Annotated in this window: 100 protein-coding genes and 1 tRNA gene (1 of these 101 cut by a window edge); 60 read left to right on the top strand and 41 right to left on the bottom strand. The window is 64.5% G+C overall.

Features of this window, described 5'->3' with window-relative positions; translation table 11 throughout:
- On the top strand, positions 1-174 hold the end of the coding sequence (locus AC07PT_RS22955) for a TRAP transporter substrate-binding protein (RefSeq protein ID WP_494658237.1). It extends 906 nt beyond the left edge of the window; only the last 174 of its 1080 coding nucleotides appear in the window; its start codon lies off the left edge, out of view; it ends in the stop codon at positions 172-174.
- Positions 175-252: 78 nt separating this feature from the next.
- Here the strand turns inward: AC07PT_RS22955 and AC07PT_RS22950 are convergent, their stop codons facing one another.
- From AC07PT_RS22950 to AC07PT_RS22940, 3 genes are all read right to left on the bottom strand, one after another.
- Positions 253-786 carry a hypothetical protein gene (locus AC07PT_RS22950; RefSeq protein WP_494658236.1) on the bottom strand — a complete coding sequence of 178 codons (534 nt, stop codon included), beginning with the start codon at positions 784-786 and terminating at the stop codon, positions 253-255.
- A gap of 83 nt (positions 787-869) precedes the next feature.
- Positions 870-2384, bottom strand: a complete 1515-nt coding sequence (locus AC07PT_RS22945) for a TRAP transporter large permease (RefSeq protein ID WP_494658235.1) — start codon at positions 2382-2384, stop codon at positions 870-872.
- 57 nt (positions 2385-2441) lie between these two features.
- Positions 2442-2981, bottom strand: a complete 540-nt coding sequence (locus AC07PT_RS22940) for a TRAP transporter small permease subunit (RefSeq protein ID WP_494658234.1) — start codon at positions 2979-2981, stop codon at positions 2442-2444.
- A 250-nt stretch (positions 2982-3231) separates the two neighbouring features.
- On the opposite strand from AC07PT_RS22940, the gene AC07PT_RS22935 reads away from it, so the two are divergent.
- Together AC07PT_RS22935 and AC07PT_RS22930 are read left to right on the top strand one after the other, a co-directional pair.
- On the top strand, positions 3232-4488 hold the full coding sequence (locus tag AC07PT_RS22935) for a putative Na+/H+ antiporter (RefSeq protein ID WP_494658243.1): 1257 nt from the start codon (positions 3232-3234) through the stop codon (positions 4486-4488).
- Positions 4489-4516: 28 nt separating this feature from the next.
- Positions 4517-5770: an SUMF1/EgtB/PvdO family nonheme iron enzyme gene (locus tag AC07PT_RS22930; protein WP_494658233.1), complete on the top strand. Its 1254-nt coding sequence runs from the start codon at positions 4517-4519 to the stop codon at positions 5768-5770.
- 22 nt (positions 5771-5792) lie between these two features.
- Here the strand turns inward: AC07PT_RS22930 and AC07PT_RS22925 are convergent, their stop codons facing one another.
- On the bottom strand, positions 5793-6527 hold the full coding sequence (locus tag AC07PT_RS22925) for an ATP-binding cassette domain-containing protein (RefSeq protein WP_494658232.1): 735 nt from the start codon (positions 6525-6527) through the stop codon (positions 5793-5795).
- A 17-nt stretch (positions 6528-6544) separates the two neighbouring features.
- Positions 6545-7210 (bottom strand): molybdate ABC transporter permease subunit, encoded by a 666-nt coding sequence (modB, locus tag AC07PT_RS22920; RefSeq protein WP_492348039.1) that lies wholly within the window; start codon positions 7208-7210, stop codon positions 6545-6547.
- A 147-nt stretch (positions 7211-7357) separates the two neighbouring features.
- Between modB and AC07PT_RS22915 the strand changes: the two genes are divergently transcribed.
- Positions 7358-8170, top strand: a complete 813-nt coding sequence (locus AC07PT_RS22915; protein ID WP_494658231.1) for a TOBE domain-containing protein — start codon at positions 7358-7360, stop codon at positions 8168-8170.
- Between the two features lie 16 nt (positions 8171-8186).
- On the opposite strand, the gene AC07PT_RS22910 is transcribed toward AC07PT_RS22915, so the two are convergent.
- Positions 8187-9368: a helix-turn-helix domain-containing protein gene (locus tag AC07PT_RS22910; RefSeq protein ID WP_494658230.1), complete on the bottom strand. Its 1182-nt coding sequence runs from the start codon at positions 9366-9368 to the stop codon at positions 8187-8189.
- 236 nt (positions 9369-9604) lie between these two features.
- On the opposite strand from AC07PT_RS22910, the gene AC07PT_RS22905 reads away from it, so the two are divergent.
- From AC07PT_RS22905 to AC07PT_RS22875, 7 genes are all read left to right on the top strand, one after another.
- The gene (locus AC07PT_RS22905; RefSeq protein ID WP_494658229.1) at positions 9605-10078 is read left to right on the top strand and encodes a (2Fe-2S)-binding protein; all 474 of its coding nucleotides are present in this window, start codon (positions 9605-9607) and stop codon (positions 10076-10078) included.
- Positions 10079-10168: 90 nt separating this feature from the next.
- On the top strand, positions 10169-12544 hold the full coding sequence (locus AC07PT_RS22900) for a xanthine dehydrogenase family protein molybdopterin-binding subunit (protein WP_492348043.1): 2376 nt from the start codon (positions 10169-10171) through the stop codon (positions 12542-12544).
- Positions 12545-12589: 45 nt separating this feature from the next.
- Positions 12590-13384, top strand: coding sequence for an FAD binding domain-containing protein (locus tag AC07PT_RS22895; RefSeq protein ID WP_494658228.1), 795 nt, complete (start codon positions 12590-12592; stop codon positions 13382-13384).
- Between the two features lie 26 nt (positions 13385-13410).
- On the top strand, positions 13411-14313 hold the full coding sequence (locus AC07PT_RS22890; RefSeq protein ID WP_492348045.1) for an AAA family ATPase: 903 nt from the start codon (positions 13411-13413) through the stop codon (positions 14311-14313).
- Between the two features lie 11 nt (positions 14314-14324).
- Entirely contained in the window at positions 14325-15515 is a 1191-nt protein-coding gene (locus AC07PT_RS22885; protein ID WP_492348046.1) for a vWA domain-containing protein, read from the top strand.
- A gap of 51 nt (positions 15516-15566) precedes the next feature.
- Positions 15567-16166, top strand: coding sequence for an SRPBCC family protein (locus tag AC07PT_RS22880; protein WP_492348047.1), 600 nt, complete (start codon positions 15567-15569; stop codon positions 16164-16166).
- Between the two features lie 53 nt (positions 16167-16219).
- On the top strand, positions 16220-17311 hold the full coding sequence (locus AC07PT_RS22875; protein WP_494658227.1) for an XdhC family protein: 1092 nt from the start codon (positions 16220-16222) through the stop codon (positions 17309-17311).
- An 84-nt stretch (positions 17312-17395) separates the two neighbouring features.
- On the opposite strand, the gene AC07PT_RS22870 is transcribed toward AC07PT_RS22875, so the two are convergent.
- Complete coding sequence (locus AC07PT_RS22870; protein ID WP_027477038.1) at positions 17396-17620, bottom strand: hypothetical protein; 225 nt, start codon at positions 17618-17620, stop codon at positions 17396-17398.
- Between the two features lie 467 nt (positions 17621-18087).
- Between AC07PT_RS22870 and AC07PT_RS22865 the strand changes: the two genes are divergently transcribed.
- From AC07PT_RS22865 to AC07PT_RS22855, 3 genes are read left to right on the top strand one after another with little or no spacing between them, the layout of a single operon-like run.
- Positions 18088-20010, top strand: a complete 1923-nt coding sequence (locus AC07PT_RS22865; RefSeq protein WP_494658226.1) for a PrkA family serine protein kinase — start codon at positions 18088-18090, stop codon at positions 20008-20010.
- Between the two features lie 46 nt (positions 20011-20056).
- Positions 20057-21331, top strand: a complete 1275-nt coding sequence (locus AC07PT_RS22860; RefSeq protein WP_494658225.1) for a YeaH/YhbH family protein — start codon at positions 20057-20059, stop codon at positions 21329-21331.
- Positions 21328-22851 (top strand): SpoVR family protein, encoded by a 1524-nt coding sequence (locus AC07PT_RS22855; protein ID WP_494658224.1) that lies wholly within the window; start codon positions 21328-21330, stop codon positions 22849-22851. The genes AC07PT_RS22860 and AC07PT_RS22855 overlap by 4 nt, the downstream gene beginning before the upstream one ends.
- Positions 22852-22858: 7 nt before the next feature.
- Here the strand turns inward: AC07PT_RS22855 and AC07PT_RS22850 are convergent, their stop codons facing one another.
- From AC07PT_RS22850 to AC07PT_RS22830, 5 genes are all read right to left on the bottom strand, one after another.
- Entirely contained in the window at positions 22859-23722 is an 864-nt protein-coding gene (locus AC07PT_RS22850) for a LytR/AlgR family response regulator transcription factor (RefSeq protein WP_494658223.1), read from the bottom strand.
- Entirely contained in the window at positions 23715-24830 is a 1116-nt protein-coding gene (locus AC07PT_RS22845) for a sensor histidine kinase (RefSeq protein WP_494658222.1), read from the bottom strand. Before AC07PT_RS22845 ends, AC07PT_RS22850 begins: the two co-directional genes overlap by 8 nt.
- A complete protein-coding gene (locus AC07PT_RS22840) occupies positions 24827-25876 on the bottom strand; it encodes an alpha/beta hydrolase family protein (protein ID WP_494658221.1) in 1050 nt (349 codons plus the stop codon). Before AC07PT_RS22840 ends, AC07PT_RS22845 begins: the two co-directional genes overlap by 4 nt.
- 13 nt (positions 25877-25889) lie before the next feature.
- Positions 25890-26192: a 2TM domain-containing protein gene (locus AC07PT_RS22835; RefSeq protein ID WP_494658242.1), complete on the bottom strand. Its 303-nt coding sequence runs from the start codon at positions 26190-26192 to the stop codon at positions 25890-25892.
- A gap of 110 nt (positions 26193-26302) precedes the next feature.
- Entirely contained in the window at positions 26303-26836 is a 534-nt protein-coding gene (locus tag AC07PT_RS22830) for a DUF6622 family protein (protein ID WP_494658220.1), read from the bottom strand.
- 757 nt (positions 26837-27593) lie between these two features.
- Here AC07PT_RS22830 and AC07PT_RS22825 point away from each other — a divergent pair.
- Positions 27594-31313, top strand: a complete 3720-nt coding sequence (locus tag AC07PT_RS22825) for a beta strand repeat-containing protein (protein ID WP_494658219.1) — start codon at positions 27594-27596, stop codon at positions 31311-31313.
- Positions 31216-32124, top strand: a complete 909-nt coding sequence (locus AC07PT_RS22820; protein ID WP_494658218.1) for an Ig-like domain-containing protein — start codon at positions 31216-31218, stop codon at positions 32122-32124. Before AC07PT_RS22825 ends, AC07PT_RS22820 begins: the two co-directional genes overlap by 98 nt.
- On the opposite strand, the gene AC07PT_RS22815 is transcribed toward AC07PT_RS22820, so the two are convergent.
- On the bottom strand, positions 32036-33433 hold the full coding sequence (locus tag AC07PT_RS22815) for a diguanylate cyclase (RefSeq protein WP_494658217.1): 1398 nt from the start codon (positions 33431-33433) through the stop codon (positions 32036-32038). The genes AC07PT_RS22820 and AC07PT_RS22815 overlap by 89 nt on opposite strands.
- A gap of 155 nt (positions 33434-33588) precedes the next feature.
- Here AC07PT_RS22815 and AC07PT_RS22810 point away from each other — a divergent pair, with 155 nt between their 5' ends.
- Positions 33589-34413 carry an undecaprenyl-diphosphate phosphatase gene (locus AC07PT_RS22810; protein WP_494658216.1) on the top strand — a complete coding sequence of 275 codons (825 nt, stop codon included), beginning with the start codon at positions 33589-33591 and terminating at the stop codon, positions 34411-34413.
- 194 nt (positions 34414-34607) lie between these two features.
- On the opposite strand, the gene AC07PT_RS22805 is transcribed toward AC07PT_RS22810, so the two are convergent.
- From AC07PT_RS22805 to mutS, 5 genes are all read right to left on the bottom strand, one after another.
- Entirely contained in the window at positions 34608-34898 is a 291-nt protein-coding gene (locus AC07PT_RS22805; protein ID WP_494658215.1) for a type II toxin-antitoxin system RelE/ParE family toxin, read from the bottom strand.
- Positions 34886-35176: a CopG family ribbon-helix-helix protein gene (locus AC07PT_RS22800; RefSeq protein WP_494658214.1), complete on the bottom strand. Its 291-nt coding sequence runs from the start codon at positions 35174-35176 to the stop codon at positions 34886-34888. Before AC07PT_RS22800 ends, AC07PT_RS22805 begins: the two co-directional genes overlap by 13 nt.
- A 110-nt stretch (positions 35177-35286) precedes the next feature.
- Positions 35287-36123 (bottom strand): alpha/beta fold hydrolase, encoded by an 837-nt coding sequence (locus tag AC07PT_RS22795; RefSeq protein WP_492348060.1) that lies wholly within the window; start codon positions 36121-36123, stop codon positions 35287-35289.
- A gap of 28 nt (positions 36124-36151) precedes the next feature.
- Positions 36152-36979, bottom strand: a complete 828-nt coding sequence (locus AC07PT_RS22790) for a proteasome-type protease (RefSeq protein WP_492348061.1) — start codon at positions 36977-36979, stop codon at positions 36152-36154.
- Positions 36976-39612 carry a DNA mismatch repair protein MutS gene (gene mutS / locus AC07PT_RS22785; RefSeq protein WP_492348062.1) on the bottom strand — a complete coding sequence of 879 codons (2637 nt, stop codon included), beginning with the start codon at positions 39610-39612 and terminating at the stop codon, positions 36976-36978. The genes AC07PT_RS22790 and mutS overlap by 4 nt, the downstream gene beginning before the upstream one ends.
- Positions 39613-39988: 376 nt before the next feature.
- On the opposite strand from mutS, the gene AC07PT_RS22780 reads away from it, so the two are divergent.
- Together AC07PT_RS22780 and AC07PT_RS22775 are read left to right on the top strand one after the other, a co-directional pair.
- On the top strand, positions 39989-44839 hold the full coding sequence (locus tag AC07PT_RS22780) for a PAS domain S-box protein (protein ID WP_494658213.1): 4851 nt from the start codon (positions 39989-39991) through the stop codon (positions 44837-44839).
- 36 nt (positions 44840-44875) lie between these two features.
- Positions 44876-46000, top strand: coding sequence for a response regulator (locus AC07PT_RS22775; RefSeq protein ID WP_492348064.1), 1125 nt, complete (start codon positions 44876-44878; stop codon positions 45998-46000).
- 76 nt (positions 46001-46076) lie between these two features.
- Here the strand turns inward: AC07PT_RS22775 and AC07PT_RS22770 are convergent, their stop codons facing one another.
- The gene (locus tag AC07PT_RS22770) at positions 46077-47021 is read right to left on the bottom strand and encodes an inositol monophosphatase family protein (RefSeq protein ID WP_492348065.1); all 945 of its coding nucleotides are present in this window, start codon (positions 47019-47021) and stop codon (positions 46077-46079) included.
- Between the two features lie 169 nt (positions 47022-47190).
- On the opposite strand from AC07PT_RS22770, the gene AC07PT_RS22765 reads away from it, so the two are divergent.
- Together AC07PT_RS22765 and cysE are read left to right on the top strand one after the other, a co-directional pair.
- On the top strand, positions 47191-47919 hold the full coding sequence (locus AC07PT_RS22765) for an RNA methyltransferase (RefSeq protein WP_494658212.1): 729 nt from the start codon (positions 47191-47193) through the stop codon (positions 47917-47919).
- 32 nt (positions 47920-47951) lie between these two features.
- The gene (gene cysE, locus AC07PT_RS22760; RefSeq protein WP_492348067.1) at positions 47952-48725 is read left to right on the top strand and encodes a serine O-acetyltransferase; all 774 of its coding nucleotides are present in this window, start codon (positions 47952-47954) and stop codon (positions 48723-48725) included.
- Between the two features lie 70 nt (positions 48726-48795).
- On the opposite strand, the gene mog is transcribed toward cysE, so the two are convergent.
- The gene (gene mog / locus AC07PT_RS22755) at positions 48796-49431 is read right to left on the bottom strand and encodes a molybdopterin adenylyltransferase (protein ID WP_494658211.1); all 636 of its coding nucleotides are present in this window, start codon (positions 49429-49431) and stop codon (positions 48796-48798) included.
- Positions 49415-50077 (bottom strand): ribosome biogenesis factor YjgA, encoded by a 663-nt coding sequence (gene yjgA, locus AC07PT_RS22750; protein WP_494658210.1) that lies wholly within the window; start codon positions 50075-50077, stop codon positions 49415-49417. The genes mog and yjgA overlap by 17 nt, the downstream gene beginning before the upstream one ends.
- Positions 50078-50139: 62 nt before the next feature.
- Here yjgA and pmbA point away from each other — a divergent pair, with 62 nt between their 5' ends.
- Entirely contained in the window at positions 50140-51519 is a 1380-nt protein-coding gene (gene pmbA / locus AC07PT_RS22745) for a metalloprotease PmbA (RefSeq protein WP_494658209.1), read from the top strand.
- 78 nt (positions 51520-51597) lie between these two features.
- Here the strand turns inward: pmbA and AC07PT_RS22740 are convergent, their stop codons facing one another.
- The 4 genes from AC07PT_RS22740 to AC07PT_RS22725 form a co-directional block, all read right to left on the bottom strand.
- The gene (locus AC07PT_RS22740; RefSeq protein ID WP_494658208.1) at positions 51598-53517 is read right to left on the bottom strand and encodes a DUF6600 domain-containing protein; all 1920 of its coding nucleotides are present in this window, start codon (positions 53515-53517) and stop codon (positions 51598-51600) included.
- A gap of 153 nt (positions 53518-53670) precedes the next feature.
- Positions 53671-54117, bottom strand: coding sequence for a GatB/YqeY domain-containing protein (locus tag AC07PT_RS22735; protein ID WP_492348072.1), 447 nt, complete (start codon positions 54115-54117; stop codon positions 53671-53673).
- A 102-nt stretch (positions 54118-54219) separates the two neighbouring features.
- A complete protein-coding gene (gene rpsU, locus AC07PT_RS22730; RefSeq protein ID WP_007833691.1) occupies positions 54220-54432 on the bottom strand; it encodes a 30S ribosomal protein S21 in 213 nt (70 codons plus the stop codon).
- Positions 54433-54599: 167 nt separating this feature from the next.
- Positions 54600-55829, bottom strand: a complete 1230-nt coding sequence (locus AC07PT_RS22725; protein ID WP_492348073.1) for a BaiN/RdsA family NAD(P)/FAD-dependent oxidoreductase — start codon at positions 55827-55829, stop codon at positions 54600-54602.
- Between the two features lie 151 nt (positions 55830-55980).
- Between AC07PT_RS22725 and AC07PT_RS22720 the strand changes: the two genes are divergently transcribed.
- Together AC07PT_RS22720 and AC07PT_RS22715 are read left to right on the top strand one after the other, a co-directional pair.
- Positions 55981-56550, top strand: a complete 570-nt coding sequence (locus tag AC07PT_RS22720) for a hypothetical protein (RefSeq protein ID WP_494658207.1) — start codon at positions 55981-55983, stop codon at positions 56548-56550.
- Positions 56550-56972, top strand: coding sequence for a DUF2752 domain-containing protein (locus AC07PT_RS22715; RefSeq protein ID WP_492348075.1), 423 nt, complete (start codon positions 56550-56552; stop codon positions 56970-56972). Before AC07PT_RS22720 ends, AC07PT_RS22715 begins: the two co-directional genes overlap by 1 nt.
- 24 nt (positions 56973-56996) lie before the next feature.
- Here the strand turns inward: AC07PT_RS22715 and AC07PT_RS22710 are convergent, their stop codons facing one another.
- From AC07PT_RS22710 to nirB, 7 genes are all read right to left on the bottom strand, one after another.
- Positions 56997-57707, bottom strand: a complete 711-nt coding sequence (locus AC07PT_RS22710; protein WP_494658206.1) for a methyl-accepting chemotaxis protein — start codon at positions 57705-57707, stop codon at positions 56997-56999.
- A 117-nt stretch (positions 57708-57824) separates the two neighbouring features.
- Complete coding sequence (gene cobA / locus AC07PT_RS22705; RefSeq protein ID WP_494658205.1) at positions 57825-58661, bottom strand: uroporphyrinogen-III C-methyltransferase; 837 nt, start codon at positions 58659-58661, stop codon at positions 57825-57827.
- Positions 58658-59563 (bottom strand): DNA-binding protein YbiB, encoded by a 906-nt coding sequence (gene ybiB, locus AC07PT_RS22700; RefSeq protein WP_494658204.1) that lies wholly within the window; start codon positions 59561-59563, stop codon positions 58658-58660. The genes cobA and ybiB overlap by 4 nt, the downstream gene beginning before the upstream one ends.
- A gap of 125 nt (positions 59564-59688) precedes the next feature.
- Positions 59689-62526: a nitrate reductase gene (locus tag AC07PT_RS22695; protein WP_494658203.1), complete on the bottom strand. Its 2838-nt coding sequence runs from the start codon at positions 62524-62526 to the stop codon at positions 59689-59691.
- The gene (gene nirD / locus AC07PT_RS22690) at positions 62523-62921 is read right to left on the bottom strand and encodes a nitrite reductase small subunit NirD (protein ID WP_492348080.1); all 399 of its coding nucleotides are present in this window, start codon (positions 62919-62921) and stop codon (positions 62523-62525) included. The genes AC07PT_RS22695 and nirD overlap by 4 nt, the downstream gene beginning before the upstream one ends.
- A gap of 12 nt (positions 62922-62933) precedes the next feature.
- On the bottom strand, positions 62934-63722 hold the full coding sequence (locus tag AC07PT_RS22685) for a type IV pili methyl-accepting chemotaxis transducer N-terminal domain-containing protein (protein WP_494658202.1): 789 nt from the start codon (positions 63720-63722) through the stop codon (positions 62934-62936).
- A gap of 11 nt (positions 63723-63733) precedes the next feature.
- A complete protein-coding gene (gene nirB, locus AC07PT_RS22680) occupies positions 63734-66166 on the bottom strand; it encodes a nitrite reductase large subunit NirB (RefSeq protein WP_492348082.1) in 2433 nt (810 codons plus the stop codon).
- A gap of 329 nt (positions 66167-66495) precedes the next feature.
- Between nirB and AC07PT_RS22675 the strand changes: the two genes are divergently transcribed.
- Positions 66496-68241, top strand: a complete 1746-nt coding sequence (locus AC07PT_RS22675) for a bifunctional protein-serine/threonine kinase/phosphatase (protein WP_492348128.1) — start codon at positions 66496-66498, stop codon at positions 68239-68241.
- A gap of 67 nt (positions 68242-68308) precedes the next feature.
- On the opposite strand, the gene AC07PT_RS22670 is transcribed toward AC07PT_RS22675, so the two are convergent.
- The 4 genes from AC07PT_RS22670 to AC07PT_RS22655 form a co-directional block, all read right to left on the bottom strand.
- Positions 68309-69520, bottom strand: coding sequence for an MFS transporter (locus AC07PT_RS22670; protein ID WP_492348083.1), 1212 nt, complete (start codon positions 69518-69520; stop codon positions 68309-68311).
- A 364-nt stretch (positions 69521-69884) separates the two neighbouring features.
- Positions 69885-70691 carry an ABC transporter ATP-binding protein gene (locus AC07PT_RS22665; RefSeq protein ID WP_494658201.1) on the bottom strand — a complete coding sequence of 269 codons (807 nt, stop codon included), beginning with the start codon at positions 70689-70691 and terminating at the stop codon, positions 69885-69887.
- Between the two features lie 26 nt (positions 70692-70717).
- Positions 70718-71635: a nitrate ABC transporter permease gene (gene ntrB, locus AC07PT_RS22660; protein ID WP_492348085.1), complete on the bottom strand. Its 918-nt coding sequence runs from the start codon at positions 71633-71635 to the stop codon at positions 70718-70720.
- A gap of 38 nt (positions 71636-71673) precedes the next feature.
- Positions 71674-72918, bottom strand: coding sequence for a CmpA/NrtA family ABC transporter substrate-binding protein (locus AC07PT_RS22655; protein WP_494658200.1), 1245 nt, complete (start codon positions 72916-72918; stop codon positions 71674-71676).
- A 454-nt stretch (positions 72919-73372) separates the two neighbouring features.
- On the opposite strand from AC07PT_RS22655, the gene tsaD reads away from it, so the two are divergent.
- Together tsaD and AC07PT_RS22645 are read left to right on the top strand one after the other, a co-directional pair.
- Positions 73373-74464 (top strand): tRNA (adenosine(37)-N6)-threonylcarbamoyltransferase complex transferase subunit TsaD, encoded by a 1092-nt coding sequence (tsaD, locus tag AC07PT_RS22650; RefSeq protein WP_494658199.1) that lies wholly within the window; start codon positions 73373-73375, stop codon positions 74462-74464.
- Positions 74465-74569: 105 nt separating this feature from the next.
- Positions 74570-75232: a helix-turn-helix domain-containing protein gene (locus AC07PT_RS22645; RefSeq protein WP_492348088.1), complete on the top strand. Its 663-nt coding sequence runs from the start codon at positions 74570-74572 to the stop codon at positions 75230-75232.
- Between the two features lie 284 nt (positions 75233-75516).
- Here the strand turns inward: AC07PT_RS22645 and AC07PT_RS22640 are convergent, their stop codons facing one another.
- On the bottom strand, positions 75517-75912 hold the full coding sequence (locus AC07PT_RS22640) for an Hsp20/alpha crystallin family protein (protein ID WP_494658198.1): 396 nt from the start codon (positions 75910-75912) through the stop codon (positions 75517-75519).
- A 92-nt stretch (positions 75913-76004) separates the two neighbouring features.
- Here AC07PT_RS22640 and AC07PT_RS22635 point away from each other — a divergent pair, with 92 nt between their 5' ends.
- Entirely contained in the window at positions 76005-77294 is a 1290-nt protein-coding gene (locus tag AC07PT_RS22635; RefSeq protein WP_492348090.1) for a branched-chain amino acid ABC transporter substrate-binding protein, read from the top strand.
- A gap of 9 nt (positions 77295-77303) precedes the next feature.
- Here AC07PT_RS22635 and AC07PT_RS22630 read toward each other — a convergent pair whose 3' ends face one another.
- The gene (locus AC07PT_RS22630; protein WP_494658197.1) at positions 77304-77543 is read right to left on the bottom strand and encodes a hypothetical protein; all 240 of its coding nucleotides are present in this window, start codon (positions 77541-77543) and stop codon (positions 77304-77306) included.
- Positions 77544-77638: 95 nt separating this feature from the next.
- Between AC07PT_RS22630 and AC07PT_RS22625 the strand changes: the two genes are divergently transcribed.
- Positions 77639-78808, top strand: a complete 1170-nt coding sequence (locus AC07PT_RS22625; protein WP_494658196.1) for a pyridoxal phosphate-dependent aminotransferase — start codon at positions 77639-77641, stop codon at positions 78806-78808.
- Between the two features lie 83 nt (positions 78809-78891).
- Positions 78892-79158, top strand: coding sequence for a 30S ribosomal protein S15 (rpsO, locus tag AC07PT_RS22620; protein ID WP_019577581.1), 267 nt, complete (start codon positions 78892-78894; stop codon positions 79156-79158).
- Positions 79159-79199: 41 nt separating this feature from the next.
- Here the strand turns inward: rpsO and AC07PT_RS22615 are convergent, their stop codons facing one another.
- Positions 79200-79394, bottom strand: coding sequence for a hypothetical protein (locus AC07PT_RS22615; protein ID WP_494658195.1), 195 nt, complete (start codon positions 79392-79394; stop codon positions 79200-79202).
- Here AC07PT_RS22615 and pnp point away from each other — a divergent pair.
- The 21 genes from pnp to AC07PT_RS22510 all read left to right on the top strand — a co-directional run bounded on the left by pnp (position 79393) and on the right by AC07PT_RS22510 (position 99166).
- Positions 79393-81531 (top strand): polyribonucleotide nucleotidyltransferase, encoded by a 2139-nt coding sequence (gene pnp, locus AC07PT_RS22610; protein ID WP_494658194.1) that lies wholly within the window; start codon positions 79393-79395, stop codon positions 81529-81531. The two genes, AC07PT_RS22615 and pnp, sit on opposite strands and share 2 nt — an antisense overlap.
- A gap of 60 nt (positions 81532-81591) precedes the next feature.
- Positions 81592-82578 carry an NAD(P)H-quinone oxidoreductase gene (locus AC07PT_RS22605; protein WP_494658193.1) on the top strand — a complete coding sequence of 329 codons (987 nt, stop codon included), beginning with the start codon at positions 81592-81594 and terminating at the stop codon, positions 82576-82578.
- Between the two features lie 4 nt (positions 82579-82582).
- Entirely contained in the window at positions 82583-83332 is a 750-nt protein-coding gene (tpiA, locus tag AC07PT_RS22600; RefSeq protein ID WP_492348096.1) for a triose-phosphate isomerase, read from the top strand.
- A gap of 19 nt (positions 83333-83351) precedes the next feature.
- On the top strand, positions 83352-83714 hold the full coding sequence (gene secG, locus AC07PT_RS22595; protein WP_492348097.1) for a preprotein translocase subunit SecG: 363 nt from the start codon (positions 83352-83354) through the stop codon (positions 83712-83714).
- A 115-nt stretch (positions 83715-83829) separates the two neighbouring features.
- Positions 83830-83914 (top strand) — tRNA-Leu (locus tag AC07PT_RS22590).
- Positions 83915-83969: 55 nt separating this feature from the next.
- Entirely contained in the window at positions 83970-84329 is a 360-nt protein-coding gene (locus AC07PT_RS22585; RefSeq protein ID WP_019577576.1) for an NADH-quinone oxidoreductase subunit A, read from the top strand.
- A 27-nt stretch (positions 84330-84356) separates the two neighbouring features.
- Positions 84357-84836 (top strand): NuoB/complex I 20 kDa subunit family protein, encoded by a 480-nt coding sequence (locus AC07PT_RS22580; protein ID WP_019577575.1) that lies wholly within the window; start codon positions 84357-84359, stop codon positions 84834-84836.
- A 9-nt stretch (positions 84837-84845) separates the two neighbouring features.
- Positions 84846-85454, top strand: coding sequence for an NADH-quinone oxidoreductase subunit C (locus AC07PT_RS22575; RefSeq protein WP_494658192.1), 609 nt, complete (start codon positions 84846-84848; stop codon positions 85452-85454).
- A gap of 25 nt (positions 85455-85479) precedes the next feature.
- A complete protein-coding gene (locus tag AC07PT_RS22570; protein ID WP_492348099.1) occupies positions 85480-86733 on the top strand; it encodes an NADH-quinone oxidoreductase subunit D in 1254 nt (417 codons plus the stop codon).
- Positions 86730-87218, top strand: coding sequence for an NADH-quinone oxidoreductase subunit NuoE (nuoE, locus tag AC07PT_RS22565; protein ID WP_492348100.1), 489 nt, complete (start codon positions 86730-86732; stop codon positions 87216-87218). Before AC07PT_RS22570 ends, nuoE begins: the two co-directional genes overlap by 4 nt.
- The gene (gene nuoF, locus AC07PT_RS22560; RefSeq protein WP_494658191.1) at positions 87218-88573 is read left to right on the top strand and encodes an NADH-quinone oxidoreductase subunit NuoF; all 1356 of its coding nucleotides are present in this window, start codon (positions 87218-87220) and stop codon (positions 88571-88573) included. The genes nuoE and nuoF overlap by 1 nt, the downstream gene beginning before the upstream one ends.
- A 14-nt stretch (positions 88574-88587) precedes the next feature.
- Positions 88588-90717 carry an NADH-quinone oxidoreductase subunit NuoG gene (gene nuoG, locus AC07PT_RS22555; protein WP_494658190.1) on the top strand — a complete coding sequence of 710 codons (2130 nt, stop codon included), beginning with the start codon at positions 88588-88590 and terminating at the stop codon, positions 90715-90717.
- Positions 90714-91796: an NADH-quinone oxidoreductase subunit NuoH gene (gene nuoH, locus AC07PT_RS22550; RefSeq protein ID WP_492348103.1), complete on the top strand. Its 1083-nt coding sequence runs from the start codon at positions 90714-90716 to the stop codon at positions 91794-91796. Before nuoG ends, nuoH begins: the two co-directional genes overlap by 4 nt.
- Before the next feature lie 12 nt (positions 91797-91808).
- Positions 91809-92318 (top strand): NADH-quinone oxidoreductase subunit NuoI, encoded by a 510-nt coding sequence (gene nuoI, locus AC07PT_RS22545; protein WP_494658189.1) that lies wholly within the window; start codon positions 91809-91811, stop codon positions 92316-92318.
- 37 nt (positions 92319-92355) lie between these two features.
- Positions 92356-93012: an NADH-quinone oxidoreductase subunit J gene (locus AC07PT_RS22540; RefSeq protein WP_492348104.1), complete on the top strand. Its 657-nt coding sequence runs from the start codon at positions 92356-92358 to the stop codon at positions 93010-93012.
- A complete protein-coding gene (gene nuoK / locus AC07PT_RS22535; protein WP_019577566.1) occupies positions 93009-93317 on the top strand; it encodes an NADH-quinone oxidoreductase subunit NuoK in 309 nt (102 codons plus the stop codon). Before AC07PT_RS22540 ends, nuoK begins: the two co-directional genes overlap by 4 nt.
- A gap of 15 nt (positions 93318-93332) precedes the next feature.
- Positions 93333-95354: an NADH-quinone oxidoreductase subunit L gene (gene nuoL / locus AC07PT_RS22530; RefSeq protein WP_492348105.1), complete on the top strand. Its 2022-nt coding sequence runs from the start codon at positions 93333-93335 to the stop codon at positions 95352-95354.
- Positions 95355-95367: 13 nt separating this feature from the next.
- Positions 95368-96843 (top strand): NADH-quinone oxidoreductase subunit M, encoded by a 1476-nt coding sequence (locus tag AC07PT_RS22525; protein WP_492348106.1) that lies wholly within the window; start codon positions 95368-95370, stop codon positions 96841-96843.
- Positions 96844-96867: 24 nt separating this feature from the next.
- Positions 96868-98355: an NADH-quinone oxidoreductase subunit NuoN gene (gene nuoN, locus AC07PT_RS22520; protein ID WP_492348107.1), complete on the top strand. Its 1488-nt coding sequence runs from the start codon at positions 96868-96870 to the stop codon at positions 98353-98355.
- A gap of 10 nt (positions 98356-98365) precedes the next feature.
- Positions 98366-98674 carry a DUF2818 family protein gene (locus AC07PT_RS22515; RefSeq protein WP_492348108.1) on the top strand — a complete coding sequence of 103 codons (309 nt, stop codon included), beginning with the start codon at positions 98366-98368 and terminating at the stop codon, positions 98672-98674.
- A 15-nt stretch (positions 98675-98689) separates the two neighbouring features.
- On the top strand, positions 98690-99166 hold the full coding sequence (locus AC07PT_RS22510; RefSeq protein WP_492348109.1) for a DUF1178 family protein: 477 nt from the start codon (positions 98690-98692) through the stop codon (positions 99164-99166).
- 48 nt (positions 99167-99214) lie between these two features.
- On the opposite strand, the gene AC07PT_RS22505 is transcribed toward AC07PT_RS22510, so the two are convergent.
- Positions 99215-101005: an ABC transporter transmembrane domain-containing protein gene (locus AC07PT_RS22505; protein ID WP_494658188.1), complete on the bottom strand. Its 1791-nt coding sequence runs from the start codon at positions 101003-101005 to the stop codon at positions 99215-99217.
- A 256-nt stretch (positions 101006-101261) separates the two neighbouring features.
- Here AC07PT_RS22505 and AC07PT_RS22500 point away from each other — a divergent pair, with 256 nt between their 5' ends.
- From AC07PT_RS22500 to AC07PT_RS22485, 4 genes are all read left to right on the top strand, one after another.
- On the top strand, positions 101262-101696 hold the full coding sequence (locus AC07PT_RS22500) for a MarR family winged helix-turn-helix transcriptional regulator (RefSeq protein ID WP_492348111.1): 435 nt from the start codon (positions 101262-101264) through the stop codon (positions 101694-101696).
- A complete protein-coding gene (locus AC07PT_RS22495) occupies positions 101693-103252 on the top strand; it encodes an efflux transporter outer membrane subunit (RefSeq protein WP_494658187.1) in 1560 nt (519 codons plus the stop codon). The genes AC07PT_RS22500 and AC07PT_RS22495 overlap by 4 nt, the downstream gene beginning before the upstream one ends.
- A 75-nt stretch (positions 103253-103327) precedes the next feature.
- Positions 103328-104608: an HlyD family secretion protein gene (locus tag AC07PT_RS22490; RefSeq protein WP_494658186.1), complete on the top strand. Its 1281-nt coding sequence runs from the start codon at positions 103328-103330 to the stop codon at positions 104606-104608.
- Positions 104609-104619: 11 nt separating this feature from the next.
- Complete coding sequence (locus tag AC07PT_RS22485) at positions 104620-106185, top strand: DHA2 family efflux MFS transporter permease subunit (RefSeq protein WP_494658185.1); 1566 nt, start codon at positions 104620-104622, stop codon at positions 106183-106185.
- Positions 106186-106224: 39 nt separating this feature from the next.
- Here AC07PT_RS22485 and AC07PT_RS22480 read toward each other — a convergent pair whose 3' ends face one another.
- Complete coding sequence (locus AC07PT_RS22480; RefSeq protein WP_494658184.1) at positions 106225-107265, bottom strand: L-histidine N(alpha)-methyltransferase; 1041 nt, start codon at positions 107263-107265, stop codon at positions 106225-106227.
- Between the two features lie 392 nt (positions 107266-107657).
- Here AC07PT_RS22480 and AC07PT_RS22475 point away from each other — a divergent pair, with 392 nt between their 5' ends.
- From AC07PT_RS22475 to AC07PT_RS22455, 5 genes are all read left to right on the top strand, one after another.
- Positions 107658-108428 carry an ABC transporter ATP-binding protein gene (locus AC07PT_RS22475; protein WP_492348116.1) on the top strand — a complete coding sequence of 257 codons (771 nt, stop codon included), beginning with the start codon at positions 107658-107660 and terminating at the stop codon, positions 108426-108428.
- Position 108429: 1 nt separating this feature from the next.
- Complete coding sequence (locus tag AC07PT_RS22470; RefSeq protein WP_492348117.1) at positions 108430-109164, top strand: ABC transporter ATP-binding protein; 735 nt, start codon at positions 108430-108432, stop codon at positions 109162-109164.
- Positions 109165-109229: 65 nt separating this feature from the next.
- Positions 109230-110420, top strand: coding sequence for an ABC transporter substrate-binding protein (locus AC07PT_RS22465; RefSeq protein WP_494658183.1), 1191 nt, complete (start codon positions 109230-109232; stop codon positions 110418-110420).
- A 74-nt stretch (positions 110421-110494) separates the two neighbouring features.
- Complete coding sequence (locus AC07PT_RS22460) at positions 110495-111379, top strand: branched-chain amino acid ABC transporter permease (RefSeq protein ID WP_492348119.1); 885 nt, start codon at positions 110495-110497, stop codon at positions 111377-111379.
- Between the two features lie 14 nt (positions 111380-111393).
- Positions 111394-112374: a branched-chain amino acid ABC transporter permease gene (locus tag AC07PT_RS22455; protein WP_492348120.1), complete on the top strand. Its 981-nt coding sequence runs from the start codon at positions 111394-111396 to the stop codon at positions 112372-112374.
- Positions 112375-112567: the final 193 nt, after the last annotated feature.

Genomic DNA, 112567 nt, shown 5'->3' with positions numbered 1-112567 from the left:
GTGCTGCAGGCTTCGTTCGATGCCTCGATGGCCATCTACGCCGAGCTCGAAGCCAAGAACCCCGACTGGAAGAAGATCTACTCTGACTACCGCGCTTTCCAGAAGGACCAGATCCTCTGGTTCCGCTTTGCCGAAGCCCGTTTCGACAGCTTCATGCAGACCGCCAAGCTGTGATTCAGCGGTGCCGGCATGACCGGCATCGAGGCGCCAGGCGCCACGTCAAAAACGCACCTACGGGTGCGTTTTTTTGTGTCACATGCGGCGAAACTCGGCCAGCTCACGCAACAGGCGATCGAACTCGGCGCGCAGCGCGGGCGAGGCGGCGTAGAACACCGCAAATTTGCCGCCCAAGGTGCGCACATAGAGTCGGGGGGCGATCAGCCATTCCAGCCCGCGCACCCGGATCAGCTTGCCATAGGCCAGATCGGCCAGGGGCATCACCTTGTCGCCCACCCAGCGCTGGCGCAGCTCGGTGCGGTCGAGCCGGGTGCGGCTGACCACGATGAACCAGGCCGTGCAACTGATCATGGCCTGGGCGGCCAGAAACCACAGACCCGCAGATCGGGCGTGCAGCACGGGCTGGTCCTGCCACCACAGCTGGGCCAGCCACCCCCCGCAGCCCACGGTGACCAGCAGGGCCAGCGCCTTGACCAGGCGCGGGAAGGCCGGTCCTTCAACCGATCCCCCCAGGGGCTCGAAAACAAAGGGCGGGGGGCCCATGCGAGGCAGCTCGAACGCCGCTTCTGCTTCGGGCTGAGGTTGGGGTGAAGGCGTCGGGTCGCTCATGCTTCGGTCCAAGAAAAAGCCCCTGACGGGCAGGGGCTGTAGGGAGGAGGGCGGCGGGCCGCCGTGCTGACTTGTTTACCTGCTCACTTGCTGTCGGCCGGCTTGTCGGTCGAGGGCTTGAACAGCTCCTCGAGTTTCTTCTGCTCGGCGTCCGCGTCTTCTGCCGAAGGGTCATCGGCCTCGGGCGGCGGTGCATCGACCTGCACCTTGTTGACGTCGATCACGGCTTCCTTGGGGATGAACATGGTCACGGTCTGCGGCACGAAGATCACCACGGCCACCAGAATCAGCTGCATCAGCACCCAGGGGATGGAGCCCATGTAGATGTCGGCCGACTTGATGGGCGCCTTGATGCGGCCTTCCTTGAACAGCGTGTCGGCAATGCCGCGCAGGTAGAACAGCGCGAAGCCGAAGGGGGGGTGCATGAAGCTGGTCTGCATGTTCACGCACAGCAGCACGCCGAACCACACCAGGTCGATGCCGAGCTTGTCGGCCACCGGGCCCAGCATGGGCAGGATGATGAAGGCGATCTCGAAGAAGTCGAGGAAGAAGGCCAGGAAGAAGATGAACACGTTCACGGCAATCAGGAAGCCGGTCTGGCCGCCTGGCAGGCCGCTGAGCATGTGCTCGACCCACTTGGCGCCGTCCACACCCTGGAACACCATCGAGAAGACGCGTGCGCCAATCAGGATGAAGACCACCATGGCGGTCAGGCGCATGGTGCCCTGCATGGCTTCCCAGATCAGGCCGCGGCTCAGGCGCTTGTGCATGGCGGCCAGCACCATGGCCCCCACCACGCCCATGGCGCCAGCTTCGGTCGGGGTGGCAATGGCGGTGTCGATGCCCGGCAGGCCGCCCATCGATCCCAGCACGGCAAAGATCAGCACGGCCGAGGGGATGATGCCGCGCAGGCACTTGGCCCAGAGCGCCCAGCCCACCAGGGTGCGCGCCGACTTGGGCACGCCCGGAATGTGCGAAGGCTTGATCACGCCCAGTGCAAAGGTGTAGCCGGCAAAGATCAGCACCTGCAGGATCGACGGGCCCCAGGCGCCCTTGTACATGTCGCCCACCGAGCGGCCCAACTGGTCGGCCATGACGATCAGCACCAGCGACGGCGGCACCAGCTGCGTGATGGTGCCCGAGGCGGCCAGCACGCCAGTGGCGTAGCGCATGTTGTAGCCGTAGCGGATCATCACCGGCAGCGAGATCAGTGCCATGGCGATCACCTGGCCGGCCACGGTACCGGTGATGGCGCCGAGGATGAAGCCCACAATGATCACCGAGTAGCCCAGCCCGCCCTTGACGGGGCCGAACAGCTGGCCCATCGAGTCCAGCATGTCTTCGGCCAGGCCACACTTTTCGAGCAAGGCGCCCATGAAGGTGAAGAACGGAATGGCCAGCAAGAGGTCGTTCGACAGGATGCCGAACATGTTGAGGGGCAGGTTCGACAGGTAGCTGGCCGGGAACCAGCCTTGACTGATGGCGAAGAAGCCCGAGGCCAGGCCCAGGGCCGCCAGCGAGAATGCGACCGGGAACCCGATCAGCATCACCAGTACCAGCCCCCCGAACATGAAGGGCGCGAAGTTTTCCATCTGCATTTTGAAGAGTCCTGAAATCCGGTGGTTGAAGGTGAAGGTGTCAGCGCAGGGCTGGCATCACTGCACCGGCTTTTCGTAGCGGGTATCGAGCTCAAGGTGGCCAGTCAGGTAGGCCACACGCTTGATCACCTCAGACACACCCTGCAGGAACATCAGGCCGAAACCTGTAGGCAGCAGCAGCATGGCGGGCCAGCGGATCAGCCCCCCGGCATTGCCCGACACCTCACCTGTCAGGTACATCTTCATGAACAGGGGCCAGCTCAGGTAGGCCAGCAGGCCCATCACCGGCAGCAGGAACACCACCAGGCCCAGCAGGTCGACCACCACCGGGCCCTTGCCGCGCAGCTTGCCGTACAGGATGTCGACGCGCACGTGCTCGTTGAACTTGAGCACGGCGGGTGCACCGAGCATCACGGTGGCGGCGAACAGGTACCACTGGATCTCGAGCCAGCCGTTCGAGCTGATGTCAAAACCATAGCGGATGAAGGCATTGCCGGCCGAGATGAGGGCGGCGAACAGGACGGTCCAGGCGGCCACATGCGACATGCGCACGCTGATCCAGTCCACCAGCGCAGAGAGTTTGAGTAAGATTGACACGCTGTGTCTCCAGTGATTTTTTTGAGTTGCATACCCCAGCACCCGGTTGGGCGAGTGCTTCAGGTCTGCAACCTTGGCGGGTGGGCAATGGTAGCGCCAGCTCACTGAAAAAACCCTGACTACCTGAGGCCGGGTTTCCCCCAGGCATCCTCGGGGCCGGCCGTTGTCAGTGCCCGCACCCCACTTTGCCCCGACCGCCGTCTGGGGCCCGCTGCAAGGAGTATTTTTGTCACCTGATCTCATTCACCTGATGGCCGCGGCCGTGTTTGCCATTGCGCTGGTCCATACCTTTGCAGCCAGTGCCATCGAGCACCTGGCCCAGCGCCATCCGCGTCACGCCGGCTTGCTGCACCTGCTGGGCGAGGTCGAGGTGGTGTTCGGCTTCTGGGCCTTCGTGCTGCTGGGCATGATGGCCTTGGTGCAGGGCACGGCCAGCGCCGTGGCCTATGCCGAGTCGCGCCAGTACACCGAGCCGCTGTTTGTGTTTGTGGTCATGGTGGTGGCGGCCTCGCGCCCGGTGCTGGTGGCGGTGTCGTCCGTGCTGCAGGCCCTCAGCGGCCTGTTGCCGCTGCGCCGCCCGGTGGCCCAGGCCTGGCTGGTGCTGGCCGGAGTGCCCCTGCTGGGCTCCCTGATCACCGAGCCTGCGGCCATGACCATTGCGGCGCTCACGTTGGCGGGCACGGTGTTCCGCCCTGAGGTGCCGGTGCGCCACAAGTATGCGGCGCTCGGGGTGTTGTTCGTCAACGTGTCCATTGGCGGCACCCTCACCTCCTATGCCGCACCCCCGGTGTTGATGGTGGCGAGCGCCTGGCAGTGGGACTCGGCCTTCATGCTGACGCACTTCGGCTGGAAGGCCGCCGTGGCCGTGGTGCTCAACGCCACGGTGCTGGTGGGCTTCATCCGCGGCTCGCTGCAGGAGCCCGAGAGCCCCCGCCAAACGCACGAAATGCGCGACACGCGCGAGCCGAATGGGGCCGTGCCCTGGGTGGTGACGGCGGTGCACCTGGGTTTTCTGGCCGCAGTGGTGCTGATGGCCCACCATCCGGTGATCTTCATGGGGCTGTTCATGATGTTTCTGGGCTACACCCAGGCCTACAGCCGCTTTCAGGCCCCCCTGATCATCAAGGAGGGCTTGCTGGTGGGCTTTTTCCTGGCCGGGCTGGTGGTGTTGGGCGGTTTGCAGCAATGGTGGTTGCAGCCTCTGGTCTCGGGCCTCTCACCCACGGCACTGTTTGTGGGGGCGACGGCCTTGACCGCCATCACCGACAACGCGGCACTCACCTACCTGGGTTCTCTGATCGAAGGCATTTCTGACGGCGCCAAATACATGCTGGTGGCCGGGGCCGTCACGGGCGGCGGCCTCACCGTGATCGCCAATGCCCCCAATCCGGCCGGTGTGGCCCTGTTGCGCAACGGTTTCCCGGATGGTGCGATCAGTGCCGGCGGCCTGTTGCTGGGGGCGCTGGCGCCCACGGTCGTGGCCGCACTGGCCTTCTTCTTTCTTTGAGCCCCTGGCCTGACCCGCCGCTCCGGCCATGCCCCATCCCGCACTGAACCCCTCGGCCGCGATCGATTCGCCCCAGCTCTGGTCGGCCGGCCCCTCTCTGCTGTCGCTGGCCTTGATGGATGCCCGCAATCACACGCTGGCCCTGCTGGCGCGCTTTGAAGAGGCCGAGGACAGCGGGCATTGGCGCTGGCAGCCTGGGCCCGGCGTGGAGCCGCCGTTGTGGCTGGCCGGCCATGCCGGCTGGTTTGCCGAGTACTGGGTGGGGCGCAACACCCGGCGCGCCTTGGGGTTGAACTGCCCGCCCGACGCCTTGCGGCTGCCTTCTTCAGACCCGGCAGCCGACCGCCTGTGGGACCCACGCTGGCGCAGTGCTGCGCAGCGAGCCGCCGAGGCCTTGCCCCAGCGTGCGGCGGTGCGATCGTGGTTGCTCGACACGTTGGAGTCCACTCTGGATCTGCTGGACCGGTTGCCTGAAGACGATGCTTCGCTGTATTTCTTCCGATTGGCTCTGTTCCATGAGGATCTGCTCGGCGAGCGCATGATCCGGCTGGCCCAGGCCCAGGGCGTGCCGCTGGACCTGCCCGAGCCCGCAGTGCTGGCGGCACGCGACCCCTTGCTGATCCCGGCCACCCGCTGGGCCTTGCCGCACCGCAGTGGTGGCTTCCACCCCGAGGGCGAGCCTGGCCAGCTCAGCGTGGCCGTTCCTGAGTTCGAGATCGATGCCCAGGCAGTGAGCTGGGCCCAATACATCGAGTTTGTCGACGATGGTGGCTATGACCAGGCCGAACACTGGCTGCCCGAAGGTTGGGCCTGGTTGCAGGCGCAGGTGGGCCGCACCGCGCCGCGCCACGTGGAGCACATGGGGGCGGCTCGCCCGGGCAGCAGCGGCGGTGTGCTGCAGAACCGTTTTGGTCGCCGCGTGCGCTTGGCCGGGGCCCACCCGGTGGTGCATGTGAGTTGGTGGGAGGCCGATGCCTGGTGCCGCTGGGCCGGTCGGCGCCTGCCCGATGAAGTGGAATGGGATCTGGCCGCCCACACCGCAGCCCGCCGTGGCTGGCGCTGGGGTGAGGTTCATGAATGGACCGCCAGCCGCCTGCGCCCCTGGCCCGGGGCTCAGCCTGGCCCGTGGCGTGATTACGCCTGGCCGCTGATGGAGCAGGCCCGGGTGCAGCGCGGGTATTCGCTGGCCAGCCGGGCGCGCCTGCGCGATGCGGGCTGGCGCTGGTTTGGCCAGCCGCACGAAGACGATGCCTTCGTGGGTTTCCGTTCCTGCGCGATCTGAGCTGGGTCGTTCGGGCTTGGCTTCAGGCCAGGCGCACCGCCGGTGGGCGTTCGGCCACGGTCTCGGGCTGGGCGGCTTCGCCTGGACGCAGCCGGATGACGGTCTGGGCCAACTGGGCCACGTCCTGTGGGTCGTGGGTGACCAGCAACACCGGGATGCGGATCTGTTCCAGCAAGCTCTGCAATTCGTCGCGCAGGCGCAGGCGCAACTCGGTGTCCAGGGCCGACAGCGGCTCGTCCAACAGCAGCAGGCGCGGCTGGGCCGCCAGTGCACGGGCCAGTGCCACGCGCTGGCGTTGGCCACCGGACAGGTGCCGCGGCCAGGCGGGGGCCAGTTCCTCCAATTGAAAGCGGGCCAGCATCTCATTCACCCGATCGTCGGCCTGCGGGCTGCGGGGCTGACCGGGTCGGCGCACGCCGAAGGCCACGTTCTGGCGCACGGTCATGTGTGGAAACAGTGCGTAATCCTGGAACACATAGCCCACACTGCGCTCGCGTGCGCTCAGGCACAGTCCGCGCTGGCTGTCCTGCAACGTCAGGTCTTGGACGCGCACATGGCCCGGTGCGTCAATCAGGCCCGCCACGGCCTGCAGCGTCATGGACTTGCCCACCCCCGACGGGCCCAGCAAGGCCGTGCGCAGGCTGGTCGATTCAAAGGCCACCTGGAGCGCGAAATGCCGCCCCGGGGCATGGGCCTCAAGTTGCAGCTGGATGTCCAGCACGGGCGGCGTCGGGGGGCGGGGTTGAGCGTGCGGCATGGTGGGCAGGGGTGGGGTCAGTGTCGCGCCTGAAGCAGCCGGCCGGAGCCCACCAGCACCAACACGCAGACGGCGGAGATGAGGCCGGTCAGCCACAGGGCCTGGGCATCATTGCCGGCCTGCACGGCGTCGTAGACCGCGATCGACAGGGTTTGGGTCTTGCCCGGCAGGTTGCCCGCGATCATCAGCGTGGCGCCAAACTCGCCCATGGCCCGGGCAAAGGTGAGCATCAGGCCGGCGGTGATGCCGCGCAGCGCCATGGGCAGGCTGATGCGCCAGAACACCTCCAGCTCGCCCGCCCCCAGGGTGCGCGCTGCCTGGGCCAGGCGGGGGTCGGTTTCTTCGAAGGCGGCGCGGGCGCCCTTGTAAATCAGGGGCAGTGACACCACCGCGGCGGCGAGCACGGCCCCCTGCCAGGTGAACATCAGGTTGATGCCCAGCCATTGGTCCAGGTAGCGCCCCAGCAGCCCGTTGCGCCCGATCAGCACGATCAGGTAGTAGCCCAGCACGGTGGGGGGAAGCACCATGGGCAGCATCAGCAAGGCATCCAGCAGGGCGTGGCCGACAAAGCGGCGCCGCGCCATCCACCAGGCCAGGCCCACGCCCAGCACGCCGCTGGCCACGGTGGCCAGGCAGGCCACCTTCAGGGTCAGCCACAGCGGGATCAGGGTCGATTCAGGCATGAAGCGGGCGCAGGATACGGTTGAGGGGGTGGTTCGCTATTCCGCACTTGAATAGCGCAATTGGCGTGAGTTTAGCGCCAGCCGTGCCAGCCCGCCGGAATGGTTAAAGTTCAGGGCATGGTCAGCGCCCTCAGCCCGGAAACACCGATGCCTCAGATTTTCGCCCCCGCTCCCGTCCTGCACTGGTCGGAGGCGCTGGGCCACAGCCCCAGTGACAAACGCCTGGAGATCCTGCGCGGCATCGCGGCAGGCGGCAGCATCTCGCAGGCCGCGCGCGATGCGGGTGTGAGCTACAAGGCCGCCTGGCAGGCGATCGACACCTTGAGCAACCTGGCCGGTGCCGAGCTGGTGCAGCGGGCGGTGGGGGGGGCGGGCGGCGGTGGGGCCGTGATCACCCCGCAGGGCGCCTGGTTGCTGCGCGTGGCAGACGCCCTGGCGGTGGCACGTCAGCAGGTGCTGGCTGAGCTGGCCGGCGCTGGCGCGGCAGCGGGCATGGGCAGTACGGGCACCCAGTCCCCCGCGCTGGGCTTGCGCACCAGCATGCGCAACCAATGGCCGGCCACCGTGACGGCACTGCGGCGCCAGGGCGCCGTGGTGCTGGCACAGCTCAGCCTGGCCGGGCCGGATCGGCTGCAGGCCTCGTTGACCCGCGAGAGCGCCGAGTTGCTGGGCCTGCGCCAGGGGCTGCCGGTGCTGGCCTTGTGCAAGGCCACGGCGGTGCGCATCCTGCCCCTGGGGCCGGGTGAAAGCGAGGGCGAGGACCGCCTCGATGCCGTGTCGAGCGTGACGGGCCGGGTGGCCCGCACCACACGCGCTGGCGAGCTGCAGGAGGTGGTGCTGACGTCGGAGGGCGGGCTGCAATGGGTGGGTTTGACGACCCAGGGCGGGACGCTCAGGCGCGGTGCCCTGGCCCGGGCCGTGGTTGAACCCGCTGCCGTGGTGCTGGGTTCTGTCGATTGAGGGGGCGGCGAACCCGTCAATCGCCGGTCGGGCGTGCTTTCTGTCCCAGTTTGCGGTAGACGGTGGCCCGGCTGATGCCCAGGCGCTGGGCTGCTTCGGCCACATTGCCGCGGGCTTCTTCCACTGCCTGCCGGATCAGCGCGGTTTCCAGGTCGCGCAAGGGCCTGGCGGCCGCAGTGCCGCCCTCCTGCCGTGCAGCCGCCGTCGCCTGGGGCGTCGCGCCGCGCAAGCGGGCCAGCGCCTGCAGCCGCAAGCCAGACCACAGCGGCACATCCAGCGGCGGTGCCTGGCGCCGGGCGTGGTCGACCAGCATGCCCCATGGCACGGCGAACAGATCGTCGGCCTGAAGGCGGGCGCCAGGCCGCAGCAGCGGGCGGGGCAGCATCTGGCGGCCCGCAGGGTTGCAGGCCAGCACCGCACCCTCGGTGTCCAGGCACAACAGGCCTTCGGCATCGGCTGCCGGGCCTTCGGGCATGGGGGCCCCGGGCCAGTTCAGGCGCAGCATGATGTGCCAGGGGCTCTGCAGCACCAGCGCGTTTTCGATGTGGCGTGCCGCCCGCGTCACCAGGTGGCGCAGCTCGGGCCGCTCCGGCACCTCCACCCCGGTCAGGTCCAGCATGCCCACGCAATGGCCTTCGGGGCCGATCAGCGGGGCGCCAGCGCAGCTGTAAATCGCGTGCTGCTCAAAGAAATGCTCCCCCTGGTGCAGCCACACCGGTTGCAGCTCCGTGAGTGCCGCGCCGATGGCCGTGGTGCCCACATGGCGCTCGGAAAGGTCCACCCCCACGCGGGCAATCGTGGTGGCGGCCTCCTGTTGGGGGTCGATGGGGCCGTGCACGTCCACCACCACCCCCTGGGCATTGGTCAGCAGGCTGAAATAGCGGGTGCCTGCAATGGCGCGCGAGAGCTGGGCCAACACCGGGCGTGCCGCGTTGATCAGGTCGCGGTTGCCCTCGGTCAGTTGGCGTTGCGTGCTGGCGCTGACCGGGCCGAACTCGACGCTTTGGTGGGGCCGCAGGCCGTCGGCCAGGCAACGTTGCCAGGAGCGAGTGATCCAGGGCTCGATCGGGGTGTGGCCGAGGTTCGGTGACCCGCCCAGGCCGCCATTCAGCCAGGCCTGCCGGGCCTGCCGGATCAAGGCCTGTCGGTCATGAGCGGGCGGGGATGCTCGCAAGGAGGGGGTGTCAGTCGCTGGCATGGGCCTGGGGCGGTGGCTGGGTGACTGGGGTGGGCGGGCTCGGTAGTTGGCACCCGGACCTCCGGGAGCCAGCTGGGTGAGCGGTGTTGTGCAGACATCAAACGGTCATGGCTGTCGCAAATTGAGAATATCCGAGTCGAGCCGTCTGCATCCTAGGGTTTTGCCTAGCCAACGCGGACCGGGGCCGCGAAAAGATGCCAGCTGTTCCAAGCCTCTACTTTTCAAGGAGATGGTCCATGCAGGTTGAACTCAAGGTGAATGGCCGTGTGGCCCGGGCGGATGTGGCGCCCAATACCCTGTTGGTGCAGTTGCTGCGCGAGCAACTCACCCTCACGGGCACCCATGTCGGGTGCGATACCAGCCAGTGCGGTGCCTGCACCGTGTTGCTGGACGGCCGGGCCGTCAAATCGTGCACCGTGCTGGCCGCCCAGGCCCAGGGCGCCGAGGTCACGACCATCGAGGGTCTGGCCCAGCCCGATGGCACGCTGCACCCGATGCAGGCCGCCTTCAAGGAGTGCCATGGCCTGCAGTGCGGCTTCTGCACCCCGGGCATGGTGATGAGCGCGGTCGATCTGTGCCGGCACCACCCGAAGGCCGGCGAGAGCGAGATCCGGGAGCTGCTGGAAGGCAATCTCTGCCGCTGCACCGGCTACCAGAACATCGTCAAGGCCGTGGTGCAAGGCCGGGACGCCATGGCCGCAGGCGGCTGAGCCCCTGGCGAGCTCGTTCAGCGCATCAACCCTCGGCCCGCGCCAACAGGCGATGGGCGCTTCGATTCCCGAACATCAGGAGACAAAGACATGGGTGCCTCAGATTTTGCCAACCTTCCGCACATCGGTGCCGCCGTGCGCCGCAAGGAAGACTACCGTTTTCTGACCGGGGCCGGCCAGTACACCGACGATGTGGTGCTGGCGGCCCAGGCCAACGCGGTGTTCGTGCGATCGCCTCATGCGCATGCCCGCATCAATGCCATCGACATCGCGGCCGCCCAGGCCGCGCCGGGTGTGCTGGGGGTGTTCACCGGGGCCGATGTCGCGGCCGCCGGCATCAACGGCCTGCCATGTGGGTGGCTGATCACCAGCACCGACGGTCAGCCCATGAAAGAGCCACCGCACCCCATCCTCGCGCAGGGCAAGGTGCGTTACGTGGGTGACCATGTGGCCATGGTGGTGGCCGAGACCTTGCAGCAGGCGCGCGATGCAGCCGAGCTGGTGAATGTCGATTACGAGGTACTGGACGCGGTGGTGCAGGTGGCTGACGCCGCCAAGGGCCCGGCGCTGCACGACAACGCGCCTGACAACCACTGCTTCAAGTGGGCCATTGGTGACAAGGCCGCGGTGGACGCCGCCTTCACCGGCGCGGCCCACGTGACCCGGCTGGACCTGGTGAACAACCGCCTGGTACCCAATGCCCTGGAGCCGCGCGCTGCCATCGGTTCGTACAGTCGAGCCAATGATGAGTACACCCTGTACGTGTCCAACCAGAACCCACACGTCGAGCGCCTGCTGATGACCGCGTTTGTCATGGGTTTGCCCGAGCACAAAGTGCGGGTGATTGCCCCGGACGTGGGGGGCGGCTTCGGCTCCAAGATCTACCTGTATGCCGAAGACGTGTGCCTGACCTGGGCCTCCAAGAAGCTCAATCGCAACATCAAATGGGTGGCTGACCGCAGCGAGGCCTTTTTGTCGGATGCCCACGGTCGCGACCATGTGAGCCACGCCGAGATGGCCATGGATGCCCAGGGCCGCTTCCTGGCCATGCGTGTCCACACCGATGCCAACCTGGGCGCCTACCTGAGCACTTTTGCCAGCGCCGTGCCCACCATCCTCTACGCCACCTTGCTGGCGGGGCAGTACACCACGCCGCAGGTCCATGTCGAGGTGGACGCCTGGTTCACCAATACCGCGCCGGTCGATGCCTACCGGGGTGCCGGGCGCCCCGAGGCCACCTACCTCCTGGAGCGTCTGGTCACGCGCTGCGCCTGGGAGATGGGCCTGAGCCAGGCCGAGATCCGGCGTCGCAACTTCATCACCAGCTTCCCCTACCAGACCCCGGTGGCGCTGCAGTACGACATCGGCGACTACCCGGCCTGCCTGGATCAGGCTGAGCAACTGGCCGATGCCGCCGGCTTCGAGGCCCGCAAGTCGGCCAGCGCCGCCAAGGGGCTGCTGCGCGGCATCGGCTACAGCAGCTACATCGAAGCCTGCGGCATTGCGCCGTCGAACATCGCCGGTGCGCTGGGGGCCCGGGCTGGCCTGTTTGAATGCGGCGAAGTGCGGGTGCACCCGACCGGCAGCGTCACGGTGTTCACCGGATCGCACAGCCATGGTCAGGGCCACGAGACCACCTTTGCCCAGGTGGTGGCCGCCCGCCTCGGGCTCACTCCGGATCAGGTCGACGTGGTGCACGGCGACACCGGTCGCGTGCCCTTCGGCATGGGCACCTATGGCTCGCGATCGATTTCGGTCGGTGGCGCGGCCATCATGAAGGCGCTGGACAAGATCGAGACCAAGGCCAAGAAGATCGCAGCCCACCTGCTGGAAGCCAGCGATGTCGACATCGACTTTGCGAACGGCGAATTCACGGTGCGTGGCACCGACAAAAAGGTGACCTTTGGACAGGTGGCGTTGACCGCCTATGTGCCGCACAACTACCCGCTCGACAAGCTGGAACCCGGGCTCAACGAAACCGCCTTCTACGACCCGACCAACTTCACCTTCCCGGCCGGCACCTACATCTGCGAAGTCGAGGTCGACCCGGCCACCGGCACCGTGCGGGTGGACCGATTTGCCGCGGTGGATGACTTTGGCACCATCATCAACCCGATGATCGTCGAGGGGCAGGTCCATGGGGGGCTGGTGCAGGGCATCGGCCAGGCGCTGATCGAGAACTGCGTCTACGACCGCGAGACGGGCCAACTGCTCACGGGCAGTTTCATGGACTACGCCATGCCGCGCGCCGATGATTTCCCGGAGTTCAAGCTGGGCCACGTCTGCACGCCTTGCACGCACAACCCGCTGGGCACCAAGGGCTGCGGTGAGGCCGGGGCCATTGGCTCGCCACCCGCCGTGATGAACGCCGTGCTCGACGCGCTCAAGCCCCTGGGGGTCCAGGATCTGGACATGCCCGCCTCGCCCGCCCGGGTCTGGTCGGCCATCCAGGCTGCCCGGGCTTGAGCCCCATTCCGGCACCCCGAATCCCCGAACAAGGAGAATCGCACCATGTACGCCTTCACTTTTGAAGCCCCCGCCACCGTGGCGGAAGCCGCAGGTCTGGCCCAGGCCGGCGGCAAGCTGCTGGCGGGTGGCCAGAGCCTGCTGCCCTCGATGAAGCTGCGCCTGTCCGCCCCTGAACAGGTGGTCGACCTCAACCGCATTCCTTCGCTGGCCGGCATTCGGCGCGAAGGCCAGTCCATTGTGATCGGCGCCATGGCGCGCCATGCTGATGTGGCCGCGAACGCCGAGTTGCAGGCGGCCATTCCGGCACTGGCCGATCTGGCAGCCCACATCGGGGACCGCCAGGTGCGGGCCCGGGGCACCCTGGGGGGCTCGGTGGCCAACAACGACCCGGCGGCCTGCTACCCCAGCGCCTTGTTGGCCCTGGGCGCCACGGTGATCACCGACCGCCGCGAGATCGCTGCCGATGACTTCTTTCTGGGCATGTACACCACGGCCCTGGAGGACGGCGAAATCATCACGGCGGTGCGTTTTCCCATTCCGCAGCGCGCGGCCTACATGAAGTTCAAGCAGGCTGCGTCGCGCTTCTCGCTGGTTGGAGTGTTCGTGGCACAGACCCCTGCCGGCGTGCGGGTGGCGGTGACCGGGGCCGCCAGCGCGGTGTTCCGTCATGCCGGTCTGGAGGCGGCGCTCAGCCAAAGCTTCACACCCGAAGCCGCTGCACGGGTGAGCATCGATGCGGCCGATCTCAACAGCGACATCCACGCCAGTGCGGTCTACCGCGCCAACCTGATCAGTGTGCAGACCCAGCGTTCCGTGGCCCGGGCCCTGGCTGGCTGAATCCCGACGCAAGGAGACCCCCTCTGGTGCTCGCATCCATCGACGCGCTTCAACAGGCCCTGGCGGGGGTCGGATACCTGGCCGACCGGCGCCTGGCCACGGCCGTCTTTCTGGCCCTGAAGCTGCAGCGCCCGCTGCTGCTGGAGGGCGAGCCCGGGGTGGGCAAGACCGAACTGGCCAAGGCCTTGTCCCAGGTGCTGCAGCGACAGTTGATCCGCCTGCAGTGCTACGACGGCCTGGAGCAGCGCGAAGCCCTTTATGAATGGAACTATGCGGCCCAGTTGCTGCACCTGCGGGTGGCCGAGGGGCGCTCCCAGGGCCTGGGGGAGGGGGACGATGCTGAGCGAGAGGTCTACCAGGGCCGCTACCTGATCCGGCGCCCGCTGTTGCAGGCGCTGCAAGCCCCGGCCCCCGGGGCCGTGTTGCTGATTGACGAAGTGGATCGGGCCGACGAACCCTTCGAGGCTTTTTTGCTCGAGTACCTGGGCGAGTACCAGGTCAGCATCCCCGAACTGGGGACCATCAGCGCGGCGTGCAAGCCTGTCACTCTGCTCACCAGCAACCGCACGCGCGACCTCAACGATGCGGTCAAGCGCCGCTGCCTGTACCACTGGCTGGACTACCCTGATCGCGAGCGCGAACTGGCCATCGTGCGGGCCCAGGTGCCCCTGGCCAGCGCGGCCTTGGCTGAGCAGGTGGCTAGCTTTGTGGCCAGGTTGCGCAGCACCCCTTTTGCCAATGCCTTTCAGCGTGCGCCAGGTATTGCGGAGAGCGTTGAATGGGCCAAGGCCCTGGTGGCCCTGGACACGCTGGCGATCGACCCCGAACTGGCCTCGGACACCGCCGGCATCCTGTTCAAGCAGCGCGAAGACGTGGCCGCCCTGACCCATGAACTGGCCACCCAATTGCTCAAACCCGACGAGGTCTGAGGAGGCTGGCCATGAATCCCCGCTTGGGCGATGCGCGCAGCGGCAAGCTGGCCGACAACATCACGGGCTTCGGGCGTACCTTGCGCCGGGCCGGTGTACCGCTGGATGCCTCGCGCATGGCACTGGCCTTGCAGGCCGCGCAATGGGTTGACCTGGGCCGTCGCGACGACCTGTGTGCGGCGCTGGAGACGGTGCTGGTGAGCCGCGAGGCTGACCGTGCCGTGTTCCGCGAGCTATTCGACGCTTATTTCCGCGACCCTGACATGGCCCGTCAATTGCTGGCCCAGATGTTGCCCACGGCCCAGGGGCGTGCCGAGCCCTCGCGCCGGCGTCCGCGCGTGAACGAAGCCTTGTCACCCCCGAAGGCGGCCGGTCAGGCCGGCCCTCCCAAAGCCCCTGACGACAAGATTGAACTTGATGCCGCCATGACGGCCAGTGAGGCCGAGCGTTTGCGCCGAGCCGACTTCAACGGCCTGTCGGCGTCTGAATACCAGTTGGTGGAGCGCCTGGCGCGACGCATCGCGCTGCCCATGCCGGTGTTCGAGTCGCGCCGCACCCGGGCTGGCGCGGGCGGCGCGCGCATCCATTGGCCCGGTGTGATGCAACAGGCCGCCCGCACCGGTGGTGAGCTGTTGCACCTGCCGCGCCTGCGTCGGCGTGTGCAGCCGCTGCCTTTGCTGGTGCTGGTGGATGTGTCGGGTTCGATGGAGCGGTACGCGCGGCTGCTGCTGGCCTTTTTGCATGCGGCTACCGCCGGCCTGCCACGGCGTGACGTGTTCGCGTTTGGCACCGGCCTGACCGATCTCACGCCGGCTTTCCGTCTGGCCGACACCGACGCCATGCTGGCCCAGGCCAGTGCCCGCATCAGCGACTTTGCCGGCGGCACCCGGCTGGGTGATTCTCTGGCCCAGTTGCGGCAGCGTCATGCGCGGCGTCTGCTGGGGCGGCGCACCCTGGTGTTGCTGATCAGCGATGGGCTCGACACGGGCGAGCCGGCCGCACTGGGGCGCGAGCTGGCCTGGCTGCGTCGCCACACGGGCCGCCTGCTGTGGCTCAACCCCCTGCTGCGCTTCGAGGGCTACGCCCCGCTGGCGCGTGGGGCCATCGAGCTGCATGCCCAGGCACACGGCATGCTGGCGGTCCACAATCTGAGCCGGCTGGAGGATCTGGCCGGCAGCATCGCGGCGGTGCTGCGGCGTTGAGCCGCGGCAGGCAGCCCCTTTTCCGACTCCAAGAAAACCGAGGAACCGATCATGGACATGCAAGGAAGCCGGCCACTGGCCATCACCCAGCAGCAGGCCTGGGATGCGCTCAACGACCCGGAGGTGCTCAAGCTGTGCATTCCCGGTTGCGACAAGGTCGAGCCCACTGGCGAGAATCAGTACGCCGTCGGCATGGCCGTCAAGATCGGCCCGGTGTCGGCCAAGTTCAGCGGCAAGATCACGCTCAGCGACATTGTCCCGCCGCAAAGCTACACCATCGGGTTCGACGGGCAGGGCGGTGTGGCGGGCTTTGGCAAGGGCAAGGCCCAGGTCAGTTTGCAGCCCAACGAAGGGGGCTGCGAGCTGAGCTACACCGTCAACGCCCAGGTGGGAGGCAAGATTGCCCAGTTGGGCCAGCGCCTCATCGATGGGGCGGCCAAGGGCATGGCTGAAGATTTCTTCAAGCGTTTTGATGACGAAATGCAACGCCGTCACCCGGCGCCTGCCTTGGCCGCGGCCGAGGTGTCTGCCCAGCCCGCACCGAGCGAGGCGGCACCCGCTGCACCCGTGGCTGGCAGCCCGGGCGTGCCGGTCTGGGCCTGGTGGGTGGGAGCGGTGGTGCTGGCCGCCCTGGTGCTCTGGCTGCGTTGAGTTCGTCTGGAAGGCGGGCGGGCACATGAGCCCCCCCGGAAAGTGAGATCGAGATGGAAAACCTGGATGTGATGGTGCTGCGCAAGCTGCGCGAATGGCGGCTGCAGGGCTTGCGGGCCATGCTGGTCACCGTGGTGCGGACGTGGGGGTCTTCGCCACGGCCCGTGGGCTCCATCATGGCCTTGAGCGAGCAGGGGCAGGTGGTCGGGTCGGTGTCGGGCGGTTGCATCGAGGACGACCTCATCGACCGCCACACCCGGGCTTACGCCCAGAGCCCGTTGCCTGAGGCGGTGAACCGCCATGAACACACGATTCCCAGTGGCCCGCCGGCCTTTGTGAAGTACGGCATCAGCGCCGATGAGGCCCATCGCTTTGGCCTGCCCTGCGGTGGCACGCTGGAGCTGATGCTCGAGTTCGACCCCGATGCAGCCAGCCTGGGCCAGCTGATCGAGGCCCTGGAACGGGGCCAGTTGATGCAGCGCCGGGTGCGTCTGGTCGACGGCATGGTGAGCCTGCTGGCGGCCGACGCCCCGGCCGAATTGACCGTGGCCGAGGGGCTGCTGAGCAACACCTTCGGCCCCGAGTACCGCATGCTGCTGATCGGTGCCGGTCAACTGACCGAATACCTGGCCACCATGGCCTTGTTCAGCGGCTTTGCCGTCACGGTGTGCGATCCGCGTGAAGAGTACCGAAGCACCTGGCGGGTACCGGGCGCGCGGGTGGTGAGCGACATGCCTGATGACGTGGTGCGTGCCTTCCAGCCCGACCGGCGCAGCTGTGTGGTGGCCCTCACGCATGACCCCAAGCTCGATGACCTGGCCTTGTTGGAGGCCCTGGACAGCGAGGCCTTTTACGTGGGGGGCATCGGCTCACGCCGCAACAATGAGGCCCGGCGCGCCCGCATGATTGAGCATTTTGACCAGACTGAGGCCAGCCTGGCGCGTCTGCGCGGGCCGATCGGGATCTACATCGGCAGCAAGACCCCGCCCGAGATCGCGGTCAGTGTGATGGCCGAGATCCTGGCCGTGAAAAATGGGGTCGCCTTGCCGCGCGACATGGCGGTGGCCGAAGCCAAGAACGAGCGGGAAAAACCCCACAACGACCCGGGGGCCGAGGTGTGCGGCCTGCCGCGCCGGGCGGCCTGAGCGGGGCCGTTCAACGTCGACAGCCCACCACGCCGCTTGGGTGTCGGCGCATCATGCCCGCTGGGGGCGGTTGACCGGCTGCGTTCAGCCGTAGTTGGCAATCCACTCCAGGCCCTGGGCATAGGCGGCCTCAACCGCAGCCTCGGGTGTGGTGTAGTCACCGCGACGCACCGCGATCTCGCGCGGGCGCGTCGGCCAGACCTGTTTGGTGATGACCAGCAAGGGAACGTACTCGCCGTTGTCCAGCACTTTGGCGCTGCATTTCAACTCGTAGTTCTGATGCTGGCAAATCTTCGTCGCTTGCGTCATCGATGCCATCCTGCTCCGAAAGATAGCAGTATGCACCGCTTGTGTGACGCCGTTGTCCTCGCCCTTCAAATCGTGCGGCGAGCGCTTGCTGCGAGGTTGACTTACTTCACACAAGCGGTCCCTTCGACTTGAGCAAGCCAGGACCACTGGTAGCAAAGTCATTGACACCTGCTTGCCCTGCAATACAAACTGAAACCAATCCAGCAGGCCGGAGTCCAACTGAGCAGAACCATCCTGCTGCTGGTGGCAAAGGAGTGACGCCATGCGTAGTTGCTTTCCTGACCCGATGTCGACGATGACCCATTTGCGATCTGCCTGCCAGACGCACCCCTGGCGGGCTTGGGGCCGGTCTGACACGCCGGCACCTGTCGAGGCCTGTGGCCTCTCCCCGATCCGATGTCATCCCCTGTGGCCTCACGGCCGTTGAATCCCTAGCCTGTCCGTTCCATTTCCCATGGAGGTGTGCCATGTCATTGCTGGCCCGATACCAAAGTGCTTACCTGGCGGCGCAAGAAGAAGAGATGTCTCTTCAGGACTACCTGGAGCTGTGCAAAGCCGACAAGATGGCCTATGCCAGCGTGGCCGAACGCATGCTGGTGGCCATCGGCGAGCCTGACCTGGTGGACACGCGGCTGGATCCGCGCCTGTCCCGCATCTTCGCCAACAAGATGCTGCGCATCTACCCGGCCTTCAGGGAGTTCTATGGCATGGAGGAGGTGATCGAGCATGTGGTCTCGTACTTCCGGCATGCGGCCCAGGGGCTGGAGGAGAAAAAGCAGATCCTTTACCTGCTGGGCCCGGTGGGCGGTGGCAAATCGTCACTGGCCGAGCGGCTGAAGCTGCTGATCGAAAAGGTGCCGTTCTATGCCATCAAGGATTCTCCGGTTCATGAGTCGCCGCTGTCGCTGTTCAATGTGAACGAGGACGGTCACATCCTGGAGCAGGACTACGGCATCAGTCGACGCTACCTGGGGGGCATCATGAGCCCCTGGGCCGTCAAGCGGCTGCGCGAGTTTGGAGGCGACATCAGCCGCTTCCGGGTGGTGAAGATGCGGCCCTCGGTGCTGTCGCAGATCGCGGTGTCCAAGACCGAGCCAGGCGATGAGAACAATCAGGACATCTCCTCGCTGGTGGGCAAGGTGGACATCCGCAAGCTGGAGCACTATTCACAGAACGACCCTGACGCCTACTCCTACTCGGGGGGGCTGTGCCTGGCCAACCGGGGCGTGCTGGAGTTCGTGGAGATGTTCAAGGCGCCGATCAAGGTGCTGCATCCGTTGCTCACGGCCACCCAGGAGCAGAACTACAAAGGCACCGAAGGCTTTGGCGCCATTCCTTTCGACGGCTTGGTGCTGGCGCACTCGAACGAAGCCGAGTGGACCACCTTCAAGACCAACCGCAACAACGAGGCCTTTCTCGATCGCATCTACATCGTCAAGGTGCCGTACTGCCTGCGCGTGACCGATGAGATGCACATCTATGAAAAGCTGCTGGCCAACTCTTCGCTGACGCATGCACCGTGTGCGCCCGACACCCTGCGCATGATGGCGCAGTTCTCGGTGCTGTCGCGCCTGAAGGATCCGGAGAACTCCAGCATCTACAGCAAGATGCGCGTCTACGATGGTGAGAACCTCAAGGACACCGACCCCAAGGCCAAGAGCTTCCCTGAGTACCGCGACTTTGCCGGGGTGGACGAGGGCATGACCGGGCTGTCGACCCGTTTCGCCTTCAAGATCCTGTCGCGGGTCTTCAACTTTGACCACCGTGAACTGGCTGCCAACCCGGTGCACCTGATGTATGTGCTGGAGCAGCAGATCGAGGCCGAGCAGTTTCCCACCGAGGTCGAGGAGCGCTACCGCCGTCACCTCAAGGAGTTCCTCAGCCCGCGCTATGCCGAGTTCATCGGCAAGGAGATCCAGACCGCCTACCTGGAGAGCTATTCCGAGTACGGCCAGAACATCTTCGACCGCTATGTGACCTATGCTGATTTCTGGATCCAGGACCAGGAGTTCCGCGACCCCAACACCGGTGAGATCCTGGACCGCGGGGCGCTGAACGACGAGTTGGAGAAAATCGAAAAGCCCGCCGGCATCAGCAACCCCAAGGACTTCCGCAACGAGGTGGTCAACTTTGTGCTGCGCGCTCGCGCCAAGCACGATGGTCACAACCCCTCATGGACCAGCTACGAGAAGCTGCGCGCGGTGATCGAGAAGAAGATGTTCTCCAACACCGAAGACCTGTTGCCAGTGATCTCGTTCAACGCCAAGGCCAGCGCCGAGGACCAGAAGAAGCACCAGAACTTTGTCGACCGCATGATCGACAAGGGCTACACCGAAAAGCAGGTGCGCCTGCTGTGCGACTGGTACATGCGCGTGCGCAAGTCTTCGTGAACCCAGGGTGGGCAGCCTGTTGGCCCACCCTTGCCGGAGAGTCCTCATGACGGTTCGAATCGTTGACCGCAGGCTGGACAGCCGGAACAAGAGTTCCGTCAACCGCAGCCGCTTTCTGCGCCGTTTCAAGACCCAGGTGCGGCGTGCCGTGTCGGATGCGATCGCCAAGCGCAGCATCCGCGACCTGGACAGCGGCGAGAAGATCGGCGTGCCGGGGCAGGACATCGGCGAGCCTCAGTTCCACCACGGCCGCGGTGGTGTGCGTGAATCGGTGCACCCGGGCAACGATCGCTTCAGTCATGGTGACCAGATGGACCGGCCGCAAGGTGGCGGGGGGCAGGGCAGCGGCCGGGGCGCTGCCAGCCCGGATGGCCAGGGCGTGGACGAGTTTCTGTTCACCCTGAGCCGCGATGAGTTCTTTGACCTGTTCTTTGATGAGTTGGAGCTGCCTCGCATGGTCAAGCGGCAGTTGGCGCGCATCAATGACTACAAGCTGGTGCGCGCGGGCTACACCCAAAGCGGCGTACCCACCAACATCCACCTGTTGCGCACCCTGCGCAGCAGTGCGGCCCGGCGGGTGGCAGCGGCGGCGCCCTACAACGTCCGCCTGCGCGAACTCGAAGAGGCGCTGGCCCTGGCACTGGCCCAAAGCCCGCCGGACGAGGCCGTGCTGCAGCAGCTGCGCAGCGAGATCGAGTCGCTGCGCCTGCGCCGCCGGGCGGCCCCCTTCATCGACCCCATCGATCTGCGCTACAGCAACCGCATCCGCGTGCCCGAGCCCTCGACCCAGGCCGTGATGTTCTGCCTGATGGACGTCTCGGGCTCGATGGACGAGGCGCGCAAGCAGATGGCCAAGCGCTTCTTCATGCTGCTGTACCTGTTCCTGAACCGCAGCTACGAGCGCATCGAGGTGGTCTTCATCCGCCACCACACGGCGGCTGAAGAAGTGGACGAAGAGGCCTTTTTCCATTCGCGCGACACCGGCGGCACCATCGTGTCGAGCGCACTGAAGCTGATGACCGAGATCCAGCAGGCCCGCTACTCGGGCAGCCAGTGGAACATCTACGTGGCCCAGGCTTCCGATGGCGACAACTGGGGGGGCGATTCGGAGGTGTGTCGCGATTGGGTCGAGCAGCACATCCTGCCTGTGGTGCAGTACCACGCCTACGTGGAGATCACCGATGGTGAACCGCAAAACCTGTGGGAGGAATACGAAAAGCTGGCCCGGTCCCACCCCGGGCATTTCGCGCTGCAGCGCATCCGCACCCCGGGCGACATCTACCCGGTGTTCCGCGAACTTTTCAGAAAGCGCCTGACATGAGCCGCCCCCGCAAATCCGATCCGCCGTTGCTGGCCCAGGGCAGCGACTGGACATTCGAGGAGCTGGACCGCTGCGATGCCGAAATCGGTCGCGTAGCGCGTGACTACGGGCTGGACGGCTACCGCCACCAGCTGGAGATCATCACGGCCGAGCAGATGATGGACGCTTACGCCGCCATCGGCATGCCGGTGTATTACCACCACTGGTCGTTCGGCAAACACTTTCTCGAGACCGAGAATCGCTACAAGCGGGGTCAGATGGGCCTGGCCTACGAGATCGTGATCAATTCCGATCCCTGCATCGCCTACCTCATGGAGGAGAACTCCATGGCCATGCAGGCCCTGGTGATCGCCCACGCCGCCTATGGACACAACTCGTTCTTCAAGGGCAACCACCTGTTCAGGCAGTGGACCAGCGCCGACAGCATCGTCGACTACCTGGTGTTCGCCCGCAACTACATCACCGAATGCGAGGAGCGCCATGGGCTCGACGAGGTCGAGCGCCTGCTGGATGCCTGCCATGCGCTGAGCAACCTGGGCGTGGACCGCTACCGGCGCGCCGGCCCGCTGTCGCTGGACAAGGAGCGCGCCCGTCAGCAGGAGCGCGAGCAATACCTGCAAAGTCAGGTCAACGATTTGTGGCGCACCCTGCCGCCCCGTCCGCTGGAGACCGCCATCACCCCCGAGCCCCGCTTTCCCGCCGAGCCCGAGGAGAACCTGCTGTACTTCATCGAGAAACACGCGCCCTTGCTGGAGCCCTGGCAGCGTGAGATCGTGCGCATCGTGCGCAAGATCAGCCAGTACTTCTACCCCCAGCGCCAGACCCAGGTGATGAACGAAGGTTGGGCCACCTTCTGGCACTACACCCTGCTCAACACCCTGTACGACCAGGGGCGGCTGGGTGACGGCTTCATGCTCGAGTTTCTGCAGTCGCACACCAATGTGGTCCACCAGCCGGCCTACAACAGCCCCTGGTATTCGGGCATCAACCCCTATGCGCTGGGCTTTGCCATGTGGTGCGACATCCGTCGCATCTGCGAGGCGCCCACGCCCGAGGACCGCGCGTGGTTCCCGGACATCGCCGGCAAGCCCTGGCGCGATACGTTTGACTTTGCCATGCGCGAGTTCAAGGACGAGAGCTTTGTGGCGCAGTTCCTGTCACCCCGGCTGATGCGTGAGCTGCGCCTGTTTGCCGTGCTCGATGACGACCGCAGCAACAAGCTCGCGGTCAGTGCGATCCATGACGAGCCCGGTTACCGCGAACTGCGGCGCAAGCTGGCCGACCAGTACAACCTGGGCAGTCAGGAGCCCAACATCCAGGTCTGGAACGTGGACCGTCGCGGCGATCGCTCACTGACCCTGCGCTACTTTCCCTACCAGCGCCGCCCCTTGTCAGAGCAGACCCCCGTGCTGCTGCGCCACCTGGCCACGTTGTGGGGCTTCAAGGTGCGCCTGGAGCAGCAGGCGGCCGACGGGTATGTCACCCTGCTGGGCGAGCACGTGATGGAACGCCGGCGTTGAGCGTGGCCTACATGGCCTTGAACAGGTGGGCATACAGGCGGCTCACCGCCAGCCGTTCGGCCCGGCCGCGCAGGCTGATGCGCAGCTTGCCGGCCTCGTCGCGTGTCACGGTGTCAATGGCGCTGGCGCGCACCAGCGTGCCGCGGTGGACCTGCCAGAACACCTGGGCATCGAGTTGGCCGATCAACTCTTTGAGCGGGGTGCGGATCAGGTATTCCTCCTGGTCGGTCAGCACGCGCACGTACTTGTCGGCCGCTTCGAAATACACCACCTCTTCGATGGGCACCAGGCGGATGCTGCTGCCTCCGCTCAGGCTGGCCTGGATCACCTTGAGGCCGCCGGCGGGCGGGCCACCCGGAGCGGGCTCGGCAGGTGAGTGACCGATCTGGGCGGCCAGCAGCTGGCGCAATTGGGCCAGGGCGGGCTCCAGCAGGTCGGCCTGCGCGGCCCTTGTTTTTTGGGCGCCCGCCCGCCGGCCCTCCAGCACCTGCTGCACCCGTTGCACGGTCTTGTGCAGGCGCGGGCCCTGCACCGGCTTGAGAACGTAGTCGACGGCCTGAGCTTCGAAGGCCTGCACGGCGTACTGGTCGTAGGCCGTCACAAACACCAGGACGGGAAAGGGCGGGGCATCGCTGCCGGTGGGCCATTGCTCGGCCAGCTCGGCTGCCGCGTCGATGCCGCTCTGGCCCGGCATGCGGATGTCCAGAAACAACACGTCAGGGCACAGCGCCAGGGCTTGTCGCACGGCACTCAGGCCGTCACCCACGGTGGCTGCCAGGCGCAATTCGGGCCATTGGCGCTGCAGTTCGGCCTGCAAGGCCAGTGCCAGCAAGGGTTCGTCTTCGGCGATCAGGGCGGTGATGTCAGGCATGTTCTGGGCTGTCGGCAAGGCGGGTGGTTGTGTCGGCCACGGTCAGGGTTTGCAGGGCATAGCGCAACTGCACCACGGTGCCGCCGCCAGGGCCATGTTGCAGGCTCAGGCTGGCTTGTGGCCCATACAGGGTGCGCAGGCGTTCGCGCACCTGGGTCAGGCCAAAACCGCGGCCCAGGTCGGTCACCTGTTGTGGCTGTGCCTCGTGGCGCAGGCCCACGCCGGTGTCGGTGACGGTGATCTGCAGCAGGGCCGGGGCCCCCTCCTTGGCAGGCAGGGCCTGGGCTTGGACGGTGATGCTGCCCCCCTCCACCTTGGGCTCCAGGCCGTGGCGGATGCTGTTCTCAACCAGCGGTTGCAACAGCAGGGGCGGCACACTGGCCTGGTGCAGCTCATCGGGCAGGTCCAGGGTGTAGCTCAGGCGGGGGCCCATGCGCACCTCCATCAGGGCCAGGTAGTCGCGCAGCCGATCAAACTCGGCCTGCAGGCCATGCTCGGTGGCGCGCGACGCGCTCAGGGTGGCGCGCAGGTAGGCGATCAGGTGGTCCAGCATGTGCTGGGCGCGCTGCGGGTCGATGCCCACCAGCACCCGCAGATTGGCCAGGGTGTTGAACAGCATGTGGGGCTCCAGCTGCGTCAGCAGCAGGCGCAACTGGGCTTCGGTGGCCTGGCTTTCGGCCACCTTCATGCGGCGCTGCAAGGTCTGGCTTTTGCCTTGCAGGTAGAAGTAACTGCTGATCACCACACCGGCGACGACGGTGATGATCAGCGAAGCACGCAGTTCGTTGGCGGCCACCGAGTGCCAGGACGACCAGCCAAACCAGGCATCGGACAACAAGGTGCCGCAGGTGTAGCCCGTGGCCATGCCAAAAGCCACCAGGGCTGGCCCACGCCAACCCCGTGGCCACGATGTCGCGGGGTCCATGCCCACCACAAAGCGCCCCATGTCGGTGATGAACCAGGTGCACAGGCCGATGCTCAGGGAGTACACCAGGGGCACCTCGTAAGGGCGCTCGGGGTGGAACAGGTACTGCAGCGCCGAGATCACCAGGCAGAAGGCCAGCACCTGCACCAGATGCCGGGTGGTGTGCAGCAGATCGGGCTTCATGGCAGCAGGTGACGGTTGAAGAAATTCACGATCTTGTCCAAGGTGGCGGGCACCTCGCTGGCGCGGTTGAAGCCCGGTGGGTCCATCAGAAAGCGGTCGACTTCTGCGGCACGCTCGTTGGACCAGGGCGACAGCACGGCGCTGTGGCCCCCTTCTGGCAGATCGGCCACCCGCTCGCAGCGGGGGCCGCAGGCCTCCAGCACCGGGTCGATGTGAAACCGGGGCACCAGCCACTCGTCCCGGCGGGCCTCGACCAGCCCCAGCGCGGGTGGGTTGGGCAGGGCTGGGTGACTGATCGAGTCCAGATCGATGGGCGCGGCCATGGGCACCGCAGCCACCACTGCCTTCACCCGTTCATCAGTGTGCGACTGCGTCTCGGTGTCGTGGCCGTAGCGCAGATTCACATACCAGCGCGCCAAGGTGATCTTGACGCCGTCCCAGCCGTTGCGATGCACCATGCCGCCGGTGCAGGCCACGGCGTCTTCGTCGGCGTGCTCATCGCAATGCTGCGCAAAGCGGGCTGGCGACCAGTGCGCACCGGCCAGGGTCAGGGCCGTCAGGCCGCCGGCCGACATGCCATAGACCCCCACCTGCCGGGCATCGAACAAGGGGTTGAACCGGCTGTCCGCGCTGAGCCGGTCAATGGCCTCAGACACTTCTTGCGGCCGGATCTTCCAGCTCGGCGGGCCGACCCGGCGGTGGTCGTGCCAGTTGTCGCCCCGGTGTTCGGGCAGGGCCACCACATAGCCGGCATTCACCAGGGCACTGGCCAGATCGGCCTGCGGCCAGGGCGAGCCACCCGAGCCGTGCGACAGCACCACCAGCCGGTGATTGCCCGGCACCGGGGCCGCTTGCCAGGCCACATCCAGGGTGAAAGTGCCGCGCTTGAGTGGCGCGCTCGCTGCCTGGGCCGGGTAGAACACCGTCACTGGGCCGTTGTCTCCTTGGCCGGGCAGCACATCCAGCCCCACCGAGGCCAGGGCCCAGGGGCTCAGAAAGAAGGCAGAGGCGGCCAGAGTGCGGCAGAGGAGGGGGTTCAGTCGCATGTCGAGGCTCCGCTCAGGGATGGTTGTCGTTGTTGAACTGGCGGCGCAGGCGCTCCCGCTCGCGCTCTACCAGCTTTTCGCGCAGGCCGCTGCCCGAGCCCAGCACAAACACCGAGACCCCGTGCAGCAGCACGCCCAGGCCCCAACCCGCGGCCGGAAAGACGGACCAACGGTGCATGCCAAACTGCGTGGACAAGGTGAACAGCGCGGTGTTCACCACCAAGTACACCGCCAGGTGGATGAACCAGCCCATCTTGGCGCCAGCACGGCGCTGTGCCAGGCGTTCCAGGTCTTCGGGGGTGCGGTCAGGTCTCATGGTCAAGGCGGGCGTGCAACGCGCAGGTGGGGTGGGTGGGGCAGGACGGCTCTTGCATTGTCGATCATGCCAAAGCGGCCGTTGGCGATCTGCCTCGCTTCACGCCGTCTTCAAGCCACCGGGCTGCTGACATCCCACTGGCGGGCGGCGCGGTCGGTGCGCACGGCCAGGACCCACAGGCGCCAGACCCGGCCCACGAACAAGCCGCTGAAGGCGCCATACACGGCACTGCACACGAACGGAAAGCTGGCGTCCTGCACCCAGGCGGCCTGCACCGCCAGGGCCGCGCCGACGGCGTACTTGGTCATGAACAGGCCCAGCATGGTGACCAGCGGTACCCAACTGCCGGGCACGGTGAAGCGGTGTTGATCCGGGTCGTAATGGGTTCCGGCCGGTAGCGCTTGACGCAGCACCCATGCCCCGGCAGTGGCTGCCGCCACCAACCAGCCCAGCAGCGTGAGCGTTTGTGTGGGCCAGGCGCTGAGCACGCCATACAGCGAAAAGGCCGTCAGCCCGAGCGCAGGCAGCAGAACGCGGGTGAGCGTCATCTGACGGCTCAGGGTCTGCCGCAGGCCCAGCCACAACAGGGCGATGAACAGGGCGAACACCCACCGTGGGGTGTGTTGAAGGATTTGCAACAGCATGAAATGGCTCCTTGGGTTTGGGGTGGCAGAGGGTTGACCGCCACTGTGCCTGTCCCCACTGAACCCGGACATCTCCATGCGACGAAACCCCTTTCATCTGGCGCGAATCGTCGGTTGACGGCGTGAGATGAGGCCTCAGTCGGGCAGATCCCGGCTCATCAGCGGGCCTTCATTCATGTGGTTGGTGGATTTTTCAAGTGATAAAAATAACCTAATTGACATTTTTAAGATTTGTTGAAATCATATATGCAGTTATGATTCAAAATCAATCAATGATGTAAAAAACATGACTATTCTTATGAAGATGACTTCAAATGACTTTAGATGTCATAGATGATGTTTTTGTGCGCTCATAGAAGAGCCTCAAAGAAAGCGCGTGATACGTGGATGAACGCGCCAATTACGTCGCTCGAGGTGCTTTTCAGGGCCTAGGGCGCGATGGGTGGCTCAGCTTGGGCTCGTGATACCGCTTGAAGCCAAGGTCTTCAAAGCCTGATTGGGCTTGTGGTGAGCGTTCGATCTTGAGCGCAGCAACGACCATCTGTCGGGTTTTAGCGAGATATCTGGTCTGAATGAGGCGTTTGTCAAAGCCATTTTTATCGTTAAAAATTTCGCGACGAGCATTTAAATGATGAAAGTGATTTTCTTTTGTTGCGGACTACCGTGGCTGGGAAAGGCCTTGCGACTTGGGCCTTGGCTGAGTCATGGCTCAATGCCGATCAGGCATTGGCGCGTTGCCGTTGCGGTGGCATTGCTGATGGGGCTGATGACATCGGGCAGCCAGGCTGCGACATACACCGTGACCACCTTCACGGACACGGCATCCGGTGGCGCGGCGGGCACCGGCGCGGGTAGTGCTGGAGATCTCCGGGCACAGATCCTGGCCGCCAATGCCTCGCCGGGTGCGGATGTGATCAATTTCTCGTGTGCATCGGCCCCTTGCACCATCACGCTGGGCGGCCCTTTGCCGCCCATCACGGACAGCTTGACCATCGACGGCGGCCAACTTGGCAACATCGTCATTGACGGCGCCGGCAGCTACCGCGTGTTCTTTGTTGACACGGGTACGGTGGCCCTGAAAAACATGACCCTCCAGAACGCCAAGGCCCAGGGCGGTAAAGGGGGTGGGGGCGGCGGTGGGGGCGGCGGCGGTGCCGGACTCGGCGCAGGGGTGTTTGTGAATCAGTCTGGTGCAGCCGTCACGCTGAGTCAGATGCGCTTTCTCAGCCTGTCCGCGGTAGGCGGGGCCGGCGGAAGCTACGCCAGCCTGAGTTACACGGCGGGCGGTGGGGGCGGCGGTCTTGAATTCAGCGGCGGTGCCGCCTTGGGCGCTTCGGGCGGTGGTGGTGGTGGCGGTGTGTTGTCTGCGGGCTCGTATTCGGGCGCCAATGGGGGCGGCAACGGCGGCGCCGGTGGTGGTGGTGGTGGTGGCAAGTTCTATGCAACCGGGGCCGGTGTGGTGGGCGTCGGCGGTTCCGGCTACGCGACCAACCCCGGGGGGGCCAGTCCATCGGTGGCACAACAGGGGGGGGCCGGGGGGTTTGGCGGCGGTGGCGGTGGCGGCAGTGCCTACATCGGCGGCCCCGGCGGCTTTGGTGGCGGCGGGGGCGGCACGGCAGGCGCCACGGGCGGCAATGGTGGCGCAGGCGCTGGGGGCGGTGGCGGCAGCGCCAGTGGCGCGGGCGGCTCCGGTGGTGCTCTGGGCGGCGGCGTGGCGGGGGGCAATGGCGGCGGCGGCTCGGGTGGCGTGGGCGGCGGCGGTGGTGGCGCTGCCGCCGGCCCGGCCGTGTTTGTCAATGCGGGCACATTGGTCATCACAAACTCCACGGCCTCGGGCATGTCCGCGGTCGGAGGTGCTGGCGGCTCCGGCAACGGGGGTTACAACGGCAGCGCGGGCTCTTCCAACCCGGTCTCCGTCTTCAACGCCGCGGGGTCGGTCAACGGATCTTCAACGGTCGGGGCCAACGCGGCACTGGATGCCTCATTGGGTCTGACCGTCACCAGCCAGGGCGGGGTGGGCGACTTCGTCTTCACCGGCAGTGGCGCCTGGGTCCCCCAGACCATCACGACCACCACACCGGGGGTGGCCGTTGTGGGCAATGCGCAGGCCCTGAGTTACGGCAACAGTGTGACCGTGAACCTGGTCTCACCGTCGGCCTACGTCATCAGCGCCGTCAGTTGCACGGGCATGGGCAGTGGCAGCGTCTCCAACACCAGCAGCAGCATCACGCTGAGTGCGACGGCGTTGGCCGTCAACAATGCGGTCCGATGCTCGGTCACCCTGACCCGCATGCCCCAGCTCAGTGTGACCTTCACCGTGCCCAGCAGTGCCAATGCCACGCTGGGCCTCAACCCAGATGCCAGCAATGGCAATGGCTGGGCCGCCAGCTCGGTCACCTTCGTCAGCGGCGGGGCCGCCTCACAGACCGTGGCCGCGCAAACCCTCAGTGCCGCCAACGCCGCCACGCGGCTGAACCAGGTCACGCCTACGCCCGCCACCTACAGCCTGGGCACGGTCACTTGCACCGATGCCAACGATGCCGTCAGCGGCAACCCCTCGGGCCCGTTCACGACCTCGACACCCGTGGCGGGCTCGTTTCAGATTGCAGCGGCGAATGTGCTGATCGGCGCGCAGCTCAATTGCGTCGTGCCCTACCTGCTGCCGGCCTCGGCCGCGCAGTCCACCCTCACGCTGGCGCCGGCCGGGCCCCTGGTGGCCGGCGCCGCCAGCTACACCGTGACCGCCTCGGCGCGTGATGCCAACGGGGCCCTGGTCACCACCAGCCCCTACACCTTCAACTTCAGCAACTCGGGAGGCAGCCTCAGTGCGGCCAGTTGCACCACCGCCACCAGCGGTGGCAACGCAGGCACTTGCTCGGTCACGCTGAGTTCGCCCTTGGTTGGCAGCTTCAGCGTGAGTGCCACCCAGGGCGGCACCTCGATTGCTGGCAGCCCGGCCAGTGCGGTGTTCGTGGCCGGTAGCGCCACGGCGGGCAGCTCGCGCGTGGCGATCAGCAGTGGCCCCAAGACGGCCAACGGCAGCGATGCCTACACCCTCACCGCCAGTGCCTATGACGCCAACGGCAACCTCAACACCAGTGCGGCCAGCAGCTTCAGCTTCAGCGCCCCGGGCACGGGGGCGGCCCTCAGCGCAGCCACCTGCACCACCGCCACGACCGGCGGCAGTGCCGGCACCTGCTCCGTCACCTTGACCGCCACCACGGCGGGCAGCTATTCGGTCACCGCCACCCTGGGCGGAACCAATGTCGGGGGCACCAACCCGGTGGTGGGCACCTTCACGGCGGGCTCGGTCACAGCCGGCGGGTCGCGCGTGGCGATCAGCAGTGGCCCCAAGATCGCCAATGGCTCGGATGCCTACACGATCACGGCCACGGCCAACGATGCCAACGGCAACCTCAACGCCGGCACGGCCCAGACCTTCAGCTTCAGCAACCCGGGCGCCGGCGCCACCCTCAGCGCCAGCACCTGCACCACGCCCACCACGGGTGCGGTGGCCGGCATGTGCTCGGTCACCCTCAGCGCCACCCTGGCCAGCGTGTTCCATGTCAGCGCCAGCCTGGGCGCCACCCCGGTGGGCGGCAGCAACCCGGTGGATGCCCGCTTTGTGGCCGGTGAGGCCGTGGCCGCCACCGCACGGGCCAGCATCGATGCCGGCCCCAAGCTGGCCAATGGCAGCGACGCGTACACGATCACGGCCAGCGCCACCGATGCCTTCGGCAACCTGGACAGCAGCAAGCCCTACACCTTCAGCTTCAACGCAGGTGGTGCCGGTGCCGTGCTCAGCAGCGCCAGTTGCACCACCGCCACCAGCGGTGCCGATGCCGGCACCTGCTCCGTCAGCCTGAGGTCCAGCGTGGCGGGCGACCAGGGCGTGAGCGTGAGCCTGGGTGGCCAGAGCCTGGGCGGAACCAACCCGCTGGTGGGCACGTTTGTGGCCGGGGCGGTCAGCGCCGCCAGCGCCCGCGTGAGCCTGAGCAGCGGCCCGCGCACCGCCAACGGCGGCGATGCCTACACGATCACCGCCAGTGCGCTGGACGCCAACGGCAACCTCAACACCGCCACGGCCTTCACCTTCAGCTTCAGCGCCCCGGCCGCCGGGGCCAGCCTGAGCGCGGCCACCTGCACGACCAGCATCAGCGGCGCGTCTGCCGGCACCTGCACGGTCAGCCATGCCGTCACGGCCAGCACTGGCGGGGTGCCGGTGGGCGGCAGCAACCCGGTCACCGGGGTGTTTGTGGCGGGGTTGCACGGTGAGCTTGACGGCCACGGTGGCGGGCAGCTACAGCGTGACGGCCACCGTGGGTGGCATCAACGTGGGCGGCAGCAACCCGGTGACCGGGGTGTTTGTGGCGTCAGGCATGGATGCAGGTCAATCGCGGGTGAGCATCACCCTGACCGGTGTGAGCAAACTGGCCAATGGTGTGGATTCGTACACCATCACGGCCAGCGCCTATGACAGCCAGGGCAACCTGAACACCTGGCAGCCGCAGACCTTTGCGTTCAATTGGCGCGAAGGGGGCGTGACGCGCGTCTTGAACAACAAGGTGCTGAAGCAGGCCGTGAGCGCCCGGTCGGCCAACCAATGGACGGCCCTGAGTGCGGCGACCTGCACCACCGCCACCAGCGGCGCCCAGGCCGGCAGCTGCTCGGTCACGCTGAGCTCGACCCTGGCGGGTTGGTTCACGGTGCTCAGTCAGATCGGCGGCGTGGCGGTGGGCAATCCTTCGGGAGGGCAGGTGGCGGCGCAGTTTGTGGCGGGCCCGGCGGTGGCGGCCAACTCGCTGATCACCATCAGCCCAGGCAGCAAACAGGCCGATGGGGTGGACACGCACACCGTGACCATCACGGCACGGGACGCGTTCGACAACGTGCAGGCGGAGGTGTCGACCCTGTTCACCTTCAGCCCGCCGGCGGTGGGGGCCAGCCTGAGCGCCAGCAGTTGCAGCACGGTGACCACGGGGGCCGATGCGGGCAGTTGCTCTGTGATGCTGAAGGCCACGACACCAGGCACCTATGCCGTGGCGGGCAGCACGGGGGGGCAGCCCGCGGGCAGCCCGGTGCAAGGGCAGTTTGTTGCGCCCACGGCCGGGGCGGTGACTGCGGTGCCCACCTTGAGCGAGTGGGCCTGTGTGGGCTTGGTGCTGGGCCTGGGCTTGCTGGGGGTGGCTTCAGGGGGCCTCAATCGTCGGTCGGGTCGCCGGCCAGCCAGACCTGGTTGCGTCCCTTGTTCTTGGCCAGGTACATGGCTTGGTCGGCGCGGCGGATGAGGTACTGGGGGTCGGGGTGCTGGTCGTAGAGTGCCACCCCGATGCTCACGGTAAGTCCGATGTGGCGCCCCTGGCCGATCAGGAATTCGGTGTCGGCAAAGCGTTGGCGCAGGTTCTCGGCAATGCGCAGACTGGCTTCGGCGTCCACCTCCACCAGCATCACCAGCATTTCCTCGCCGCCGTAGCGGAACACGAAATCGCCGTTGCGCACCCCATTGAGCAGCAGCGCTGCTGCCTGTTGCAGCACCAGGTCGCCCGCATCGTGTCCATGTTCGTCGTTGACCCGCTTGAAGTGGTCCACATCGACCAGCAAGAGGGCAAAGCGCTTGCCCTGGCTGTTGGACAGCGCGATTTCGCGGCTCAGCACGGAGGGCAGAAAGCGCCGGTTCAGCAAGCGGGTCAGCGTGTCGCGCCCGTTCTCCACCTCCAGTTGGTGCTCAAACAGGCCCGACAGGAAATATTTCAGGTTGTCCAGCTCCTGTTGCAACTCCAGTACCAGTCCGGCGGCATGGTGCGCTGAGTGATCGGCCCCGGCCAGCCGGGGCAGTACGGTGGCGTCGATGCGCTCGATGCTGTCCCGGATCTGCTCCATCTCGGGTGCTCCCTCGAACAGGGTGGCCGCCTTGTGATGGAACCACAGCCCGAACTCCGAAACGCCCAGACGCGGCAGCACGCTGGGCCTGGGAACACGGTGCAGGGAGAACATCAGCTCTTGCCCCCACTCGAGCAAGACGGAGCGCTGCTTTTCGCGCTCGACAGACATGTTCTGGCCCAGTGAGAACAGGCGATAGGCCTCGTCGTTGCGGGCCCCGCGCTGAGAATTGCGCAAAAAGGCTTCGGTCATCAGCTCCAGTGCCATGTCAAGCAGTTCGCTGACATAGGCCACGGCCTGGCGGTGCAAGGGGTCGTCCTGGCGGCAAGCCGCATCCAGCCGCTCAAACAGGGCGCGCTTGAGCACCCGCGCGCCACGCGCCACCAGATGGATGGGCAACTGGATGCGTGCATGCACTTCGCCCACATGGCGCTGCAGCGCCACGATGGCGGCCGGGTCGCTCATGGGATGGGCCAGTACCTCGCAAATCCAGCGTTCCATCGAGGCCTGCAGGCGTTGGTGCACGATGTCGTGGTTCAGGAACCGGGCGGCCTGGGGATGCCCCTGCATGCTGTCGTAGAAGTGCTGCGCCAGCTCAACGCAATGCGCCTGCGCCAAACTGGCGACCAAGTCGCGGCAGGCCATGGGCGCCGTTTGCACGGCCTTCGCCCATTCCTGCTCGGGAAGGTCGTTGGTGGGGCTGGAGTGAGCTTGCATGGGTGACGAGAACCGACGGCCACAGGGGCACGATTGGTTTCTTATCTGCTTGGTTTGTAACGGCATGCAAGTATAAGCAGGTGCTCCGGGCCTGCTGCCAGGGGATTTATGCTGCACTGCGGCGATAATTTCAAGCTGCACTGAAAGGGAAATTCGTGGATATCGTTTTGCTGGCCAAGGCGGCCATCATGGGGGTGGTGGAGGGGTTGACCGAGTTCCTGCCGATCTCGTCGACTGGCCACCTGATCCTGGCCGGAGCCCTGCTGGGCATGGATGACGACAAGGCCAAGGTGTTTGATATCGCAATCCAGACCGGCGCCATCTTCGCGGTGGTGATGGTGTACTGGCAAAAGATCCGCGACACCGTTGCGGCCCTGCCGGTGTCCATGCGGGCCCGTTTGTTCGCCTTCAATGTGCTGGTGGGCTTTTTACCGGCCGTGGTGCTGGGGCTGCTGTTCGGCAAATTCATCAAGGCCCACCTGTTCACGCCTGAGGTGGTGGCCAGTACCTTCATCCTGGGGGGGCTGGTGATCCTGTGGGCCGAGCGGCGTCCCCAAAGCGATGCCCATGTGCAGAACGTTGACAGCATGACGGCCATCGATGCCCTCAAGGTCGGCTTGGTGCAATGCCTGGCCATGGTGCCGGGCACCAGCCGAAGCGGTGCCACCATCATCGGGGGCATGCTGTTGGGCCTGAGCCGCAAGGCCGCGACCGATTTTTCGTTTTTCCTGGCCATCCCGACGCTGATCGGGGCTGGGGTCTACAGCCTGTACAAAGAGCGGGCGCTGCTGTCGATGGCCGATCTGCCCCTGTTCGGCGTGGGCCTGCTGTTCTCGTTTGTCAGCGCTTGGCTGTGCGTGCGCTGGTTGCTGCGCTACATCAGCACCCACAGCTTTGTGGTCTTTGCCTGGTACCGCATCGCCTTCGGCATCGTGGTGCTGGCCACCGCCTGGAGCGGTCTGGTGCATTGGGCGGCGTGAATGTAGGCCCCCACGGTCGTGCACTTCGTGTCACTCCCTGCCCCCCGAGGGGGCCGCAGGCCGCCTTGGGGCGGCCCGGCGCCGGCCTGACCGCTTCGTTGCAGGCCGGCTGAAGCGGGGAGGAGGGCCAGCCCGCCGTCGGGCGGCGGCGCCTCGGGCAGAGCTTCCAGGGCGTGCACTTTAGGCACAGGGTGTCAATTACCCGCTTCCTTTTGATGGCGAACGGCGAGCAAGGTGACTCTTTCCGGTCCCAGGTGATATCGGACCAGGTAGCCGCTGCTGCCAAAGTCAATGACCAACTCTCGGAACGGTGCTGGCATGCCCTCAATGGGGCGGCCAACACCAGGGTGTTTGATCAGCAGCCGCACGCTCTGGCGGATTTTTTGCACCGCTCGGTTGGCAGCATCCGTGTTTTTGGGGCGGAGGAACTGGTGGAGTCGTCGCACGTCACTCAGTGCGGTCTCCGACCAGATCAGGTCCGGCATGCTGGTGGATCGACGTCATGGCCTGCCTCAAGCTGGGCTAACCAGGCGTCTGCTTCAGCGGCGGTGAGGTGCCGCCCTGTGCGGCAATGATCTTCCCAGGCGGTCAGGGTGTCTTGTCGGAAGGCTTCGCGCCGTTCCTCGCGATCCACGTACTGGATGATGGCATCGTGCACCAGGCCCTGAGGGCTGAGGTGGCGCACTTCGGCCAGGCGCTCCAGGCGGGTTCGGATGTTCTCGTCGATCTGGATCGACACGGCGCGAACCGTCTCAACAGTCATGGCAGCCTCCATCAAAGCAGCACAAAGCAAGACATTACCATGCCGATCGAGGCCATCGAAAGATCGGCTTTTCGCCATCGATCAGACGCTGAGATAGCGTTGATCGGTGGTCAGGCCTTGGCGGTTTCGAGGTTGCGCAGGCTGGCCTCGATGGCGGCGGCGGTGGCCAGGGGCTTTTCCATGGGGAAGAGGTGGCTGCCGTCGAGCATCATGATGCGGCCTTTGACCACTTTTTCAGTCATGGTCATGCCCACTTGCTGCATCTCTTGTGAGGCCAGGCCGCCGATGAAGGCCGCCGGGCAGCGCAAGGGGTGGCGGGTCAACAAGCCATCGAGGTTGTGCGGCAGGGTGTTGTAGATGGCGGTTTCCACGTCGCGGTCGAAGCACAGCACGCGGCGCAGGCCTTGCGGGCCGTCTTCGTCGCGGGTGCCGTGGGTGATGTAGTCCTCAAGCACCTGCGGGTCCCAACGCGCGAAGGCCTTCTTGTGCTGGAAGTGGGCCAGGGCTTCTTCGGCGCTGGCCCAGGCGTTGCGTCGGCGCCGGCTGATCTTGCCGGGCGACACAGAGCCAACCAACTGGGTCTGCTTGATCACGCCCAGCGCATTGGCGCGCCAGCCGCCCAGCAGCGGTGAGTCGATCAGCAGCACGCCCTTGACACCGTGTCCCCCCAGTTTGGGGTGCCTGGCCGCGGCCATCACACTCAGAAAACCGCCCAGCGAGTGGCCCACCAGAAAGGCGGGTTCACCGGCCTTGGTGATCTCGCGCTCGGCAAAGTCGGCCAACTGCTGCACCAACTGCGGCCAGTTGCTGGTGACGGGGTAGCGCTCGTCGTGTCCGAACTGTTCCAAGGCCTTGACCTTGAAGCCGCGTTGTCGCAACTGCTTGAACAAGACCTGGTAGGTGCTCGCCGGAAAGCTGTTGGCGTGGGAGAAGATGATCAATGACATGGATGCCGTGGTGCCCAGAAGGGCCGCTTCAGATCAGCTTTTCCTGCGGGGTGGCGATCTTGTGCAGCGGCTTGCTGCGCGGGCTGTGCACCATCAGCGGCACCTCGGTCTGGCCATCACCCCACATCGGGTCTTCGATGCTGTCGAACACCTCACGCAGCTTCTGGCCCCAGCTGCCATGGACCATGCGGAAGTAGGGGTTGTTCTCGTCGATGCAGATGACCTTGTCGGTCTTGAACTGGTGGGCGTCGTACACGACCAGGTCCAGCGGCAGGCCCACCGACAGATTGGACTTGAGGGTCGAATCCATCGACACCAGGGCGCATTTGGCCGCCTCGTCCAGCGGTGTGGTCGGGGTGATGACGCGGTCGAGCACAGGCTTGCCGTACTTGGATTCGCCAATCTGGAAGTAGGGGGTTTCGGGGGTGGCTTCGATGAAGTTGCCGGCCGAATAGACCTGGAACAGGCGCATGCCTTCGCCCTTGATCTGGCCGCCGAAGATCATCGACACGTTGAACTCGACACCGGCCTGGCGCAGCGAGGCGGCATCGCGCTCATACACCCGGCGCACGGCCGAACCCAGCACGCGGCAGGCGTCGAACATGCTCTTGGCGTTCCAGATGGTGATGGGCTCACCGCCTTCATGGTCCTTGAGCTGCTCGACCTGCAGGATCTCGCGGATGGACTGCGAAATGCTCAGGTTGCCGGCCGACAGCAGCACCATGAAGCGATCGTCCGGCTTTTCATAGACGATCATCTTGCGGAAGGTGCTGATCTGGTCGAGACCGGCGTTGGTGCGCGAATCGGACAGGAACACCAGGCCCGCATTGAGTTTGATGGCGACGCAATAAGTCATTGGGAAGACGCTAGTTTTTTCAGGGAGTAGATCAGGTCCAGCGCCTCGCGCGGACTGAGGGTGTCGGGGTCGATCTCGGAAAACCTTGATTCTAAGGCGCTGGGTGCTATGGATTCAGTAGCTGGTGGCGGTGCAAACAGGTCGACCTGGGCCTGCGATTCGCTGGCCCGGAGCTCCAGTGCCTCCAGGGCATGGCGCGCATGGTGCAGCACGGCCACGGGCATGCCTGCCAGACGGGCCACCTGGATGCCGTAGCTGCGGCTGGCCGGGCCGTTCTGGATCTCATGCAGAAACACGATGTCCGAGCCCGACTCGGTGGCGCTCACGTGCACGTTCACGGCCTGGTGGTGTTTGGCCGGGAATTCCGTCAGCTCGAAATAGTGGGTGGCAAACAGCGTGAAGGCCTGGGTGCGGTCGTGCAGCTGCGTGGCAATGCCCGAGGCCAGTGCCAGGCCGTCGAAAGTCGAGGTGCCGCGGCCGATCTCGTCCATCAGCACCAGGCTGTGGGGCGTGGCGCTGTGCAGAATCTGGGCGGCTTCGGTCATCTCCAGCATGAAGGTCGATTGGGCGTTGGCCAGGTCGTCAGCAGCACCGATCCGGGTGTGGATCGCGTCGATGGGCCCGAGGCGGCAGGCCTCGGCCGGCACATGGCTGCCCATGCTGGCCAGAAGCACGATCAATGCCACCTGGCGCATGTAGGTCGATTTACCGCCCATGTTGGGGCCGGTGATGATCTGCATGCGCTGACGCAGGCCCAGCCGGGTGTCGTTGGCAATGAAGCTGCCGCCCGAGGTCTCGGCCAGCCGGGCCTCGACCACCGGGTGGCGGCCGCGGGTGATGTCGATGCAGGGCTCTTTGGCAAACACCGGGGCGTTCCAGCCCAAGGTCAGGGCGCGTTCGGTCAGGGTGCACAGCACATCCAGCGTGGCCATGGCGCGCGCCACCCGGCTCAGCGCCGGCACGTGGGCCTGCAAGGCGTCCAGCACCTGCTCGTAAAGCCATTTCTCGCGCGCCAAGGCCCGCTCTTGGGCCGACAGGGCCTTGTCCTCGAAGGTTTTCAGCTCGGGGGTGATGAAGCGCTCGGCGTTTTTCAGGGTCTGACGCCGGCGGTAGTCGGCCGGCACCTTGTCGAGCTGGCCCTGGGTGACTTCGATGTAGAAGCCGTGCACTTTGTTGTATTGCACGCGCAGGTTGGCGATGCCGGTGCGTTCACGCTCGCGCACCTCCAGTTCGACCAGAAAGCTGTCGGCATGGTCCTGGATGTGGCGCAGCTCGTCGAGTTCGGCGTCAAAGCCTTCGGCGATCACGCCGCCGTCGCGCACCAGGGCCGCGGGCTCGGGCTGGATGGCGCGTTGCAGCAGCGCGGCGCATTCTGGCGGGGCCTGCAGCTCGGTGGCCACCTGGGCCAGGGTGCCGTCGGGCCATTGGCCGATGCGGGTCAGGCCCTCGGCCTTGATCAGCGAAACCTGCAGGGCCACCAGCTCACGCGGGCGCACCTGACGCAAGGCAATGCGCGCGGTGATGCGTTCCACATCGCTGCTGCCCTTGAGCTGGGCGCGCAGCGCGTGCCAGGGACCGGCACCGTTGCTGCCCTTGAGCACGGCAATCGCGTCCAGGCGGGCCTGGGCGATGCTGCGGTCGCGCGGGGGCTCCAGCAGCCAAGTCTTGAGCAGGCGACTGCCCATGCCGGTCATGCAGGTGTCCAGCAGCGAGTAGACGGTGGGCGAATCCTCCCCGCGCAGGGTCTTGACCAACTCCAGATTGCGCCGGGTGGTCACCGGCAGCTCGATCAGTTCGCCGCTGCGCTGAACACGCAGTGCGCGCAGGTGGGGCAGGGACCGGCCCTGGGTGTGCTCGGCGTAATTCAGCAGGGCGGCGGCGGCGGCATGGGCCTGGGGCAGGTCTTCGGCGTGCCAGGTGCTGAGGCTGGCCACTTGCAACTGCTCCAGCAGCTTGCGCTGGCCCAGGGCGGCGTCAAACTGCCATTCGGGGCGCTGGCTCATCGGCAGGCCGGCGGTGGCCCGGGCCTGGCGCAGGCTTTGCTCGAAGCTGGGGGTCACATCGGCACTGAAAATCAGCTCGCTGGGCGCGATGCGCGCCAGCCAGGCCTCCAGTTCGTCACTGGCGCATTCGGCCAGGTGGATGTCGTCTTGCGTGACGCTGAGCCAGGCCAGGCCGCAGCGGTTGCGCGGGCCCTGGTGCACCGACAGCAGCACGGCATCGGCCTTGTCGCCCAGCAGTTCGGCATCGGTCAGCGTGCCGGGGGTGACCACGCGCACCACTTTGCGCTCGACCGGCCCCTTGGCGGTGGCCACATCGCCCACCTGCTCGCAGATGGCCACCGACTCACCATGGCGGATCAGGCGCGCGAGGTAGTTCTCCATCGAATGGAAGGGCACACCGGCCATGACCACGGGCTGGCCGGCCGATTGGCCGCGCCGGGTCAGGGTGATGTCGAGCAGGCGTGCCGCTTTTTCGGCGTCGTCATAGAACAGCTCATAGAAGTCGCCCATGCGGTAGAACAGCAGCGTGTCCGGGTGGTTCGCCTTGAGGGCGAAGTACTGCTGCATCATGGGGGTGTGGGCAGCCAAGCCAGCGGGCTCGGGGGCGGAATCGGGTTTTTCCTTGGACATCAGTCACTCAGCAGGCAAAAGCCTTCCTTCATTGGTCTTCACGGGGTCGCGCGCTCTGGGGCCCGTTCATGGGGACTGGGGCAGGGGACTGCCGGCCCAGAATCGGTCGGATGGCGCCGGATGGCTCCGGGCATCGGCGAGGCCGGGGGGCTCAGGCGGGTGCCTGGATTGTAGGAGGCCCCAGGCCAGTCGGCGGCGGCGGCGCCCAATCGACCGGCATGAATGGGGCAGACAGGGGCGGCCCCTCATCATCCCTTAGGATGGGGGCTCTTCACGGAGGTGTGCGCGTGCCGGCAGTCAAAACTTGCAGGATCGACAGTAACGCCTTGTTGCAGGGGCAGCGGGCCGTGGCGCAAGGCCCTCAGCGGGGTGTCCGATGAGGTCCGCCCCGCCCGCCCGCCCCGTCCGCACCGGCTTGTGGTGGCAAGACCTGCCTTTGTGGCGCCTGCAGGCCTGGCGATCGCTGCTGGGGGTGCTGGTGGTGTCGCTGGCCCTGGTCTGGGCCGCAGATCAGCTTCTGTTGGCTCGGCGCAGTGCGGCTGAGCGTGAGCGCATGGCCCAGGTGCTGGAGCAACTGGACAACACCTTTCAATCGCTGACCCTGCGCAGCGAGTCGGTCGGGGCCCTGGTGATGCTGGGCCTGAACGAACCCCTGATCAAGCAACTGGTGCGGGGGGCGCGTGGCGTGCGCGCCGAGGAGGCCCATGCCCGCCTGCAAGTGCCGCGCGAGCGGTTTGCGCTGGACAGCATCTACCTCCTGGACGCCGAAGGGCGTGTGGTGGTCCACGACACCGAGGGGCGTTCGTCAGTGGGCCGGGATCTGCAGCACCTGCCCTATGTGCAGCAGGCACTCAAGGGGGTGGTCAATGCCTATGCGGCGGTGGGGCGCAGCACGCCTGAGCGCTGGCTTTATCTGTCGGCTCCGATCTATGACACGGGCGATGCCAACAGCCCTGTGATCGGCACTGTGCTGTTTCGCATGCCGTTCCAGAAAGCAGACGATGCCCTGGCCTTCAGCGGGCAAGACGCCGTGCTTCTGACCCCTGATGGGGTCGCCTTTGCGGCCACCCGGCCCGAATGGGTGTTTGCGCTGGCCGGCAGCGTGACCCAGCAGCGGGTGCAAACCTTGCCGGGGCGTGAACAGTTCGGGCGGCAGTTTGCCAACGGGGTGGCCTCGCGATTGCCCTTTGATGTTCAGCGTGATGGCGCCGATTTCGAGGGCAAGGCGCATCTGCTGGCCCACCGGGCCCTGGATTGGAACGACCCGGGCGGTTCCTGGCAATTGTTGATGCTGCAGTCGGTGGATGCCCTGGTCAGCCCGGCCGAGCGCGCGGTGCAGGCCCTGGGCCTGTGGCTGGTGCTGATGGCCGGTGGCGTGGCTGGCCTGATGGTTTGGCAGCAGCGCGCACGCACCCGGGCCACCCGGGCCCGCTTCCACATCCTGGGCACGGCGCTGGAGGTCAGCCCGGTGTCGGTGATCGTCACCGACTTGTCCGGGCAGATCATGTGGGCGAACCCGCAATTCCAGCGCAACACCGGCTATTCGCTGGCCGAGGTGGTGGGCAAGAAGCCCTCCCTGCTGTCGAGTGGCATGACCTCGGTGGCCACCTACCATGACATGTGGGCCAGCCTGTTGGCGGGCAAGCCCTGGAGCGGCCAGTTCGTCAACCAGCGCCGTGATGGCTCGATCTACCACGACCAGGCTTCGCTGTCGCCGGTGGTGGATGACGATGGCCGCTGCATCGGCTTTGTCGGTCTGCACGAGGACATCACTGAGCGCATGCGCGAGCGCGAGGAGCTGGCGCGGCGCGAACGGCGCCTCAATGCCTTGCTGGATCAGCAAAAGGCCATCTTCGACAACGCCCCGCCCATCGTGCTGGCCAGCAGTGGCAAGCTGGCCGAGTTCAACCCGGCTTTTGTGGCCATGATGAAATCTTCGGCCGAGGCGCTGCGCGGCAGTGCTGTCCACACCGTGTTCGGTGGCCGCGAGCTGTACCAGGCCTTTCTGACCAAGGTCCGCGAGTCGCTGGTCAAGAATGAGCCGGTGCGCATCGACTGGAGCCTGCGCCGCGGCGATGAATCATTTGACGTGCGCATTTCGGGCCGCCGCGTGCAGATGGAGGGGCATGAGGCCGCCTCGCTCTGGGTGATCGAGGACCTGACGGATGCCCAGCGCGCCGAGAAGGCCCTGCACGAGGCCCATGACCGGCTGGAGATAGCGCAGGATGCCGGCCGGATCGGCATTTTCGACGTCCACCTGCAGGAGACACAGGCCTTCTGGAGCCGGCAGTTGCTGGACATCTACGGCCTGGAAGACTCACCGGGCTATGTCAGCCGGGATCGCTGGGCCACCCTGTTGCACCCGGACGATGCGGCTCAGGCGGTGGCGCAGTTTCAGGCGGCACTGGCTGGCGAGGCGGTGCAATACCGCAACTCCTGGCGCATCCGGCGCCCCGATGGCGAGGACCGCTGGGTGCTGAACGCCGGTCGCATCATGCGCAACGATAAGGGTGTGCCCGAGCGGGTGGTGGGCGTGATCGTCGACATCCATGACCAGAAGCTGTTGGAGGCCCAGGTGGCCGAGCAACTGGTGTTTCAGGAGGTGCTGGTGGACACCATTCCGGTGCCGCTGTTTTACAAGGGGCCGGACGGTCGTTATCTGGGGTTCAACCGGGCTTACGAACAAGCCTTTGGTGTGAGCCGCGAGGACCTGATCGGCAAGACGGTGCTGGACTTGGGCTACCTGCCGCCAGCCCACCGCGATCTGTTCAATGGCATGGCACAGCGCGTGCTGCAGGGGGCCGCGGGCGAGCAGGCGTCGCTGCGCTTGCAGTATGCCGACGGGGCCTGGCACGATGTGTTGTTCTGGGTGCGTGGGTTTCAACGCGCCGACGGAACACCCGGCGGCTTGATCGGTACCTTTGTCGACATCACCGATCAAAAGCGCGCCCAGCAGGCGCTGGAGCGGGCCAAGGAGCTGGCCGAAGAGGCCACCGAGCTCAAGAGCCACTTCCTGGCCAACATGAGCCATGAGATCCGCACCCCCATGAACGCCATCATCGGCATGGCGCACCTGGCCTTGCGATCGGGGCTCACGGCCCAGCAGCGTGCCTATGTCGACAAGATCCAGCAAGCCGGGCAGCACCTGCTGGGCGTGATCAACGACATCCTGGACGTGTCCAAGATCGAAGCCGGGCGCCTGGGCCTGGAGAGCACGCCTTTCCAGCTGGACAAGGTGCTGGAGAACGTGGCGGATGTGGTGGCTCACAAGGCCACCGAAAAGGGCCTGGAGCTGATCTGCGACGTGGCCTCCGATGTGCCGGACAGCCTGATTGGCGACCCGCTGCGCCTGGGCCAGATCCTGATCAACTACCTCAACAACGCCATCAAGTTCACCGAGCAGGGAGAGATCGAGATCGTGGTGCGTCGGGTGCCTGCGGCGCCAGGCGTGGCAGACCCGTCGTTGTCGCTGCGTTTTGAAGTGCGCGACACCGGCATCGGCTTGAGCGAGGGCCAGATCGGGCGCCTGTTCCAGAGCTTTCAGCAGGCGGATGCCTCGACCACCCGCCGTTATGGCGGCACCGGCCTGGGGTTGTCGATCTGCAAGAGCCTGGCCCAGCTGATGGGGGGCGAGGTGGGGGTGCACAGCCAGCCCGGCCAGGGTTCGGTGTTCTGGTTCACGGCCCTGCTGCAGGTCGGACCGGGCACGCCCCGCACCCTGCTGCCCGACCCGGATCTGCGCGGCCGTCGGGCGTTGGTGGTGGACGACAACCAGCATGCGGCAGCGGTGCTGGCCGACCTGCTCAAGGGCATGAGTTTCGAGGTGTCGGTGGCCCACTCCGGGGCCGAAGCGCTGGCCTCGCTCAGCGAGGCCGCCCGGCAGAACCGGCCGGTGGAGGTGCTGGTGCTCGATTGGCAGATGCCCGGCATGGACGGCCTGGAGGTGGCGCGCTGCCTGCCCGAGCTGAAGCTCCCGCTGCTGCCCTGGTCGGTGATGGTGACAGGCTTCGGGCGCGACGAGCTGCTGGAAAGCGCCCGCACCCTGGGGGTGGGCGAGGTGCTGGTCAAGCCAGTCAATGCGTCCCAGATGTTTGATGCCTTGATGCGGCTGATGGGGCAGCCCCATGCCCAGCCCGAGCCCGAACTGGCCCCAGGCAGCTCGCCTTTCGAGGCGCTGAGCCCGCTGCGCGGCGCGCGCCTGCTGGTGGTGGAGGACAACGAACTCAATCAGCAGGTGGCAGCCGAGTTGCTCAGCGACGCCGGCTTTGTGGTTGAACTGGCAGGCAACGGGCAGGAAGCGCTGGCCAAGCTGCGCCAGCAGCCGGTGGATCTGGTGTTGATGGACATGCAGATGCCGGTCATGGATGGGCTGGAGGCCACGCGCGCGATCCGAGCCCAGCCCGGGCTGCGACACCTGCCTGTGATTGCCATGACCGCCAATGCCATGGCGGCCGACCGTGAGCATTGCCTGGCGGCCGGCATGAATGACCACCTGGCCAAGCCCGTCAACCCCGACGATCTGTGGCGTGTGCTGGCCCGCTGGCTCAAGCCGACAGGGCGCCAGCAGGGGCCCGTGCCGGTGCGTGAGGGCGAAGCCTTTCCGGTCAACCTGCCGACCGAGATTGCGGGCCTGGACGTCAGCCTGGGTCTGAAACGGGTGATGGGCAAGCGCAGCCTGTACCGCTCCATGCTGGCTCGCTTTGTGGCCGGGCAACAGGCCACGCTGAGTGAGCTGCCACAGGCCCTGGCCGCACAGGATTGGCCCTTGGCCGAGCGACTGGCGCACAACCTCAAGGGGCTGGCCGGCAACCTCGGTGCCACTGCCCTGCAACAACAGGCCGCCGAGCTGGAGGCGGCGATGGGGCGACACGAGAAGCCCGAGCCACTCAAGCGCCTCAGCGAAGTGGCCTTGCTGACACTGGCCGCCTTGTTGGCCGACCTGCAGGCCTGGCTGACGGCCCAGGCCGGCGCCTCGCCTGTCGAGCCCCAGGCTGCGGCGCCACAGGCGCTGGACGGGGTGGTTCTGGGCTTGCTGCAGCACCTGCGTGCGTTGTTTGTCGACAACGACTCAGCGGCACTGGAGGTGGTGAAAGAAAATACCGCTATGCTGCGGAATACCTTGGGGGATGCGTTTCATGCCGTCGAGCAGAAAGCGCTTGCGTTTGAGTTTGAGCGGGCAGTCGAAGCCTTGGACTCCATTCTCCCGGTCACGACCCAGTCCGCCTGATGGAGCAGACGCGGGCCTTTTTACAGGGTGAATCTGATGGCCGCCGTTCCCGTGTCTGCTGATGTGTCCTTGCTGGTCGACAAGCCGATCGCCACCGTGCTGGTGGTGGATGATCTGGCCGACAACCTCAGCCTGATGAGCTCGCTGCTCAAGGACCATTACCGGGTGAAGGTGGCCAACCAGGGTGAAAAGGGCCTGCGCATCGCGGCCCAGTCGCCGACCCCCGACCTGATCCTGCTCGACATCATGATGCCCGGCATGGATGGCTACGAGGTGTGTCGCCGCCTCAAGGCCGACCCCGCCACCCGTGACATTCCGGTGATCTTCCTGACTGCGCGCGCCGATGTGGCCGACGAGGCCCAGGGCCTGGCGTTGGGGGCGGTGGACTACATCACCAAGCCGATCAGCCCACCGATTCTGTTGGCCCGGGTGCAGACGCATCTGGCGCTCAAGGCCACCGCTGATTTTCTGCGCAGCAAGAGCGACTACCTGCAGCAAGAGGTGGCCCTGCGCACCCTGGAGGTGCAGGCCATCCAGGATGTGACCATCATGGTGATGGCGGCCCTGGCCGAAACCCGCGACAGCGAGACGGGCAACCACATCCGGCGTACGCAGTTGTATGTGAAGGCCCTGGCCGAGCGCTTGCGCGAGCACCCGCGCTTTGAGGCGGTGCTCAGCGAGCGCAACATCGAATTGCTCTACAAATCGGCGCCTTTGCACGACATCGGCAAGGTGGGGATTCCGGATTCGATCCTGCTCAAGCCTGGCAAGCTCACGGTGGAGGAGTTCGAGGTCATGAAGCGCCACCCCGAGATCGGGCGCGATGCCATCGAAGAAGCAGAGCGGCGCCTGGGCATCAAGGTGAAGTTTTTGACCTTTGCCAAAGAGATTGCCTACGGCCACCAGGAGAAATGGGACGGCTCGGGCTACCCAAAGGGCTTGGCAGGGGATGCGATTCCGGTGTCGGCCCGCCTGATGGCGGTGGCCGACGTCTATGACGCGCTGATCAGCAAGCGGGTCTACAAACCCGCGTTCTCACATGAGCAGGCCTGCCAGATCGTGGTGCAGGGACGTGGCCAGCACTTCGATCCGGACATCGTCGACGCATTCATTGAGATTGCCGACGATTTCCGCGTCATTGCCTTGCGCTACGCCGACTGAGCGGCATCGCCGGTCACCGGGCCCTTGGAGCCTGTTCAAGGTCTCGCACGGGCCGAGGCCGACTTTGAGCAGACCTTTAGAACGGGGCGTCGCCCTGTGCGGTGGCGGGGGCGGCACCATCGGCCGGGGTGTCGGCAGTGTCGGCTTCGCTGCTGTCGGCCGCGCCGCTGTCCTGGCCCAGGGCCTGACGCACGGCGGCCTTTTCACCGGCACCGGCAAACTTGCTGTATTTGCCCAGGATCGTGACCAGCTGACCGTAGATGCGCGGGTTGCCGGCCAGGCATTCTTTTTGTTCCAGAAAGTCGGCTTCACCGGTGAAATTGCCGATCAGGCCACCGGCTTCGGTCACCAGCAGCGAGCCGGCAGCGATGTCCCAGGGCGACAGACCGGTTTCGAAGAAGCCGTCGCAGAAACCAGCGGCCACGTAGGCCAGGTCCAGGGCGGCGGCGCCGGGGCGGCGCAGGCCGGCGGTGCGGGGCATGATGTCGGCCATCATGGCCAGGTAGGCCTTGAAGTTGTCGCCAGGGCGGAAGGGGAAGCCGGTGGAGATCAGCGACTCGCCCAGGCGGGTGCGCTTGCTGACCCGGATGCGGCGTTCATTGAGGTAAGCGCCACGGCCCTTGGTGGCAGTGAACAGGTCGTTGCGGCTGGGGTCGTAGATGACGGCTTGTTCGATCTTGCCGCGCACGGCCAGCGCAATGCTGACGCAGTACACCGGAAAACCGTGGATGAAATTGGTGGTGCCGTCGAGCGGATCGATGATCCAGACGAACTCAGAGTCTTTGGCGCCGTGCGCCTGACCCGATTCTTCGGCCAGGATGCCGTGGCCCGGGTAGGCCGTGAGAAGGGTCTCGATGATGATGTTTTCGGCCGCCTGATCGACTTCCGTCACAAAGTCATTCACCTGCTTTTGCGAGATGCGCACGGATTCGACATCGAGTGCCGCGCGGTTGATGATGGCGCCAGCGGCGCGTGCGGCCTTGATGGCCACGTTGAGCATGGGGTGCAGGTTGGATGACATGAATTGTGAGGAAGAGCGTGGGAGGCCTGCCCGTCCAGGCGGATCAGCCTGGTCTTGTGGGGCGGGAACTGAACCTCGCCGGCGATGCGGGAGGCGACAATAGCGGGATTTTACCCGCCGTTGCTCCCCGCGCGCCAGCCCCCTGTCTCAGAGACCCTGTGTCAAGCCCATGAAAACCCGATTTATCCTGATCCAGACCAGCCATGCCGGCAATGTCGGCGCGGCTGCCCGCGCCATGAAAGTGATGGGTTTTGATGACCTGGTGCTGGTGGCGCCGCGTTGGCCCGACGTGCTTCAGCGTGAAGAGACCATCCAGCGTGCCAGCGGCGCCGAAGACGTGCTGAACCGGGCCCGCGTGGTGCAGACCCTGGATGAGGCCCTGGATGGCGTGACCCACCTGTGCGCCACCGCCATGACCCCGCGCGACTTCGGCCCGCCGCTCAAGGCGCCGCGCCCCCACTTCGCTGAGCTGTCGCAGGACCCGTCGCAGGCGGTGGCCTTTCTGTTTGGGTCGGAGCGCTTTGGCATGCACAACGACGATGTGTACCGTTGCCACACCTGCCTGAGCATTCCGACCCACCCGGATTTCGGCTCGCTCAATCTGGGCGCGGCCATCCAGGTGATTGCCTATGAATGGCGTCAGGCTCTGGGCGGCTTTGAGCTGCAATCGGCTACCGCGCCGGTGCGCCCGGCCGATGCCCAGCAGGTGGCCGGCATGCTCGGGCATTGGGAGCGGGCGCTGGTCGACATTGGGTTTCTGGACCCGGCGGCGCCCAAGAAGCTGATGCCGCGCCTGAACCAGCTTTTCAACCGCGCTGATCTCACCCAGGAGGAAATCCACATCCTCAGAGGTGTTGCCAAGGCCATGATCGAAACCGCCGCTCGCACCAGCCGATAGACTGTCAACTCATATCGATACATCTTCAAGTCATGTTCTCCCGCCTCCGATCCGACATCCAGTGCATTCTTGACCGCGACCCTGCCGCGCGCAGCACCTGGGAGGTGATCACCTGTTACCCGGGGCTGCATGCCGTGGTGCTGCATCGGCCGGCCCATTGGTGCTGGACGCATGGCCTCAAGTGGCTGGGGCGCTTCATCTCGCATGTGGCGCGTTTTCTGACCGGCATCGAGATCCACCCGGGCGCCAAGCTGGGGCAGCGGGTGTTCTTCGACCATGCCATGGGCGTGGTGGTGGGTGAGACTGCTGAGATCGGTGACGGCTGCACCATTTACCAGGGTGTGACGCTGGGCGGCACCTCGCTGTACAAAGGCGCCAAGCGCCATCCCACCCTGGGCAAGGATGTGGTGGTGAGCGCCGGTGCCAAGGTGCTGGGGGGCTTTGTGGTGGGCGACGGCGCCAAGATCGGCAGCAATGCGGTGGTCATCAAGCCGGTGCCGGCCGGCGCCACGGCGGTGGGCATCCCGGCGCGCATCCTGCCCTCCAAAGAGGGCGCCAGTGCCGACGCCACCCCCGAGCGGGCCAAGTTCTCGGCCTACGGCGTCACCCTGGAGGACGACCCGGTGAGCCAGGCGCTCAAGGGCCTGATCACCAGCGCCTCGTCGCAAGAGCACCAGATCGCGCTGCTGTGGCAGGCCATCGAAAAGCTCAGCAGCCGTCCGGCACCGGGGGACTGCGTGCCCAAGGACGCCCAGCGCAGTGAATGCTTTGAGGCGGCCAAGCTCAACGACCTGGTCGGCAAGTGAGCCTGGGGCTGCTACGGTCACCCCAAAGAAAAAGCGACCCTCGGGTCGCTTTTTTGCGGGCGCGGCAGATTCAGGCCTGGCGCGGTGGGCGCTGTGCCGTCTTCGGTCGGAAGGCCTTGCAGACCTCGTCGCGGGTCTCGAGGTAGGGGCCGCCGATCAGGTCGATGCAGTAGGGCACGGCGGCAAAGATGCCGGGCACCAGCGTGCTGCCATCGCTGCCCTTGAGGCCTTCCAGGGTTTCCTGGATCGCCTTGGGCTGGCCCGGCAGGTTGATGATCAGGCTCTGGTGCCGGATCACCGCCACCTGACGCGACAGGATGGCCGTGGGCACAAAGCGCAGGCTGATCTGGCGCATCTGCTCCCCGAAGCCGGGCATCTCCTTGTGGGCCACGGCCAGCGTGGCTTCGGGGGTGACGTCACGCAGCGCCGGGCCGGTACCGCCGGTGGTCAGCACCAGGTCGCAGCGGGCCACGTCGACCAGGGCGGTCAGGGTGGCGCTGATGGTGGCCTGTTCATCAGGGATCAGCCGGGGCTCGAACTGGATCGGATTGTGCAGCGCCTGGCTCAGCCAGTCCTGCAGGGCCGGCAGGCCCTTGTCCTGGTAGACGCCGCTGGAGGCCCGGTCACTGATCGAGACGATGCCGATGCGCACGGGCTCGGCCGGAGGCCGGGCGCAGGCACCCGGGGCTTCAGTCGTCGTGGTCATCGGCGTTGTCGGCTTCTTCGGCCTCGAAGGCCTCGGGGTTCAGGTGGCGCCGGACCAGGCGGAACAGCTCGCGGTAGGCGCGGCTCTGGCGTGGGGCCAGGCCTTGCGACACGGCGGCCTTGTCTGCGGGGGGCGCGTCCTTGCGGGCCTGGCGGATCAGGGCGCGCAACTGCTGGGTGTCGGTGTCGGGATGTTGGTCCATCCAGACGCCCAGCGCCTCTTCGGTGCCGATCAGGCGGTCGCGCCATTGCTCGGCCAGGTGCAGGGCGGCCGTGTCGGCCGCCGAGCCCTTGCGTTGCACTTCGAGCGCGGCCTTGACGGCGTCGACCGTGTCGGCATCGAGCAGGCGCATCAGCTTGCCGACGAACTGCATCTGGCGCCGTTTGCCTTCGAAGTTGGTGATGCGCTTGGCCTCGGCCAGGGCATCGACCAGCTTGTCGGACAGCGGCAGCTTCTCCATCAGGTCGGCGCGCAGCGTGAGCAGGTCTTCACCCAGCTTTTGCAGTGCGGTGCTTTCGCGTTTGAGATCGGTTTTGCTGGCTTCATCGGTGCCTTTCAGCTCAGCCTTGAGCTGGAGGTCCAGCTCGCTGCCTTCGGCAACGAACTGGCCACGGACGTAGTAGCCTTTTTTGGGTTTGCGTGACATGTTGGGGGTATCTGGGGTGAGGGCCACACGGGCCCTGAGCGGCAAGTATCATAGCTTCCGCTATGAAGAAACCCCAGACAATGGCCGCCAGCGGCTTCAGCTACCCCCGAGAAACCTTTGAATACTTGGTGGATACCGCCTTGGCGCATGCGCTCAAGCTTGGTGCCACCGACGCTGGCGCGGAGGCCTCCGAGGGCTGCGGGCTCAGTGTCAGCGTGCGCAAGGGCGAACTTGAAAACGTCGAACGCAACCGCGACAAGTCGCTGGGTGTGACTGTCTACCTGGGGCATCGCCGAGGCAATGCCAGCACCTCCGATTTCTCGGAGGGGGCCATCCTGCAGACCGTGCAGGCCGCCTACGACATCGCCCGCTTCACCGCCGAAGACCCTTGCGCCGGCTTGCCCGATGAGGCGGACATCGTCACCGAGCAGCCCGATCTGGACCTGTTCCACCCCTGGGTGCTGAATGCCGAGCAGGCCGTCAGCCTGGCCCAGGTCTGCGAAGCCGCCGCCTTGGCCACCAGCCGGCGCATCACCAACAGCGAGGGGGCGGGTGTATCGGCCCAGCAGTCGCATTTCTTCAGCGCCCACACCCATGGGTTTCGCGGCGGCTACGCCAGCTCGCGTCACAGCCTGTCGGTGGCACCGATTGCTTCGCTCCCCGGCAAGAACGCCGACATGCAGCGCGACGCCTGGTACAGCTCGCAGCGCTGTGCCGACGATCTGGCCAGCCCCGAGGCCGTGGGGCGCTATGCGGCCCAGCGTGCCCTGAGTCGCCTCAAGTCACGCAAGATCGCCACCACCCAATGCCCGGTCCTGTTCGAGTCACCGCTGGCCGCCGGCCTGCTGGGCAGCTTTGTGCAAGCCGTGAGCGGCGGTGCGCTGTACCGCAAGAGCACCTTCTTGCTCGACTCGCTGGGCAAAAGGGTGTTTCCCAAGCACATCGACGTGCTGGAGGATCCCTTTGTGCTGCGCGGCAAGGGCAGCTCGCCCTTCGATGAGGAGGGGGTGAAGGTCGGCGCCCGCAAGGTGGTGGATGCGGGCAGCGTGCAGGGGTATTTTCTGACCAGCTACTCGGCCCGCAAGCTGGGCATGCGGACCACGGGCCATGCCGGTGGCTCGCACAACCTGACGCTGCGTTCGCGCCTGACCCGCGCCGGTGATGATCTGGACGCGATGCTGCAGAAGCTGGGCACGGGCCTGTTCGTGACCGAGCTGATGGGCCAAGGCGTGAACTACGTGACCGGTGACTACTCGCGCGGTGCCAGCGGCTTCTGGGTCGAGAACGGCCGCATCGCCTTCCCGGTGCAGGAGATCACCATCGCGGGCAACCTCAAGGACATGTTCAAGGGCATCGAGGCCATCGGGGCCGATGCCTACACCTATGGGGCCAAAACTGTCGGCTCGGTGCTGATCAACCGCATGAAGGTGGCAGGCAGTTGAGCCTGGCCCTGGCCTGAGTTGTCCCAATGCCCCTGGCGCGCCAAGCGCCTGGGGCATTTTTTCGTGGACGCGAAGGCCTCACTGGGTGTTGCTGCGCACTTCGGGGCGCTCGGAGACCGGCGCGCCAAGCCGGCCGCCGCCGTTGATCTGAATCCCCGGTCGCACCAGGTTCTCGCGGTTTTCGCGCGGTGCTGACGAGGGCTGGCGCTGCTGTTGTTGCTGTTGCTGCTGGTGCTGGATCTGTTCCCGCATCTGCTGTTCGCGCAGTGCCTGTTCTCGTTGCTGTTGTTGCAACTGCTGCTGCTGCATTTGCTGCTGCATCTGGAACTGCTGGTGCTGCTGTTGTTGCAGGGCCTGGCGTTGGCGCTCTGCTTCGGCCTGTTGTTGCTGTTGTTGTTGCTGCATTTGCAGTTGCTGCTGGGCTTGCTGCTGAAGCTGGCGCTGGGCCTGCTCTTGCTGTTCGCGTTGCTGCGCCTCGCGCCACTGCCGGTCAGCCTCGGTGCGGGGGGCGTTGTTGGGCACCGGGCTCACCTGCTGCACGACGCCGGGGCGGCCCATGGGCTGGCCCGCGGGCGCAGGGCTGGTTTGCAGCGCGGGCGCAGGGCTCATGTTGGGGCGGCGCTCGCTCTCCCGGCCCTGCCATGGGGTGTTGCTCGCACCTGTGCCCACGAAGGGGTGGTCGCTCGGTCGCTCGGGCACAAGCTGCACTTGAGGGCGCGGCAGTGGCTGTGGCGGCTGCGGTTGAGCCTGGAAGCCCGATCCGCCCGAGGCAGTACCGCCCGCCGGGTGCTGAGACCACACCGGCTTGCCCCCTTGCGCCTGGTGGGTGATGGCGTCCGGGCGTTGCTGGTTCAGGTAGCTGCCTGGGCGTGGCAGGCTGCCGACCGAGCCAGGGCGGCCGGCCCCCCAGGCGGGCTGCCAAGCCTCACCCGGGGCCAAGGGTACCCAGCCCACGTCCGGATGCCGCACCTGAGGGCGCGAGCCAGCCTGCGGGGTGCCCAGAAACCCCACCAGGGCCGGGGCATAGCTTGGGCGGCGGTTGCGTTCGTAGCGTTCGGGCACCCAGCACCAGCGCGGCCCGGTCTGCACCCAGCGGCCGTAGTGGAAAGGGGCGAAACCCCAGGGGGCGTCGTCGATCCAGGTCCAGCCCCAGGGTTCGATCCATTCCCAACGCCCGTAGCGGTAAGGCGCCCAGTCGCTCACGGTGACGGTCGGGTACCACACCGTGCCCCAGGTCGGGTCGGTGCGCCATTCGCCCCAGCCATCCAGTTGCTGGTAGCCGATGACCTCGCGCGGCAGGTAGCGCGCGGCCTGCGATTGGTCTTCGATCTGGTTGCGTTGCGCCACCCATTGGTCAAATCCGTCCGGCCGCAACACCAGGGGCGTTTGCAGCTGCGCCAGCAGGCGCCCGCCGAAACTCCATTGCAAGCCCTGTGGCAGGGGCTGGCTGGCGCCGTTCTCGCCGTAGGCCACCAGGCTGCCTTGCTGCACGCTGACCCGGGTGTTGCCTTGTTCCAGGCTCACGTCCAGGCGGTAATCGCCGGGCTGCTGTACCAGCACGGCCAGGTTGGGGGTGTCGATCTCGATGCGCTCTCCAGCCACCATTTGGCGCACCCTCAGGGCCAGACGGCCCTGCCGCAGTTGCATCTGGGTGGTCTGGTCGTCGAGCTGGGTGATGTCGAGCTGGCCCGGGCCTTCCATGCGCCAGCTGCTGGTGCCCGTGCTCATGTCGAGCCGGGCCCCTGGGGCTGGAATCAGGCGGTTGCCACGGGTCAGGGGCTGGTTGTAGAGCGCCATCTCGGCGTCCGGTGTGTTGGTTTGGCCGGTCTGCACCACGCCTTCGATCAGGTTCAGGTAACCCACGCGGCCCGGTGCGATCTGGGCCAGGGCCAGGCCACCGATCAGGGTCAGGCCCAGAACCAAGCCCTGGCAGGCCTGTCGGGTGCGGTGGGCCCAGGTGAAGGCCTGGCCGGGTGGGGAGGAGGGCTTGAAGAACATGGTGATCTCGTCAGGTGTTGGCGGATTAACGCGCCAGCCCCCCAAAAGGTCAACGCGCCGGGGCAGGCGGCTGCAATTGCTCACAAAAAAAGGGCGCAAAAAAGCCACCCGCATCCTCGAATGCGGGTGGCTTGCTGGTGAGGGCCGGGAGGCTCAGCCTGCCAGGGCGGCCTTCACGGCGGCAGAGACCAAGCCCATGTCGGCTTTGCCGGCCAGGCGGGTCTTGACCGCGCCCATGACCTTGCCCATGTCGCCTGGGCCGGAGGCGCCCAGCTCGGCCACGATGGCCTTGACTTCGGCGGTGACCTCCTCGGCGCTCAGGCGGGCCGGCAGGTAGGCCTGCAGCACCTTGAGTTCTGCCGACTCCTTGTCGGCCAGATCCTGGCGGGCGGCCTGCTCGAAGGCGGCAATCGAGTCCTTGCGCTGCTTGATCAGTTTGTCGACGATGGCCACCACGCCAACGTCGTCCAGGGTGATGCGCTCGTCGACCTCGCGCTGCTTGATCGCGGCCTGCAACAGGCGGATCGTGCCCAGGCGCTCCGAGTCCTTGGCGCGCATGGCGGCCTTCATGTCTTCGGTGATCTGTTCCTTGAGGGACATGGTGTTCTCCGTTCGAAATTGGGTTTCAGAATGCAAAAACCCGCGCCTGGCGTCCCGAGCGCGGGTTGTGTCGACTGCTGTGAACCAGCAGGCGGGCTGCGATCAGTACAGCTTCTTGGGCAGTTGCATGCTGCGAACGCGCTTGTAGTGGCGCTTCACGGCAGCAGCCTTCTTGCGCTTGCGTTCAGCGGTCGGCTTTTCATAGAACTCGCGGGCGCGCAAGTCGGTCAGCAGACCCAGTTTTTCGATGGTGCGCTTGAAACGACGCAGTGCGACGTCGAAGGGCTCGTTTTCTTTAACACGGATGGTGGTCATTACGTAATGTTTTCCAATGAGGTGCTCGGGGAAGATCGGGCCCACAAGCGAGGTTCCCCGCCTAAAAAATTGATCAGGCCGGCGGGGCATTTGCCAGCAAAGCCTGCGATTATAGCGTCCTGGCTTGCGCAAACAAGATTTTTGTGCATCCAGGCCTCAGACAGCGCTCACATCAGCCCCGCCCGGGCCGCCAGGCCCTGGGCGCAGGCATGCGCGCTGGCCCAGGCCCACTGGAAGTTGTAGCCCCCCAGCCAGCCCGTCACATCCACCACCTCGCCAATGAAATACAGGCCGGGCTGTTTGGATTCCAGGGTCTGCTGCGACAGATCGCGCGTGTCCACGCCACCCAGGGTGACCTCGGCCTTTTTGTAGCCTTCGGTGCCGGTGGGGATCAGCTCCCAGCGCGACAGGCGCTCGGTCAGGGTGTGCAGGGCCTTGTCGGTCACCTCGTTGCAAGGCCGCTGCAGGGCCGGGTCCTGCTGCACCCAGGCCTCGGCCAGTCGGCTGGGCAGGCTGTGCGCCAGTTCATTGACCAGCAGCTTGCGCGACACGGCCTTGGCGCGGGCCAGGGTTTCGGGCAGGTCCAACTCGGGCATCAGGTTGATGCGGATGGGCGTGCCGGCCTGCCAGTAGCTTGAAATCTGCAACACCGCCGGGCCTGACAGGCCGCGGTGGGTGAACAGCAGGTCTTCCAGAAAATGCCCGCGGCTCTTCTTGCTGCCCGTCTCCATGGCCACCGGCAGGGCCAGCCCGGCCAATTGGGCATACGGTTGCCAGGCGGCACCGTCAAAGGTGAGGGGCACCAGGCCCGGTCGCTGTTCGACCAGGCGCAGGCCGAACTGGCGGGCCACCCGGTAGCCGAAATCGGTGGCGCCGATCTTGGGGATGGACAGGCCACCCGTGGCCATCACCAGGCTGGGGCTGCGCACCGTGCCCTGATCGGTGTCGATCTCGTAGACGGTGCCCGTGCTGCCTTCGGTGCAGCGCACGGCCTTCACGCCACAGCCTTGCCAGCGGGTGACGCTGCCACCAGCAGCCCCCGCCTCGCATTCGCGCAACAGCATCTGGATGATGTCCTCGGCCGAGCGATCGCAGAACAGCTGGCCCTTGTGCTTTTCGTGGAAAGGGATGTCGTGGCGCTTGACCAGGGCGACAAAGTCTTGCGGGGTGAAGCGGCTCAGGGCGCTGCGGCAGAAGTGCGGGTTGGCGCCCAGGAAGTTGGCCGGGCTGGCTTCGCGGTTGGTGAAGTTGCAGCGGCCGCCACCTGAGATGCGGATTTTCTCGGCCACCTTCTCGGCATGGTCCACCAGCAGCACGCGCAGCCCGCGCTGCGCGGCCACGCCGGCACAAAACAGGCCGGCGGCCCCGGCTCCCACAATCACGGCATCGACATTCAAACCAGGCTCCAGGGCAACACGGGGTGCTCACCCCGCGGCAAAAGGCTTGATTATCGTCAGCCAGGTGCCGCAGGGCCGCGTGAAGGCGCTTGGCAAGCGGGCGGCGATCAGGAGAATGGGGATTTACATCTCAAAAACCGGAGGGAACTTCATGGCGACTCTGAACATCGGCGACTGCCTGGGCGCGGCCTGGGCCCAGTACCGCAAGAACATGCTCACCCACATCGTGGCCACGGTGCTGGTCACGGCCATCGGCAACCTGTTCTTCGGCTTGCTGACCGGCCCATTGATGGTGGGCTACATGCGCATGATGCGTGCCGAGGAGGCCGGGCAGCCCATCAGCTTCACCGATGTGTTCAGGGGCTTCGACGACTTCGGGCCTGCCTTGCTGGCGGCCCTGCTGGCCGGCATCCTGGTGGCCGTGGGCTTTTGTTTCTGTGTGCTGCCGGGCCTGCTGCTGCTGCCGCTGGTGCCCCTGGCGCTGCATGAAGTGGCCGAGGGCGAGAAGGACGCCATCCAGGCGATCAAGACGGCCTGGAGCCAGCTTCGGCCCAACCTGTTCATGGCCTTGATCTGCAGCTTCCTGATCTCGGTACTGGCCAGCATCGGGGCGCTGCTGTGCGGGGTGGGCGTGGTCCTGACGCTGCCCCTGGCCTACCTGGGGGCGTATCACATGGCGCGTCAGTTGTCGGGGGATCCCCGGGTGATCCTGGCGCTGTGATGACTTTTGAAGCGGGTCTGCAGCGGTGGGCGCCCGGCCTGCTCTGGCTGGGGGCGTGGCCGGTGGCTGGTGGCTTGAGCCAGGTGCTGTTGCATGGCGAGGCCTTGCCGGTCTGTGCTTTCAAGGCCCTCACGGGTTGCCCATGCCCGCTGTGTGGGGGCACGCACCTGGTCCACGCCCTGGGCCAGGGCGACTGGTCTGGCGCCTGGCAGGCTCAGCCCGGGCTGTTGCCGCTGCTGCTGGGGGCCTGGCTGATGCTGGGTTGGCGCAGGCTGGCCCCTCAGGGAGGGCGCCAAGCCTGGAGCCGGCTGGAACGGCGGCTGTTGGGGGCCGGCGTGGTGTTCTGGCTGGCCGAGTGGGGTTGGCGGGTTGGGTGTGGCTTGGCAGGCGCCTGGGTTGCGGGCGGTTTTGCGGGCGGGTGAACCTGCGCCCGCAGGGCTTCAATCTCAATGCTTGACGCCTTGCCGCCCGGCCAGGGACACGGCCTTGAGCGACAGGCCGTCGATTTCGGCCGTGATGCCTGACAGCACGTTGGCCACCACGGCGAATTCGCGGCCGTGCTGGCCAGCCCGTGCCGCCATGACCTGGGCATTGAAGCTCACCACCTTGGCTTCCCGGGCCACGGTCTGGATCGAGGCCACGATGCCGGTCAGTTCGCGCATCATGGCCTGCGATTGGGCGGCCGTGACCTGGTCGAAGGCGGTGGTCGCCCGGTTCAGGGCATCGAGCACCTGATCGGTGCTGTCCACCAGCGAGGCCAGGGTCTCGCTCACCCGGCGGTCTTGTCGCTCGATCTGGTCCTGGGTGGTCCGGAGTTGCGCGATGAAGGTGTCGATGGTCTGCCCTGCACCGTTGGGGCCCTCGTAGGCCCGCAGAATGACCTGGGCCTGCTCGGCGGGCAGCGCACGGCCGGTTTCACGCAGGTGTTGCTGGCTGGTGGTGAACAGTTCCAGCGATTTGCGCGCGGCGGCCAGTTGTCCGGCATGGCCTTGGGCGGCCAGCACGGTCTGCAGGATCATGCGCTGCGACAACATGCGTTGGCGGGCGGCCATGTTGACCAGGGAGATGTCGCCTTCCCTGGGTTGGCTGGCCGCGCTGATGCCCCTGGGCAGGGCCTGCGGGTAGGCCGAGGCCGGGTGTCGTGCCAATGCAGTCATGTGGACTCTCTTTCCCTGGTGAACACGCCTGACACGAAGCAAATGCCGGGCCAGAATTGTCAGCGCCAAGTCAGTCCTGGTGCCTCTCCCGGTCGGTCCTGGACGTGTCCGTCGTTCTCAAAGCGTGCCGGTGCGCTCGCGCATGGCGTCGACGTCGGCGGGCACTGAGGGGCTGGTGCTCAGGGCATGCACCCCACCGATCACGTCACCCACCACGATCACCGAAGGGCTGCCCAACTGTTCGGTCTGCAGCGTGTGGCACAACTGCGCCAGCGTGGTGATGGCATGGCGCTGCGTGGGCAGGCTGGCCCGTTGCACGATGGCCACCGGGGTGTGGCCGGGCAGGCCTTGCAGCAGCTCTTGCTGAATGCGCTCGGCCCCGCTCACGCCCATGTAGATCACCAGCGTGAGGCGGGCGCTGTGGGCCGTGGCCGCCAGCGCGGGCCAGTCGGTACCGGTGTCGCCGGGCTTGGCGTGGCCGGTGACGAACACCACCCCATGGGCGTGTTCGCGGTGGGTCAGGGGCACGCCCAGCGAGGTCACGGCGGCCAGGCCCGAGGTGATGCCGTTGACCACGCTGACCTCGATGCCGGCGGCACGCAGGTGCTCGACCTCTTCACCGCCACGGCCAAAGATGAAGGGGTCGCCCCCTTTGAGACGCACCACCTGCTCGCCTTCGTGCACCGCAGTGATCATCAGCTTCTCGATGAAAGCCTGCGGGGTCGACTTGCAGCCGCCGCGCTTGCCCACATAGACCACGCGGGCCTGGGGTGAGGCCAGGGCCACGATCTCGTCGCTGACCAGGTCGTCCACCAGCAACACGGTGGCACGCTGCAGCGCCTTGACGGCCTTGAGTGTGAGCAGTTCGGGGTCGCCCGGGCCGGCGCCCACCAGGGTGCAATGGCCTTGTCGGGCCGATGAGGACCGGGGGTCCGGGGTGAGGGTGTTGGTCATGGGTGCTCCACAAGGCGCAGGATGTGTTCGACCTGGCGTGCGATGGGGGTGGGTACCGGCAGCTTGCCTGCCAGCACCAGTTGAATGTAGTTGGCGGTGGAGGCCGCGCTGATGTCACGGGGCAACTCGGGCAGAGTGGCCAGGGGACCCTGCTGGGCCGCTTGCCAGGGGTAGGCCTGGCCTTCCATGTAGGCGGTCATCTCGGGGGTGCGGCGCGGGTCGGCCACCACCTCGCCCTCGGTGCCGCGCAGCAGCAGGGCGCGCTGACCGGTCAGGGCCAGCGTGGCCGCCATGGACTCGGCGTACTCCGGGTGGGTGTAGCTGCTGACCAGCACACTCGGGCCCTGGCAAGGGCTCATCAGCTTGACCATGCTGTGTGCTGAATTGCGCAAACCCACGGCCCGGCGCACCTCCAGCAGTCGCTTCAGGCCCGGCAGCAACAGGCCGGTGGGTGCGTAGACCAGTTCGCCAGCCTTGAGGGGGCGCACGGCCACCAGCGACGGGGTGCCGAGGGCCGACAGCACCGCGGCGGCCGGCACGCGGGCCTCTTCGGTCGGGGTGCCATGCACCAGCACGCTGGCGCCCCGGCGCGCCAGCAGCAAGGCCAGCAGCGGGGTGAGCACGGGCAGCTTGCGCGCACCGTTGTAACTGGGCAGCACCACGATCGGTTTGAGGGTGGGGGGCATGCGGGTCATGCGGGCGTGGGTGGCATCGAGAAACCCGGCCATCTCTTCGGGGGATTCACCCTTGATGCGCATGGCCAGGCAGAACGCGCCGATTTCCAGATCGGTCACCGTGCCGTCCAGCACCTGGCCCATGAGGTCGGCCGCCTGCTCCCGGCTCAGGGGGCGTGCACCCTCTTTGCCGCGGCCAATTTCCTTGATGTACTGACTGATTGCCATGTCGTGGTCTGCTTGTTTTGGAAGGTCTGTTGAAACAGAGCCGCGCATTGTCCCTGAAGCCTTCTGACTTTCCGCTATATGCCCAACTTTGGTGCGGCTTCTGCATCGCCACACCTGGATGGGTCTCAGCCCGTCACCGGCTTGATCAATCGCACCATGCGCTTGAGCTCCGGCACACATGAACCACAATTCGTGCCACATTTCAGCGCTCCCTGAAGCTGGCCCAGTCGCTCCTCCTCCTGGCCCTGGCAGCCCGCCAGCGCGGCCTCGATGGCCTGGTCGGTCACCCCCACGCAACTGCACACGGTTCGCCCTTTGCTCACCACGGCCACCGGCGCTTCGGCGCCGGGCAGCAACAGCAGCCGCCCATAGGCCCGCGCGGGCAGGTCCTCCTGCAGCAGCGTGCGCAGCCACACTTCGGCGCGGGTGTCGCCACCCAGCAGCAGGCCGGTGATGCGGGTGTCGTCACCCTGGGGCTCCACCCGCACGGTGCGGCGCTGGCCGCGCCGCAGATCGACGTAGTGCAGCGAGTCTTCGTTTTGCAGGCCCAACAGGGTTTCGATCTGCACCAGCACTTCGGCGGGCGGGGCCTCGGGCGCAGCGGCCCGGAACAGCACGCCGGTGGTGGGCGCCGTGGTACCGCCCAGCGCATCCGCCCGGCCAAAGGGGACGCAGGTGCTGAAGGCAAAGGCGCCCATCAGGGGCTTCAGCTTCTCGCGCGCCGCAAGGGCCTCGCCGGTCGGCAACCAGGCCATGGCCACCAGGGACCAGGGCAGCTCCGCCTTGCTGATGCGCACGGCCGCGTGTTTGAGTTCGGGCTGCTTGGAGCTTGGGCAGAAGGTGCTGGGCATCAGCGCGTTGACGCCGGCCAGCGGCTCGCCCGTGGCCGAGCAGCCGCTCAGAAATTCGGCGCCCCAATGCATGGCGATGTAGGCCTGGTTGAGCCCGATCTCGCTGCTGGCCTGCACGGGCAGCACGATGGCGCCACGCCGTGATTGCACCGTCACCAGATCGCCCTCCTGCCACTGGCGGCGGGACATGTCCTGGGGATGGAGTTGGATCGCAGGTTCGGGCACGTGACCGAACAGGCGGCCCAGGGTGCCGGTGCGGCTCATGCCGTGCCACTGGTCACGCAGGCGGCCGGTGTTGAGCGAGAACGGGTAGCGCGCATCGCGGCTTTCGGCCACCGGCTGGTAAGGGGTGGCGCTGAAACGGGCCCGGCCATCGGGGGTGGGGAACACGCCATCTTCGTACAGCCGGACCTTGCCGGCCGGCGCCCCGGCGGGCATGGGCCATTGCTGGGGACCCAGGCTGTCGAGCAGCTCGTAGCTCAGACCCGTGATGTCCAGGTCGCGGCCCCGGGTCGATTCGCGGTGTTCGCACCAGATGGCTTGCACCCCGGCCTCCGGCGCTTCCGTGGGGTAGGGGAACAGCGTGGCCTGGCCAGGGCGCAGCCGGGCTTCCAGGCGCTGGGCCAGCTGCACGCCGATGGCCCAGTCGTGACGGGCCTCGCCGGCCGGGGGCAGGGCGGCGCGCACGCGGCTGATGCGGCGCTCGCTGTTGGTCACGGTGCCCAGTTTTTCGCCCCAGGTGGTGGCGGGCAGCAGCAGGTCGGCGAATTCGGCGGTGGCGGTGGTGGCAAAAGCCTCCTGCAGCACCACGAATTCGGCGCGCTGCAGGGCGCGGCGCACCGTGGCCTGGTCCGGCATCGATTGGGCGGGGTTGGTGCAGGCGATCCACAAGGCCTTGATCTGGCCGTCGGCGGCGGCCTCGAACATCTCGACCGCGCTCTTGCCCGGGGTGGCGGGCACCTGCTCCACGCCCCAGTGGGCCGCGACTTCGGCGCGGTGCTGCGGGTTGGCCATGTCGCGGTGCGCGCTCAGCAGATTGGCCAGGCCGCCCACCTCGCGTCCGCCCATGGCATTGGGCTGGCCGGTCAGTGAGAACGGGGCCGCCCCCGGGCGTCCGATCTGGCCGGTGGCCAGGTGCAGGTTGATCAGGGCGGCGTTCTTGGCGGTGCCGCTGCTGGACTGGTTCAGGCCTTGGCAGTAGAGGCTCAGCGTGGCTGGCGTGGTGGCGAACAGGCGGGCGGCCTCGTGCAGGTCTTGCGGCGCAATGCCGCAGACCTGGGCCACCCGCTCGGGTGTGCAGTCGCGCACCAGGGTCTTCAGCGCTTCGAAGCCGCTGGTGTGGGCGGCGATGTAGGCCGGCTGCGTCCAGCCCTCCCACAGCATGATGTGCAGCATGCCGTGGAACAGCATCACGTCCGTGCCCGGCTGGATGGCCAGGTGCAGGTCGGCCAGTTCGACGGTGTCGGTGCGCCGCGGGTCGACCACCACGATCTTCAGCCCGGGGCGGGCGCGCTTGGCGTCTTCGATGCGGCGGAACGCGATCGGGTGGGCCCAGGCGGTGTTGCTGCCGGCGATGAAGAGGCAGTCGGCGTGGTCGAAATCGGCATAGCTGGCCGGTGGGGCATCGGCCCCCAGGGTGGCCTTGTAGCCGGCCACGGCGCTGCTCATGCACAGGCGTGAGTTGGTGTCGAGGTTGTTGGTGCCCAACAGGCCCTTGGCCAGCTTGTTGAAGACGTAGTAGTCCTCGGTCAGCAACTGGCCCGACAGGTAGAAGCCCAGGGCGTCCGGCCCGTGTTCGCGCACGATGCGGCTGAGACGGTCGGCCGCCAGGTCCAGGGCGGCATCCCAGGCCAGGGGCTGGGTCGGGCCACGCCGCTCCAGGCGCTGCAGCGGTTGCAGCAGGCGGGTCTGGCGGGTGATGTCGGCGCTGGCCGTGAGGTGCAGGGTGGAGCCCTTGGTGCACAGGCGGCCGAAGTTGGCCGGGTGGGCCGGGTCGCCGCGCACGCCGGTGATGGCCTGGCCCCGGGTTTCGATGATCACGCCACAACCCACGCCGCAGTACGGGCAGGTGGAGCGGGTTTCCTGGAGGAGCGCCTGGGGGACTGGGGTCATGGCTGGGGGCCTCCGTCCAGGGGTTGACGGCAGGCCGGGCCTGCCTGGGGGCGCTGCAGCTCGGTGGCATGGTGCAGCAGTTCCTCGGTATCGAGGTGGACCAGCCCGTCTTGCACCAGCACGGCGAAACGCGGCGTGCAACCCACGTCGGGGGCCTGGGCCTGGCCATCGGCCAGCCCGATGGTCCAGTTGTGCAGCGGGCAGGCCACGCTGCGGCCGAAGACGATGCCCTGTGACAGCGGGCCGCCCTTGTGGGGGCAACGATCGAGCAACGCGAAGACCTCGTCTTGGTCGTTGCGGAACAGCGCCACCTCCAGGCCATGATCGCGGCTCACGCGGCGTGCGCCCAGTGCGGGAATCTCGTCCACGCGGCAGATGGGTTTCCAGAGGCTCATCTTGTTCTCCGTTCAGGCCCTGAGGGCCGCATACAACCCGGTGACGCGGTCCATCACCGAGAGCAGGTTTTCGCTCGCCACGAACAGCTCCGACAGCGGCTTGCTGCCAGGGGTGGCCGAGCTGATTTTTTTCAGTGCAGCGTCAAAGAACACCCACTGGCCGTCTGCCAGTGCCAGTTCATCGGCGATGCGGGCAGAGGTTTCGGGGGCTTTGTGCAGGGTGTCTTGCGCCTGCAGGAATTCGCTGCGGGCCCGGGCCATTTCGGTGGCCGCGGCGGCCGGGTCGACCTGCAGCACGCCGGCCAGGTAGAACTTGGCCAGTCGCTGCGACAACATGCGTTGGCGCCCGGCCAGGTTCACCAGGGGGCCGGCGGGGCGGGTCGAGGTCGCTTCGAGCTGGGCGGTGCCTTGCTGGGCCAGCGCCAGGACCTGGGCATCGGCTTGCAGCAGGGCATTGGCCCGGCGGGCCTCGGGTGGGGCAGACAGCGCGTCGCGCAAGGCCTGCCAGGCCGGATCCAGGGCCGCATAGGTGTTGCGGATCGGCGTGCTGGGCGCGTAGGCCTTGAGTTGTTCATGCTGGCGCTCGAACAAGGCCATCGACTGGCTCAACACTTGCTGAGCCGTGGGTGTGGGCGCCTGGGCGGCCAGGGCCAGCCAGGCCTTGACCATGCGCTGCGAGAGCATGCGCTGGCGCCCCGCCATGTTGATGGCATCGGCCAGATCGACCTGGGCCCGGGCGAGGCTCGCCCAGCAGGCGGCCAGGCCCAGCAGGTGTCGGCGTTGCAGAGCCATGGTGTTCATCCGGTGGGGTTTCAGGCCTTGAGGGCGTTGAATTGGCGGGTGTCCACCTCGGCACGATCGAACTCGAACCAAGGGTCGGGTTCGCCGTCGAGGGCAAATTGCAGGCGCTCCCACAGAGCCAGGCGGCCGGCGGCATCGTCCAGGATGCGTTTTTTCACGTGGTCCAGACCGACCCGGCCCACGTAGTGCACGGTGCGCTCCAGGTACCAGCCTTCTTCGCGGTAGAGCTGCATGAAGGCGCCCGTGTATTCAAGCACCTCGGCGGCGGTCTTGAGTTTGGTGAAGAAGTGCGCCACCTCGGTCTTGATGCCGCCATTGCCGGCGATGTACATCTCCCAGCCGCTGTCCACACCGATGATGCCCACGTCCTTGATGCCGGCTTCGGCGCAATTGCGCGGGCAGCCCGAGACGGCAAACTTGACCTTGTGCGGGGCATACATGCGCCACATGGCGCGTTCCAGGTCCTTGCCCATCTGGGTGCTGTCCTGGGTGCCCATGCGACACCACTCGCTGCCCACGCAGGTCTTCACGGTGCGCAAGGCCTTGGCATAGGCGTGGCCGCTGGGCATGCCGATGTCTTTCCAGACGTTGACCAGGTCTTCCTTCTTCACGCCCAGCAGGTCGATGCGCTGGCCGCCGGTCACCTTGACGGTGGGGATCTTGTACTTGTCGACCACGTCGGCAATGCGGCGCAGCTCATCGGCCGTGGTTTCGCCACCCCACATGCGCGGGATCACGCTGTAGGTGCCGTCCTTCTGGATGTTGGCGTGGCTGCGTTCGTTGATGAAGCGGCTTTGCGGGTCGTCGCGGGCCTCTTTGGGCCAGCTGCTGATCAGGTAGTAGTTGACTGCAGGGCGGCAGCTCGCGCAGCCGTTGGGGGTCTTCCAGTCCATGACGCGGAACACGTCGGCAATCGTCAGCAGCTTGTCTTTCACGATGGCCTCGCGCACGGCCTGATGGCCGTGCTCGGTGCAGCCGCACATGGCTTTGGTCTTGGGGGTGGCCGAGTAGTCGCCGCCCGCCGTGAACATCAGCAGTTGCTCGACCAGGCCGGTGCACGAGCCGCAGCTGGCGCTGGCCTTGGTGTGTTTGCGCACCTCTTCGAGCGTGAACAGGCCTTTTTCCTTGATGGCCTTGCAAATGGCGCCCTTGCTGACGCCGTTGCAGCCGCAGACCTCGGCCTCGTCGGGCATGGCCGCCGCCTTGCTGTGGCCTTCGTGGCCCACATCGCCGATGTTGGACTCACCGAACATCAGCTTGTCGCGGATGTCGGCCACGCTGCGGCCATCGCGCAACAGCTTGAAATACCAACTGCCGTCCACCGTGTCGCCATACAGGCAGGCGCCGATCAGCTTGTCGTTCTTGATGACCAGCTTTTTGTAGACCCCGGCATAGGGGTCGCTCATCACGATTTCCTCGGTGCCTTCGCCGCCCATGAACTCGCCGGCCGAGAACAGATCGATGCCGGTCACCTTGAGTTTGGTCGAGGTGAGTGAGCCCTGGTAGCGCGCGATGCCGAACTCGGCCAGGTGGTTGGCTGCCACCTTGGCCTGTTCGAACAGCGGTGCCACCAGTCCGTAGGCGGTGCCCCGGTGGGCGGCGCACTCGCCCACCGACCAGATGCGGGGGTCGGTCACGGTCTGCATCGTGTCGCTGACCACGATGCCCCGGTTCACCAGCAGGCCGGCCTGTTCGGCCAGCTCGGTGTTGGGCCGGATCCCCACGGCCATCACCACCAGATCGGCCGCCACCTCGCTGCCGTCCTTGAAGCGCACGGCCTGGACGCGACCGTCGGCGCCGCCGATCAGGGCCTGGGTCTGGGCACCGATGCGGAACTGCAGGCCGCGTTGCTCCAGCGACTTCTGCAGCAGCCGGCCAGCCACGTCGTCGAGCTGGCGTTCCATCAGCCAGGCGTTCACATGCACCACCGTCACGCTCATGCCGCGCAGCATCAGGCCGTTGGCCGCTTCCAGGCCCAGCAGGCCGCCGCCGATGACCACTGCATGGCGGTGCGTGGTGGCGGTTTCGATCATGGTGTTGGTGTCGTGGATATCGCGGTAGGCAATCACGCCCTGCAAGTCCTTGCCCGGAACCGGGAGCATGAAGGGGGTGGAGCCTGTGCACAGCAGCAGGCGGTCGTAGGCCGCCTCGGTGCCGTCATCGGCCCGTACCACACGCCGGATGCGGTCGATCTGCACCACCTTCTTGCCGGTGTGCAGGGTGATGTCGTTGTCCCGGTACCAGTCGTAGGGGTTGAGGACGATTTCCTCCAGCGTCTGCTCACCTGCCAGAACAGGCGATAACAGGATGCGGTTGTAGTTGGGGTGCGGCTCGGCACCGAAGATCGTGATCTCGTACAGCGAGGGGTCGATCTTCAGCAGCTCTTCGATCGTGCGCACACCGGCCATGCCATTGCCGACCATCACCAGCTTGAGTTTTTTCATCGTCATGCTCCGTCGCTTGGGGCCGGGCTGGCGAGCCAGTCGGTCCGGAAAACAAAAAAGGCGTCCACACGATGCGGCCTCGGGGGTGCGAGACTGCATGTGGGGACGCCTTCGTCCCGGGTCGACCCCTGCGCCATTGCAAGGGATCCACCCGGCGGCCCTGAGGCCGTTGGGGGTGTCAAGCAATGGCTGTGCCAGGGCGAACGGCGCCCGCTGGGGCTGCGAAGCGCCCTGGTGCGCGAAATTGGTGCGGTGCACCACCCGGACAGGTGCTGGATGGGCAGCACAGCGCACCAGCTTCGGGCATGGAACCTGCTTTCCGCTGGTGCATGAGTTTTGATCTCGAATTTGGTTTTGTCTCGCTGCCTGGACGCAAGTCCGAGAACGAGGATTTCGCGGCCCTGGTCAGTGGCCAGGGTCACGAGCAGGCCCGTGGGGCGATTGCCGCGATTGCCGACGGCGTGAGCACCGGGGGCTTTGGCCGCGAGGCGGCTCAGACCACCGTGACGACGCTGGTGCGCGACTATTTCGGTACCCCCGAAACCTGGGACACCACGGTGGCCCTGGACCGCGTCATCAGCGCGCAGAACGCTTGGTTGGCGGGCATCAACCGGCGCCGTCAGCCCGCGCTGGGCCTGACCACGCTCACCGCTCTGGTGCTGCGCGGGCAGACCTATACCGTGGCCCATGTCGGCGACACCCGGGCCTACCTGGTGCGCGATGGCGAGATGCAGCAACTCACGGTCGATCATGTGATGCCGCACACCGACTTCGCCCACCAGCTGACCCGGGCCGTGGGGCTGGAGGATCGTTTGCTGGTCGATTACAGCCAGGGCGATCTGCAAAGTGGCGATACCTTCGTGCTGCTGTCCGATGGGGTGCATGGCAGCCTGCCGGGTCGCGACATCCTGGCCTTGTTGGCGCAGGGGCTGGCGCCCCAGGCCCTGTGTGAGGCGCTGGTCAAGGCCGCGCTGCGCAGCGGCAGTGACGACAACCTGACGGCGGCGGTGGTGCGGGTGCAGGGGGCGCTGGAAGCCACGCTGCAGGACGAGGCTCGCCACGCCTTGCAACAGCCGGTGCTGCCTTTGCTCAAGGTGGGCGATGGGGTGGATGGGCTGGAGGTGCTGGCACTGGTGGCTGACAGCGGCATTCACCGTCTCTACCAGGTGCGCGATCCGTTGACGCAGCGCTGCTATGCCCTGAAGTCGCTGCACCCCCAGCGTGCGCACGACCCCGAAGAGCGCCAGACCCTGGCTCACGAGGCTTGGGTGGCGCGCCGCATGCAGGGCGGCAGTGCCGCGGGACACCTGGCCCGGCTCCATGACTGGCCACCGCAAGGGGCGGCTGCGGCCAGCGGCTTTTACTTGCTGTACGACTGGTACGACGGCGAGACCCTGGGGGCCTTGCTGCAGCGGCAGGCGGCCCTGCCCCTGGCCCAGGTGCTCAACCTGGTCACCCAGGCCTTGCGCACGCTGGCGGTGTTGCACCGGCAAGGGGTGGTGCACCGGGATGTGAAGCCCGACAACCTGCACCTGGGTGACGACGGCGTGCTGCGCCTGCTGGACCTGGGCGTGGCCTTGAGCGGGCGTGAGCCGGCGGCCACGCGTGAGCTGCATGCCGGTACACCCAGCTACATGAACCCTGAGCAGTGGGCCGGACATGGCCAGGCGGGCCACAAGGCGCAGTTGCCCGATGCCGGCAGCGACCTGTATGCGCTGGGCGTGACGCTGTATCAACTGCTCAGCCTGGGCCGCTTGCCGTATGGCGAGGTGCTGCCCTACCAGAGTGGGCGCTACCACCGCGATCCGCAGCCACCCAGCCGACACAATCCCCAGGTGCCGATCTGGCTCGACCATGTCGCCCTGAAGGCCGTGGCGCGACAGCGCGCACAACGCTTCGAGACCGCCGAGGAGATGCTGCTGGCGCTGGAGCGCGGTGCGTCTCGCCCCCTGAGTGCGCCGGTGGCAACGCCCTTGATCCAGCGCGACCCTGCGGCGGTCTGGAAAATCGCCCTGGTGGTCAGCGTGTTGTTCAATGCAGCGCTGGTTTATTGCCTGCTGTTCCTGCCGCACTGAGCCGCACCAAACACTTGCATCTGCCGGGCGGGCCAGACGGACGGTGTCCGTTGGGTTGGGGGCGCCTTCAGTGGCGGGCGCGACCGCCTTTTTCGGCCCAGGTGCGGGTCCAGCGGATCTGCATCACGCGCAACAGCAGCAGCACCGCCACGGCACAGGCGGCAAAGCAGGCGAAGCCGAGCAGGTAAGAGCCGGTGTACTGCTTGGAGAAGCCCATCAGATTGGGCACCAGGCCGCCGCCCAGTGCGCCGAGTTCGCCGATCATGGAGCCCGCCACCGCGGTGGTCAGCGGCCAGCGCAGGGGTACCAGCTGGAACAGCGCGCCATTGCCCGCGCCCAGGGCCGAGAAACAGACCAGAAACAGCAGCACCGTGACCGGCAGCGAGCCTTGGGCGAAGCCTGCCAGCAGCAGGCTGGCGGCGGTGACGACCAGCACCCCCGTCAGGGTGTTCACGCCGCCCCAAAGATCAGACAGCCAGCCCCCCATGACCCGCAGTGCTGCGCCCAGGAAGGCAGCGAGCATGGTGAGCTGGCCAGCCTGAACTTTGCTGACCCCGAATTGTTCGTAGAAATAGCTGGGCAGAAAGGCCGACAGGCCCACGAAACCGCCGAAGGTGACGGCATAGATCAGGCTGAACGCCCAGCCGTCTTTTTCGTACAGGCAGGACAGGTGCTCGCGCAGCGTGGTGTGGGGCGACAGGTCGGCCGGCTCTTTGGCAAAGACCACCATCACGGCCGCCGGAATGGCCACGCTCAGCGCGGCGATGCCATACACCGTCTGCCAGCCGAAGTTCTGTGCCAGCACTGGCGCCAGCAGCGCTGCGAAGGCCGTGCCGACGTTGCCGGCACCCACGATGCCCATGGCCAGGCCCTTGTAGCGGGGCGGGAACGAACCCGAGCCCAGTGACATGGCCACGCCGAAGCTGGCGCCGGCCACCCCCAGCAGCACGCCCATGGCCAGCAGGTCGTTGAAGCTTTGCACGAAGAAGTAGCCGTAGGCCATGCTCAGGCTGATGCCGCCCATTTCGACCAGGGTGGCGTTTTTGCGTCCGATGTACTGCGCCATCAGACCCAGCGGAAAGCGCATGAAGGCCCCGGCAAAGATCGGGATGGACAGCATCAGGCCCTTTTGCGTGGGACTGAGTTGCAGCGCCTCGGTGATGAAGGGCGCCATGGCACCGTTGATGGACCAGATGGCAAAGGAAAAGCCAAAGTACAGGAAGGCTGACCAGAGCGTGGGGCTGTGACCTGCGCGGTGGAACTCTCGGAAATTGAACATGGGTGTCTTTGCGGCCCCGAGGGCATGGCGGAAAACAAAAAAGGCGTCCGCACCGGATGGCTTTCTGAGAAAGAAGCCAACGGTGGGGACGCCTGTGTCCTGAGGGGCTGCGGTGCATCGTCACGCCACAGCCCCTGACAGCCTTGTGGGGCCGATGCCTTGATTCAAGCAAACTCCGTGCCGCCAAAACAGGCCTTGGAAACGGCTTGGACTCGGTCTTTTTGCCTGGGTTTGGTGCAGCGGCCTCGCTTTGAAGGGTGGAGGCCGTCGACTTGGTGCATGCCCGCCCAGGGACGGGGCCGTCTATGAAAAACGCCCCTCGACGGCGCAGGGCCGGGAGGGGCGCCGTGGGAGGGGGCGCGGCTCAGGCGGCGGTCTTTTCGACGTGGGCCTGACGGGTGTAGAGGAAATCAATCACGGCCTTGCGGTAGCCCAGGTACTGAGTGCTTTCAGCCAGCGCAACACGCGAGCGGGGGCGCGGCAGGTCAACGCTCAGGACCTCGCCGATGGTGGCGGCCGGGCCGTTGGTCATCATCACGATCTTGTCGGACAGCAGCACGGCTTCGTCCACGTCGTGGGTCACCATCACCACGGTGGCCTGGGTCTCGGCCACGATGTCCAGCAGCTCGTCCTGCAGCTTGGCCCGGGTGAGGGCATCGAGGGCGCCAAAGGGCTCGTCCATCAGCAGCACCTGGGGCTCCATGGACAGGGCACGGGCGATGCCCACGCGCTGTTTCATGCCACCCGAGATTTCGCCCGGGCGCTTTTGCGCCGCCGCACTCAGCCCGACCAGGGCCAGGGCCGCTTCAGTGCGGGCCTTGAGCTGGGCCTTGCTTTCGCGTTGGCCGAAGACGCGCTCCACGGCCAGGTGGATGTTCTCGTGGCAGGTGAGCCAGGGCAGCAGGGAGTGGTTCTGGAACACCACCGCCCGCTCCGGGCCGGGGCCCTTGATTTCGCGGTTGGCGCACAGCATGGCGCCCTGGGTGGGGGAGGTCAGCCCGGCAATCAGGTTGAGCAAGGTGGACTTGCCGCAGCCGCTGTGGCCGATGAGGGCCACGAATTCACCTTTGGCGATGGTGAGATGGATGTCCCGCAGGGCAGGGAAGGCCCCTTTGGCGGTGCGAAAAGTCTGTTCGACACCCTGGATCTCGATGTACTTGGCGCTGTTCATGGCGTGTTCCTTGATGACGGGGTGGGTCAGCTCTTGACTTCTTCGAAGGTGAAGGCCGTGGCGATGCGGATCAGGGCGTATTCCAGCAGCAGGCCCACGCCGCCGATCACGAAGATGGCAATGATGATGTTCTTGACGTTGAGGTTGTTCCACTCGTCCCAGACCCAGAAGCCGATGCCCACGCCGCCGGTCAGCATTTCAGCGGCCACGATCACCAGCCAGGCCGTGCCCACGGCCAGGCGCACGCCGGTCAGCATGTAGGGCAGCACCGAGGGGAACAGGATCTTGGTGAAGATCTTCCACTCCGACAGCTTGAGCACGCGGGCCACGTTCATGTAGTCCTGCGGCACGCGCTGCACGCCCACGGCGGTGTTGATGATCATGGGCCAGATCGAGCAGATGAAGATGGTCCAGATGGCGGCCGGGTTGGCGCCCTTGAAGACCAGCAGGCCAATGGGCAGCCAGGCCAGCGGCGACACCGGGCGCAGCAGGCTGATCAAGGGGTTGAACATGCGCGAGAGGAACTCAAAGCGACCGATCAAAAAGCCGGCCGGAATGCCCACCAGGGCGGCCAGGCCGAAGCCCATGGCCACGCGCTTGAGGGAAAACAGCACGTTCCAGCCCACGCCCTGGTCGTTGGGGCCCTTGCTGTAGAACGGGTCGCTGAACACCTCCAGGGCCTGCTTGAAGGTGTCGGCCGGCGAGGGGATGGCGCTGGCGGTGGTGATCGACACGATGGCCCACAGGCCCAGCATCAGGCCCAGGCCAAAAACCGGTGGCAGCACGCGCAGCCAGAAGGCGCGCCAGTCAAATGGCAGGCGTGCAGGGCGCGGGGCGGCAGGGACGGCTTTTTTCATGGCGGGGGCCTGAGCGGCAGAGGACTTGGGGGCAGGCACCTGCGAAGCGGGGATTTCGGCGGGGTTGTGGAAGACGGCACTGACCATGGCGGGCTCCTGTTGGGTGGGTGGGGCGCAGGGGAGGCTCAGGCGTGAACCTTGAAGGATTCGGCGTATTTCTTGGGGTCCTTGCCATCCCAGACCACGCCGTCGATCAACTTGCTGCTGCGCATGGGGTCTTTAGGCACGTTGATCTTCAGGGCGCTGGCGGCCTGTTTGTAGAGGTCGATCTGGTTGATCTGCTTGGCCACGGCCAGGTAGTCGGGGTGGTCCTTGAGCAGGCCCCAGCGCTTGTGCTGGGTCAGGAACCACATGCCATCGGACAGGTAGGGGAAGTTGACCGCACCATCGTTGAAAAACTTCATGTGGTTGGGGTCGTCCCAGGTCTTGCCCAGGCCGTTCTGGTAACGGCCAAGGATGCGCTGGTTGATGGCGTCCACACTGGTGTTGACGTAGGACTTGTCGGCAATGGTCTTGGCCATCTTCAGCTTGTTCTGCAGGCTGGCATCGATCCACTGGCTGGCCTCGAGGATGGCCATCATCACGGCACGCGAGGTGTTGGGGTACTTCTTGGTGAACTCGGCAGTGGTGCCCAGCACCTTCTCGGGGTGGTCTTTCCAGATGTCCTGGGTGGTGACGGCCGTGATGCCGATGCCGTCCATGATGGCGCGGTGGCCCCAGGGTTCGCCCACGCAGAAGCCGTCCATGTTGCCCACGCGCATGTTGGCCACCATCTGGGGCGGAGGCACGGTGATGACCTTGGCGTCCTGCAGCGGGTTGATGCCGGCCGAGGCGAGCCAGTAATACAGCCACATCGCATGGGTGCCGGTGGGGAAGGTCTGGGCAAAGGTGTATTCGCGCTTGTCGCTGGCCATCAGCTTGGCCAGGCTGGCCGCGTCAACCGCGCCCTTGTCGGCCAGCTTCTTGGACAGCGTGATCGCCTGGCCATTGTTGTTCAGCGTCATCAGGACGGCCATGTCTTTCTTCGGACCACCCACGCCCAGGTGCACGCCATAGACCAGGCCGTACAGCACGTGGGCGAAATCCAGTTCGCCATTGACCAGCTTGTCGCGCACACCGGCCCAACTGGCTTCTTTGCTGGGGATGATCTTCACGCCATACTTCTTGTCAAAGCCCAGCACGGAGGCCATGACCACGCTGGCACAGTCGGTGAGGGGGATGAAGCCGATCTTCACTTCTTCCTTTTCTGGCTTGTCGGAGCCGCCTGCATAGACAACCGAGCGCAGTGCCGGTGACAGGCCGGTGGCAGCCACGGCAGCGGTTTGCAGCACGGTGCGCCGGCTCAGGCGGGTGTTCAACAGGTCGGTCATGGGCTACTCCTTGAAGCTGAAGTCATTCGGAACGTACAAAGCAAAAAGGCGTCCTCACGCAGCAGCCGAGCCCTGTGGGCCAGCCGTGGTGGGGACGCCTTTGTCCTGGCAGCCTATCAAGCCCGCCATTGGGCTTGATAGGCTGTGTGACCCGGAGGGGTCATGCACCTTCTAAGCAAAGGGTGTGCCAGGCTAAAAAGAGGGCGTTAGGCCTCTGGGCCGGCTTGGCTGGGCGGCCAAGTGGTACATGGCGGTGCGCAAGGTGCGGGCATGGTGCGTGCCAAAGGCCCCAGTCGGTGCGCTGCACTGCTTTTGTGCGATGCACCAATCTCCGGTCTCATCGCTCCCGCCGAGGTGTCTGCGTGGCCCGGGGTGGGTGGGGGCAAGGCCTTTGTGTCGGTCCGGCGAGGCCGCTAGGGCCTACACTTCGGCACCGAAGTTGAACCGTCTGCCCATGTCCGTGACCGCCTCCACTGCTCCTTTTGCCCATCACACGCCCAGCCAGGCCCCTGGCCTGGTTCTGGGCATCGAGTCTTCCTGTGATGAAACAGGGGTGGCCCTGGTGCATGCCAGTGCCCAGGGCGTGCCGCGCCTTGAGGCCCATGCCCTGCACAGCCAGATCGAGATGCATCAGGCCTATGGCGGCGTGGTGCCTGAATTGGCCAGCCGCGACCACATCCGGCGGGTGTTGCCGCTGGCCACGCAGGTGCTGGCGAGCGCCGGGCGCAGCCTGGCCGAGGTGGATGTGGTGGCCTACACCCGTGGGCCCGGTCTGGCGGGGGCTTTGTTGGTGGGTTCGGGCGTGGCTTGCGCACTCGGTGCGGCGCTGGGCCGGCCGGTGTTGGGCGTGCACCACCTGGAGGGCCACCTGCTGTCCCCCTTTCTGAGTGCCGATCCGCCGGAGTTCCCTTTTGTGGCTTTGCTGGTGTCGGGCGGTCACACCCAGTTGATGCGGGTGGATGCGGTGGGTGAATACCAGATTCTGGGCGAGACCATTGACGATGCCGCGGGCGAGGCCTTCGACAAGTCGGCCAAGCTCATGGGCCTGGGCTACCCGGGCGGGCCGGCGCTGTCGCGCCTGGCCGAGGCCGGCGACCCTGCCGCGTTCAAGCTGCCCAGGCCCTTGCTGCACAGCGGTGATCTCGATTTTTCGTTTGCGGGGCTGAAGACCGCCGTACTGACCCAGGCCCGCAAACTGGGCGATGACCTGGCCGCGCGCAAGCCTGACCTGGCGGCCAGCACGCAGGCGGCCATTGTTGAGGTGTTGCTGAAGAAGTCGATGGCCGCCCTGCGCCAGACCGGTCTGCGCCGCCTGGTGGTGGCGGGCGGGGTGGGCGCCAACCGCGAGCTGCGCCAGCGCCTGAATGCGGCCTGCCAGGTGGCCCGGGTGCGGGTGCACTACCCCGAACTCCACCTTTGCACCGACAACGGCGCCATGATCGCCATGGCGGCGGCCATGCGCCTGCAGGCCGGTCGTGCCCAGGCGGGATGCGATTACAGCTTTGATGTGCGGCCCCGTTGGCCGCTGGATGCCATCGACGCGTGAGTAGGTGCCATCCCAGAGTGCTAGTGGGTCTTGAAAAACTAATTTTTTCAACTATCACTTTGTTGAACTTGACAATTTATTCGGCAAATTCGGTAGAATTGATTCATGAGCTCCGAAAACAATTTTTCCTCCGTCCCTCCCGCTGGTGAGCACTGCACCACGATCGAGGTGGCTCGTGAATTGGGCATGGCAGTCCGTTCGGTCCAGATGATGGTGGACCGGGGCGAACTTGAGGCCTGGAAGACCCCCGGTGGACACCGACGCATTTCCCGCGTCTCGGTGGACCGCTGGTTGGCCAATCGCCGTGCTGGCCGCCGTGGCAGCCAGCGTGGCAGCCCGGCCAACCCGCGTCGGGTGCTGTTCATCGAGGATTCGGCCCACTACCAGAACCTGGTGTCGCTGATGATGCAGCAGCACTTTCCCGAGGTATCGCTTCATTTGGCCGACGATGGCATCGTGGGCCTGGCCATGTACGGGCAGTTGCAGCCCGATGTGCTGCTGCTGGACCTGTTGCTGCCAGGCATTGATGGTGCGACGCTGCTGACCAGCCTGCGCGCCCACCCGGAGCTGAACCGGAGCCAGTTGGTGGTGGTCACCTCGCTGGACGAGGAGCAGCGCCGCCCTTATGCCTTTGCGCTGCGCGACATTCCGCTGGTCTACAAACCCAACCTCGTCACCGATCTGCCCAAGCTCCTGGGTGAGTTGCTGCACGAGGGAGATGCGAGCCCGTCGACCGCCTCTGAAGCCCGGTCTGCCACGGCCGCCTGATCCATTCCTCCCCGACCGGCCGAGGCCGGTCTTTGCCCCGCAGCACCTCACGGTCTGCGGGGTTTTTCATTTTCCAAAGATTGATCGGTCGGTTTCCAGATACAAAAGGTGATTCTTGCTACCGAAGTGCTCGAAATACCAGGGGTGATCGAGGTGTCCGAGCGTAGTGCTGCAAGCGATCAAATTGACAGTGCTCAAAGTCGGGTGACGCAGGGCTTGCCCAGTGGCGGGCGGCGAAAAAAAAGGCCCTTGACGGGCCTTGTGGGATGGGGCGCTCGGGCAGGTCAGCCGATGTTGATCCGGGTGCCTTGAGGTGGGGGTGGTGCCTTCTTGCCGAGTTGAAGGGTGAGCACCCCATTGACCAATTGGGCCGTGCTGGTGGCGGCGTCAAGCGCTTGCGGCAGTTCGAAGGCCCAGCGATAGCGGCGCGGCGCTTCGGCTGTGCTTTCGATGCGCACCACGTTGCCTTCGATGTCCACCTGGAGTTGTTCGCGGCTCAGGCCGGGCGCATCCAGCTGAAGTCGGTAGCCTTGCTCGGATTCTTCGAGGGGCTGGGTGCTTTCGCGTTGGCGCTGGGCCTGTTGGTGCAGGGTCTGGGCCAGGAATCTTTCGAGGCCGCGGTCCATGGCGCGCAGGCCATTGAGGTGGGCTGAGGAGCGAATCACGGGAGCGAAGATCATGGTGCAAGTCCTTTACACTGCGCGGCTCTCGAACTGAGTGCCGCATGGATCACAGGTGCGATCCAGCGGCTTTTTTTCAAGGATTTTTCTTCATGGAATATCTGCGCAGGTCCCTCTTGAAAAGGGCTTTGTCGACGTTATCTGTCGCGGCTTTGCCGTGGGTGTCGGCGCAGGCAGCCGGTGCGTCCGGCCCGATCCGGGTGGCGCTGATCGAAGGTCTGAGCGGTCCGTTCGCCAATGCGGGTGAGGCGGTTTATCGCAATGTCCTGTGGGCGGTGGAGCGCGTCAATGCGCGGGGTGGGGTGCGCCTGAGCGCTGCTGCGGGCGGGCCGCGCCCCTTGCAACTGGACCGCTACGACAGCAAAGGCCAGAACGAAGAGGCCTTGTCGGCCTTGCGCTCGGCCATTGATGACGGGGCCCGGGTGGTGCTGCAGGGCAATTCTTCGGCCACGGCGGCGGTGTTGCTGGATGCCATCAACAAGCACAACGAGCGGGATCCGGCACGACGGGTGCTGTTCCTGAACTACTCGGCCGTGGATCCGACCCTGACCAACGAGCGTTGCAGTTACTGGCATTTCCGCTTTGATGCTCATGCCGACATGCGCATGGCAGCCTTGATGGAGGTGATCCGGGAGGACCGCTCGGTCAAGAGCGTCTACCTGATCGGGCAGGACTACAGCTTTGGGCAGGCCGTGCTCAAGGAGGCGCGTCGTCAACTGGGTGAGCAACGCCCGGATGTGCAGGTGGCGGGCGAAGAACTGCATCCCATGGGGCGGGTGAAAGACTTCGCACCTTACGCGGTCAAGATCAAGGCCAGCGGTGCGCAAGCGGTGATCACCGGCAACTGGGGCAATGACTTGACTCTGTTGATCAAGGCTGCACGCGAGGTGGGCTACGAGGGGCGCTTTTTCACCTATTACGGCAATGCGCTGGGGGCGCCGGCGGCCATCGGGGATGCCGGCCTGGGCCGGGTGGTGGCGGTGGCGGACTGGCTGCCCAACGTGCCGGGCGCCCAGAGCGAGGCCTTCTACCAGGCCTTCCGGCAGCGCTTTCCCAAACCGGCGGATGACTATGTGCACATGCGCATGCAACTGATGATCGAGGCCCTGGCCCAGGCCATCGAGAAGGCCGGTTCGACCGAGGCTGCGGCTGTGGCTGCGAAGCTGGAGGGCAGCAGCGTGTCTTTGCATGGGCAGTCGGGCACGATGCGAGCCAGCGACCATCAGTTCCAGCAGGGCCTGGTGGTGGGCGTGATGGACAAGCAGGGGCAGCCTGGGGTTCGGTTTGACGTCGAAGGCTCGGGTTATGGCTTCAAGGTGATCCGTCAGATCCCGGCCAGCAAGGCGGAGATGGCGACCACCTGTCGCATGCAGCGCCCCTGAGCCGGCGACTCACTGGGCGTAACCCAGACAGGCGCCGGCATTCGCCCGGCCCCGGCATTCGCGGCTGAGGCGACGGTCTCGGTCGGCGCGGCTTTCTTCGGAGCCAGAGGGCGCAGCAGGTTTGCTGCGCCCTTGGCTTTTCCGGGATTTGGCCGAGGCTCGGGATGCGGCCAAGACGGGTGGCGCGGTGCTGCCGAGCAGGGCGCTCAGCCCGAGCAGGGTTTGGCGGCGGGTGAGGGCGGTGGGCATCAGGGGCTCCGATTGAAGGGGGCAGGGCCGGGCGGCTCCGCTACCATGCGACTCTTGTTCAATCGCGTTGCGACGTGCAACTACAGGACCCCCGAATGCGACCCGCCATCCTCCAGCTTGAAGAATCGAAAATCCGTGAAGTGGCCAATGCCGGCATGGGCCGGTCCGATGTGTTGGCCTTCTGGTTTGGTGAGAGTGACGAGATCACGCCTGAAGCCGTGCGGCAGGCGGCCATCGATTCGATTGCCCAGGGTGAGACTTTTTACGCCCACAACCTGGGTCTGCCCGAGTTGCGCCAGGCCTTGGCGGACTACACCACCGGCCTGCACCGGCCGGTGGGGCCTGAGCGCATTGCGGTCACGTCGGGTGGGGTGAATGCCTTGATGCTGGCGATCCAGGCCTTGGTGGAGCCCGGCGACGAGGTTCTGGCCGTGACCCCGGTCTGGCCGAATCTGCTGGCCCAGCCCGCCATCATGGGGGGCGTGGTGAAAACCGTCTCGCTCAAGCCGGTGGTGCAAGGGGCTGAGCAAGGGGCCTGGCGCCTTGATCTGCCGGAGTTGCTGGCGGAGATCACGCCGGCTACACGGCTGCTGATCGTGAATGCGCCCAACAACCCCACGGGCTGGACCCTGAGTGCCGAGGAGCAGTCGCAGATCCTGGCACATTGCCGACGCACCGGAACCTGGATCCTGGCCGACGAGGTGTATGAACGCCTGTATTACGAGCCTTCGAGCAAGGGCTGTGCGCCCAGCTTCCTTGACCTGGCCGAGCCAGAGGATCGCCTGGTGGTGGTGCACAGCTTTTCCAAGAGCTTTCTGATGACCGGCTGGCGCCTGGGTTGGTTGGTCATGCCGCCTTCGATGCTGGCCTCCATGGGCAAGCTGATCGAGTTCAACACCTCGTGCGCATCGGTGTTCACCCAGCGTGCAGGCTTGGCCGCCTTGCGCGAGCGCGGCAGCATCACGCCGCGCGTGGTGGCCCACCTGAAAGCCTGCCGGGATCGCCTGGTGCCGCAGTTGCAGGTGCTGCCGGGGGTGCAGGTGGCCTCGGCCAGCGGAGGCATGTATGCGTTCTTCCGCCTGCAGGGTCATGACGATTCGTTGGCGGTGGCCAAGCGACTGGTGGCCGAGGCCGGATTGGGCCTGGCGCCGGGCAGTGCTTTCGGGCAGGAGGCCGATGGCTGGCTGCGCTGGTGTTTTGCCTCGCGCGACCTGAATCGCCTGGACGAAGGTGTGATTCGCCTGCGGCGCTGGCTCGGGCTATAATTTCAAGGCTTTGCGTTTTGCAAGGCAGCACGCTGGCCGCATTTCCGGCAGTCAGCGCAAGTCAAATATTCAAAGGAACCAAAATGATCGCATCCGAAATCAAGGCCGAAGTTGTCAAGGCCAATGCACGCAGCGCCAATGACACGGGTAGCCCAGAAGTTCAGGTCGCCATCCTGACCGCCCGCATCAACGAACTGACCCCTCACTTCAAGACCCATGCCAAGGATCACCACGGTCGCCGTGGTCTGCTGCGCATGGTGAGCCGCCGTCGCAAGCTGCTCGACTACCTGAAGGGCAAGGACGCTGACCGTTACACCGCACTGATCGCCAAGCTGGGTCTGCGCAAGTAATTCGAGCGACGAATGCTGGACGCCTGAGTTAGTTCACTAGCTCAGGCGTTTGTTTTTTGTTTTTCCACAGCTGAAAGCAGGGATGCGCGCTGTGTCATTCCAAAAGAATCGGCCGATGAGGCTGCCGGTTCTTCTGGAATGGCATCGTGTTCCGGGTTTTCAACTGTCCCTTGCCACCCGGGGTGGGTGGCGATGAGGCTGGCCCTCGGGTTGGCCAAGCAGCAGGAGCTGAACATGAGCATTTTCAACAAAGTCACCAAGACCTTCCAATGGGGTCAGCACACCGTCACCCTGGAGACGGGTGAAATCGCCCGCCAAGCCACTGGCGCCGTGCTGGTGAACATCGACGACACCGTGGTGCTGGCCACCGTGGTGGCTTCCAAGGGCGCCAAGCCGGGTCAGGACTTCTTCCCGCTGACCGTTGATTACATCGAGAAGGCCTACGCCGCCGGCAAGATCCCGGGCAGCTTCTTCAAGCGCGAAGCCAAGCCCAGCGAACTCGAAACCCTGACCAGCCGCCTGATCGATCGCCCGATCCGCCCGCTGTTCCCCGAAGGTTTCTTCAATGAAGTGCACGTGGTGATCCACACCGTGTCGCTGAACCCCGAAGTCGACGCCGACATCGCCGCCCTGATCGGCACCTCGGCCGCCCTGGCTGTGTCGGGCATCCCCTTCAACGGCCCGATCGGTGCCGCCCGCGTGGGTTACATCAACGGCGAGTACGTGCTGAACCCGGGTCAGACCCAGCGCAAGAGCAGCCAACTGGATCTGGTGGTTGCAGGCACTGAATCGGCCGTGCTGATGGTCGAATCCGAAGCGCAACAGCTGTCTGAAGACATCATGCTGGGCGCCGTGGTGTTCGGTCATGAACAAGGCGCCATCGCCATCAACGCCATCCATGAACTGGTGCGCGAAGCCGGCAAGGCGGTCTGGCAATGGGAAGCTCCGGCCAAGGACGAGCCGCTGATCGCCAAGGTCAATGCCCTGGCTGAAGAAGCCCTGCGCGCCGCCTACCAGATCCGCAACAAGCAAGCCCGCACCCAAGCCTGCCGCGAAGCCTATGCCGCCGTGATGGCTGGCCTGAAGGCCGAGGGCGTGGAGTTCGACAGCGTCAAGGTCGAAGGCCTGCTGTTCGAGATCGAAGCCCGCATCGTGCGTGGTCAGATCCTGGCCGGTGAGCCCCGCATCGACGGCCGCGACACCCGCACCGTGCGCCCGATCGAGATCCGCAACTCGGTGCTGCCCCGTACCCACGGTTCGGCCCTGTTCACGCGTGGTGAAACCCAGGCGCTGGTGGTGGCCACGCTGGGTACCGAGCGCGATGCGCAGCGCATCGATGCCCTGGCTGGCGAATACGAAGACCGCTTCATGCTGCACTACAACATGCCTCCCTTTGCCACCGGCGAAGTGGGCCGCATGGGCAGCACCAAGCGCCGCGAAATCGGCCATGGCCGTCTGGCCAAGCGTGCTCTGGTGGCGGTTCTGCCGACCAAGGAAGAGTTTCCGTACACCATGCGTGTCGTGTCTGAAATCACCGAATCGAACGGCTCGTCGTCGATGGCTTCGGTCTGCGGCGGCTGTCTGTCGCTGATGGACGCCGGTGTGCCGATGAAGGCCCACGTGGCCGGCATCGCCATGGGTCTGATCAAGGACGCCAACCGTTTTGCTGTGCTGACCGACATCCTGGGCGATGAAGATCACCTGGGTGACATGGACTTCAAGGTGGCCGGTACCACCAACGGCATCACTGCCTTGCAGATGGACATCAAGATCCAGGGCATCACCAAGGAAATCATGCAGGTGGCGCTGGCTCAGGCCAAGGAAGCCCGTCTGCACATCCTGGGCAAGATGCAAGAGGCGATGGGTGAAGCCAAGACTGAAGTGTCCAACTTCGCTCCCAAGCTGTTCACCATGAAGATCAACCCCGAGAAGATCCGTGACGTGATCGGCAAGGGCGGCGCCACCATCCGTGCGCTGACCGAAGAAACCGGCACCCAGATCAACATCGAGGAAGATGGCACGATCACCATCGCTGCCACCGACGGCGCCAAGGCGGATGAAGCCAAGCGTCGCATCGAGCAGATCACGGCCGAGGTCGAGATCGGCAAGATCTACGAAGGCCCGGTCACCAAGATCCTGGACTTCGGCGCCCTGATCAACCTGCTGCCTGGCAAGGATGGTCTGCTGCACATCAGCCAGATCGCTCACCAGCGCGTTGAAAAGGTCACCGACTTCCTGTCTGAAGGTCAGATCGTGCGTGTCAAGGTTCTGGAAACCGACGACAAGGGCCGCGTCAAGCTGTCCATGAAGGCCTTGGCCGATCGTCCGATGCATGGCGAAGCTGCTCCCCAGCAGCAACAACAGCAACAGTAATTCCGGTTGAGAGGGCTGCCTGCCGGCTGGGCTGGTGGGTGGTCTTCGGTGAGAGGTCTCATGAAAGCCATTGAAATCACCACCTACGGTGCTCCCGAGGTGTTGCAGCCTGCAGAACGTCCCGAGCCTGTTGCGGGCGAGGGTGAGTTGTTGATCCGCGTTGCGGCCAGCGGGATCAATCGTCCTGATGTGCTGCAGCGCACCGGCAACTACCCCGTGCCACCTGGGGCTTCGGATATTCCGGGCCTGGAGGTGGCAGGTGTGGTGGTGGCCGGCGATTCGGTGGCCATGGCCGAGGCCGGTTTGCGCATCGGCGATGCCGTGTGCGCACTGGTGGCCGGCGGGGGGTACGCTGAGTTGTGCGTGGCGCCTGTGGGTCAGTGCTTGCCGGTGCCGCAAGGTTGGACTGCTGTTGAGGCGGCCTCCTTGCCTGAGACCTTTTTCACCGTCTGGAGCAATGTCTTTGATCGTGGCCGCTTGCAGGCGGGTGAGACCCTGTTGATCCAGGGGGGAACCAGTGGCATCGGGGTCACGGCCATCCAGTTGGCCAAGGCCCGCGGGGCTCGGGTCATCGTGACTGCTGGCAGTGACGACAAATGTGCGGCCTGCCTGAAACTGGGGGCCGACCATGCGATCAACTACAAGACCCAGGACTTCGTGCAGGTCTGCAAGGAACTCACGAATGGCCGGGGCGTGGATGTGGTCCTTGACATGGTGGCCGGAAGCTATGTGGCCCGAGAAGTCGAGGCCCTGGCGGAGGATGGTCGGATTGTGATCATTGCCGTGCAAGGTGGTGTCAAGGCCGAGTTCAATGCCGGCATGGTGCTGCGCAAGCGTTTGACGATCACGGGTTCAACCTTGCGTCCTCGTCCGGTGGCGTTTAAGGCGGCCATTGCCCGCTCCTTGCGGGAGCAGGTCTGGCCGGCATTGGCGCGTCGGGATATTGCCCCCATCATTTTTGCTACGTTCCCTGCTGAACAGGCGGCCCAGGCGCATGCGCTGATGGAGTCTGGTCAGCATGTCGGAAAAATTGTTTTGACCTGGTGAGTTCATGAAAAAGAAGCTGATTGCCGGCAACTGGAAAATGAATGGCAGCCTGGCTGCCAACGATGCCTTGGTTCGTGCTGTGGCGGCCGGTGTGGCTGATGCAGCAGCCGAGGTGGCGGTTTGTGTGCCGGCGCCCTATCTGGCGCAGGTGGCTGCCTTGCGTGGTCCGGTTGCTCTTGGGGCTCAAGACCTGTCGGCGCATGAGTCGGGTGCTTACACGGGCGAAGTGTCGGCTGGCATGCTGCGCGATCTGGGGGTGCACTACGTGATCGTGGGGCATTCCGAGCGTCGCCAATACCATGCCGAGAGTGACGATCTGGTGGCGCGCAAGGCTCAGCGCGCGCTGGCGGCAGGCCTGGTGCCCATTGTCTGTGTCGGTGAGACCCTGGAGCAGCGTGAGGCGGGGCAGACCGAGCTGGTCGTCAAGCGTCAGTTGGCTGCGGTGATCCACCTCAATGGCCACTGCATCAGCGAGATCGTCGTGGCTTATGAGCCGGTCTGGGCCATTGGCACGGGCCGGACGGCGACGCCTGAGCAGGCCCAGGCGGTGCATGCCGTTTTGCGGGCGCAGCTTCAGGCGGCCACGCCCCGTGCTGATCGTGTCAAGCTGTTGTATGGCGGCAGCATGAATGCGGCCAATGCGGCCGAGCTGTTGGCCCAGCCGGATATCGACGGCGGCCTGATCGGTGGAGCGTCGCTGAAGGCGCCCGATTTCCTGACCATTGTGGCTGCCGCATCTGCGTTGGCTGTTTGATTTTTTATCTGGAGTTTTTATGAACATCATCACCACCATCATCCTGGCGGTACAGATGCTGGCGGCCCTGGGCATGATCGGTCTGATCCTGATTCAGCACGGCAAGGGCGCGGACATGGGGGCGGCTTTTGGCAGCGGTGGTTCGGGCAGTCTGTTCGGTGCCAGTGGCAGCGCCAACTTCCTGTCGCGCACGACGGCCGTACTGGCGGCGGTCTTTTTTGTCTGCACCCTGGCACTGGCCTATTTTGGCAACCTGCGTCCGGCAGCCAGCTCGGGCAGCGTGCTCGAAGGTGCTGCGGTCGTGACGCCTGCGGCTCCTGCAGCCGTGCCTGCGGCTCCTGCCGAGCCGGCCAAGGGTGCTGCTGCAATTCCGACCAAGTGAGCTCTTGATTTTCTGCCCGGCAACCCCAGAGGGGTGGGTTTTTCCGGGTAGAATTGACGTCTGTTCGGAAAGCCAAAACCGCAAGGTCCTCATGCCATCCGAGCAGCAACATCCCGCCGTCGTGGTGAAATTGGTAGACACGCTATCTTGAGGGGGTAGTGGCGAAAGCTGTGCGAGTTCGAGTCTCGCCGACGGCACCAAAATAAAGACCCTTCCGGCACTCGCTGGAAGGGTCGCGGTGATGAAATCCTCCAGATGAACCTTGATCAATACCTCCCCGTTCTCTTGTTCATTCTGGTTGGTCTAGGCGTAGGGGTCATCCCTCAGGCGCTGGGCTACCTGCTTGGCCCCAATCGGCCCGATCCGGCCAAAAATTCCCCTTACGAGTGTGGTTTCGAAGCGTTTGAAGACGCGCGCATGAAGTTTGACGTGCGTTACTACCTCGTGGCCATTCTCTTCATTCTCTTTGACCTCGAAATTGCCTTCCTCGTCCCTTGGGCTGTGTCTTTGACCGACACCGGCTCGGGTGGCTTCTGGACCGGGGTGGTGTTCCTCATCGATCTGCTCGTGGGCTTCATCTACGCGTGGAAAAAAGGCGCGCTGGATTGGGAATGAGCGAAAGCATCAACAAGGACGCATGCAATGATTGAAGGTGTCATGAAAGAGGGCTTTGTCACCACCAGCTACGACGCGGTGGTGAACTGGGCAAAGACGGGGTCCTTGTGGCCCATGACCTTCGGGTTGGCCTGCTGCGCGGTCGAGATGATGCACGCAGCGGCTGCGCGTTACGACATTGGCCGCTTCGGCGCTGAGGTGTTTCGCGCCAGCCCGCGTCAAAGCGATTTGATGATCGTGGCGGGTACGCTTTGCAACAAGATGGCACCGGCTCTGCGCAAGGTGTATGACCAGATGAGCGAGCCGCGCTGGGTGCTCTCCATGGGCTCCTGTGCCAACGGTGGTGGCTACTACCACTACAGCTACTCCGTGGTGCGCGGTTGCGATCGCATCGTGCCGGTGGACGTCTATGTGCCTGGCTGCCCCCCGACGGCAGAGGCCCTGATCTACGGGATCATGCAGCTGCAACAGAAAATCCGTCGTACCAACACGATCGCCCGGGTCTGAGATAGCGCCATGACACAGATTGCAATCCAGGCGGAAGCCCTGAAAGACGTGATTGTTGCCGCCCTGGGCGACAAGATCAAAACAGCTGTCATTGCGTTGGATGAGGTCACCATCGAGGTGGCTGCGGCTGATTACCTGGCCGCCATGCAGATTCTGCGGGATGCGCCCACTTGCCGTTTTGAGCAATTGGTCGACCTGTGCGGCGTGGACTATTCCACCTATGGCGAAGGCGCCTGGGACGGTTTGCGTTATGGCGTCGTCAGTCACCTGTTGTCCGTCAGCCTGAACCAGCGCGTGCGGGTGCGGGTGTTCTGCCCGGACGACGACGCGCCGCTGGTGGCCTCTGTCGCCGATATCTGGAACTCTGCCAACTGGTACGAACGCGAGGCCTTTGACCTGTACGGCATCGTCTTTGAAGGTCATAACGACTTGCGCCGCATCCTGACAGACTATGGTTTCATCGGCCATCCTTTCCGCAAGGATTTCCCGATTTCGGGCCACGTCGAGATGCGTTATGACGCCGAGCGTCGTCGCGTGGTGTACGAACCGGTCACCATCGAGCCGCGGGAAATCACGCCCCGCATCATTCGTGAAGACAAGTATGGAGGCCTGCACTGAGGCGCTCCGCCTTGTGTGATGCATCATGGCTGAAATCAAAAATTACACTCTGAACTTCGGGCCTCAACACCCGGCAGCCCACGGCGTTTTGCGTCTGGTGCTGGAGTTGGATGGCGAAGTCGTCCAACGTGCTGATCCTCACATCGGTCTGTTGCACCGTGCCACTGAAAAGCTGGCAGAGCACAAGACCTTCATCCAGTCGTTGCCCTACATGGACCGGCTGGATTACGTGTCGATGATGAGCAATGAGCACGCTTACTGCCTGGCCATCGAAAAGCTGCTGGGTCTGGAAGTGCCTGTTCGCGCTCAGTACATCCGTGTGATGTTCTCCGAGATCACCCGCCTGCTGAATCACCTGATGTGGCTGGGTTCGCACGGCAACGACATCGGTAGCTCGACGATCCTGATCTACACCTTCCGCGAGCGTGAGGATCTGTTTGACATGTATGAAGCCGTGTCGGGCGCACGCATGCATGCGGCGTACTTTCGTCCGGGCGGTGTTTACCGCGATCTGCCGGACTCCATGCCGCAGTACAAGGTCAGCAAGATCAAGAACGCCAAGGCCTTGGCCGAGCTCAATCAGAACCGCCAGGGTTCGATGCTCGACTTCATTGAAGATTTCACGCGTCGTTTTCCGAAGTGCGTGGACGAATATGAAAACCTGCTGACCGAAAACCGCATCTGGAAGCAGCGTACCGTCGGTATCGGTGTCGTCGAGCCCGAACGTGCCTTGAATCTCGGCATGACGGGCCCGATGCTGCGTGGCTCGGGCTTTGCCTGGGATCTGCGCAAGACCCAGCCTTACGATGTCTATGACCGTGTCGACTTCGACATCCCGGTGGGTAAGACCGGCGACAGCTACGACCGGTATCTTGTGCGTGTCGCTGAAATGCGCGAGTCCAACAAGATCATCAAGCAATGTGTGGATTGGCTGCGTGCCAACCCTGGCCCGGTGATCACGGACAACCACAAGGTGGCACCGCCGGCCCGTGAAGCCATGAAGTCGAGCATGGAAGAGTTGATCCACCACTTCAAGCTCTTCACCGAAGGCTTCCACGTGCCCGAAGGCGAGGCCTACGCTGCCGTCGAGCACCCCAAGGGTGAATTCGGTATTTATCTGGTGAGCGATGGTGCCAACAAGCCCTATCGACTCAAGATCCGCGCCCCGGGTTTTGCCCATCTGGCAACCCTGGACGAAATGGCCCGCGGCCACATGCTGGCGGATGCGGTGGCCATCATTGGCACCATGGACATTGTGTTTGGAGAGATTGATCGATGATCTCTGATTCGACCAGGGCTCGTTTTGCCCGTGAAGTTGCCAAGTATCCCGCTGATCAAAAGCAGTCGGCCGTCATGGCCTGCCTGTCGATTGCTCAGCAAGAGCAGGGCTACGTGAGTGAAGACAGCGAAAAAGTCATCGCTGAGGTGCTGGGGATGCCCGTGATCGCGGTGCACGAAGTCACCACCTTCTACAACATGTACAACCAGCAGCCTGTGGGCAAGTACAAGCTCAATGTTTGTACCAATCTGCCGTGCCAACTGCGTGATGGTTACAAGGCTTTGCACCATCTGGAGCAAAAACTGGGCATCGCGATGGGTGAAACCACGCCGGACGGGTTGTTCACGCTTCAGCAATGCGAATGCCTGGGCGCTTGCGCCGATTCGCCGGTGATGCTGGTGAATGATCGCACCATGTGCAGTTTCATGAGCAACGACAAGCTCGATCAACTGGTGGACGGCCTGCGCGCTGCCGAGGTGAAGTGATGACCTCCGCTCAAAGCATTCTTTCCCAGTTTCAGGCTTCCGGTGTTGAGACCTGCTTCCATGACCGTCACATCGGGCCGCAGATCTACGCTGGCCTGAACGGCAGCAACTGGAGCATCAAGGACTACGAAGCCCGCGGCGGCTACCAGGCTCTGCGCAAGATCCTGGCGCAGGACGGCGGCGAAGGCCTGACCCAGGACCAGGTGATTGCCACGGTCAAGGAATCCGGCTTGCGCGGTCGCGGTGGTGCGGGTTTCCCGACAGGCCTGAAGTGGAGCTTCATGCCGCGTCAGTTCCCGGGCCAGAAGTACCTCGTCTGCAATTCGGACGAAGGCGAGCCGGGCACGTGCAAAGACCGTGACATCCTGCAATTCAATCCGCACATCGTGATTGAAGGCATGATCATTGCCGCTTATGCCATGGGCATCTCGGTGGGTTACAACTACATTCACGGCGAGATTTTCCAGACCTACGAACGCTTTGAGGAAGCCCTCGAAGAAGCGCGTGCTGCGGGTTACCTCGGCAACAACATCATGGGCAGTGCATTCAGCTTCCAGCTGCATGCGGCTCACGGCTTTGGCGCTTACATCTGTGGCGAAGAAACCGCCTTGCTCGAGTCACTCGAAGGCAAGAAAGGGCAGCCTCGCTTCAAGCCGCCATTCCCGGCCAGCTTCGGTCTGTATGGCAAGCCCACCACGATCAACAACACCGAGACCTTTGCTGCGGTGCCCTGGATCATTCGCAATGGTGGCGCGGCCTACCTGGAATGCGGCAAGCCCAACAACGGTGGCACCAAGATCTTCTCGGTCAGCGGCGACGTCGAGCGCCCCGGCAATTACGAGATTCCGCTGGGCACGCCGTTCTCCAAGCTGCTTGAATTGGCCGGTGGCGTTCGCAAGGGCCGCCAGCTGAAGGCTGTGATCCCTGGTGGTTCTTCCTCGCCCGTGCTGCCCGCTTCCATCATCATGGAATGCACCATGGATTACGACTCGATTGCCAAGGCTGGCTCGATGCTGGGTTCTGGCGCCGTGATCGTGATGGATGATTCGCGCGACATGGTTGAGAGCCTGCTGCGACTGTCCTACTTCTATTCGCATGAATCCTGTGGCCAATGCACCCCTTGCCGCGAAGGCACGGGCTGGATGTGGCGCGTGATCGACCGAATCTGGCACGGTCAGGGTCGCGATGGTGATCTCGAATTGCTGAACTCGGTGGCTGACAACATTCAGGGGCGCACGATTTGCGCTTTGGGTGACGCCGCCGCCATGCCCGTGCGGGCCATGCTGAAGCACTTCAAGCCCGAATTCCAGGCATTGATTGAGCAAGCCAAGTCGTCAAAGACTGCGCACGCTTGATCGCGAGAGTACATATGGTTGAAATCGAACTCGACGGTCAAAAGGTAGAGGTCAATGAAGGCAGCATGGTCATGCATGCAGCTGAAAAGGCTGGCACCTACATTCCGCACTTTTGCTACCACAAGAAGCTGAGCATTGCGGCCAACTGCCGCATGTGCCTGGTGGATGTTGAAAAAGCCCCCAAGCCCATGCCTGCCTGCGCCACCCCGGTGACGCAGGGCATGATCGTCCGCACCAAGAGCGACAAGGCCATCAAGGCCCAGCAATCGGTGATGGAATTCCTGTTGATCAACCACCCGCTGGATTGCCCGATCTGCGATCAGGGCGGCGAGTGCCAGTTGCAGGATCTGGCCGTGGGCTATGGCGGTTCTTCCTCTCGCTACGAGGAAGAAAAGCGCGTGGTCTTCCACAAGGATGTTGGCCCGCTGATCTCGATGGAAGAGATGAGCCGCTGCATCCATTGCACCCGTTGCGTGCGTTTTGGCCAGGAAGTGGCCGGCGTCATGGAGCTGGGCATGATCAATCGGGGTGAGCATTCCGAGATCACCACCATTGCGGGCGACACGGTGGATTCCGAGCTGTCCGGCAACATGATCGACATCTGCCCCGTGGGTGCCTTGACCAGCAAGCCCTTCCGTTACAGCGCCCGGACCTGGGAGCTGTCGCGCCGCAAGAGCGTGAGCCCGCATGACTCTACCGGTGCCAACCTGATCGTTCAGGTCAAGAATCACCAGGTTCTGCGCGTCGTTCCGTTGGAGAACGATGCTGTCAACGAATGCTGGATTGCCGACCGCGACCGCTTCTCCTACGAATCCCTCAATGGCCCGGATCGCTTGACCCAGCCCATGTTGAAGCAGGGCGGCGAGTGGAAGACCGTTGACTGGCAGACCGCGCTTGAGTACGTGGCCAATGGTCTGAAGCAGATCGGCGCCAACCACGGTGCGTCCAGCATGGGCGCATTGGTGAGCCCGCACAGCACGGTGGAAGAGCTGTTCCTGGCTGCTCAGCTCGTGCGTGGCTTGGGCAGCGACAACATCGACTACCGCCTGCGCCAGGCCGAGTTCACTGCTCCCGAGGGCGCTCGCTGGCTGGGCACCTCGATTGCCTCGCTTTCCGAACTGCAACGTGTGCTGGTGGTCGGTTCGAACCTGCGCAAGGATCACCCGCTGTTTGCCCAACGCATCCGTCAGGCTGCCCGCAAGGGGGCTCAGGTCCATGCGTTGTACTCGGTCGAAGCTGACTGGGCGCTGCCTGTCGCTCAGTTCCAGGTGGCTCCGGCCTCCGAGTGGCTGAACACGCTGGCCAGCATTGCGACTGCTGTGGCCGCCGAAAAGGGTTTGGTGGCTCCTTGGGCCGCTGAAGTCACGCCGGCTGCGGCTGCCGTGGCCAAGTCTTTGCTGGGTGGCGATCGCAAGGCTGTGCTGCTGGGCAATGCCGCGGCTCACCATGCCAACGCATCCAGCCTGCTGGCCCTTGCCAACTGGATTGCCCGTGAGACCGGTGCCTCCGTCGGCTACCTCACTGAGGCTGCCAACACCGTCGGCGCGCAACTGGTCAAGGCCCAGCCTCTGGCTGGCGGCTTCAATGCCGCGCAGATGGCTCAGGGTGCCTTGAAAGCTGCCTTTTTGTTGAATGTCGAGCCCGGTGCTGACCTGGCGGGCGGTGAAGCCGCCGTTTCGGGTCTGAACAAGGCCGAAATGGTGGTCACGCTGAGCCCCTTCAAGACCAACCTCGACATCAGCGACGTGCTGCTGCCGATCGCCCCGTTCACCGAAACATCGGGCAGCTTTGTCAACGCTGAAGGGCGTCTGCAAAGCTTCCATGCCGTGGTCAAGCCTTTGGGTGAGACCCGTCCGGCCTGGAAGGTACTGCGGGTGCTGGGCAATATGCTTGGTCTGAACGGTTTTACGGATGAATCGTCGCAAGATGTTCTGGCGCGTGCCGCTCTGGTGCCTGCTGGCAGCCAGCAAGTGGCCAGTGCTCAACTGAGCAACGACACGGGCGTCGCCATCCGTGCCTCGGTGGCCGGTGAGTCGGTGCCGGTGACGGCTGCCATTTACCAGCTTGACGGTCTGGTGCGCCGCTCGCCGTCTCTGCAATTGACGGCCGATGCACGGTCGACCACGAACGAGGTGACCGCATGATCGACGCGCTGTACAACGCCGGACTGGGCTTGCTGCCCGCCAGCTGGTGGACTGCGGCCGCTTGGCCTGTGATCTGGGTTCTGCTCAAGATCGTGGCTGTGCTGGCCCCTCTGATGGGCGCCGTGGCTTACCTCACGCTGTGGGAGCGCAAGTTGCTGGGTTTCATCCAGGTTCGCTACGGTCCCAACCGAGTGGGTCCTGCCGGTCTGTTGCAACCCATCGCCGACGCGCTCAAGCTGCTGACCAAGGAATTGATCCGCCCTGATGCCGCCAGCAATGGCCTGTTCCGTCTGGGGCCGATCATGGCCATCATGCCGGCACTGGCTGCCTGGGTGGCCATCCCCTTCGGCCCCGAGGTGGCATTGACCAACCTGAACGCTGGCCTGTTGCTGGTGATGGCCATCACCTCGATCGAGGTCTATGGCGTGATCATCGCCGGCTGGGCTTCGAACTCGAAGTACGCCTTCCTGGGGGCACTGCGTGCCTCGGCCCAGATGGTGAGCTACGAAATTGCCATGGGTTTCTGTTTCCTGGTGGTTCTGATGGTGAGCGGCAGCATGAACCTGTCCGTCATCGTGGCAGGGCAGGCCAAGGGCATGGCCGCTGGCCTGGGGCTGAACTTCCTGTCCTGGAACTGGCTGCCGTTGCTGCCCATCTTCATGGTCTACCTGATCTCGGGCGTGGCAGAAACCAACCGTCACCCGTTCGACGTGGTGGAAGGCGAAGCTGAAATTGTGGCCGGTCACATGGTTGAATACTCGGGCATGGGCTTTGCTATCTTCTTCCTGGCCGAGTACGCCAGCATGTGGCTGGTGTCCATTCTGGCCGTGCTGATGTTCCTGGGGGGTTGGCTGTCGCCGATCGACCACGCCATTTTCAACGCCGTGCCGGGCTGGATCTGGCTGGGTGCCAAGACTTTCATCGTGGTGTCCATGTTCATCTGGATCCGCGCTACTTTCCCGCGCTTCCGCTATGACCAGATCATGCGTCTGGGCTGGAAGATCTTCATCCCGGTCACCCTGGTGTGGCTGCTCGTGGTGGGTTTCTGGATGCAGAGCCCCTGGAACATCTGGAACTGAGTGGGCAAGAACATGACAGTCGCTGCAGCTTCCCCTTTTTCGCTCACGGACTTCCTGAAGAGCTTCATGCTTTTCGAGTTGTTCAAGGGCATGGCCATGACGGGCCGCTACGCCTTCAAACGCAAGGTGACGGTTCAGTTTCCCGAGGAAAAGACCCCTCTCTCGCCCCGCTTCCGTGGCCTGCACGCCTTGCGCCGTTACGACAACGGCGAAGAGCGTTGCATCGCCTGCAAGCTGTGCGAAGCGGTCTGCCCGGCCATGGCCATCACCATCGAATCGGACATTCGTGCCGACGGTTCCCGTCGCACCACCCGCTACGACATCGATCTGACCAAATGCATCTTCTGCGGTTTTTGCGAAGAGAGTTGCCCGGTGGATTCGATCGTGGAAACGCATATTTTTGAGTACCACGGTGAAAAGCGGGGTGACCTGTACTTCACCAAAGACATGCTGTTGGCGGTGGGCGACCGTTACGAGAGCGATATTGCGGCTGCCAAGGCGGCAGACGCGAAATACCGTTGATCAGCTTCCTCGCCTGAACCCTGAAAAGATCTGATTCATGGACGCCAAGACTGGTTTCTTCTATCTCTTCTCGGTGGTGCTGCTTTTTGCAGCCTTCCGAGTGATCACAGCGCGCAACCCTGTGCACGCTGTCCTCTACCTCATGCTGGCCTTCTCTCAGGCCTCGGCCATCTGGCTGCTGCTCAAGGCCGAATTTCTGGCCATCGCCCTGGTGCTGGTCTACCTCGGTGCTGTGATGGTGCTTTTCTTGTTCGTTGTGATGATGCTCGATATCGATATCGACAGCATGCGCAAGGGATTCTGGAAGCATTTCCCGCTGGCCGCCTTGATGGGTGCTGTCGTCGCTCTGGAAATGGCCGGTGTGCTGCTGGGTGGGTTCCGCCTGACCGAAGAGCCTGCGACGGCCGCCATGGCGGAAGCCGCTGCCAAGGGCGTTCAGTACTCCAACGCCCAGGAAGTCGGCAAGCTGCTTTACACGCAATACGTCTACCCGATCGAAATTGCAGCCGTGATCCTGCTGGTCGCGATGATCACGGCGATTGCCTTGACCCTGCGCCAGCGCAAGGACAGCAAGTTCGTCGATGCCTCCGAACAGGTGCGCGTCAAGGCCCGTGATCGCATGCAACTGGTGAAGGTGGCTGTGACCCGCAAGGCTGAGCCGACCCCCGCCGCTGAACCGGAGAAAGCCAAATGACATTGACTCTTGGACATTTTCTTTCGATCGGTGCTGTGCTGTTCGCGCTGTCGGTGATCGGGATTTTTCTGAATCGCAAGAACTTGATCGTTCTGCTCATGGCCATCGAGTTGATGCTGCTGGCCGTCAACATGAACTTCGTCGCTTTCTCCCATTTCCTGGGCGATGTGCACGGTCAGGTGTTCGTGTTCTTCATCCTGACCGTGGCGGCCGCTGAGTCCGCCATCGGTCTGGCGATCCTGGTGCTTCTGTTCCGTAACAAGAACAGCATCAATGTCGATGAACTCAACACGCTCAAAGGCTAACCAGAGAATCCAACAATGAGCGCAACGCTTTCTGCATCCACACTGCTGGCGGTGCCGCTGGCACCGCTGGCCGGGTCGATCCTCGCCGGGATTTTTGGCACGGCGTTCGGCGGCAACTGGATTGGTCGCCGCCTGAGCCACTCGCTGACCATCCTGGGCGTGTTCGTCGCCTTTGTGCTGTCGGCACTCACCTTCAAGAGCGTGGCTTTTGAAGGTGCCCGCTTCAGTGAAACCCTCTACACCTGGATGGTGGTGGGTGGCCTGAAGATGGAGGTTGGCTTCCTCATCGATAGCCTGACCGCCATGATGATGTGCGTCGTGACCTTCGTGTCGCTGATGGTGCACATCTACACCATTGGTTACATGGAAGAGGATGAGGGCTACAACCGCTTCTTTGCCTACATCTCTCTGTTCACCTTCTCCATGCTGATGCTTGTGATGAGCAACAACATGCTGCAGCTGTTCTTCGGCTGGGAGGCGGTGGGCTTGGTGTCCTACTTGCTGATTGGCTTCTGGTTCAACAAGCCGACGGCCATCTTTGCCAACATGAAGGCGTTTCTGGTCAACCGCGTGGGTGACTTCGGCTTCATCCTGGGCATCGGCCTGCTGGCTGCCTACGGTGGCACCTTGAACTATGCCGAAACCTTTGCCAAGGCCGACGAACTGGCCAAGCTGACCTTCCCCGGCACCGACTGGATGCTGATCACGGTGGCTTGCATCTGCCTGTTCATTGGTGCCATGGGCAAGAGCGCCCAGTTCCCGTTGCACGTGTGGCTGCCGGACTCCATGGAAGGCCCCACCCCCATTTCGGCCCTGATCCACGCGGCCACCATGGTGACCGCCGGTATCTTCATGGTGGCTCGCATGTCGCCGCTGTTTGAACTCAGCGATACGGCTCTGAACTTCATCATGGTGATCGGCGCCATCACGGCTCTGTTCATGGGTTTCCTGGGCATCATCCAGAACGACATCAAGCGCGTTGTGGCCTACTCGACGCTGTCTCAGCTGGGCTACATGACGGTGGCGCTGGGTGCTTCGGCCTACTCGGTGGCGGTTTTCCACCTGATGACGCACGCGTTCTTCAAGGCGCTGCTGTTCCTTGCCGCTGGCTCGGTCATCATGGGCATGCACCACAACCAGGACATCCGCTGGATGGGCGGTGTCCGCAAGTACATGCCCATCACCTGGATCACCTCGTTGATTGGTTCGCTGGCCCTGATCGGCACACCGTTCTTTGCAGGCTTCTATTCCAAGGACAGCATCATTGAAGCGGTGCATGAGAGCCATCTGCCCGCCGCTGGTTTTGCCTCGTTCGCGGTGCTGGCTGGTGTGTTTGTCACTGCCTTCTACTCGTTCCGCCTCTATTTCCTGGTGTTCCACGGCAAAGAGCGATTTGATCAGAACCCGGATGCCCACCATGGTCACGATGACCATGGCCATCATGACGACCACCACGAGCCACATGAGTCTCCCTGGGTGGTGACCCTGCCGCTGGTCTTGCTGGCAATTCCTTCGGTGATCATCGGCTACATCGGCATCGAACCCATGCTGTTTGGCGACTTCTTCAAGGACGTGATCTTTGTGGATGGCGAAAAGCACCAGGTGATGGAAGAGTTGGCCCACGCATTCCACGGTTCGGCCGCCATGGCCCTGCACGCGGTCAGCACGGCACCTTTCTGGCTGGCTCTTTCTGGCGTGGCGCTGTCCTACTACATGTACATGATCAATCCGGCCTTGCCTGCTGCGATCAAGTCGGCCTGCAAGCCAATCTACAACCTGCTCGAGAACAAGTACTACCTCGACTGGATCAATGAAAACATCATCGCCCGCGGTGCGCGTGGTCTGGGTCTGGGTCTGTGGAAGGCCGGCGACCAAGCCATCATCGATGGTGCGGTGGTCAATGGCTCCTGGAAGCTGGTCGGTTGGGTCGCTGGCTTGGTGCGCTGGATCCAATCCGGCTACATCTATCACTATGCGCTGGTGATGATCCTGGGTGTGTTTGTCTTCATGACGTATTTCGTCTGGCTCAACAAGTAGGAGAAAAACAAAAATGGGATTGTTGAGTCTTGCAATCTGGACACCGATTGTTTTTGGTGTCGTGCTGCTGGCCTTGGGCCGTGATGAGCATGCCAAGGTGGTCCGTTGGGTCGCCCTGATCGGTGCAGTCTGTGGTTTGTTGGTCACCTGGCCGCTGTACGCGGGCTTCGAGATCGGCACCTCGGCCATGCAGTTTGTTGAAAACGTGAGTTGGATCGAACGTTTCAACATCCACTACCACCTGGGTCTTGACGGGATCTCGTTCTGGTTCGTGCCCTTGACCGCTTTCATCACCGTGATCGTCGTGATCGCAGGGTGGGAGGTCATCACCGAGCGCGTCAATCAATACATGGGCGCGTTCCTGATCCTCAGCGGTTTGATGATCGGTGTGTTCTCCGCACTGGACGGCATGCTGTTCTATGTGTTCTTTGAAGCCACGCTGATTCCGATGTACTTGATCATCGGCATCTGGGGTGGTCCGAACAAGATCTACGCAGCGTTCAAGTTCTTCTTGTACACCTTGCTCGGCTCGCTGCTGACGCTGGTGGCCTTGATCTATCTGTACGCAGCCTCGGGTGGCAGCTTCGATATCCAGACTTGGCACAAGCTGCCGCTGGGTTCGACCGCCCAGACCCTGCTGTTCTTCGCCTTCTTCGCAGCTTTTGCGGTGAAGGTGCCGATGTGGCCGGTGCACACCTGGTTGCCTGACGTGCACGTGGAAGCCCCCACGGGTGGTTCCGCTGTGCTGGCGGCCATCATGTTGAAGCTGGGTGCCTATGGTTTCTTGCGTTTCTCCATGCCCATTGCCCCCGACGCCTCGCGCGAGTGGGCTTGGCTGATCATCGGTCTGTCGCTGACGGCCGTGATCTATGTGGGTCTGGTGGCCATGGTCCAAAAGGACATGAAGAAGCTGGTGGCCTATTCATCTGTGGCGCACATGGGCTTCGTGACCCTGGGTTTCTTCATCTTCAACGACCTCGGCGTGGCCGGTGGTCTGGTGCAGATGATTGCCCACGGTTTTGTGTCTGGCGCCATGTTCCTGAGCATTGGCGTGCTGTACGACCGGGTTCACTCGCGTGAGATCGCCAGCTATGGCGGTGTGGTGAACACCATGCCCAAGTTCGCTGCTTTTGCCTTGCTGTTCTCGATGGCCAACTGTGGCCTGCCGGGTACGGCTGGCTTTGTGGGTGAGTGGATGGTGATCCTGGGGGCAGTTCAATCCAATTTCTGGTTGGGTCTGCTGGCGGCCTCGGCCCTGATCTTCGGTGCGGCTTACACCCTCTGGATGTTCAAGCGTGTTTACCTGGGGCCTGTGACCAACGACCACGTGCGTGAACTGACGGACATCAATGCCCGCGAGTTCCTGATCATGACCCTGCTGGCCATTGCTGTTCTGGCAATGGGTCTGTACCCCAAGCCTTTCACTGATGTGATGAACGCATCGGTCACTGACTTGCTGCAACACGTCGCAGCCTCGAAGCTGAACTGACCAGCCTGACCAGAGAGAAACGAGATGATTGACAAACTCAGCTGGATCACGATCTACCCAGAGGTCATTTTGCTGGCCATGGCCAGTGTGATCGCCATTCTCGACTTGGGCGTGAGCAGCCCCCGTCGCACTGCCACCTACTTGCTGACTGTGATCACCCTGGTGGTGGTGGCGGGCATGCAGGCCATGTATGCCGACAGTGGCCAGACCTTCTATGGCTTCAACGGCATGGTGGTCAGTGATCCGATGGGCAACTGGCTCAAGTGCTTTGCCTCGATCGCCATGCTGGTGACCCTGGTCTACGGTCGCCCCTACGCTTTCGACCGCGGCATGTTGCGCGGTGGCGAGATGTTCACGCTGAGCTTGTTCGCCTTGCTCGGCATGTTCGTGATGATCTCGGGCAACAACTTCCTGTTGATCTACCTCGGTCTGGAACTGTTGACCCTGTCGAGCTATGCCTTGGTGGCCCTGCGCCGCGATCATGCGACCTCGTCTGAGGCCGCCATGAAGTATTTCGTATTGGGCGCGCTGGCCAGCGGTTTCTTGCTGTACGGCCTGTCCATGTTGTACGGTGCCACCGGTTCTCTGGACCTGGGCCAGGTGTTCAAGGCTGTGGGGTCTGGCCAGGTGGATCACCAGGTGCTGGTCTTTGGTCTGGTCTTTGTGGTGGCGGGGCTGGCTTTCAAGCTCGGTGTGGTGCCTTTCCACATGTGGGTTCCCGACGTGTACCAAGGTGCTCCGACGGCCGTCACCCTGATGATCGGCGGCGCACCCAAGTTTGCGGCCTTTGCCATCGTGATCCGCCTGTTGGTTGAAGGTTTGCTGCCCTTGGCCATTGACTGGCAGCAGATGCTGTTGGTGTTGTCGGTCTGCTCTTTGCTGATTGGTAACCTGATTGGTGTGGTCCAGACCAACCTCAAGCGCATGCTGGCCTACTCGACCATCTCCCAGATGGGCTTTGTCCTGCTGGGTTTGATCCCGGGTGTGGTCAATGGCACCACCTTGCCAGCGGCCAATGCTTACAGTTCGGCGATGTTCTATGTGGTCACCTACGTGTTGACCACTCTGGCTACCTTCGGTGTGATCTTGCTGCTGGCCCGCGAAGGTTTCGAGAGCGAAGAGATCTCCGATCTGGCAGGCCTCAACCAACGCAGCCCCTTCTACGCAGCCGTGATGTCGGTGTGCCTGTTCTCCATGGCGGGTATTCCCCCGCTGGCAGGCTTCTATGCCAAGCTGTCGGTGCTTCAGGCCTTGGTCACCACAGGTGAGAACGGCTACATCGTCTTGGCCGTATTTGCCGTGCTGATGTCCTTGATCGGCGCCTTCTACTACCTGCGTGTGGTCAAGGTCATGTACTTTGACCAGCCTTTGACGGCCACCACCGTGTCGGCACCTGCTGATGTTCGGATCGTGATGTCCATCAACGCGGCGCTGATTCTGTTGCTGGGCTTGCTGCCTGGTGGTCTGATGACCCTGTGCGCCCGGGCCATCGTGCTGACGCTGGGTTCCTGAGTCTGCCGCCGTGAACCAGACGGTTTCTGTTTGGCTGGTCATCCTGGCGGCACTGGTTGCCGCCAACCTGCCTTTTCTGAATCACCGCCTGCTGGCGGTGATTCCATTTGCAACGGTCAAAGCCTTGCCCTGGCGCTTGCTGGAGCTGGTATTTTTCTATGTGCTGGTCGGCTTTTTCGCCTGGGGCATGGAGCAACGCGCCGGTCAGGCTGCCCCGCAAGGGTGGGAGTTTTATGCGACCACGTTTTGCCTGTTTCTCACGTTGGCCTTTCCGGGCTTCGTCTATCGCTATCTTCTCAAGCATCGGCGCGGCGCCTGAATTCGGTAGTCCTTCATGAAGGTTCTGAACCTGCAGTGCGCCGCCCAACACGGGTTTGAAGGCTGGTTTGCCTCCGAGGCGGAATTTCAACGCCAACTCGCTGAGGGCTTGGTGAGTTGTCCGGTTTGTGGTGATCACACCGTTCACAAGCTCCCAGCGGCGCCACGTTTGAACCTCAGTGGATCACGTGAATCAGCGTCCCGTGTGCCGGCCAAAAGGCCGGACTCTCAAACTGCATCACAACCGGCAACCCCGGCCGGGAAACAGGAATTGCAAGCCGCCTGGCTGAAGTTGGCCCGTGAGGTGGTGCGTCAGACGGAAGACGTGGGTCCTGCCTTTGCCGAGGAGGCTCGTCGCATTCACCATGGAGAGGCCCCCGAACGCGGCATACGGGGCCAAGCCACGGTTGAAGAGACCTTGGCCTTGGTGGAAGAGGGCATTCCGGTGCTGCCGATCCCCATGCCGGTGGCGGCCAAAGAGACCTTGCAATAAGGTACGCCCCGTGGGCGCCCCCGGCGCCCCCTGAGCGGTAGTGGGGTCTCAACTCAGCAATTGCATATTGGCAAAGCGAGCATAGACGCCGCCCAGGGCCATCAGATCCTCGTGACGACCTTGTTCCACGACTTGACCCTGATCAAGCACCACGATGCGGTCCGACTTCTGGACCGTGGCCAGGCGGTGCGCGATGACCAGTGTGGTGCGTTGGCGCTCGCCGCCATGCAGGGCCGCTTCCAGTGCCGCCTGCACCATGCGCTCGCTTTCGGCGTCCAGGGCACTGGTGGCTTCGTCCAGCAACAGAAGGCGGGGGCGGCGCAGCAAGGCCCTCGCGATGGAGAGCCGTTGCTTCTGCCCACCACTCAACCGCACACCGCGTTCGCCCAAAAATGTGTGATAGCCCTCTGGCAGGGCTCGGATGAACTCGTCGGCAAAAGCCTCCCGGGCGGCCGCCATCACTTCGGCGTCGGTCGCCCCGGGGCTGCCGTAACGGATGTTCTCCAGAGCGGTGTTCGAGAAAATCACGGCGTCCTGGGGCACAACACCGATCTGGGCGCGCAGGGCGTCCAGATTCCAATCGGCCAATGGAATGCCATCCAGGCGAATGGCTTGCGTCGGGGTCACATCGTAGAAACGTTGCAGCAACTGCAGCACCGTTGATTTACCGGCACCGCTGCTGCCGACCAATGCCACTGTTTCTCCAGGGGCGATCTGCAGCGTGAAATGGTTGAGCGCAGGCTGCTGGGGGCGAGAGGGGTAGTTAAATTGCACGTTCTCGAACGCAATGGCCACCCCGGCGGCCTCGCTGGCTGACGCCGGAGCATGAGCGCCGCTGGTGATCGTGGGTGGCGTGTGAAGCAGTTCCATCAGGCGTTCTGTGGCGCCGGCCGCTCGCAGCAGGTCACCGTACACCTCGCCCAACACGGCCGCTGAACTGGCCAGAATCAGCACGTAGACCACGGTCTGCCCCAGTTCCCCGGCACTCAAAGTGCCCCGCATCACCGCCTGGGTGCCCTCGTACAGGCCCCAGAGCAATGCGGCGCTCGTGGCCATGATCACAAAGGCCACCAAGACGGATCGGGCTTTGCTGCGGCGTACCGCCGTCTGAAACGCCGCTTCTGTGGCTGCACTGAATCGGTCGGCCTCTCGCTGACCCGCATTGTTGGCCTGCACAGTGCTGACTGCATTCAATACTTCGGCAGCGACGGCGCTGGCGTCCGCGACACGATCCTGACTGGCTCGCGACAGGCGGCGTACCCGACGCCCGAACCAGACCGAGGGGGCGACGATCAGTAACAGGGCCAGAAGGACCTGACCCATGACGAGTGGGTTGGTCCATACCAGCATGCCGAGCGCACCGAGGCCCATGACGGCATTGCGCAGGCCCATGCTCAACGACGAGCCCACCACGGTCTGCACCAGGGTGGTGTCGGCGGTGAGGCGCGACAGCACCTCACCTGTCTGGGTGGTTTCAAAAAACGCCGGGCTCTGATCCAGCACATGGGCATAGACCGCATCCCGCAGGTCGGCGGTGATGCGTTCTCCCAGCCAGCTCACGGTGTAGAAGCGCGCTGCCGAGAACACCGCCAGTGCCGCGGCCACGCCGAACAACGCGCCAAAGTGCTGGCCGAGTGCCAGGGCCTGCTGGTCCCGGTGGGCCGGCAGCAGGCCTCCGTCGATCAGACTGCGAAGGGCTTGCGGAAACACCAGCGTTGCGCCTGCCGCCAGCAGCAGAAACAGCAAGGCCAGTCCGATGGCGGCCCGGTAAGGGGACAGGAAAGGCCGCAAGCCCCCCAGTGCGCGGGGGGAGGCTTTGGCGGAAGCGGGGGAGTTCATCGTGAAATGCCTGTGTTGCGAGCGGATGGCCCAGTGTGCAGTGTGCTGGGTTTTCGCGACTGTAGCGTTCCCAGTCTGTCGATGCAGTGTTTACTGAAAATTAACATTGCTTCAGCAGACTCAGCCTTGACAATATTTGCCTGGGCAAATAATATTTTGACCCATGTCATCCGATTCTTCAAGCCAACGGGGTGCCCCCGCGCCGGGGTTCTACCGACCCGAATCTTACGGAGGGCAGATCAGTGTGGGCTACACCATGCGCCACATCGTCAGGCTGATGGGCCTGGAGATCGACCGCAAGATGGAGCCGCACGGTTTGACCAATGCGCAGTGGATTCCTCTGATCAAGCTTTACGAACGCAAAGGCGGCAGCGTCGCTGAATTGGCCCGCTCCTGCCAGCTGGACAACGGGGCCATGACGCGGCTGTTGGACCGGGTGGAGGGCAAGGGCCTGTGCCGTCGGGTTCGATCGGTATCCGATCGGCGGGTGGTCAACCTGGAGCTGACGCCTGAAGGCGAGGAGGCTGCCCGGATCATTCCAGCGGTGCTTTGCAACATGCAAAACAGCATGCTTGAAGGCTTCTCGGAGTCCGAGTGGCTGCAACTCGTCGAATTTCTTCAACGTATTCTCAAGAACGCAGAGCACATCCAGTCCCAGGCCGATGGTGTTGCTGCGAAGGGCAAGTCATGATCAAACATCCTCAGCGCCATGCAGACCGGCGCAAGCGTTTTGCGACTGCCGTGGCCGCTATCGGCGCCGTGGTCGCATTGTCAGCGTGTGCTGACTTCTCAGGCATCCAAGGCCACGCCAAGCTGCGCGATCCCTCCACCCTGGGCACCCAGACCGGAGCCAGCCAGCCAATCCAGGCACTGCCCTGGCTGCATGCCGATGTGTGGCGTGAGTATGGCGATGCCCAATTGGACGCCTTGCTTGAGCAAGCGCTGAGCGGCAACCCCAGCCTGCAACAGGCCCGTTTGCGCCTGGAGCGTGCGCAGGCCCAATCCGGTGTGGCCCGGGCTGCCTTGTTGCCTCAGTTGGGTGCAGGCGCTGAAATCAGCCGCGACCTGTACACCGCCAACAGCATTTACCCGCCGCCCCTGGGGGGCAGTGTGGAAGACTCTGGCACGGTGCAATTGTCGGGCTCGTGGGAGTTGGACTTTTTTGGCAAGAACCGGGCGGCTCTGGATTCGGCCATCGGTTCTGTGCAGGCGGCGGCAGCCGACGCGCAGGCCGCTCGTCTGTTGCTGGCGAGCAATGTGGTCCGCTCTTACTACCAGTTGGCCCGCGCAGGTGCCCAGCTGGAGGTGGCCGAGCGCACCCTGCAACAACGCAAGGAGATGCTGGGCCTGGTTCGCTCGCGGCTGGCTGCAGGTCTGGACACCCAACTGGAACTGCGCCAAAGCCAGGGTGGCATTCCCGAGGCCCAATTGCAGATCGAGGCTTTGCAGGAGCAACAGGCGCTGGCCAAAAACGCGCTGGCCACCTTGGCCGGTGACCCAGCGCTGGCCCAGCGGCTGAAGGTACCGTCGTTGCCCGTGGCCTTGGGCGTTGCCGGGCCGGCCGAGGTGCCCCTGAACCTGCTCGGCCAGCGGGCTGACGTGGTGGCCGCCCGCTGGCGGGTCGAGGCCACCAGCCGCGACATCGAGGTGGCCCGTGCCCAGTTCTATCCCAACATCAATCTGAAGGCCTATGCCGGTTTCTCGGCGCTTGGCTTGTCGAACCTGCTCAAATCCGGTAGCGAGCAGTGGGGTGTGGCGCCTGCCATCAGCCTGCCGATCTTCTCGGGGGGGCGCTTGCGGGCTAATTTGCGTGTGAAGACGGTCGATCTGGACACCGCCATCGAGTCCTACAACGGCACCTTGCTGGAGGCGGTGCGCGATGTGGCCGATCAGTTGGTCACAGCACAATCGCTGGAGCGCCAGCAGGTCGAACAAAAGAGTGCCCAGCAAGCTGCTGAAGATGCCCACCAGATTGCGCTGCAACGTTACAAGGCTGGCCTGAGCACCTACCTGCAGGTCTTGGCCACGGAAAGCAATGTGCTGCAACAGCGCCGTGCAGCTGTCGATCTGAAAGCTCGGGTCATCGATACCCAGGTGGCCTTGTGGCGCGCCCTCGGGGGTGGTCTGCCAACCACGCCCGTGGCCGTGACCAATGACCGAAGCACCGTGGAAAACGGGGCCATCCGCTTGCAGTCGGCCCTGGCAGGCCAGCGAGCCGACACGGCGGCCGCCCCGGCCACCCCTTGAAAGCGCCCCGACCCCATTGACTCCAGCGCGGGCCACGGCTGATGCGCCCCGCTCCTTACCCACACAGGATTCATCATGAACGCTCCACAAAACAACTCTGCCCCCTCGCTCGATCCGTCGTCCGCCAAGGCTTCGCGACGCAAGGGCCTGCTGTCGATTGCCGCCCTGGTGGTGCTGGCCGGTGCGGGCTGGGCGGCCTACGAGTGGATGGTCTCGAGCCACTACGAGACCACTGACAACGCCTATGTGCAAGGCAATCTGATTCAGATCACGCCGCAAATCAGCGGCACGGTCACGGCCATCCTGGCGGACGACACGGATTTCGTGAAGGCCGGTGCGCCACTGGTGCGCCTGGATACCGCCGATGTGGCTGTGGCCCTGGAGCAAGCCCAGGCCAACTTGGCGCAGACGGTGCGCCAGGTGCGCACACTCTATGCCAACAACGCCTCCCTGGAGGCCCAGGTCAAGCTGCGCGAAACCGATGTGGCCAAGGCCCAACTGGAGATCGAGCGCGCCCAGGACGATTTGAATCGTCGCCAATCCCTGAGCGGCAATGGGGCCGTGTCCCGCGAGGAGCTGGCCCACACCCAGACCCAACTGGCCAATGCACGCAGTGTGCTGGCGGCCGCCCAGGCCGGCGTGGTGGCTGCGCGCGAACAACTGGCCAGCAACAAGGCCATGACCGACGGCACCCAGGTGGAGACCCACCCCAGCGTGCTGGCGGCCGCGGCCAAGGTGCATGAGGCCTTCCTGGCCTCGCGCCGTGCGGCCTTGCCGGCCCCGGTCGAAGGTTATGTGGCCAAGCGCACGGTTCAATTGGGCCAGCGTGTGGCGGCTGGCAACCCGATGATGTCCATCGTGCCGCTGAATCAGCTGTGGGTGGACGCCAACTTCAAGGAGGTTCAGCTGCGCAACATCCGCATTGGACAGCCGGTCAAGCTCACGGCCGACCTGTGGGGCAAGAAGGTGGAGTACATCGGCAAGGTGGCGGGCCTGGGCGTGGGCACGGGGGCCGCGTTTGCGTTGCTGCCGGCCCAGAACGCCACCGGCAACTGGATCAAGGTGGTGCAGCGGGTGCCGGTGCGCGTCACCCTGGATCCTGAAGAGGTGGCCAAGCACCCCTTGCGCATTGGCTTGTCCATGGATGCCGAGGTGGATGTGACGAATCGCGACGGCAAGACGCTGGCCGATGCGCCACGCGACAACGCGGCGGTGCAAACCCAGGTCTACGCCGTGCCCGATGACGAAGCCACGACGCTGATCAACCGGGTGATTTCGGCCAATGTGGGACATCCCGTGCGCTTGTCCAAGGCTGCTTTTGCGGCGGCGCCCGTGGTGGCTCAGAACGCCCGTTGAAAGGCCACAGCATGTCGTCCAATTCTGCGGCTTTCTCGCCCCCACCTCCTCTGGAGGGGGCGGCCCGCACCTGGGGCACGATCGCCCTGTCGGCAGCCACGTTCATGAACGTGCTGGACACGTCGATTGCCAACGTGTCACTGCCTGCGATTGCCGGCGACCTGGGCGTCAGCCCGAATCAGGGCACGTGGGTGATCACCAGCTTTGCCGTGGCCAACGCCATTGCCGTGCCGCTGACGGGGTGGTTGTCTCAGCGGGTGGGGCAGGTGCGCCTGTTTGTCATCAGTGTGCTGCTCTTCGTGCTGGCTTCCTGGCTGTGCGGCCTGGCCCCCAACATGAGCAGCCTGATCGCGCTGCGTGCGCTGCAGGGCTTTGTGGCTGGCCCGATGATTCCGCTGTCGCAGGGCCTGCTGCTGTCCAGCTACCCGCGTGCCCTGGCCGGGCTCGCCATGGCCATGTGGTCGATGACCACCCTGATTGCGCCGGTGATGGGGCCCTTGCTGGGGGGCTGGATCACCGACAACATGAGTTGGCCCTGGATCTTCTACATCAACATCCCGGTGGGTATCGTCTCAGCCCTGGTCACCTGGATGCTTTACCACAAGCGCGAGACGCCGACCAAGCAACTGCCGATCGATTCGGTGGGCTTGGCCTTGCTGGTGATCTGGATCGGTGCGATGCAGGTGACGCTGGACATCGGCAAGGAGAACGACTGGTTCCACTCGGACGTGGTGGTCGGCTTGGCGGTGGTGGCCGTGGTGGGCCTGGCGCTGTTTTTGGTGTGGGAGCTGACCGACGATCATCCCGTGGTGGATCTGGCCTTGTTCAAGCGGCGCAACTTCTGGGCCGGTGCCCTGGCCACGTCGGTGGGCTATGGGTTGTTCTTTGGCAACGTGGTGCTGCTGCCGCTGTGGTTGCAGCAGTACATGGGCTACACCGCCACCCAGGCGGGCATGGTGATGGCCCCGGTGGGGCTGATGGCCCTTGTGCTGTCGCCTTGGGTCGGCAAGAACATTGCCAAGTTCGATCCGCGTTACTTTGCCACCTTCGCCTTTGCGGTGTTTGCGCTGGTGCTGTGGATGCGGTCCAACTTCAACACGCAGGCTGATCTGGCCACCATCATGGTGCCCACCATCGTGCAAGGTGTGGCGATGGCTTTCTTCTTCATTCCGCTGGTCACCATCACGTTGTCGGGCATCACGCCAGACCGCATTCCGGCTGCCTCGGGTTTGTCCAACTTCGCCCGCATCACGGCGGGGGCTTTTGGGACCTCCATTTCCACCACGGTCTGGGAGAACCGGGCCAGCCTGCACCATGCTCAGTTGGTGGAGTCGATTCAGCAGGGCAATGCGACCGCCATGGGGGCGTTGCAGGGCTTGAATGCCACCGGCTTGAGCCCCGAACAGGCCTTGGCGCAGGTCAATCGCCTGGTGGACCAGCAGGCCTTCATGCTGGCGGCCAATGATGTGTTTCTGGCCTCGGCCTTCATCTTTCTGGCCCTGATCCCCTTGGTGTGGTTGTCCCACCCCTTGCCCGGAACAGGTGGCGGCGCCGACGCAGCCGCTGGCGCCCATTGAGGTCCAGGGCGGGGTGCGCAAGACGGGCTCCCTGCTTCTTCAGAGAGGGGGAGCCTCCAGCCAGCAAAGGGCCACTTGACCCAATGGGTCTTGCCAGCAGGGGCCCGGCGCAAAGCCAGCCCGCCGTGCCAGCGCCTGCAGGTCAGCTGCCGCACCCGGGTGCATCTGCAGCGTTTGAATGGCATCGCCCGCGGGCAGGTCGATCGCCGTGACGCGCCCCTGGTGGCGCAGCTCCAGGGTCAGGCCCCGGGGGCAGGTCAACTGCAGCACCACCGAATGGCCCGCTGCATCCACCTTCACCTGGTGCTGGAATTGGCCACTGCTCAACTGCAATGCAAAGTCCCTCTGGCATCGACGCAGTCCGTTCAGGTTGAATTCGGCCATTCGCCCCTGCGCATCGTTGTAGGCGCGTTCTTGCAGCGCCGGGTCCTGGACCTGGTCGACTGTGATGAGCAAGGCGCCGCCTCGCAGTGCAGTGGCCAGCCGCTGCAATGCCGTGAGCCGAGCCCCGGGGGGGATCCTGCTCCAGCCAGAGCCTCCGATGAGGCCGACACGTCGTGCCGCCTCGGGGTGGGCCGCCGGAAGGGCAGGGGGTTGTGCCAGGTCGCCAGCCAGGGCCTGGATGTCCAGGTGCGGGTAGTCATGTTGCAGGCCCGATACGCGTGCCTGCAGGTGTTGCTCCGAGGTGTCCATGGCCACATAGCGCACCGGCTGATCGGCTTCTTCAATCAAGCGGCGCACCACGCGCATGGCCCCCGCCCCGTACTCGATCAATTCGGGGCAGGGGCCCATGCGGCGTGCGATGTCGCCGGCGTGCTCGTGCAGCACCCGCAGTTCGGTGCGGGCCAGAAAGTAGTCCGGTGATTCGGTGGCCAATTCATACAAGGCTGATCCCTGCAAATCGAACAGATAAGACCAAGGCAACTGCCTGGGCTGGCCTTGCAGGGCGACCAAAACCTGGGCCTGCATTTCCTCCGAGACGCTTGTGGCGTGCAGGGCCGTGGCAGGCCAAGGCAGTGGGGCCTTGGCAGCGCCACGGCGCGCGCTGTTCCATTGGTGTATCGGGCCGACCGGGGCCATGGTGCTCTGCCGGTTCAGGGAGATGCAGGGGGGCTGTCTGACTGGTTGGACTGGTTCAAACGTGTGCGTGCTTCGATCATCAGGGGCCTCCTCGCCGGTCGTTGTTTTTGGTCGACGTGCGATTGACCTTATCGGAATTCACAAGCGGCGCACAAGCGGGCTTGCACGGAGTGTGGGTGGTTTGCATCTGCCAAACCTGAGGCCAAATCTGCCGCGCGAGTCGAGCCCGCAGAGAAGGGTGTCCGATTTGCGACCAACCTAGGCATTTGCCCCAGTATCAGCCGCTGCGGCGCAGCATTAGCATGAACTTCAATGCACATGAAACAAGGTGTGTGTGCAGCCAGCGGTCCCTGGCTGCCTCTTTCCCCATCTTCCGGAGCGCCCCAGAGACGATGAGTGACATCATTTTGCAAACCCAAAAGCTCACCAAAGAGTTCAAGGGCTTCACAGCGGTCAGCCAGGTGGATCTGGCCGTGGAACGTGGATCCATCCACGCCTTGATCGGACCGAACGGTGCTGGCAAGACCACCTGCTTCAATCTGCTGACCAAGTTTCTGGAGCCCAGTTCGGGTCGGATCCTCTTCAACGGCATCGACATCACCCGCGAGCGCCCCGCCCAGATCGCCCGGCGCGGCATCATCCGCTCCTTCCAGATTTCTGCCGTGTTTCCGCACCTGACCTTGCTGGAGAACGTTCGCATCGGCTTGCAACGCATGCTCGGCACAAGCTACCACTTTTGGCGCAGCGAGAAGACCTTGAATCAACTCAATGACAGGGCACTGGCCTTGCTGGCCGAAGTGGGCCTGGACGACATGGCGTCCGAGCTGACAGTCAACCTGCCCTATGGGCGCAAGCGCGCACTCGAGATCGCCACCACCTTGGCCATGGAGCCTGAGTTGATGCTGCTCGATGAGCCCACACAAGGCATGGGCCACGAAGACGTGGACCGGGTCACCCAGTTGATCAAGAAGGTGTCCCTGGGGCGAACCATTCTGATGGTGGAGCACAACATGAGCGTGATCTCGAACATCGCCGACAAGATCACCGTACTTCAGCGTGGCGCTGTCCTGGCCGAAGGGCCTTATGCCGAGGTGTCGCGCAACCCTCTGGTCATGGAGGCCTACATGGGCACCACGGACGGTCAGTTGCAGGGAGCCCACTGAGATGAGCGAGGCGCTTCACAAAAACGCAGGGCCGGCGGCCCTCGAGATTCGAGGCTTGCAGGCCTGGTACGGCGAGTCTCACGTGCTTCACGGGGTGGACATGGTGGTCCGTCCCGGCGAGGTGGTGACCCTGCTGGGCCGCAATGGCGCCGGGCGCACCACGACGATGCGGGCCATCATGGGACTGACCGGAGCTCGAAAGGGATCGCTCAAGATCGATGGTACCGAAACCATCGCCATGCCCACCCATCGCATTGCGCACCTCGGGGTGGGCTACTGCCCGGAGGAGCGGGGCATCTTCTCGAGCTTGAGCTGCGAAGAAAACCTGTTGTTGCCACCGCGCCTGAAAGGCGCTACCGGGGGCATGTCGGTCGAAGAGATCTACGACATGTTCCCCAACCTGGCCGAGCGACGTCACAGCCAGGGAACCCGCCTTTCAGGCGGCGAACAACAGATGCTTGCGGTAGCGCGCATTTTGCGGACGGGTGCCAAATTGCTCTTGCTGGACGAGATATCCGAGGGGCTGGCCCCGGTCATCGTCCAGGCCCTGGCCCGCATGATCACCACCTTGCGAACCAAGGGCTACACGGTGGTCATGGTGGAGCAGAACTTTCGTTTTGCAGCCCCCCTGGCCGACCGTTTCTACGTCATGGAGCATGGCCGGATGGTCGAACAGTTTGGCGCCGCTGAACTGGACCAGAAGATGCCCGTGCTCAACGAGCTCCTGGGCGTCTGAGCCCCGGGTTCGCATTCACTCCAATCACAGACAGTGACCCTTCGATCCATTCACAGGAGACAAACATGAAAGCCAAACTCACCGTACTCGCTGCCTTGCTGGCCTGCTCGGGCATGACGGTCGCTCAGGCGCAGGACAAGGTCAAGATCGGTTTCATCACCGACATGTCCAGCCTCTACGCCGATGTGGAAGGCAAAAACGGCGCTCTGGCCATCCAGATGGCCATTGATGATTTTGGCGGCAAGGTCAATGGCATGCCGATCGAGTTGTTGACGGCCGATCACCAGAACAAGGCTGACATTGCTGCCTCGAAGGCGCGTGAGTGGATTGACACGCAGGGCCTGACCATGGTCTTTGGTGGCACCAACTCCGGTACCGCCCTGGCGATAGCCAAAGTGGCACAGGAGAAGAAGCGTGTTTACGTGAACAACGGGGCGGCCACCTCTGCCTTGACCAACGAGCAATGCTCGCCCTACACCGTTCACTATGCCTATGACACGGTGGCCCTGGCCAAAGGCACCGGTGGCGCGGTGGTCGATGGCGGCGGTCGCAACTGGTTTTTTCTCACCGCTGACTACGCTTTCGGTCATGCACTCGAAGCCGATACCAGCGCTGTTGTGAAGGCCAAGGGTGGCCAGATTCTGGGTGGGGTGCGCCACCCCCTGAATGCGTCGGATTTCTCATCCTTCCTGCTGCAGGCTCAAAGCTCGAAGGCGCAGATCCTGGGCCTGGCCAATGCGGGTGGTGACACCATCAACTCGATCAAGGCGGCCAAGGAGTTCGGCATTGGCAAGACCATGAAGCTGGCGGGCTTGCTGATCTTCATCTCTGATGTCCACAGCCTGGGCTTGAAGAACACCGAGGGCCTGCTGTTGACCGCCCCCTGGTACTGGGATCTGAACGAAGAAACCCGCAAGTTCTCGGCTCGATTCTTCGAAAAGACCAAGCGCATGCCGACGGAAATCCAGGCTGCGGATTACTCGGCCACGATGAATTACCTGAAGGCCGTGCAGGAGGCCAAGACGGTGGACGCCGACAAGGTGATGGCGACCTGGAAAGGCATGAAGATGAACGACTTCTTTGCCTCTGGTCAGCTGCGGGCCGATGGCCGCTATGTCCATGACATGTACCTCATGCAGGTGAAGGCGCCCGCCGAATCGACCAAGCCATGGGATTACTACAAGGTGGTCAAGAAGATGGCCGGCGATCAGGTCTTCACGACCAAGGCCGAGTCCAAGTGCGCGCTTTGGAAATGATCTCCTGAACCCGGTGGGGGGATGTCTTCCCTCTGCCGGCCTGACTGCTTTTACCGTCCACCCACCTGTACCTTATGGAAATCTTCGGTGTCTCCGTGCCCGCCATGTTGAGCCAGTTGTTGCTCGGCCTGGTCAATGGGTCCTTTTACGCCATCTTGAGCTTGGGGTTGGCGGTGATTTTCGGCCTGCTCAACGTCATCAACTTTGCGCATGGTGCGCTGTTCATGATGGGGGCCATCCTGACCTGGATGGCGATGACGTACTTCAATATCAGCTACTGGGTGATGTTGATTGCATCGCCCTTGGTGGTAGGAGCCTTTGGCATCCTCATCGAGCGCCTGTTATTGCGGTGGATCTACAAACTGGATCACCTCTACGGCTTGCTCCTCACCTTGGGCTTGACCCTGCTGATCGAGGGTGTCTTCCGTTCCGTCTACGGTGTCTCTGGCCTGGCCTATGACACGCCTGACCAATTGGTCGGCGCCACCAACCTGGGCTTCATGATGCTGCCCAACTACCGTGCGTGGGTGGTGGTGGCTTCTTTGATGGTCTGCCTGGCGACCTGGTTTGTCATTGAAAAGACGCGACTGGGGGCTTACCTGCGTGCTGGCACCGAGAACCCGCGGCTGGTGGAGGCCTTTGGCATCAACGTGCCTTTGATGGTCACGCTGACTTACGGTTTTGGTGTGGCGCTGGCTGCATTTGCCGGTGTCCTGGCGGCTCCTGTCATCCAGGTCACCCCTTTGATGGGCCAAAACCTGATCATTGTGGTGTTCGCCGTGGTGGTGATCGGCGGCATGGGGTCCATCATGGGGTCCATCCTCACCGGGCTGGGCTTGGGGGTGATTGAAGGTTTCACCAAAGTGTTCTATCCGGAGGCTTCATCGACGGTCGTGTTTGTCATCATGGTCATCGTTCTCCTGATTCGCCCCGCCGGTTTGTTCGGCAAAGAAAAATAAGAGGAGCCCAGGGCATGAACAAAAACACGAACAATCTGCTGGCCTATGGGGCGCTGTTGCTGGCTTTGGTGGCCGCACCGTTTCTCGGCGCCTACCCAGTCTTCGTCATGAAGCTGATGTGCTTCGCCTTGTACGCGTCGGCTTTCAACCTTTTGCTGGGCTACACCGGCTTGCTGTCCTTCGGCCATGCCGCCTTTCTTGGTGGTGCGGCCTACCTGTGCGGGCATTCAATCAAGGCCTGGGGTTTGAACCCGGAATGGGCCTTGCTGCTGGGGACGGCAGGGGGCGCGTTTCTGGGGTGGGTCTTCGGCTTGTTGGCGATTCGCCGGCAGGGTATCTACTTCTCCATGATCACGTTGGCCCTGGCCCAGATGCTGTTCTTTGTCTGCCTGCAGGCCCCTTTCACTGGGGGGGAGGATGGCATGCAAGGCGTCCCGCGCGGTGCCTTGTTTGGTCTTTTGGATCTGAAGAGTGATCTGACCATGTACTACGTGGCGCTGGCGGTGGTGGTACTTGCCTTCCTGCTGATCGTCCGCATCATTCATTCGCCATTTGGACAAGTGCTCAAAGGCATCAAGGAGAACGAAGCGCGTGCCATTTCTCTGGGCTATGACACGCAACGCTACAAACTCTTGGCGTTTGTCCTGTCGGCGGCGCTGGCCGGGCTGGCCGGCTCTCTGAAGACGCTGGTGCTGGGCTTTGCAACACTCAGTGATGTCCATTGGACCAGTTCGGGGGAAGTCATCCTGATGACCCTGGTTGGGGGGCTGGGCACTTTGTCGGGGCCGCTGCTGGGCTCGGCGGTTGTGGTCGTCCTGGAGAACAAACTTGGCGAAATCGGCAACCTGCTGGCCGCATTGAGCGGAGTCGATTGGTTCAAGACACTGGGCGAGTCGGTCACGATGGTGACCGGACTGATCTTTGTGATCTGTGTGCTCGCGTTCCGACGAGGCATCATGGGCGAAATTCTGGCCCTGAGAAATCGCTTCAAATAGCCGTCCTGCTGAAGGAGGGGGCTTCGCGCAAGCCCTCGATTTGATATTTATTAACCCATTTGGTAACTTGGTTAATAAGGGAAGTTGTCTCAATCAGTCAAATCAGCCCTTTTCTCTGTGTATACTAGCGGGCTCGACTGCACAGAACAGTGCTTAGCGAGGTGGCTGGGGTCTGATGGCTCTGGGTGCTTGG

The organism is Curvibacter sp. GW821-FHT09D12, assembly GCF_059416245.1.
The sequence above is the reverse complement of the archived record's forward strand: the minus strand, read 5'-3'. Positions and strand labels throughout refer to the sequence as shown.

What these genes read in the sequence shown, in the direction of transcription:
- AC07PT_RS22950 (WP_494658236.1), bottom strand. Translation starts at nt 786, where the DNA reads ATGAGCGACCCGACGCCTTCACCCCAACCTCAGCCCGAAGCAGAAGCG.
- AC07PT_RS22945 (WP_494658235.1), bottom strand. Translation starts at nt 2,384, where the DNA reads ATGCAGATGGAAAACTTCGCGCCCTTCATGTTCGGGGGGCTGGTACTG.
- AC07PT_RS22935 (WP_494658243.1), top strand. Translation starts at nt 3,232, where the DNA reads ATGGCCGCGGCCGTGTTTGCCATTGCGCTGGTCCATACCTTTGCAGCC.
- AC07PT_RS22930 (WP_494658233.1), top strand. Translation starts at nt 4,517, where the DNA reads ATGCCCCATCCCGCACTGAACCCCTCGGCCGCGATCGATTCGCCCCAG.
- AC07PT_RS22925 (WP_494658232.1), bottom strand. Translation starts at nt 6,527, where the DNA reads ATGCCGCACGCTCAACCCCGCCCCCCGACGCCGCCCGTGCTGGACATC.
- modB (WP_492348039.1), bottom strand. Translation starts at nt 7,210, where the DNA reads ATGCCTGAATCGACCCTGATCCCGCTGTGGCTGACCCTGAAGGTGGCC.
- AC07PT_RS22915 (WP_494658231.1), top strand. Translation starts at nt 7,358, where the DNA reads ATGCCTCAGATTTTCGCCCCCGCTCCCGTCCTGCACTGGTCGGAGGCG.
- AC07PT_RS22910 (WP_494658230.1), bottom strand. Translation starts at nt 9,368, where the DNA reads ATGCCAGCGACTGACACCCCCTCCTTGCGAGCATCCCCGCCCGCTCAT.
- AC07PT_RS22905 (WP_494658229.1), top strand. Translation starts at nt 9,605, where the DNA reads ATGCAGGTTGAACTCAAGGTGAATGGCCGTGTGGCCCGGGCGGATGTG.
- AC07PT_RS22900 (WP_492348043.1), top strand. Translation starts at nt 10,169, where the DNA reads ATGGGTGCCTCAGATTTTGCCAACCTTCCGCACATCGGTGCCGCCGTG.
- AC07PT_RS22895 (WP_494658228.1), top strand. Translation starts at nt 12,590, where the DNA reads ATGTACGCCTTCACTTTTGAAGCCCCCGCCACCGTGGCGGAAGCCGCA.
- AC07PT_RS22885 (WP_492348046.1), top strand. Translation starts at nt 14,325, where the DNA reads ATGAATCCCCGCTTGGGCGATGCGCGCAGCGGCAAGCTGGCCGACAAC.
- AC07PT_RS22880 (WP_492348047.1), top strand. Translation starts at nt 15,567, where the DNA reads ATGGACATGCAAGGAAGCCGGCCACTGGCCATCACCCAGCAGCAGGCC.
- AC07PT_RS22875 (WP_494658227.1), top strand. Translation starts at nt 16,220, where the DNA reads ATGGAAAACCTGGATGTGATGGTGCTGCGCAAGCTGCGCGAATGGCGG.
- AC07PT_RS22870 (WP_027477038.1), bottom strand. Translation starts at nt 17,620, where the DNA reads ATGACGCAAGCGACGAAGATTTGCCAGCATCAGAACTACGAGTTGAAA.
- AC07PT_RS22865 (WP_494658226.1), top strand. Translation starts at nt 18,088, where the DNA reads ATGTCATTGCTGGCCCGATACCAAAGTGCTTACCTGGCGGCGCAAGAA.
- AC07PT_RS22860 (WP_494658225.1), top strand. Translation starts at nt 20,057, where the DNA reads ATGACGGTTCGAATCGTTGACCGCAGGCTGGACAGCCGGAACAAGAGT.
- AC07PT_RS22855 (WP_494658224.1), top strand. Translation starts at nt 21,328, where the DNA reads ATGAGCCGCCCCCGCAAATCCGATCCGCCGTTGCTGGCCCAGGGCAGC.
- AC07PT_RS22850 (WP_494658223.1), bottom strand. Translation starts at nt 23,722, where the DNA reads ATGCCTGACATCACCGCCCTGATCGCCGAAGACGAACCCTTGCTGGCA.
- AC07PT_RS22845 (WP_494658222.1), bottom strand. Translation starts at nt 24,830, where the DNA reads ATGAAGCCCGATCTGCTGCACACCACCCGGCATCTGGTGCAGGTGCTG.
- AC07PT_RS22840 (WP_494658221.1), bottom strand. Translation starts at nt 25,876, where the DNA reads ATGCGACTGAACCCCCTCCTCTGCCGCACTCTGGCCGCCTCTGCCTTC.
- AC07PT_RS22835 (WP_494658242.1), bottom strand. Translation starts at nt 26,192, where the DNA reads ATGAGACCTGACCGCACCCCCGAAGACCTGGAACGCCTGGCACAGCGC.
- AC07PT_RS22830 (WP_494658220.1), bottom strand. Translation starts at nt 26,836, where the DNA reads ATGCTGTTGCAAATCCTTCAACACACCCCACGGTGGGTGTTCGCCCTG.
- AC07PT_RS22825 (WP_494658219.1), top strand. Translation starts at nt 27,594, where the DNA reads ATGGGGCTGATGACATCGGGCAGCCAGGCTGCGACATACACCGTGACC.
- AC07PT_RS22820 (WP_494658218.1), top strand. Translation starts at nt 31,216, where the DNA reads ATGGATGCAGGTCAATCGCGGGTGAGCATCACCCTGACCGGTGTGAGC.
- AC07PT_RS22815 (WP_494658217.1), bottom strand. Translation starts at nt 33,433, where the DNA reads ATGCAAGCTCACTCCAGCCCCACCAACGACCTTCCCGAGCAGGAATGG.
- AC07PT_RS22805 (WP_494658215.1), bottom strand. Translation starts at nt 34,898, where the DNA reads ATGCCGGACCTGATCTGGTCGGAGACCGCACTGAGTGACGTGCGACGA.
- AC07PT_RS22800 (WP_494658214.1), bottom strand. Translation starts at nt 35,176, where the DNA reads ATGACTGTTGAGACGGTTCGCGCCGTGTCGATCCAGATCGACGAGAAC.
- AC07PT_RS22795 (WP_492348060.1), bottom strand. Translation starts at nt 36,123, where the DNA reads ATGTCATTGATCATCTTCTCCCACGCCAACAGCTTTCCGGCGAGCACC.
- AC07PT_RS22790 (WP_492348061.1), bottom strand. Translation starts at nt 36,979, where the DNA reads ATGACTTATTGCGTCGCCATCAAACTCAATGCGGGCCTGGTGTTCCTG.
- mutS (WP_492348062.1), bottom strand. Translation starts at nt 39,612, where the DNA reads ATGTCCAAGGAAAAACCCGATTCCGCCCCCGAGCCCGCTGGCTTGGCT.
- AC07PT_RS22780 (WP_494658213.1), top strand. Translation starts at nt 39,989, where the DNA reads ATGAGGTCCGCCCCGCCCGCCCGCCCCGTCCGCACCGGCTTGTGGTGG.
- AC07PT_RS22775 (WP_492348064.1), top strand. Translation starts at nt 44,876, where the DNA reads ATGGCCGCCGTTCCCGTGTCTGCTGATGTGTCCTTGCTGGTCGACAAG.
- AC07PT_RS22770 (WP_492348065.1), bottom strand. Translation starts at nt 47,021, where the DNA reads ATGTCATCCAACCTGCACCCCATGCTCAACGTGGCCATCAAGGCCGCA.
- AC07PT_RS22765 (WP_494658212.1), top strand. Translation starts at nt 47,191, where the DNA reads ATGAAAACCCGATTTATCCTGATCCAGACCAGCCATGCCGGCAATGTC.
- cysE (WP_492348067.1), top strand. Translation starts at nt 47,952, where the DNA reads ATGTTCTCCCGCCTCCGATCCGACATCCAGTGCATTCTTGACCGCGAC.
- mog (WP_494658211.1), bottom strand. Translation starts at nt 49,431, where the DNA reads ATGACCACGACGACTGAAGCCCCGGGTGCCTGCGCCCGGCCTCCGGCC.
- yjgA (WP_494658210.1), bottom strand. Translation starts at nt 50,077, where the DNA reads ATGTCACGCAAACCCAAAAAAGGCTACTACGTCCGTGGCCAGTTCGTT.
- pmbA (WP_494658209.1), top strand. Translation starts at nt 50,140, where the DNA reads ATGAAGAAACCCCAGACAATGGCCGCCAGCGGCTTCAGCTACCCCCGA.
- AC07PT_RS22740 (WP_494658208.1), bottom strand. Translation starts at nt 53,517, where the DNA reads ATGTTCTTCAAGCCCTCCTCCCCACCCGGCCAGGCCTTCACCTGGGCC.
- AC07PT_RS22735 (WP_492348072.1), bottom strand. Translation starts at nt 54,117, where the DNA reads ATGTCCCTCAAGGAACAGATCACCGAAGACATGAAGGCCGCCATGCGC.
- rpsU (WP_007833691.1), bottom strand. Translation starts at nt 54,432, where the DNA reads ATGACCACCATCCGTGTTAAAGAAAACGAGCCCTTCGACGTCGCACTG.
- AC07PT_RS22720 (WP_494658207.1), top strand. Translation starts at nt 55,981, where the DNA reads ATGGCGACTCTGAACATCGGCGACTGCCTGGGCGCGGCCTGGGCCCAG.
- AC07PT_RS22715 (WP_492348075.1), top strand. Translation starts at nt 56,550, where the DNA reads ATGACTTTTGAAGCGGGTCTGCAGCGGTGGGCGCCCGGCCTGCTCTGG.
- AC07PT_RS22710 (WP_494658206.1), bottom strand. Translation starts at nt 57,707, where the DNA reads ATGACTGCATTGGCACGACACCCGGCCTCGGCCTACCCGCAGGCCCTG.
- cobA (WP_494658205.1), bottom strand. Translation starts at nt 58,661, where the DNA reads ATGACCAACACCCTCACCCCGGACCCCCGGTCCTCATCGGCCCGACAA.
- ybiB (WP_494658204.1), bottom strand. Translation starts at nt 59,563, where the DNA reads ATGGCAATCAGTCAGTACATCAAGGAAATTGGCCGCGGCAAAGAGGGT.
- AC07PT_RS22695 (WP_494658203.1), bottom strand. Translation starts at nt 62,526, where the DNA reads ATGACCCCAGTCCCCCAGGCGCTCCTCCAGGAAACCCGCTCCACCTGC.
- nirD (WP_492348080.1), bottom strand. Translation starts at nt 62,921, where the DNA reads ATGAGCCTCTGGAAACCCATCTGCCGCGTGGACGAGATTCCCGCACTG.
- AC07PT_RS22685 (WP_494658202.1), bottom strand. Translation starts at nt 63,722, where the DNA reads ATGAACACCATGGCTCTGCAACGCCGACACCTGCTGGGCCTGGCCGCC.
- nirB (WP_492348082.1), bottom strand. Translation starts at nt 66,166, where the DNA reads ATGAAAAAACTCAAGCTGGTGATGGTCGGCAATGGCATGGCCGGTGTG.
- AC07PT_RS22675 (WP_492348128.1), top strand. Translation starts at nt 66,496, where the DNA reads ATGAGTTTTGATCTCGAATTTGGTTTTGTCTCGCTGCCTGGACGCAAG.
- AC07PT_RS22670 (WP_492348083.1), bottom strand. Translation starts at nt 69,520, where the DNA reads ATGTTCAATTTCCGAGAGTTCCACCGCGCAGGTCACAGCCCCACGCTC.
- AC07PT_RS22665 (WP_494658201.1), bottom strand. Translation starts at nt 70,691, where the DNA reads ATGAACAGCGCCAAGTACATCGAGATCCAGGGTGTCGAACAGACTTTT.
- ntrB (WP_492348085.1), bottom strand. Translation starts at nt 71,635, where the DNA reads ATGGTCAGTGCCGTCTTCCACAACCCCGCCGAAATCCCCGCTTCGCAG.
- AC07PT_RS22655 (WP_494658200.1), bottom strand. Translation starts at nt 72,918, where the DNA reads ATGACCGACCTGTTGAACACCCGCCTGAGCCGGCGCACCGTGCTGCAA.
- tsaD (WP_494658199.1), top strand. Translation starts at nt 73,373, where the DNA reads ATGTCCGTGACCGCCTCCACTGCTCCTTTTGCCCATCACACGCCCAGC.
- AC07PT_RS22645 (WP_492348088.1), top strand. Translation starts at nt 74,570, where the DNA reads ATGAGCTCCGAAAACAATTTTTCCTCCGTCCCTCCCGCTGGTGAGCAC.
- AC07PT_RS22640 (WP_494658198.1), bottom strand. Translation starts at nt 75,912, where the DNA reads ATGATCTTCGCTCCCGTGATTCGCTCCTCAGCCCACCTCAATGGCCTG.
- AC07PT_RS22635 (WP_492348090.1), top strand. Translation starts at nt 76,005, where the DNA reads ATGGAATATCTGCGCAGGTCCCTCTTGAAAAGGGCTTTGTCGACGTTA.
- AC07PT_RS22630 (WP_494658197.1), bottom strand. Translation starts at nt 77,543, where the DNA reads ATGCCCACCGCCCTCACCCGCCGCCAAACCCTGCTCGGGCTGAGCGCC.
- AC07PT_RS22625 (WP_494658196.1), top strand. Translation starts at nt 77,639, where the DNA reads ATGCGACCCGCCATCCTCCAGCTTGAAGAATCGAAAATCCGTGAAGTG.
- rpsO (WP_019577581.1), top strand. Translation starts at nt 78,892, where the DNA reads ATGATCGCATCCGAAATCAAGGCCGAAGTTGTCAAGGCCAATGCACGC.
- pnp (WP_494658194.1), top strand. Translation starts at nt 79,393, where the DNA reads ATGAGCATTTTCAACAAAGTCACCAAGACCTTCCAATGGGGTCAGCAC.
- AC07PT_RS22615 (WP_494658195.1), bottom strand. Translation starts at nt 79,394, where the DNA reads ATGTTCAGCTCCTGCTGCTTGGCCAACCCGAGGGCCAGCCTCATCGCC.
- AC07PT_RS22605 (WP_494658193.1), top strand. Translation starts at nt 81,592, where the DNA reads ATGAAAGCCATTGAAATCACCACCTACGGTGCTCCCGAGGTGTTGCAG.
- tpiA (WP_492348096.1), top strand. Translation starts at nt 82,583, where the DNA reads ATGAAAAAGAAGCTGATTGCCGGCAACTGGAAAATGAATGGCAGCCTG.
- secG (WP_492348097.1), top strand. Translation starts at nt 83,352, where the DNA reads ATGAACATCATCACCACCATCATCCTGGCGGTACAGATGCTGGCGGCC.
- AC07PT_RS22585 (WP_019577576.1), top strand. Translation starts at nt 83,970, where the DNA reads ATGAACCTTGATCAATACCTCCCCGTTCTCTTGTTCATTCTGGTTGGT.
- AC07PT_RS22580 (WP_019577575.1), top strand. Translation starts at nt 84,357, where the DNA reads ATGATTGAAGGTGTCATGAAAGAGGGCTTTGTCACCACCAGCTACGAC.
- AC07PT_RS22575 (WP_494658192.1), top strand. Translation starts at nt 84,846, where the DNA reads ATGACACAGATTGCAATCCAGGCGGAAGCCCTGAAAGACGTGATTGTT.
- AC07PT_RS22570 (WP_492348099.1), top strand. Translation starts at nt 85,480, where the DNA reads ATGGCTGAAATCAAAAATTACACTCTGAACTTCGGGCCTCAACACCCG.
- nuoE (WP_492348100.1), top strand. Translation starts at nt 86,730, where the DNA reads ATGATCTCTGATTCGACCAGGGCTCGTTTTGCCCGTGAAGTTGCCAAG.
- nuoF (WP_494658191.1), top strand. Translation starts at nt 87,218, where the DNA reads ATGACCTCCGCTCAAAGCATTCTTTCCCAGTTTCAGGCTTCCGGTGTT.
- nuoG (WP_494658190.1), top strand. Translation starts at nt 88,588, where the DNA reads ATGGTTGAAATCGAACTCGACGGTCAAAAGGTAGAGGTCAATGAAGGC.
- nuoH (WP_492348103.1), top strand. Translation starts at nt 90,714, where the DNA reads ATGATCGACGCGCTGTACAACGCCGGACTGGGCTTGCTGCCCGCCAGC.
- nuoI (WP_494658189.1), top strand. Translation starts at nt 91,809, where the DNA reads ATGACAGTCGCTGCAGCTTCCCCTTTTTCGCTCACGGACTTCCTGAAG.
- AC07PT_RS22540 (WP_492348104.1), top strand. Translation starts at nt 92,356, where the DNA reads ATGGACGCCAAGACTGGTTTCTTCTATCTCTTCTCGGTGGTGCTGCTT.
- nuoK (WP_019577566.1), top strand. Translation starts at nt 93,009, where the DNA reads ATGACATTGACTCTTGGACATTTTCTTTCGATCGGTGCTGTGCTGTTC.
- nuoL (WP_492348105.1), top strand. Translation starts at nt 93,333, where the DNA reads ATGAGCGCAACGCTTTCTGCATCCACACTGCTGGCGGTGCCGCTGGCA.
- AC07PT_RS22525 (WP_492348106.1), top strand. Translation starts at nt 95,368, where the DNA reads ATGGGATTGTTGAGTCTTGCAATCTGGACACCGATTGTTTTTGGTGTC.
- nuoN (WP_492348107.1), top strand. Translation starts at nt 96,868, where the DNA reads ATGATTGACAAACTCAGCTGGATCACGATCTACCCAGAGGTCATTTTG.
- AC07PT_RS22510 (WP_492348109.1), top strand. Translation starts at nt 98,690, where the DNA reads ATGAAGGTTCTGAACCTGCAGTGCGCCGCCCAACACGGGTTTGAAGGC.
- AC07PT_RS22505 (WP_494658188.1), bottom strand. Translation starts at nt 101,005, where the DNA reads ATGAACTCCCCCGCTTCCGCCAAAGCCTCCCCCCGCGCACTGGGGGGC.
- AC07PT_RS22500 (WP_492348111.1), top strand. Translation starts at nt 101,262, where the DNA reads ATGCGCCACATCGTCAGGCTGATGGGCCTGGAGATCGACCGCAAGATG.
- AC07PT_RS22495 (WP_494658187.1), top strand. Translation starts at nt 101,693, where the DNA reads ATGATCAAACATCCTCAGCGCCATGCAGACCGGCGCAAGCGTTTTGCG.
- AC07PT_RS22490 (WP_494658186.1), top strand. Translation starts at nt 103,328, where the DNA reads ATGAACGCTCCACAAAACAACTCTGCCCCCTCGCTCGATCCGTCGTCC.
- AC07PT_RS22485 (WP_494658185.1), top strand. Translation starts at nt 104,620, where the DNA reads ATGTCGTCCAATTCTGCGGCTTTCTCGCCCCCACCTCCTCTGGAGGGG.
- AC07PT_RS22480 (WP_494658184.1), bottom strand. Translation starts at nt 107,265, where the DNA reads ATGGCCCCGGTCGGCCCGATACACCAATGGAACAGCGCGCGCCGTGGC.
- AC07PT_RS22475 (WP_492348116.1), top strand. Translation starts at nt 107,658, where the DNA reads ATGAGTGACATCATTTTGCAAACCCAAAAGCTCACCAAAGAGTTCAAG.
- AC07PT_RS22470 (WP_492348117.1), top strand. Translation starts at nt 108,430, where the DNA reads ATGAGCGAGGCGCTTCACAAAAACGCAGGGCCGGCGGCCCTCGAGATT.
- AC07PT_RS22465 (WP_494658183.1), top strand. Translation starts at nt 109,230, where the DNA reads ATGAAAGCCAAACTCACCGTACTCGCTGCCTTGCTGGCCTGCTCGGGC.
- AC07PT_RS22460 (WP_492348119.1), top strand. Translation starts at nt 110,495, where the DNA reads ATGGAAATCTTCGGTGTCTCCGTGCCCGCCATGTTGAGCCAGTTGTTG.
- AC07PT_RS22455 (WP_492348120.1), top strand. Translation starts at nt 111,394, where the DNA reads ATGAACAAAAACACGAACAATCTGCTGGCCTATGGGGCGCTGTTGCTG.